Below are 115343 nucleotides of genomic sequence, written 5' to 3' on the forward strand. Positions count from 1 at the left end.
ATCCACAGCCGCCCAGCCTTGTCGAAGCCCAGGCCGTCGGGGCTGTTGAACATGTTCTGCGGGTTGATGTTCGACGAGCCGCCCTTTGGCGTCCCGGCATGCACGCCTGGGTTGCCCGCGACCACAAACAGGTCCCAGGTAAAAGTCGAGGCGCCGTGGTTATCGGCATCGGCCTTCCAGCGCAGGATCTGGCCATACACATTCTTCTCGCGCGGGTTGGGCCCGCCCGCCGGCTGGCCGTCTTCGCCGCGCTTGGCGTTGTTGGTGAGGGTGCAATACACCTGGCCGTCGGTGGGGCTGACCACGATCCATTCCGGGCGATCCATGCGGGTGGCTTTCACCACGCTGGCGGCGAGGCGCGCGTGGATCAGCACTTCGGCCTGGCTGGCAAAACCGCTGCTGGCGTCGATGCCGTGCTTGCCGTGGGTCAGTTCCACCCATTGCCCCTTGCCCTTGGGGTGGTCGGCATGGCCGTCGCCGGCGTCGAAGATCGCCACATACAAGGTGCCGTGGTCCAGCAGGTCTTTGTTGGCCTTGGGGTTTTTGTGGTTGATCTTGTCGCGGCTGACGAACTTGTAGATGAACTCACCGCGCTCATCGTCGCCCATGTACACCACGGCGCGGCCGTCTTGGGTTTCTGCCAGGGCGGCGTTTTCATGCTTGAAGCGGCCCAGGGCGGTGCGCTTGACCGGCGTGGATGTGGGGTCGAACGGGTCGATTTCCACTACCCAGCCGTGGCGATTGAGTTCGTTGGGGTTCTTGGCCAAGTCGAAGCGCGGGTCGTGTTGATGCCAGTTGATGTCTTTGCTGGCGGCCACTGCGCCGTAGCGTTTTTGCCCGGCGTCGAAGGTCTGTTGTGGGTCGGTGCTGCCGAAGCAGTCGGTGAAGTTCTCTTCACAGGTCAGGTAAGTGCCCCAAGGCGTTTTGCCGTTGGCGCAGTTCTGGAAGGTGCCAAGGGCTTTGGTGCCGGTTTTGTCGGCGCTGGTTTTGAGCCAGGCGTGGCCAGCGGCGGGGCCGCTGAGGCGGATCGGCGAATTGCCGTGGATGCGCCGGTTGTAGCGCGAATCCTGCACGAACTGCCAGGTGTCTCCCTGGCGTCGTACTTCAATCACCGACACGCCTTCGGCGGCCTGGGCCTTGTGCACCTCTTCGGCCGATTGGGGCGCGCCGCCGTGGGCGTAGAGGTAGCGGTAGTTGGTGTATTCGTTGTTGATCGCCATGAGGGCGCGGTTGTCGTCGCCGGGAAAGGCAAACAGGCTCATGCCGTCGTTATGGTCGCCGAATTGCTGTTCCTGGGCCTTGGCGGTGCCGTTGCCAGAAGGGTCGAAGGCGGGCGCGTTTTTGCTCAGCGGCTGACCCCAACTGATGAGGACTGAGGCGCTGTAGCCTGGCGGCAGGCTGATGGCGTCGTTGGTGGCGGCGGCGATGCTGGTGAAACCCAGCAACGGGCTGGCGCTGGCGGCATTGACGGCCAGGGCGCTACGGCTCAGCAGGTTGCCGCCCAGGAACAGGGCGGCGCCACACAGGGCACCGGCGCCGATAAAGCGGCGGCGGGTCAGGCCGACCATCTGTTCGAGGTCGGTGGCTTGGTTGTCTTCTAATAGGCTCATCACGGGCTCCCTGTGGTTTTTGCACACACCATAAGGAGCGAACGTGACGCAATTGTTGCAGTTTGACGGCAGGGCTTGGCTACACCGGTGTGCCGAGCAATACCTGGCTGGGTGCGAATTGCACCTGGATCGGTTGGCCTTCGTCGGCGTTCATCGCCGCGAGTGCGCTGGCGGGTGCCAGCGCGCATAAAACCTGACCGTTAGGCAGGACGATGCGCACTTCGCTAGGGCCGTCGTCGGCATGGAGAAGGGTCTCGATCACACCGCTCATGCAATTGTGTCCAGGTGTTGCAGCTTGCGTGGTGGCGATCAATTCCAGCCACCCGGCCTTGATCAGCGCGACCACTTCCACACCGGTTTCCAGTTCCAGGCGTTGCGTACTGTCGTGGGTGATTTGCGCTTGCAGCGTCAGCCCGCCCGACAGTTGCAGACGGATCAGGTCGTTGCGCCCGTGGCTCTCAATCGCAATGACCTGGCCATGCAGTTGGTTGCGCGCGCTGGTGCGCAACATCAAGCGGCCCAACAGGTTGAAGTCGCTGGCCGCCTCGTCGCAGCCCAGGATTTCGGCCTGTAACACCTGCAAGCGCTGGTAGAGCCGTAGTACCCGCTCACCCTCGGCCGTCAGTTTGGCCCCGCCACCGCCCTTGCCGCCGACGCTGCGTTCGACCAGCGGGTGTTGCGCCAGGTTATTCAGCTCATCAATCGCGTCCCAGGCCGCCTTGTAACTCAGGCCGGCGCTTTTAGCGGCGCGGGTGATGGAACCCTGCTCGGCAATATGCCCCAGCAAGGCAATACGCTGGGGGCGGCGGATGATGTGTTGGCTGAGGGAAGTCGGTAGAGACATGACGATACGCTTGGAAGAGATGGGCCGAACGTTGCGGGCAAGGGGAGGCTGGCGTCAAGTCAGGTTCCCGGTTTAGGGGTGCGGGCCAGGCAGTACACGTCCACTTGCCGGGCGCCCGCGTTCATGAGCAGGCGCGCCAGGCTGTGGGCGGTGGCGCCGGTGGTGAGCACGTCGTCCACCAGGGCGAAGTGACGGCCTTGCACTTGGGCATCGGGGGCCAGGGCGAAGGCGCCGAGCAGGTTGCGTTGGCGGGTCTTGGCGTCGAGGGCCTGTTGCGCGACGGTTTCATGGGGGCGTAACAACAGACGTTCTTCATAGGGGATGCTGAGGTGCTCACTCAGCCATCGTGCCAGCATGGCGGCCTGGTTGTAGCCGCGTTTGCGCAAACGCTGGCGGGCCATGGGCACCGGCAGCAGGCAGTGGGGGCGGGGCAGTCCGGTGTTGTCGAAACGGTGTTGCAGGTGCTGCCCCATCAGGCGCGCCAGCAGTTGGCCGAACGGCCAGCGGGCCTGGTGCTTGAAGCGGCTGATCAGGCTGTCCACCGGAAAGCTGTAGGTCCAGGGGGCGATGACCTGTTTAAACGCAGGGGGCTTTTTCAAGCACGGGCCGCAAATCAGACCGTCCATCGGTAGGGGCAAGGCGCATACCCCGCAGTGTTCCCTCAACCATGGCAGTGCGATTTCGCAGACGTTGCACACACAATCCTGAGAGTCAGTCGCCTCATCGCAGATTAAACAGGCGTGGTTGTTTTTTAACCAGATGTAAACCTTGTGTTTGTATTCGGGTTGACAGTGCATGAATCTTCCTTAAATATGCCGAACATCCGTGTCGTGCCTGTGGGTATTGCCCTTCCCGCAGCGCTTGCCAAAGCATAATCAAGGAATCGCCCATGAGCGCCAGCACCACCGCCACTCTGCGTCACGATTGGTCCTTAGCCGAAGTCAAAGCGCTGTTCGTGCAGCCGTTCAACGACCTGCTGTTCCAGGCGCAGACCGTGCACCGCGCGCATTTCGACGCCAACCGTGTGCAAGTGTCGACCCTGCTGTCGATCAAGACCGGCGCCTGCCCGGAAGATTGCAAATATTGTCCGCAGTCGGGTCACTACAACACCGGCCTGGAAAAAGAAAAGCTGATGGAAGTGCAGAAGGTCCTCGAAGAGGCTGCCCGCGCCAAGGCCATCGGTTCGACCCGTTTCTGCATGGGCGCCGCCTGGAAGCACCCCTCGGCCAAAGACATGCCCTACGTGTTGCAGATGGTCAAAGGCGTGAAGGCCATGGGCCTGGAAACCTGCATGACCCTGGGCCGCCTCGACCAGGACCAGACCGAAGCCCTGGCCCAGGCGGGCCTGGACTACTACAACCACAACCTCGATACCTCGCCCGAGTTCTACGGCAGCATCATCACCACCCGCACCTACAGCGAACGTCTGCAAACCCTGGCCTACGTGCGCGATTCAGGGATGAAGATCTGCTCGGGCGGCATCCTGGGCATGGGTGAGTCCCTCGATGACCGTGCCAACCTGCTGATCCAGTTGGCCAACCTGCCGGAGCATCCGGAATCGGTGCCGATCAACATGCTGGTGAAGGTCGCCGGTACGCCGCTGGAAAATGCCGAGGACATCGACCCGTTCGACTTTATCCGCATGCTGGCCGTGGCGCGCATCCTGATGCCGCAGTCCCATGTGCGCCTGTCGGCCGGCCGTGAGGCGATGAACGAGCAGATGCAGGCCCTGGCGTTCTTTGCCGGTGCCAACTCGATTTTCTACGGCGACAAGTTGCTGACCACCGCCAACCCGCAGGCGGACAAGGACATGCAGCTGTTCTCGCGCCTGGGCATCCTGCCGGAGGCGCGTGAAGAGCACGCCGATGAAGTGCATCAGGCGGCGATCGAGCAGGCGCTGGTTGAGCAAAAGAGCAGTGAGCAGTTCTACAACGCCGTCGTGTGATTGAAATGCGGTCCAAATGTGGGAGGGGGCTTGCTCCCGATAGCGGTGGGTCAGTCATTCCAATACCGACTGACACGCCCCCATCGGGAGCATGCCCCCTCCCACATTTGATCGTGCCCAGTCTCTAGTTTTGGATCTACCGAGGCCTGCATGTCTTTCGATCTCTCCGCGCGCCTCGCTGCCCGCCGTGCCGAACACCTTTATCGCCAACGCCCTTTGCTTGGGAGCCCCCAGGGCCCGCAAGTGGTGGTGGACGGCCAGCCGCTGCTGGCGTTCTGCAACAACGATTACCTGGGCCTGGCCAATCACCCGCAAGTGATCGAAGCGTGGCGCGCCGGTGCGTCCCGTTGGGGCGTGGGCGGCGGCGCCTCGCACCTAGTGGTGGGCCACTCCACCCCTCACCATGAACTGGAAGAAGCCCTGGCCGACCTCACCGGTCGCCCACGCGCGCTGCTGTTTACCACCGGCTACATGGCCAACCTGGGTGCCGTCACGGCGCTGGTGGGGCAGGGCGATACGGTGTTGGAAGACCGCCTTAACCACGCCTCGTTGCTGGATGCCGGCTTGTTGTCCGGCGCGCGGTTCAATCGTTACCTGCACAACGATGCCGACAGCCTGGCCAAGCGCCTGGAGAAAGCCACCGGCAATACCCTGGTGGTCACCGATGGCGTATTCAGCATGGACGGTGATCTGGCCGACCTGCCCGCGCTGGCCCGTGAGGCGCGCGCCAAAGGCGCCTGGTTGATGGTGGACGACGCCCACGGCTTTGGTCCGTTGGGCGCCAACGGTGGTGGGATCGTCGAGCATTTCGGCTTGAGTCAGGAAGACGTGCCGGTATTGGTCGGCACCTTGGGCAAAGCCTTTGGCACCGCCGGCGCATTTGTGGCTGGCAGTGAAGAGCTGATCGAAAGCCTAATCCAGTTCGCCCGGCCGTACATCTACACCACCAGCCAACCGCCCGCGCTGGCCTGCGCCACCCTGAAAAGCCTGGAGTTACTGCGCACCGAACATTGGCGCCGCGAACACCTCAATGCGTTGATCCGCCAATTCCGCCTGGGCGCCGAACAGCTTGGCCTGGATTTGATGGACAGCTTCACGCCGATCCAGCCGATCCTGATCGGCGACAGCGCCAAGGCCGTGCGCCTGTCGCAGATGTTGCGCGAGCGCGGCCTGATGGTCACCGCGATTCGTCCGCCAACCGTGCCCGCCGGCAGTGCACGTCTGCGGGTGACCTTGACGGCGGCCCACACGCAGGCGCAGGTGCAGCTACTGTTAAACGCATTGGAAGCGTGTTTGCGCTTGTTAGGCGCCACGGAGCCCAACCATGCGTGATCGACTGATATTGCTGCCCGGCTGGGGCCTTGGTGTATCGCCGCTGGAGCCTTTGGCCGCAGCCCTGCAGGGCTTGGATGAGCACTTGCGGGTGCAGGTCGAGCCGTTGCCTGCGCTTGAGTCCAGTGACCTGGATGAATGGCTGGATGAACTCGACGCTACGCTGCCGGACAACGCCTGGCTGGGCGGCTGGTCCCTGGGCGGTATGCTCGCCTCTGAGTTGGCGGCGCGGCGCGGTGAGCGTTGCTGCGGCCTGCTGACCCTGGCGAGCAACCCCTGCTTTGTCGCCCATGACAGCTGGCCGAGCGCGATGCCCGCCGAAACCTTTGATGCCTTCCTTGCCGGTTGCCATGCCGATTCCCAGGTGACCCTCAAACGCTTCGGCCTGTTGTGTGCCAAGGGCGCCCAGGACCCACGCGGGCTGGCGCGCCTGTTGGTCAGCGGTGCACCGAATACGCCTTCGAATCTGTTGATGGCCGGCCTTGAGCTGCTTGCCCAACTGGACACCCGCGAAGCCCTGCTGGCCTTTCGCGGCCCGCAATTGCATCTGTTCGGCGGGATGGATGAACTGGTGCCCGCCGAAGCCGCCAGCCACCTGCTGAGCTTGCTGCCCGATGTTGAAATCGGCCTGATTGAACAGGCCGGTCACGCGTTTCTTCTGGAGGACCCCCACGGTGTAGCGGGGGCCATCCAGGCTTTTTTGCATGAGTGTGTCGATGACTGATTTATCCCACGCCCCACTGCCAGGTACCTTGCCGGACAAGCGCCAGGTGGCGGCTTCGTTTTCCCGCGCCGCCGCCAGTTACGACAGCGTTGCCGAGTTGCAGCGTGCCGTGGGCCGTGAGTTGTTAGCCGCTTTGCCGGCTGGCAGCGCACCGCAACGCTGGCTGGATATGGGCTGTGGCACGGGGTATTTCAGCCGTGTATTGGGTGAGCGCTTGCCCGTCAGCCAAGGCATCGCGCTGGATATCGCCGAAGGCATGCTCAACCATGCACGACCGCTGGGCGGCGCACAACACTTCATCGCAGGGGATGCCGAACGCTTGCCGCTCAAGGCTGGCAGCGTGGATCTGATCTTCTCCAGCTTGGCGGTGCAGTGGTGCGCGAACTTCGACGCGGTGCTCAGCGAGGCTTATCGCGTGCTGCAACCCGGCGGCACATTGGCGTTCGCCAGCCTGTGCGTGGGCACGCTGGACGAGTTGCGCCAGAGCTGGCGCGCGGCCGATGGCCTGGTGCACGTCAACCGCTTCCGTACGTTTGAGGCATACCAGCAATTGTGTGCGGCCAGCGGCCTGCGGGTGGTGAGCCTGGAGCGGCGCCCCCATGTGCTGCATTACCCGGATGTGCGCAGCCTGACCCATGAATTGAAGGCATTGGGCGCGCATAACCTCAACCCCGGCCGGCCGGGAGGGTTGACGGGGCGCGCGCGGATTGTTGCACTGGTGCAGGCTTATGAGCAGTTCCGTGAAGCTCAGGGTCTGCCCGCCACGTATCAAGTGGTGTACGCCGTACTGGAGAAACCGCTATGAGCGCCGCCTATTTCATCACCGGCACCGACACCGATGTTGGCAAGACCACCGTTGCCGCTGGCCTGTTGCACGCGGCGCGGCAAGCCGGCAAAAGCACGGCGGCCGGCAAACCGGTGGCTTCCGGTTGCCAGGTAACGCCCAAGGGCTTGCGCAATGCCGATGCCCTGGCGTTGCTGGCCGAGTGTTCATTGCCGCTGCGCTACGACGAGGTCAACCCGGTGGCGTTCGAACCGGCTATTGCACCGCACCTTGCGGCGCGGGAGGCGGGGGTGTCGCTGACGGTGCAGTCATTGCTCAAGCCCATGCAGCAGATTTTGGCGAAAGGCGCGGAGTTCACCTTGATCGAAGGCGCAGGTGGCTGGCGTGTGCCCTTGGCGGACCAGGCCAACCTGTCGGACCTGGCCATGGCGCTCAAACTGCCGGTCATCCTGGTGGTGGGGGTGCGCCTGGGTTGCATCAGCCATGCCTTGCTCACCGCCGAAGCCATCGCCCGCGATGGCTTGCAGCTGGCCGGGTGGGTGGCCAATATCATCGACCCCAAGACCTCTCGTCTGGAAGAAAACCTCGCCACGCTGGCCGAGAGACTGCCCGCCCCGTGCCTGGGAAGGGTGCCAAAACTTAGGCACGCCGGTGCTGAAGCCGTGTCGGCGTACCTGCAGTTGGATTTGCTTGACTGATTTTGGCTATCGCTAAGGCATTGTGCCATTAGTGTTTTTGACGGGCGTTTTGCCAGGTTCTCTGCTTCAATCAGCGTTCACGATTCTCTAAAGGCAGGCTTACGCCATGGACATCTCTGGAAGCAGCGCGTTTTACTCGGGCCTGAGCACTATTCAGACCGGGCAGAACCGTGTCGACCAGGCCGCCGGCAAAATCGCCAGCGCCGCGACCAACCAGCCTTCGGATGCACAGGTTGATCGTCTTCGCGCCAACGACCGCGCCCAGCCTTCGAACTCGGCCAGCAATATGGTTGAGATGGCCGAAGGCAAGTTTCAGGTGGAGCTGGGCGCCAAAGTCGCCAAGGCTTCGGATGAAATGCTCGGTACGTTGATCGATACCTACGCTTAAATCGCCTCTATCCGCATGCCTGCTCTTTTGTGGGAGGGGGCTTGCTCGCGATGACAGAGTGTCAGTCAATATTTTGATCGACTGATACACCGCCATCGGGAGCAAGCCCCCTCCCACATTTGTTAGATGGTGTCCTGTCGAACTTCTACACTCCCTTTGCTGTGGCTCCTCGCCGCAAGCGTCCCTGCGTGCGCCATTGATTCGCGTCATGACAAACGGCGTCTTGACATCCCTAGGTCGTAAACGTATGTTTCAAACACCTGTTTGACCGCTACAATAAATTCCACGCGGTTGTTCATTCCAGCTACATCAGCAGAGGTTTATCGCTATGCCTGACTACAAGGCCCCCTTGCGTGATATTCGCTTCGTTCGTGACGAACTGCTTGGCTACGAAGCGCACTATCAGAGCCTGCCGGCTTGCCAGGACGCTACCCCGGACATGGTTGACGCCATCCTTGAAGAAGGCGCCAAGTTCTGTGAGCAAGTGCTGGCCCCGTTGAACCGCGTGGGCGACATCGAAGGGTGCACCTGGAGTGAGTCAGGCGTTAAAACCCCTACGGGTTTCAAGGAAGCCTACAAACAGTTCGTCGAAGGTGGCTGGCCAAGCCTGGCCCATGACGTGGAACACGGTGGCCAAGGCCTGCCGGAGTCCCTGGGCCTGGCGGTGAGCGAAATGGTGGGTGCCGCCAACTGGTCGTGGGGTATGTACCCAGGCCTGTCCCATGGCGCGATGAACACTATCTCCGAGCACGGCACCCCCGAGCAGCAAGACGCTTACCTGACCAAGCTGGTATCGGGCGAATGGACTGGCACCATGTGCCTGACCGAACCGCACTGCGGCACCGACCTGGGCATGCTGCGTACCAAGGCCGAGCCTCAGGCCGACGGTTCCTACAAAGTCTCCGGCACCAAGATCTTCATCTCGGCCGGTGAGCACGACATGGCCGACAACATCGTCCACATCGTACTGGCCCGCCTGCCGGATGCTCCGGCTGGCACCAAAGGCATCTCGCTGTTTATCGTGCCTAAGTTCCTCCCTAACGCCGACGGTTCGGTGGGTGAGCGCAACGCGGTGACCTGTGGTTCCCTGGAACACAAGATGGGCATCCACGGCAACGCCACCTGCGTGATGAACTTCGACGCGGCCACCGGTTTCCTGATCGGCCCGGCGAACAAAGGCCTGAACTGCATGTTCACCTTTATGAACACCGCTCGTTTGGGCACCGCGCTGCAAGGCCTGTCCCACGCCGAGATCGGCTTCCAGGGCGGCCTCAAATACGCTCGCGACCGCCTGCAAATGCGCTCGCTCACCGGCCCGAAAGCGCCAGACAAAGCCGCTGACCCGATCATCGTGCACCCAGACGTGCGCCGCATGCTGCTGACCATGAAAGCCTTCGCCGAAGGCAACCGTGCAATGGTGTACTTCACCGCCAAGCAAGTGGACATCGTCAAGTACGGCACCGACGACGAAGCCAAGAAGCAAGCCGATGGCCTGCTGGCGTTCATGACGCCTATCGCCAAAGCCTTCATGACCGAAGTCGGTTTTGAATCGGCCAACCACGGCGTGCAGATCTACGGCGGTCACGGCTTTATCGCCGAATGGGGCATGGAGCAGAACGTTCGCGACAGCCGCATTTCGATGCTGTACGAAGGCACCACCGGCATTCAGGCCCTCGACCTGCTGGGCCGCAAAGTGCTGATGACCCAAGGCGAAGCGCTCAAGGGCTTCACCAAGATCGTGCACAAGTTCTGCCAGGCCAACGAAGGCAATGAAGCGGTCAAAGAGTTCGTCGCACCGCTGGCTGCACTGAACAAAGAGTGGGGCGAGTTGACCATGAAGGTCGGCATGGCCGCGATGAAGGACCGCGAAGAAGTCGGGGCTGCCTCGGTGGATTACCTGATGTACTCCGGTTACGCGTGCCTGGCTTACTTCTGGGCCGACATGGCGCGCCTGGCAGCGGAAAAACTGGCTGCAGGCACTACCGAGGAGGCGTTCTACACCGCCAAGTTGCAGACCGCGCGCTTCTACTTCCAGCGTATCTTGCCGCGTACCCAAACCCACAAAGCCACCATGCTGTCGGGCGCCAACAACCTGATGGACATGAAAGAAGAAGACTTCGGCCTGGCTTACTAAGCCTTACCGGGTTCACTTCCAGAGCCGCCGCTTCGTGCCAGAAGCGGCGGCTTTTTTGTGCATGATGAAAAAACCGCAGTACAGCGCTCAGGGATTGCCGCTACCTGCCGTTACAGTGATGGCAATGTGATACATGCGTGCCAGGTTGTGCTTAACTGTCAGCATTAAGGCACAGTGCCATCATTCTTTGCGGGTCGGAGTTTTACCCTTGTCACGCGTGTCTGCTGTACGTTTCAGTCATTTTCTTCCTTCGTTGCTGCTGTTGCTGGCCGGGCTCTCGGCTGCGTACGTCAAGGATCTCAACGTTTTCTTCACCTCACTGTTCAATGTGCTGCCAACCTTGGTGTTGTTGCTCGGCGGGTCGTACTGCGCGGTCTACCGGCGCCAGCGTGAGCTGTTCTTGATGGTCACGGTGTACATCGCCTACTTCCTGCTGGATACCCAGACCGACTTCTACCGTGACAACGGCCGTGTGCGCGAAGATGCCGCGGTGGTGTTTCACCTGTGCTGCCTGCTGCTGCCGCTGTTGTTCAGCATCTATGGCATGTGGCAGGAAAAGACCCACCTGTTCCGCGACTTCGTCGCACGCTGCGCGGTGCTGTTTGCCGTCGGTAGCGTGGCGCTGGCCCTGGAGCAAAGTTATCCCCAGGCGCTGTTGAACTGGTTGGCAGAGATTCGCTGGCCAGCGCTGCATGGCACCTGGATGAGCTTGATCCAATTGTCGTACCCCATGTTCCTGATCGGCTTCCTGATCCTGGCGGCCCAATACTGGTACCAGCCACGCCCGCTGCACGCGGCGCAATTGGTGGGGTTGTTGGGGATGTTCTGGATGTTGCCGCAAACCTTCATCCTGCCCTTTACCCTCAACATCATGTGCAGCCAGGTGATGCTGATGATCGCCGCCGGCGTGGCCCATGAGGCTTATCAAATGGCCTTCCGCGACGAACTCACCGGCCTGCCGGGGCGCCGGGCCCTCAACGAACGCACGCAGCGGTTGGGGCGCAACTACGTGTTGGCCATGACCGACGTCGACCACTTCAAGCGCTTCAACGACACCCATGGCCATGACGTGGGCGACCAGGTGCTGCGCCTGGTGGCGAGCAAGCTGTCCAAGGTCAATGGTGGCGGGCGTGCCTACCGCTACGGTGGCGAGGAGTTTGCCGTGGTGTTCGCCGGCAAGACCCTGGATGAGTGCATGCCGCACCTGGAAGAGATCCGCGAGATCATCGCCAACTACGACATCAAGCTGCGCAACCCGGACCGCCCGCAAGACGACCAGCAAGGTCGCCAACGCCGCGCAGGCAGCGGTGCAACCAGCGTCTCGGTAACCGTAAGTATCGGTGTGGCCGAGCGCCAGGCCGAGCAGCGCACCCCCGAAGAAGTACTCAAATCCGCCGACCAGGCGCTGTACGCCGCCAAGGGCGCGGGGCGCAACTGTGTGGTGGCTGCCGGGCAAACCCGGCGTGGCGCAGTGCGCATGGAGAGCGCTGCCGGTTGAGTAATGGCGCTGTATTCAGCAGCGCTACAGTGATTGTCCAGGCGTGTGCCCGGCAGTAGGTTGAACCCATCTGCTGCCGGAGACATAACAATGCCTGAATATAAAGCTCCCCTGCGCGACATGCGCTTTCTGATCGACAACGTGTTCGACTTCCACGGCCACTACGCTGCGCTGGGCGCGACCGACGCAAGCCCGGATATGGTCAGCGCGATCCTCGAAGAGGGCGCCAAATTCTGCGAAAACGTGCTCGCACCGCTCAACCGTAGCGGTGATGAAGAAGGCTGTCATTTCGACAATGGCGTGGTCACCACGCCCAAAGGTTTCAAGCAAGCCTTCGCCCAGTACGTAGAAGGCGGCTGGCACGGTGTGGCAGCAGACCCGGCCTACGGCGGCCAAGGCCTGCCCCAGTCCCTGGGCCTGGTGCTGAGCGAAATGATCGGCTCCAGCAACACCTCGTGGGGTATGTACCCCGGCCTTACCCACGGCGCCATGTCGGCGATCCACGCCCACGGCACCGCCGAGCAGAAAGACACCTTCCTGACCAAGCTCACCGCCGGCGAATGGACTGGCACCATGTGCCTCACCGAAGCCCATTGCGGCACCGACCTGGGGCTGATCAAGACCCGCGCCGTGCCCCAGGCGGACGGCAGTTATGCGGTCACCGGCAGCAAGATCTTCATCTCTGCCGGTGAGCACGATATGAGCGCCAATATCGTTCATCTGGTGCTGGCCAAGCTGCCGGATGCGCCGGCGGGCACCAAGGGCATTTCGCTGTTTATCGTGCCCAAGTTCCACGCCGATTCCGGTGAGCGCAACGCGGTGCATTGCGGCTCCATCGAACACAAGATGGGCATCAAGGCTTCGGCCACCTGCGTGCTGAACTTCGACGGCGCCAAAGGCTTTTTGATTGGCGAGGCGAACAAGGGCCTCAACTGCATGTTCACCATGATGAACCACGCACGCCTGGGCACCGGCATGCAGGGCCTGTGCAACGGCGAGGCGAGCTTCCAGGGCGCGATCAAGTACGCCAACGACCGCTTGCAGATGCGTTCGCTCACCGGCGCCAAGGCCCCGGAAAAAGCCGCCGACCCGATCATCGTGCACGCCGATGTACGGCGCATGTTGCTGACCATGAAGGCCTTCAACGAGGGCAATCGGGCCCTGACCTATTTCACCGCGCAATTGCTCGACACCGCGCACCTGAGCAGCGACGCCGGCCAGCGCCAGGAGGCCGAGGACCTGCTGGCCTTCCTCACGCCCATTTGCAAAGCCTTCATGACCGATACGGGGCTGGAAGTGACCAACCATGGCATGCAGATCTTCGGCGGCCACGGGTACATTCGTGAATGGGGCATGGAGCAATTGGCCCGGGATGCGCGGATTGCGCCGATCTATGAAGGCACCAACGGCATCCAGGCCCTCGACCTGTTGGGTCGCAAGGTATTGGGCAGCCAGGGCAAGTTGTTACGCGGCTTTACCAAAATTGTGCATAAGTTCTGTAGCGCGAATGCCGAGCATCCGCAGCTCAAGGCCTATGTGGCGCAACTCAATCAACTGAATGGGGAATGGGGCGAACTGACCACCCAGGTCGGGAGCGCGGCCATGAAGAACCCCGATGAAGTCGGCGCGGCAGCAGTGGATTACCTGATGTACAGCGGCTACGTGGTACTTGCCTACCTGTGGTTGCGCATGGCGATCGCTGCTCTTGAACAGCAAGAAAGCGATTTCACCCAGGCCAAGCTGGCGACATGCGCGTTCTACTTCAAGCGCTTGCTGCCGCGTACCGCCACCCACCGCGCGGCGGTAGAAGCGGGCAGCGAATGCCTGATGAGTCTGCCGGCGGAGGCATTTGCGCTGTAATGACTTAAAAATACCAATCAGTCACAAGTGGACCCTATGTGTCTGAAAAGTTGTTCGGGTACACTCTGAGCCTGTAAAACCGACTCTTACCGAATTACTTTTCACGTTCTCACGAGGTTTGCCATGGCTGATTACAAAGCGCCGCTGCGTGATATGCGCTTCGTCCTCAACGAAGTGTTTGAGGTCGCCAAGACTTGGGCCCAATTGCCGGCATTGGCAGACAGCGTTGACGCCGAAACCGTAGAAGCGATCCTCGAAGAAGCCGGCAAGGTCACCGCCAAGTCCATCGCGCCAATCAGCCGTGGCGGCGATGAGCAGGGTTGCCGTTGGGATGACACGGCGGTGTTTACCCCCGATGGTTATCCACAGGCCTATAAAACCTACGCCGAAGGTGGCTGGGTGGGTGTAGGCGGTGATCCGGCCTTTGGCGGCATGGGCATGCCCAAGGCGGTGTCGGCCCAGGTCGAGGAGATGATCAACTCGTCGAGCCTGGCGTTTGGCCTGTACCCGATGCTGACCTCCGGCGCCTGTGTATCGATCAACACCCACGCCAGTGAAGAACTCAAGGCGGCTTACCTGCCGAAGATGTATTCCGGCGAGTGGGCCGGTTCCATGTGCCTGACCGAGGCCCATGCCGGTACCGACCTGGGGATTATCCGCACCAAGGCCGAGCCACAGGCGGATGGTTCCTACACGATCAGCGGGACCAAGATCTTTATCACCGGTGGCGAGCACGACCTCACCGACAACATCATCCACCTGGTACTGGCCAAGCTGCCAGACGCGCCGGCGGGTCCCAAGGGCATCTCGTTGTTCCTGGTGCCGAAGTTCATGGTCAATGCCGATGGCAGCCTGGGCGCGCGCAACCTGGTGAGCTGTGGCTCCATCGAACACAAGATGGGCATCCAGGCGTCCGCGACCTGCGTGATGAACTTTGACGCGGCCGTGGGTTACCTGGTGGGCGAGCCCAACCGTGGTTTGGCGGCGATGTTTACCATGATGAACTACGAGCGCCTCGGTGTAGGCATCCAGGGCCTGGCGTCCGGCGAGCGCTCTTACCAGAACGCGATTGAATACGCCCGTGACCGTTTGCAAAGCCGCTCGCCCTTGGGCGCCCAGGCCAAGGACAAGGTCGCTGACCCGATCATCGTCCATCCGGATGTGCGGCGCATGCTGCTGACCATGAAGGCCGCGAACGAAGGCGGCCGTGCATTTTCTACCTATGTGGCCACCCAGCTGGATATCGCCAAGTTCAGCGATGATGCCGCCGCCCGTGAGCGTGCAGACAACTTGGTGGCCTTGCTGACGCCGGTGGCCAAGGCTTTCTTGAGCGACCTGGGCCTGGAAACCACGGTACTGGGCCAGCAGGTGTTCGGTGGCCACGGTTACATTCGTGAGTGGGGCCAGGAGCAGTTGGTGCGTGATGTGCGCATCACGCAGATCTACGAAGGTACCAACGGCATTCAGGCGCTGGACCTGATGGGTCGCAAGATCGTCGGCAGTGGCGGGGCGTTCTACACCCTGTTCGCCGATGAGATCCGCCAGTTCATTGCGTCGACCGGTGCCGAACTGGCCGAGTTCACCAAACCGTTGAGCGCTGCGGTAGACAACCTGGACGAATTGACCGCCTGGGTACTGGACCGTGCCAAGAGCAACCCGAATGAAATCGGTGCGGCGTCGGTGGAGTATTTGCATGCATTTGGATACATGGCGTACGCCTACATGTGGGCGCGCATGGCCAAGGCAGCGTTGGGCAAAGAGGCCGAGGAAGACTTCTACGCCAGCAAGCTGGGCACGGCACGTTTCTACTTTGCCCGCCTGCTGCCGCGTATTGACTCGCTGAGTGCCTCGGTCAAAGCCGGTAGCGAATCGCTGTTCCTTCTGGATGAAGCACTGTTCTAAGGAGGTCGAGGGCGTGTAAGCATTCTCTTACATGACGTGCTGCTATTCGTCCTCTATCGCCAAATTGGATCCACAGATAATCTACTTCACATGGACGTCGCGCAGGAAGCGCAAAGCAACAACACGGACACGTAGGATTCTGCCAGGACGGCGGAGTGAAATGGATGTCAGGGAAACAGTCTGCAAAGCCCCGCTTCGGCGGGGTTTTCTTTTGCCCGCGAAAAAGTCAGGCGGGGGCCTGCGGGGCGTTCATCACGTCTTCGAGCAAGGTTCGCAGCAACGTCACCGTTGCCTGCTGGCGCTGCACATCGCGGCATACCAAGCCCACTTTGAGTGGCACCCTGGGTTCACTCAAGGGTTTCCACAGCAGCAGCTGGCTGTTGTGTTCGTCCTGAGAGCGTCCTGGCAGCACCGTGGCCAGCTTGGTGTGGGGCAGGCTGTCGAGAATCCCCACCATGGTATTCAACTCCGCCTGCACTTGCGGGCGTCGCCCCAGGTTGGACAGTTGACCCTGCCAGATCTGCCGGACCTGAAATTCCTCCCCCAGCAGCAACATCGGCAACTCGGCCGCCTGTTTCAGTGAGACCTTCTTGAATTCCCGCAGGGGATGATCCTCTGGGATGACGACTTTCAACTCATCTTCGTACAACAGCACACCATGCAGCCCAGGCTGACGTGGCGGCAGATAACTGATGCCGATATCCAGCGAACCGTTCAACAGTCGCCGCTCAATTTCAAGCCCAGTCAATTCGTAGATCTGTACCACTAGGTGCGGCTGGGCCTTGCGCACACGTTCCAGCATTTGCGGCACAAGGCTGGTGTGCACGGTTTGCAGCACGCCGATCGCCAAGGTACGCATGGCTTGACCCTTGAAGTTGCGCAGTGCTTCCACCGCGTGCTGCAGGCCATCGATCAGCGGCAGGGCGTGGTTGTACAGCGTATGCGCCGCCAGGGTGGGCAGCAGGCGTTTGCTGCTGCGCTCGAACAGGCTCACGTCCAGGTTCTGTTCCAGCTGACGAATCTGCTGGGACAGTGCCGGTTGAGAGATCGAGAGGCGCTCGGCGGCACGGCCGACGTGGCCTTCTTCATACACCGCGACGAAATAACGCAGTTGCTTGAAATCCATAAGACTTACTTATCGAAAATGCTGGAAAATCGAAATGGCCGTTGGCCCCCGAGGCGCCTAGTCTAGCGCCTATTCGCAGGGCTTACAGGGCCGGATCGGGCAATGAACAGCGTTTATCTTGATAGCGTTTACATAGGCAAGGCAAAAAACCTCAAGGCCGCATTGGCCCGTCGCAGTGACCAAGGTCCGGTTGCTATTGGGGGGCAGATGTGAATCTGTTCCGTCGCCCCGCGCCGAGCCTGGACGATCTGATTCTGGAGCCGTTCAGCAATAACCCTTCCAGCGAATCCCTGATGCCCTCCGTGGCGCGGCCGCCCCAAGTCTTCGTACGCGGCCAGGGCTCCTGGCTGTGGGACAGCGATGAGCGTGCCTACCTCGATTTCAGCCAAGGCAACGCTGCCAATAGCCTCGGCCACAGCCCGCAGGTCTTGATCAAAGCCCTGGCCGATCAAACCCAGGCGCTGATCAACCCTGGTAATGGCCTGTATAACCGCGCTCAACTCAACCTCGCCGAACGCCTGTGCCATCGCACCGGCAGCGACCAGGTCTACTTGCTCAACAGCGGCGCGGAAGCCTGTGAAGCCGCGATCAAGTTGGCGCGCAAGTGGGGCCAGCTGTATCGCGGCGGTGCCTACCGCATCATCAGTGCCAGTGCCGGTAACCATGGCCGCAGTTTTGCGGCGATGTCCGCGTCGGCGGGGGGGCCGCAAAACCGCTTTGAACCGCAATTGCCGGGCTTCAGCCATGTGCCGTTCAACGACCTGCCGGCTTTGCACGCCGCCGTCGATGCGCAAACCGTCGCCATTCTGCTCGAACCTATCCAGGGCGGAGCCGGCGTGATACCTGCGACCGAGCACTACCTCAAAGGGGTTGAGCGCCTATGTCGCGAACTGGGCATCCTGCTGATCCTCGATGAAGTGCAAACCGGCATCGGCCGTTGCGGCACCTTGCTCGCCGAACAGCAGTACGGCGTACGCGCCGACATCATCACCCTCGGCAAAGGCCTGGGCGGCGGCGTGCCGTTGGCGGCGCTGCTGGCGCGGGGCAAGGCCTGCTGTTTCGAAGTGGGGGAACTGGAAGGTACCCATCATGGCAATGCGCTGATGGCCTCGGCGGGCCTGGCGGTGCTCGATACCGTTCTGGAGAAAGGCTTTCTGGAACATGTGCGCGAATCCGGTCTGTACCTGGGCGAAGGCCTCGCCCGCCTGGCGTACCGCTATGACCATGGCCAACTGCGCGGCCACGGCCTGATGTGGGGCCTGACACTGTCGGATGATTCTGCCGATGCCGTGGTAAAGGCGGCGCTGCATGAAGGCCTGATCCTCAACGCCCCTCAACCCAACTGCCTGCGTTTCACTCCGGCGCTGACGGTGAGCAAAAGCAATATCGACGAAATGCTCCTGCGCCTGGCCCGTGCCTTCTCGCGGGTGCGCACCGCGCAACTGCAATGCCGCAAGGGCATCGCTGTTTAACCCTTATTTTCTGAACCGTCTCGCGGTATACGCGGCGCCTCCGGCCTGATTTTTTTGGCTGGGGGCGTTTTTTTGTGGGTGCAACAACGGATGGCCTTACGCCAGATTCCACTGAACCCTCACGAACCCCCAAGGTCGATTAGCTACACGGCTCACACGAGCCGATTTTCTGGAGCTGAACCCATGGATTTCATTCGTATCATCATCGCCATTCTGTTGCCGCCACTGGGTGTGTTCCTGCAAGTGGGTTTCGCCGGCGCGTTCTGGCTGAACATCCTGCTGACCCTGTGCGGCTACATCCCCGGCATCGTGCACGCGGTGTACATCATCGCCAAGCGATGAGGCTGTCAGCCTTTTGCGATGAGCCGTGAGTTGCGCTCATTGCGAAAGGCCAGTTGCTCGATGGTCTGGGTGGCGTGCTCGGCTTCTTCCCGTGCCTGAAGGATGATGCCGTGCTGCTCAGACTTGCTGCACACCGGGTCGGCATTGCTCGCATCCCCTGTGAGCATGAACGCCTGGCAACGGCAGCCGCCGAAGTCCTTTTCTTTTTCATCGCATGAACGGCACGGCTCGGGCATCCAGTCGTAGCCGCGAAAGCGGTTGAAGCCGAAGGAGTCGTACCAGATGTGCTGCATGCTGTGGTCGCGCACATTGGGAAATTGCACCGGCATCTGTCGGGCGCCGTGACAGGGCAGGGCGGTGCCGTCTGGCGTTACTGTCAGAAAGATGCTGCCCCAGCCGTTCATACAGGCTTTGGGACGTTCCTCGTAGTAGTCCGGAGTGACGAAGATCAGCTTGCACGGGTGGCCTTCGGCTTCCAGCTTGGCGCGGTATTCGTTGGTGATGCGTTCGGCGCGTACCAACTGTTCTTTGGTCGGCAGCAGCCCCACGCGGTTGAGCTGCGCCCAGCCGTAGAACTGGCAGGTGGCGAGCTCAACAAAGTCCGCCTCCAGGGCGATGCATAGCTCGATGATGCGGTCGATCTTGTCGATATTGTGCCGATGGGTGACAAAGTTCAGCACCATCGGGTAGCCGTGGGCCTTTACCGCACGAGCCATTTCCAACTTTTGCGCGAAGGCTTTTTTCGAACCGGCCAGCAGGTTGTTCACCTGCTCGTCGCTGGCCTGGAAGCTGATCTGGATATGGTCCAGGCCGGCTTTTTTAAAGTCGCTGATCTTCTGCTCGGTCAGGCCTATGCCTGAGGTGATCAGGTTGGTGTAGAACCCCAGCTTGCGCGCTTCGGCGATCAGTTCGGCGAGGTCCTGGCGCACCAGGGGCTCGCCGCCGGAAAAACCCAATTGCGCGGCGCCCATTTCCCGGGCCTCGCGAAACACCTTGAACCACTGCTCGGTACTCAGCTCCTTGCCCTGCTCGGCAAAATCCAGCGGGTTGGAGCAATACGGGCATTGTAACGGGCAGCGGTAGGTCAGCTCGGCGAGCAGCCACAACGGCAAGCCAACCGGCGGTTTTTCAGGCAAGGGTAATCCAGTGCTCTGCACGGGCGACCTCCATGAACTGCTCGATGTCGTCACCCAACTCGGGTACGCCGGGGAACTGCTTGTCCAGCTCGGCAATGATCGCGGCAACATCACGCTCGCCGTCGATCAACCCGCCGATCAGGGCGGCGCTGTCGTTGAGCTTGATCATGCCCTCGGGGTAGAGCAACACATGGCCCTTCTGCGCCGGTTCGTACTGGTAGCGATAGCCCTGGCGCCAGGTGGGTTTTTTGCTGCGATCAAAGCTCATAGGGGGATCCCTTTATGCCATACCCGCTGGTCGGTCACGCTGTGATAGGGCGGGCGTCTCAATTCGTAGGCCATGCTCATGGCGTCCAGCATGCTCCACAAAATATCCAGTTTGAACTGGAGAATTTCCAGCATGCGCTCCTGGCCTTCGCGGGTGGTGTAGTGCTGCAAGGTGATCGCCAAACCGTGTTCCACGTCGCGACGGGCCTGGCCCAGGCGGGTGCGGAAATACTCGTAGCCGGCGGGGTCGATCCACGGGTAATGCTGCGGCCAGCTGTCGAGGCGCGATTGGTGGATCTGCGGCGCAAACAGTTCGGTCAGCGAGCTGCTGGCGGCTTCTTGCCAGCTGGCGCGGCGGGCGAAGTTGACGTAGGCATCCACCGCAAAGCGTACGCCGGGCAGTACCAGTTCCTGGGAGCGCAGCTGGTCTGGGTCGAGGCCGACCGCTTGCCCCAGGCGCAGCCAGGCTTCGATACCGCCGTCTTCACCCGGCGCGCCGTCGTGGTCAAGCAGGCGTTGGATCCACTCGCGACGGATTTCCCGGTCCGGGCAGTTGGCCAGGATCGCGGCGTCCTTGAGCGGGATGTTCACCTGATAGTAGAAACGGTTAGCCACCCAGCCCTGGATCTGCTCACGGGTGGCGCGGCCTTGGTACATCGCCACATGGTACGGGTGATGGATATGGTAGAAGGCGCCCTTGGCACGCAGGGCATGCTCGAATTCGTCACGCGTCAGCGGTGTGTCAGTCATCTCGTCTGCTCCTACAATTCAATGCTCATGCCGTCGTAAGCCACTTCGACATTGCGCCGCACCAGTTCCGCTCGCTCGGGGGAGTCTTCATCGAGGATCGGGTTGGTGTTGTTGATGTGGATAAGCACTTTGCGTTGCTTGGGCAGTTGCTCCAGCACTTCGAGCATGCCGCCGGGGCCGTTTTGCGCCAGGTGGCCCATTTCGCGGCCGGTGCGGGTGCCGACGCCACGGCGCTGCATTTCATCGTCATCCCACATTGTGCCGTCCACCAGCAGGCAGTCGCTGCCGGCCATGATCTCCAGCAGCGGCGCGTCCACTTTGCCCAGGCCTGGGGCATAGAACAGTTTGCCGCCGGTGCGCAGGTCTTCGACGATCAGGCCGATATTGTCGCCCGGGTGCGGGTCGAAGCGGTGCGGCGAGTAGGGCGGTGCGGCGCTGCGCAATGGCAGTGGGGTGAAGCGCAGGTTGGGGCAGGCCGGCACGGTGAAGCTGGTATCCAGCTCGATGCGGTTCCAGGCCAGGCCGCCGTTCCAGTGGGTCAGCATGGTGAACAGCGGAAAACCGGTGCTCAGGTCTTCGTGGACCATGTCGGTGCACCATACCTGGTGCGGGCAACCTTCGCGCAGGCTCAACAGGCCGGTGGTGTGGTCGATCTGGCTGTCCATCAGGATGATGGCGCTGATACCCGTGTCACGCAGGGCGCGGCCCGGCTGCATCGGTGCAAAGCTTTGCAACTGTGCGCGAATATCCGGCGAGGCGTTGCACAGCACCCAATTCACGCCGTCTTCGGAGATCGCGATGGACGACTGGGTGCGCGCCTGGGCCCGCAGGCTCCCATCGCGAAAACCCGCGCAGTTCACGCAGTTGCAGTTCCACTGCGGGAAACCGCCGCCGGCGGCGGAACCTAGAATCTGGACAAACATGGTCGCTCCATCAAGCAAAGCTCAAAAACTAAAACGCCCCGGGCGGGCCGAGGCGTTGTATTACCCAGCGGATTAACGGCTGGCGAAGTACATGGTGACTTCGAAACCGATACGCAGATCAGTGTAAGCAGGTTTGGACCAGGTCATATTCTTACTCCTACGAAGGGATGGGACATTCACTACCAAGTAATACATTTAGTCCACCTCCAGTCGGAGATGTTCAGGTAGGTGCGTAGGAATAATACTCAGTTCTGGGCGAGTTAGCGCTGTCTGGGTGGAAAAAGCCTGTTACGGGGTTGGCAATGATCAGTCTCCTGGCCGCCAGGAATCATCCAGGCGGGGGCCGTTGGCAACGCAGTGCCAGCCGCCAGTGGCGTCGTTGAGTTGCTGGGCCGCATGCTGCAAATCCGCCGGCGTGCGGGTTTGGATCAGGCGTGCAAGCTCGTCCAGATAGGAAGACGGATGACCAGCCAACTGAGCGTGCCACAGCAACTCGGCGGCTTGGGCAAGTACAAGTGTCTGTGCAGAAAACTGCTGTGCCAGGGCCTGATTGCCCAGGTCACTGCTGCTGCTGATCAGGCTCGGCAATTGCCGCAGGAAGGTTTGCAGGTGATCAACGATTCCTTCCAGGGACACGCTGGGGGACTGCACACCCAACAGCAAGCCGGTTTGCCCGTTGATCTGTCGCACGCCGCTGAACACCGCGTAGCCAATTTGCTGCTCTACCCGCAGGCGCTGGTAAAACGGACCCTGCAGCAGGTGCCCGAGCAATCGCCACGCGGCTTCATCTGCCAGGGTTTGGCTTGGCACCGGGCAAAACAGCAGCAGGGCGACCTCCTGGGAGTCGGTAATTACCTCGTGCCAGATGCGTTGGCTACCAAGGCTTGGGGGGCTGTGTTCGATACGTGAGGGTTGACCGGGCAGGCGGGCGGCCGCCGTTTTGATCGCGGCTTCAAGGGCGCTGGGAAAACCCAACCCGAGGCCCTGCCAGCATGCGTCAGCCCATGAGGCTTGACTGTTTGCTGGTGCAGATGCAACGCAGCGAGTGGGCAGTTCTTTAAGCAACTCGCGTATGGCAATCATGGGTGTCGACGCCTGGGGCGCCTGCTGCGTCTGGCTCAGGCTCAGGCAGTTAGCCAGCGCTTCCAGTATGGCTGGCATGGGTTCGTGCAGCCCGACCATTTTTACCTGCCAATCAGGGCCGATGGTTTCACACGACACGTCCACACCCGCTTGGCGTGCCTGCTCGCGCAACGGTTGCAAGGCGCTTTCCAGGCCGGAGGGCGCAAACCGCCATTGCAGGTACAAGGCCCCTTCATCGCCCTCATTGGCCAAGGCTTGGCTGAAGGTCAGTGACGACACGTCCCTGCGCCCTCGTGAGCGATCCTGCGCAAAGGTGCGCAAGCCGCGGTGAGCGCTGGTCTGGCCGCGTATAAGACCTGCGCGTTCTTCCTTGGCCGGCGGGCGCAGGAACGGGTTATTCGGTGGTAGCTGCCAAGGGTGCTGGGAGGCTGGCAGATGCATGGCGTCGAGCATAGACCTGAGGGCAGCAACAGACTGTTCCGACAGATCTTCCTGATGACGGCGAGCCAATGCCAGGGCACCTTGGACCTGTTGCTGGCGAGCGGCCAACAGGGCGAACTCTTCTCGCAGTGAAGTCCAGTCACTGTGTGCGAAAAAGCCCAGCCAGTCGTACAACAAGGCCTGGATTTGTGTCGCCGGGTCGCCTTGGGCGCCCAGCGTCACGTCGATATCCAGCACCGCTTGCCCGGCGTAGTGATACACCACCGTCGCTTGCAGGGCCGTGGCCCATTCTCGTGCTTGCAGTTCGGCCAGCAGTCCGCCTGGCGCGCAGGCGTTCAACCAGGTGCAGAGGAACTCCAGGGCTTCAGGGGGCGCGTCACCGATGATGACTTGATGCAGGTGATTGTCGGCAAGGTGTTGATAGCCCTGTGTCTGATCGAGCATCAGCCTGGGGGGGGCGGCTTGTGGGCGCAGAGGGCCTGGGGTCAGCATCTGGCTGAACCCCTGTGCCAAGGCTTCTAGTGCTTGCAGTGACTGTGGGCCGGCAAGGCTCAAGGTCATCTGCCCGCTCTGGTAAAACTGCTGATGGAAACCCCGCAGGGCCCGCTGAAAGGCCTCACGCTCCACGGGCAGGCTGTCGCGGTTGCCCGCGTGGAAGCCCCTTAGCGGATGATCAACCGCTAGCCCTTCCAACAATTTGACCTGTTGCTGCGCCTTCGCGTCCTGGGACCAGGCGACAAACTCCGCATGCAGCACTTCGCGCTCGCGCAGTTGATCTTCCAGGGCCAGGCGGGGGTGGGTCAGCATGTCGGCCAAACGCTGCAGCCCATCGGCAAACAGGGGCACCGGCAGTTCAAAGAAAAAGTCCGTGGTGCGTTCACGGGTGCTGGCATTGACCTGCCCACCCTGGCGCTGCACGTAGGCCATCAACCCTTCGCCCGTAGGAAACCGTTCAGTTCCCAGAAACAGCAGATGCTCCAGAAAATGCGCCAGCCCCGGCCACGCCAACGGCACGTCATGGCTGCCGGCCGCCACCCGTAACTCAGCGGCGCAACGCTTCAAGCGTGGGGCATGACGCAGGGAAACCCGCAGGCCGTTGGCCAGGGTCAGGTGAACAGGATGAGGGTGGGCCGGCGCAGGCATGGGCACTTCCGAAACGTAGGAAGTGCCTATGCTAGCAAACCCATGGGGTCAGGGCTTGTGCAGCGCGCTGTACAGCTCGGGGCGACGGTCTTGCAGGTAGTGATTGGCAGCGCGCGCGTCGAGGATCGATTGGCGCTCCAGTGTGCCGACGATCAAGGCTTCATCCAGACCGGCCTGGGCGATGCGCTGGCCGTTCGGCGCGGCAATGCTGCTTTGCCCGCAGTACTGAATCTCGCCTTCGTGCCCGCAGTAATTGGCGTAGGCCACATAGCATTGGTTTTCAAAAGCTCGCGCCCGCACGGTGACATCCGCCACAAAGTCGAACGGCACCATGTTGGCGGTGGGCACCAGGATCAGTTCGGCACCGGCCAGGGCCAGGCGACGGGTGTTTTCCGGGAACTCCAGGTCGTAGCAGATCAGCAAGCCCAGTTTCCAGCCGTTGAGTTCCACCACCGGGAAGTCATCGCCTCCAGCACTGAACATCGAGCGATCCAGGTCGCCGAACAGGTGAGTCTTGCGGTAGTTGCACAGGCGCTGGCCCTGGGCATCGATCAACTGTACGGCGTTGTAGATCTGCCCATCCGCGGCCCGTTCCGGGTAGCCATACAGAATCGCCAGCCCGGCACTGCGGGCCAGTTCGGCAATGGCCTGGGATGACGGCCCCTCCTGCGTCTCGGCCAGGGCACCAACGGCCTCGGCGCCAATGTTGTAGCCGCTGAGGAACATCTCCGGCAGCACCAGCACATCGGCACCGGACGCCTCATGCGCCAACTGAAGCAGGCGCTTGAGGTTGCCGGCCACATCCAGCGGCAGCGGTGGGCATTGGTACAGGGCCACACGCATGGTCAACTCCTTACTCGGCCAGGGCGATGGGGCCGATTTCATCGAACACATCGCCCGGGCCTGGGTTCTCTGGGTGGGTACTGCCACCGAAGTGGGTCATGATGCCCCATACCGCATTCAGCGAGGTCTGTACCGCGCCTTCTACCCAGGCTGGGGTCCAGGAAACGTCGTCGCCTGCGATAAAAATCCCACGCTGTTCGGCGGGCATGTCCTTCTGCATGAAGTGCGCATACATACGCTGGTTGTAGCGATAGTGGCCCGGCAGCGCGCCTTTGAATGCCCCGAGGAAATGCGGGTCGGCTTCCCAGGAAACGGTGATCGGGTCGCCGATGATGCGTGCCTTGATGTCGACCTTCGGGTAGATCTTTTTCAAAGCATCCAGCGCCAGTTTCACGCGCTTGTCGATGGGCTGCGGGAGCATTTTCAGTGCGTCACTCATCCACGAGTAAGACAGGCAAATCACCCCAGGCTTGTCGTCACCGTTATCGAACAGGTACGTGCCACGGGTCAGGCGGTCGGTGAGGGTCATGCTCATCAGGTCGCGGCCGGTTTGCGGGTCTTTGTCTTTCCAGAACGGGCGGTCGACCATCACGAACGTCTTGGAGGACTGCATGTAGCGCGTGCGGTCCAGGGCCATCCACATTTTTTGCGAGAACAGGGTTTCGTCGCACTCGATCTGGGTGGTCAGCAGCCAGCTTTGGCAGGTGGTGAGCACGGCGGCGTATTCACGGGTATCGCCGTAGTTGTCTGTGACGGCAAAGCGGCCGTCGGCAGCATGGGCGATGCGTTTGACCCCGGCCCTTGGCGCACCACGGTGCAACGAGCTAAGGCTGGTCCCGGCCGGCCAATGGGCGCAACGCTGGGGCACATGGCGCCAGATGCCCATGGGCACCTGTGCCACACCGCCGACGACCAGATGCTGATGGTCGTCGCAGTTGGTCATCACCACGCGGAAGATTTCCAGCATCGAGTTGGGGAAGTCCGAATCCCAGCCGCCAGTACCGAAACCCACCTGGCCGAAGACTTCGCGGTGCAGGAATGACAGTTTGGCGAACGCCTTGGAGGTGGCGACAAAGTCGTAGAAGGTGCGGTCGTCCCACAGGGGCACCAGTTTGTTCCACAGCACCTTGAGGCGTGGTACGTCGCGGTCACGGATGGCTTGCTGGATATCGCCGAACTGCGAGCCCGCTTCCAGGGCATCGGCCCAGGCGTCGGCCACTTCCTGGAACAGTGCCGGCAAATCGGAGAGTTTCTGTGCGTAATGGGTCTGCCCTTCGAGGTCGATCACCGTGCTGCCGGAGGCCGGGGTCAGTGGGTTGGGGAACGGCTTGGTCTCCAGGCCAAGCTTGTCGACATAGTGGTAGAACGCAGTGGATGACACCGGAAAACGCATGCCCCCCAGCTCGGCGATGATGCCTTCAGCGCCCTCAAAAGCCTGGGAGCGCAGGCGGCCACCCATTTTCGAGGCCTCGTACACCACCGGCTTGAGGCCCAGCTTCATCAGCTCATAGGCGGCCACCAAACCGGCGATCCCAGCACCCACTATCGCGACTTCGGCGCCATGGTGGGCGGCGGGGATACTGCCCAGGCCTGCCGGGTGCTCGATCCAGTCATCAAAGGCAAACGGAAAATCCGGGCCAAAGACAGTGATGGGTTTTTTGCCGTCTGCAGGGTGGCGATTGTTTTTATTGAACGTGTTCATGGCTGACCTTGCTGGATACCCGGCGGGGCATGACCCGCTGAGTATAGGAAAAGATGGCAGCCAGTTTAGGGAGCGTAGGGTTCGTTAATAAGACGCAAAGTGTCGTCGGATTGAATTGTTTTAAGTCAATGTGACGAACTTGGTGGTCACACTGGCTGACCGCGATCCAATTTGTTACTGAGGATGATCGAGGTGGTGGTCTTTTCCACGCCGTCGACACTGCCGATCTGGTCCAATAATTGATCGAGCTGTTCCGGCGAATCGGTGCGCAGCCAGGCCACGTAGTCGAACTCGCCGCTTACTGCGCATAGCTGTTGAACCTGGGCCATCGCACTGAGTCTGCGCAACACCTCTTTGCCGGAGCGTGCTTGCACAGTGATCCCTACGTAGGCCTGCAAACCGCCGTCGACCACGCGTTGGCCGAGTCGTACACCATAACCCGTGATCACCTGGGTTTTCTCCAGCCGGGCCAGGCGCGACGTTACCGTGGTGCGTGCGATCCCCAACTGCCGCGCCAGCATGGCGACACTTTCTCGGGCGTTGATCTGCAAGGCGGCGATCAGTTGGCGGTCGATTTCATCTAGGGCAGGCAAGGGAAGCTCCGGTGCGGGCGGCAATAGGGAGGCATGTTACAGGCTTGGGTCGGCCAGCAGGCAGCGGGCAAACAGTTGCGGCACCGGCAAGCAGCGTTGGCTGTAGCGACTGAGCAAGATGATTTCACGGTAAAACGTCAGCTTGCCCAGCGGGATAATTCTTACCTTGGCCGGGTGTTCAAGCCACAGGCCTGCCTGGGGAATCAGCGACACACCCAGGCCACATTCGACCATCTTGACGATGGCTTCCAGCTCATCCAGCTCCAGCGCAACCTGCACATCGAGCTTTTGCTCACGCAAGAACCGGCTCACCAGCCGACCGCCAAACGAAGCGCGGTCGTAGCGTACGTGGGGTTGCGTACTGATTAGGTGCAAAGGGTCATCGCCCGCCAGTGTGTGCGGCACGATCAGCACAAACGGCTCATTGCGCAATACCTGCACATGCAGCTCCTTGGGCAGGTCAAAAGGCGGCCGGATGATGATTGCCGAGTCCAGTTCACCGGCGTCCACCTGGCTCAACAGCTCCAGGGACACCCCCGGCACCAGCTTGCACTCCACCGCCGGCGCGGCCTGGTGTAAGCGCAGCAAGGCCTGGGGCAGCAGACCAGTTTGCGCGGTGCCGATGGCGCCGACTTTCAGCTCGCCCCGGTATTCATTGGCCTCCACCGGCACCGCCATGCGGTTGAAGGTCTCCAGAATCTCCTTGGCCAATGGCAACGCACGCAAGCCAGCAGCATTCAGCGTGGCCTGACGCCCGGTACGGTCGAACAACTGCACGCCGAGGGCCTGCTCCAACTGCCGGATCTGTGCACTTACCGCCGACTGCGTCAGCCCGATATGCATACCCGCCGCCGCGAACGTACCGTGGCGGGTTACCGCGATAAAGGTCTTCAATTCCCGCAGCATGGACGTCTCGATTAATCGAAATAATTTGAGCTCGGCGCAAAAACTATCGTCTTTTCATCGCTGAGAGCAAGGCTAAACTCGATGCACTTAACGCCCCTAGAGGTTTGACCTGATGACACTCGCGCCCTTCCACCTGGCAATCCCGGTATACGACCTGGCCGCTGCGCGGCATTTCTATGGTGAAGTCTTCGGTCTGGAAGAGGGCCGTTCCAGCGACCATTGGGTCGATTTCAACTTCTTCGGCCATCAGTTGGTGATCCACGAACACCCCAAAACTGCTTCCCAGGACTCGGCCCATACCAACGCAGTCGATGGCCACGACGTGCCGGTTCCGCATTTCGGCGTGGTACTGGGCTGGGACGATTGGCATGCACTGGCCGAACGCCTGCAAGCGCGGGACACGAAGTTTGTGCTGGAACCGCATATTCGGTTCCAGGGCCAAGTGGGGGAGCAGGCGACGTTGTTTCTGTTTGATCCCTGTGGGAATGCGCTGGAGTTCAAGGCGTTCAGGGATATTGGGCAGTTGTTTGCGAAGTAACGTTTTAGGTCATCTGTGAGCAATTGGGCGATGTTAAGTCATCCCAAAATTGAGGGTGGGTCTACCTGGCTCATTCTGATTCGTTTTGAGAGCCCTATGGGGCCACCTTCCTCTTGAGCGGGCTGTCCTGGCCTGCCTTAGCGAGCACAAAGTGCGCAGTGATGGAATTTGGTAGTCCATGTCTGCGTGCTAACGCCCGCGCCAGCCAAAGCTGTCGCTAGCTCGAATATTTGGATATGCTGGGCAATTAGTATTTTCTTGTTCTCTGTGGATCGGGCAGGTAGAGGGTCTATGAAGATCGCTGTTGCGGGGTTGGGATATGTTGGTTTGTCCAATGCAATACTGTTGGCCCAGCACAATGAAGTGGTTGCGTTAGATATAAATGAACAAAAGGTGGCGCTGGTTAATGCTGGAAAGTCGCCAATAGTAGATAAGGATATTGAAGAATTTTTACGCAGCAAACACTTAAATCTACTCGCGACCTTGGACAAGCAGCGGGCCTACGAGCACGCCGACTTTGTTGTCGTTGCAACCCCGACAGACTATAACCCTGATACAAACTGTTTTGATACAGCTTCGGTAGAGTCCGCCGTTGTTGATGTGCTGAAGATTAACCCGCAAGCGGTGATTATCATCAAATCAACAGTGCCCGTCGGTTACACGGAAAAACTCAAAAGTAGACTGGGCACTTCCCGCCTGATTTTTTCGCCAGAGTTTTTACGAGAAGGAAGTGCGCTGCATGACAACCTTCATCCATCGCGGATCATTATCGGCGAGCAGTCTATGCCAGCGAAAATATTCGCGGGGCTGTTGGTTCAGGGGGCACGCAAGGAAAACATTGATGTTCTGTTTACGGGAAGCGTAGAAGCCGAAGCAATAAAATTGTTTTCCAATACCCATTTGGCGATGCGAGTGGCGTTCTTTAATGAGCTAGACACTTATTGCGAGATTCATGGCTTGACAGCACGGCAAGTGATTGAAGGTGTTTGTCTGGATCCTCGTATTGGCAGTCATTACAACAATCCCTCGTTTGGCTACGGAGGGTACTGCCTGCCCAAAGATACACGCCAATTATTGGCGAATTTTGGCGATGATCATCAGCGGCTAATCACTGCCACAGTCGCCTCAAACACCACTCGGATGGAGTTTGTTGTCGCGGCGGTCATGAAGCGCCGTCCCCAGGTGGTCGGCGTGTATCGCCTGACAATGAAGACAGGTTCCGATAATTTCAGAGCATCCGCTATCCAAGGCGTGATGTCGATGCTCGCGGCGCAAGGCGTTGATATTATCATCTATGAACCGGAGTGGGCAGGTAGCACCTATGATGGGTTTGCAACCACTACAAACGTTGCCGAATTCAAAGAGCGAGCAGATATCATTATTGCAAATCGCATGGCTGACGAATTGAATGACGTGCTTGAGAAAGTTTACACTCGAGATGTATTTCATAATAATTAATGGTGGAACCCATGAGTAAAATACTGGTTACTGGTGGTGCGGGTTTTATCGGAAGCACGCTTTGCGAAAAGCTGGTGCAGAATCCGAATAATGAAGTTTGGTCATTGGATGATTACTCAACCGGATCAGAAGATAACCATGTGTCGGGTGTGTCGTATATCAAAGGCAGCACGCACGATGTCGCTCAACTTATTAATTTTTCCCCGGATTTTATTTACCATTTGGGTGAATATTCCCGTGTGGAACAAAGCTTTGATGATATTGAAAAGGTTTGGGCGTCTAATAAAGATGGCACCTTCGCGGTTCTGCAATTTTGTCGGTCGACTGGGGCCAAGCTGATTTACGCGGGGAGCAGCACAAAATTTGGTGATGGAGGGCTTGGGAGAAGCCAAAGCCCCTATGGCTGGACCAAGGCCAGCAATACCGAGTTAGTTGAAAACTACGGGGCCTGGTTCAATATTCCCTACGCGATTGTTTATTTTTATAACGCTTACGGACCACGTGAGATTTCAACAGGCAAGTACGCGACCCTGATTGCCTTATTTAAAGAAAAACTCAAAAAAGGTGAGGCGCTGACGGTTGTAAGTCCTGGCGCACAAAAAAGAAACTTTACGCATGTTGACGATATCGTGAGCGGGCTTGTGCTCGTGGGTGAGAACGGCTACGGCGATGAATATGGAATCGGCAACCCGGAGACCTTCAGCATTTTGGAGGTGGCTCAATTGTTTGGCGATAATATTGTGATGCTGCCGGAACGCAAAGGAAATCGAATGGTTGCCGACGTAATGACGGCCAAGACCCACGCACTGGGTTGGCGCCCGAGTATTTCACTGGCTGAGCACATCAAAGCCTTTAAAGAGAGTCTGGTTAAATGATAGACGCTACCGATCTTCATGCGGATACCGTTTTGGATACGGCCGTCTTATTTTTGGTTTTCAACCGAATCGACTCTAGCAAAAAAGTATTCGCAGCGATCCGTCAAGCCAAACCGGCGAGGCTTTATATCGCAGCTGATGGCGCAAGGGCTGGGCGTGACGCTGAAGCTGAGACAGTAAAGGCGCTGCGCGAGTACCTTGTTGGTGCTGTTGATTGGCCCTGTCAAGTCAAAACACTTTTTCGCGAGAAAAACCTGGGCTGTAAATACGCAGTCAGCGGTGCGATTACTTGGTTTTTTGATCAAGAAGAGCAAGGGATCATTCTTGAGGATGATTGCCTGCCCAGCCAAAGTTTTTTTGGTTATTGTGAAACATTGCTAGAAAAATATAAGGAAGATGAGACTGTTTTTCTGGTTAGCGGTGATGGACGAGCAACTCAAAATGTAAAAATAGATAACGACTATTCCTTTGTGAAGTATCCATTTATTTGGGGGTGGGCGAGTTGGGCGCGTGTCTGGAAACAGTATGATCCTGAACTGTCTGACTGGCCGGTGGTGAAGGAGCGAGTTATCTCTGGTGTCAGTCAGCTTAATGCGACCAGAAAATTCTGGTCGCTCGCCTTTGATAAGATGTATAAAAAAGAGATTGATACTTGGGATTTTCAGTTTGTATTCCTGCTGCTAAAAAATTCCGCCAAGTGCATTGTGCCGCGAGTCAATCTGATTACGAATATAGGTTTCGGTGAAGGTGCAACTCATACTCATGATGGGAACTCGAATGATGCTAACCTGCCTCGATTTGAAATAACTTTGCCCTTGAGTCACGATGGTCATAATAAAGAGACCGCGCGGCTTAATGAGTATTATGATCGTGTAGAATTCTCTCAGCGGAGCCTTCTGGAACGAGTGCTTAACAAAATAAAACGCTATTTCGGGTTTAAACTATGATCGTAATTGTTATATGAGCGTGTTGCCAGGCCCAGATAGCCCTCTGTGGGTTAAAGCGCTTCCTCGATTCGTTGGACGCTATTTGGAAGGGCGTGCGCACGTTATATCAATTATCCATAACAGCGGCTGGTTGTTGTTGGATAAGTTAATTCGGTTGTTGCTCGGTCTGTTGGTGGGTGCCTGGGTGGCTCGGTACCTAGGCCCGAGCCAGTATGGTGAATTAGCCTATGCATTAGCTTATATCGCCTTTTTTCAAGCGATCGCAACATTGGGACTGGATGGTGTTGTCGTTCGTGATATATGCAACATGCCTGACAATGCGAACAAGTTACTGGGAAGTACCCTCTTTCTAAGGTTGGCCTCGGGCATCATCTGCTGGTTATCAGCCATCGCAGGTATGGCGCTGGTCAATGGCGTCGACAGTCGAAGTGTTGTGCTTACGGCGTTGGCGGGCGGAGCACTGGTTTTTCAGGCTGCCGATACAGTTGACCTCTGGTTCCAAAGCCAGAGCCAGGTCAAGCGGACGGTACTGGCCAAACTGACTGCATACGTTATTTCGAATGGCATCAAGGTTGTGTTGATTTTTAGTGAAGCACCGCTTGCGTATTTTGCAGCTGTGATGGCTTTTGATGCCTTGGCGGCCGCTACTGGTTTGGTCTTGTCTTATAAGTTATATCCTTGCAAGGGGCGGTGGGTGGCCGTAAGCGCCGCATCTAGAGCGTTGTTAAGGGAAGGCTGGCCGTTTATGTTGAGCGGGATTTCTGTAATTGCTTACATGCGCGTAGATCAAATAATGATTAAGGAGATGATGGATGAGAGCGCGCTGGGTATCTATGCAGCGGTGTTGCCTTTGGCAGTGCTTGGGCAGATTGTACCGGTGACGTTGGCAACCAGTTTGGCGCCCTTTGTCGCGCGAAAAAAAGCGGAGGGGGAAGAGGCTTACTGGGCAGCACTGGGTTATATTTTTCAGGGTTTTGCTTTAATCGGTTGGTTGTCGTCGTTAGTGACTATTTTGTTTGCTGATTATGTCGTGGGTTTGTTATTTGGTGAAAAATATCAAGCGGGCGCGGCAGTGCTCGCGGTTTACTCTCTTACAAGTATATTTATAAGCTTGGGCGTTGCTCAGTGGCTGTGGTCGCTGAATGAGCGAAAGGCTAAGTTTTTTTTATATAAAACATTGGCGGGTGGGGCTGTCTGTGTGGTCGGTAACTTTCTGGTCATACCTCGATTTGGTTTGGTTGGGGTGGCCTGTGTGGCCGTTCTTTCCCAGTTTGTCTCTGTGATGCTGACTAACTTGTTTATTGCGCCTCGGGTTTTGAAGTTGCAGATATCATCTATTTTTTTTGGTGGTTGGATAAATGCTTTATTTCAGAGGCTCGCAAGATGATGGTTTTGGGGGCGGAAGGATGTCGTGGATCTATCGAGGGTGTGTGCGACAGTGGAATTAACTGTTGTAAAATACTCGTGCAGATTGGGACTTGGTGTGTGGTCGAGGTGAGTGAATAAATGTCTGATCATAAAGCTCCTATTGACTTCGGTGATGGAGATGATAAATGCCGATTATGTTTTGGGTCGTTAGAAAAAAAATTCAGTCAAGTTGTTTTGCTGAAGCATGAAGTAAAATATTTTCAGTGTAATGAATGTGGCTCACTGCAGACCGAAAGACCTTATTGGCTAGATGAAGCATATAGCAACAAAAACTTATCGAGTCTTGATACGGGCGCCGCGCAGCGTAATATGCAAAATATGGCGGCTGTATATGCAATCTCCAAATTATTTGGGGCGAAAAATGCAATGGATGTCGGCGGGGGAGATGGACTACTTTGTCGGCTGCTGCGCGACTATGAAATAAATTGCTACGTCAATGATAAGTACGCGTCACCTGCATATGCACAAGGTTTCACGGTGCCGGACTACGCTGCTCCTGATATAGTATTGGGGTTTGAGGTGATAGAACATTTCGCATCACCAGCGAGTGATATGGAAATGCTTTTTAAATATCAATCGGATGTCATTTTATTGAGCACTGAGCTTTATACGAGCCAGCTTGATGATTGGTGGTATTTGGTGCCTGATTCAGGGCAGCATATTTTTTTCTACAGCAAGCATTCGTTGCAGATTTTGGCTGAGAAGTACAATTATGCAGTGCTCGACAGTGGTGGCTTCATCTTATTCGTAAAATATGACGTTAGCGCCTTTAAAAAGATATTGGCCAAGTGTCTTTTGAAAACACGCGTTTGTCGGGTACTGAAGGTGTTGATGGGATTACTGCCAGCACGTGGAGTGGCGAAAGATCATGCGCTTCAAATTGAGCGAATAAAGGACGGTTCACGCTAGGACTGCAATGCTATCGAAGACCTCCTTGCGAAAGTCGCCTTTAACAGCTATCCCGGCCGGCAGACCTATCGGAAATCGCCGTCTTCTTGCGTCGGGGGTAATGATCTTTATGGGATGAAAACGCAAAAGCCGCGCAATGCGCGGCTTTCTTGTTTGGTGGGCCCACACGGACTTGAACCGTGGACCAAAGGATTATGAGTCACCGAATGACACTCCGAGGCCATGTAAGTCTAGGCTAGGGTAGGCAAAGGTACAACAGTGCTAACCAACTGTTAACACTGAGTTTTTGCTAGTTTTGCAAAAACGGTTACGACTGGGGACTGTACCGCCAATGTACTTATAGGACGCCTCCGCTGCTGCGGATGCCTAAGCCTGGTTTTCCGGGTGCTGGTTCCTCTGCTGATTAAACTAGGCGCTTGTATCAAACGACGGACCCGAAGGGCAATGGAGCTTTTTTGTGCGGGGCCTTGGCGCTTAAAGCGCTTTTTCGCTGTTTTGGACCAAAGCGGGGGTGACGAGGCCCCTCCTAATTCCCGCTTAGCACCACCAAAGCACCGCTAATGCCTTATAGATTCCCTTGAATGCCCCGAAGACACCCATTCAGCACCCCATTACGCACCCTAGGACAGCTTCCAAAAAAGCACTCATCCACGCCTTGATGCCCACCAACCACCGCTCACTTCCCCTAAGGGGCCGGCTTTTTCCCTTTAGCACACCTCAACCGCACCACTAATAAATGGCCTAGCTAAAACCACGTTTTTTTGCACAAAAAACGGCTCAAATGCAGCAATAAACCAGGTTCGTATACGCTATGAGGCATGGAACGGGACGTCATCAAGAGCGGCGAATTCAGAATATGTTCGGTGCAAAGGACGGCTATGATCTTTCGGAGGATTTAGGTCTCGCAGCAAAAAATGATTACTTCGGTGGTTCGGGCGGATGAGGTCGAAATGAAGGGGCGTCGAAAGGTCAGAACGGATAAGTGGAAGATTAAGGAGCTAGTCATCAAGGAGGCAAGAGCAAGTCTTGCCTCCCGGGCAATGACAAACGGACGCTTTTTAAATATTGCAGCCCAGAGCTCGCTTGAGGAGCCTGCCGGATTGTTGGCAGGGAGTTGCGGGGCACAGGCGGGCTCGCCTTCTCGAAGAGGGTCACCTATGTTCAGCAAATCGGCCATAGAGCTTACTTAGGCAGCGCCCACCAGGGTGCGCTCATGGGAATACCACCATGCGGCATTGATCTTTCCCATATCCCCGCCACTCATTCCCGAAGTGGTTGCTCTCCGCCATAAGTGGACGCTTAGCCATTCCGAAATATCCGAAATTATCTCGCTGACTATAATTGCCCTGTAAGCCTCGTCATAGCGGCATTAGGTTCAATAGAGGCACTGAAAGTCACCATCACTATCACCCAGCAGGTCCAAGGCTGAATCGCCCCGGTTTTCTCAGATAGTGAGTAACCACTTTTGGCCGAATTCAGCGGCTCGCGAGAGGCAGCCTTTGAACAATAGTCGCCTGCAGTGAGCGGTTGAAATGGGCACTCTGCGACCGCTCGCAATGATGGAGGAGCTCCAGGGGGGAATCAGATGGGCGTAGGTAGGCCAAGCAAGGGTGAATAGACTAGAATGCTACCAAACGCAGTGGCCCGCTGAATAGGATAGGGAAATCGCTCTAATGGCTACGGCCCAACAAATCATCGCTCTTCTGAGCAGCCACAACCAAGGTGATGAGGAGCAATTCCTCTCGATAGCCTTGCAGGTTGCGGCCGCTGAAGCTAGACGCGGTCGGAGTGATATTGCCGCCGAGCTGAAAACTCTCGTTGACACTGCACGTAAACGTGGTCAGAGCAAATCGAATCAGGCGCATCGCTCTGAGCCGGTCGCGATCCCGATCTCTAAACCGCGCGGCGAGTTGGAAAACCTTCTATCGGCTGCCTACCCCAGAGTTCAGCTCCAAGAGTTGATTTTAGATGAATCAAAGAGCAACCGTCTGAAGAGGTTGATCCACCAACAACGCCAGCGGGATAAGCTGAGAGCACATGGCATGCCCCCTAGCTCACGCATATTGCTAGTGGGGCCCCCAGGTGCCGGTAAAACTTTAACGGCGTCCGTCTTAGCGGGCGAGCTCCAACTGCCTCTATTTACCATCCGCTTGGAAACACTGATCACCAGATACATGGGCGAAACAGCGTCCAAGCTCCGTTTGATTTTTGATCATCTCAACACAGTACGGGCCGTTTACCTTTTCGATGAGTTTGATTCAATTGGGGGGCGACGTAACGCTGACAATGATGTAGGCGAAATGCGCCGCGTTCTGAACTCTTTTCTCCAGTTTCTGGAAGAGCCTAATAGTACGGATAGTCTAGTGGTGGCGACCACTAATCATCCAGAGTTGCTTGATAAAGCGCTTTTTCGACGTTTTGACGAAGTGATTGAATATGCTCTGCCGGATGCTAAAGGCGTAAAGGCCGTCATCGAGATGTGTATGCATGCATATCTACCGAAAAGATTACCATGGGCCAAGATCGGCACCGTAGCCTCGGGCCTGAGTCAAGCCGAGATCAGCCGGGCCGCGTCTGAAGTCATCAAGGATTTGATTCTTCACGATGCTAAGCAGGCAACTGTAGAGCAAATAATAGCTGCGCTTCAGCAACGGCATGTACTTAAAGATACTCTTGTAGGCTTAAGCCCTGGCTAATACCCTAAACGTCTTGGGCTCTGGATTTATGGAAAAATTCTAACATGGCGTCTTACGAACTCCCACACTTCAGATTCGAGAGATTTAAATCCGGCCAGCCTTATAAAAAAAGGCAGATGGACATGAGTTCTGCTTCCAATGAGCGAGAGGCAGGACATGGGCGACGCCTCCGTGAGAGGTTTGACCTCTCTATCACTGCTCATTCGGGGCAGAACGGCTATTTCAGTAACGAAATTAGCGAAAGCCCGCGTGCTATCTACATCGATGTGGAGATTGAGGCGGGTGCGCCTCCGCCTGACTTGAATTGGAAAACTCAAAACATTCGGTTGTCAGCTCTTCGTGTCCTAGAGGACGGAGTCACCGTTGGTGCGCTGTACCTACCTGAAAGCTCGGTATCTTTTTTTGATCAAAAACTCGCTGAGTATGCTGAGCAGAGAACCCCAGGGGGCAAACCGAAGAATGATTCGAGATTTTCTTCACTCAACTATTTTTCTCTCGGTTCCGTGCAGAGCCTTTGGACTGATTCTCGACCCTTCCCCAATAGTACGGAACAGCTATGGTGGGAGTGTTGGTGCAGCTCGACCCAAGTCGAACTGGTACGGCGCATAGCGGCGAAGCTTAAGCTGAGAATTAATGAAAACACGCTCATTTTTCCCGACGCTGTGGTGTTGCTAATTTATGCGAACGCGGTCGAGGTTTCGATGTTGGTGGATAACTCTTACGGTATCCAAGAGCTGCGCCGCGCTTCTGATAGCCCGTACTTCTTTACAAGGCTACCGCCTCGAGATCAGCAGGATTGGAGTAGAGATTTACTCGGACGAATTTTCGCGCCCAGCACTAATAGTCCCGCGGTCTGTATTTTAGATAATGGAGTAAGCTCCGCTCATCCATTGTTGCAGCCAGCATTGCACGCAGATGATTGCCAAGCAATAAATGAAGAGTGGGGGAGCGATGATCATAACGGGCATGGCACTAATATGGCGGGTGCAGCTTTGTTTGGCGACATGACCTATGCGATGGCTGATCTGAGAGAATTAGTACTTAGTTATAAACTGGAGTCTATAAAGTTTATACCTCCGCCTGGTTGGGCGCGTAATACCCCTGCAAGTTATGGAATTATTACTCAGTCAGCCGTCAGCCTAGCAGAGACCAGAGCTCCAAATAGAAGTCGAGTGTTCTGTATGGCTGTGTCGAATGAGGATGTCTCAGGCGATCGCCCGACAACTTGGAGCTCTGCGATCGACCAAGTATGTTCTGGCACCATGATCGGTGATATCGACGAGGCAGGTCAGTCCGGCCCAAAACGTCTTTTTATTCTTTCGGCAGGCAATATTCCCGACACAACAAATCCTGAGGATGTAGCTGACCCATATGATTTTCCTATCGAGGATCCTGCGCAATCTTGGAATGCGATAGCTGTAGGCGGTTTCACTAATAAAACTGACTTGGATGGGCAGCCAGGATATGAGGGATGGGGTACATTCGCAGACGCTGGCGACCATAGTCCTTACAGCCGATCATCCGTAGATTGGGAACACAGCCGCTGCCCCATCAAACCCGAGGTTGTTTTCGAAGCAGGTAATAAAGCTTTAAGCCCAGATGGCCAACAGTTCTACTCAGGTGTTCCAGCATTGTCGATCTTGACAACCGGTAAGCACTTCACACGAAATCCGATTGAAGAGTTTTGGGCTACTAGTTCCGCAACTGCCCAAGCAGCGGGGATGGCCGCAGCCATCATGGCAGAGCACCCGAATTTTTGGCCAGAAACAGTCCGAGCTCTCATGATACATAGCGCGCAATGGACACCTGCTATGCTTGGAAAGCTACGGGGTAAAACTAAAAAGGAGCGCATTTTGCTTGCTCGGCATTTTGGTTATGGAGTTCCGCAATTAGCACGTGCCCTCGCGTCGACTGAACAAGACTTGGCTCTCATTTCCGAGGCCCATATCCAGCCCTTTATGAAGGACTGTGATGACCGAGGAAAAGAAAGCGGTGACCCTCATTTCAATGAAGTCCACTATTATGATCTGCCTTGGCCAAAAGCAGAGCTGGAGCGTCTTGAAAACCGTATTGTTCAGTTGAAAATAACTTTGTCGTACTTTATCGAGCCGAGCCCCAGCGAGTTAGCGCAGGTCGTACCAGCTCGATACCAGTCGTTTGGACTGCGGTTCGATTTGAAGCGAAAATCAGAAACGGAGCCTGCATTCCGTCACCGAATTAACAAACTAGAATCTCTCGACCAGAAACCTCCAAAGACAGAGAGTGATGATAACTGGACGTTTGGCGCGAGGCATGTTTCTGCGGGGTCAGTTCATAGCGATGTCTGGGTGGGCCCCGCGATCGACTTGGCTGCGAGAGATAAAATTGCAATATCTCCGGTGTCCGGTTGGTGGCGCTATCGTCACCATCTAGGAAAATACAATTCTCAAGCTAGGTACAGTCTAGTGGTATCTATATCTTCCGAGGGTGAAGATGTAAGACTTTACACGGAAATCTCCAATTTAATAGCGGCTTCCATCGAGCCTGATATCTTGGTCTGACTCAATTTAAACTGCGCGTCGGCTGCCTGTATTGAAACTATTGGATGAAAGTCCGGAAGTTGAATGACTCCAGATTGATCAGTATCGGCCGGAAGCCATCCTCTTGTCGCACGCCGCTATGAGGGTAATGGAATGCCCCTCCTCGAGTTTCAGTAGCACGCTGCCGGCGCCCTGAGCAGACGGGATAGGCAGTCGACGGGGGCTTTCTCGACCAGACTCTTTGTGATCGCAGCAGTTAAAGAGCTGACCTGTGGTCGCCCACTGGACGAAAGCAGCCTTCCGCGAACGGTCAGAAGGTCACTCCGTTTCTCTACGCTCAGAGTGGACTCCTGCAAGCATTCTTACTCCCAGCATCCTGCGCTGATCCGTGCCGCTTGATCTTTGAAAGAGACTCCTCTTATCTACTTCATACTGCGCCAGCACGCCTGTGATGTATTCATCCAAGCCCTTTATCCACTGGCCATTGCTGCAAAAGGAAAAGGCCTTACCCCATCCCAATATCACTCGATCCAAATTCTGTAGCGCGCCTGAGTAGCTTCCCTTTGGCGAAATATTTCCGGCTTCAACGCTATATTTCATCACGCGGATCGATGCGTCTAAATCGGATTTTATTCGTTTTTTGAATCGCTCCCTCGCAGCTTTAGAGGGCTGGAGTAAGCCGGCCGAGACGAAGCAGCCCAAGAAATCGAATCCGTTAGCTGTTAGCCCCCTTGAGGCTTTGTCGCTTGTGGGCGAAGGTTTGTACGCATGGAGTGAAAGCTTTTTGAGCTCCCTCTGCGCTTTGTTGAAAGCACGGTCTACACAGCTCATGTCCTTCCCGAGGATCAGAAAGTCGTCGATGTAGCGAAGACAGATGACCTCACCATCGTTCATGGTTTTGTCAAAGTCATGCAGGTACAAATTGGCTATGAGTGGCGATAACGGGGACCCTTGCGCTACCCCTTCCACCCCAAGGGGGAAAATCTCGTCGAGTCCCTGTCGCCGAAGCGCATCAATGTTCGCAAGATCCGTGGTGATTGCCGCCTGGAACAAAGCAACTGTATCGGGACATTTGATGTGAGGCGCTACAAGTTCCATCACGCGGGCCTTGTCGATTCTCGTGAAGAACTCTGCGATATCCGATCTCGTGTGGAAGGCGGCCCCTTTGGAGATGGCTTCTTTGGCGTCAGTTACCGCCATCGCGACCCGTTTGTTATGGATGCCTCCATAGCTCGTAGGAATAGCCAGAGCTTCCTTTACGAATTTGATGCGTGATTGCAGGACTTCGAGTAGAGCTCGTTGAACGATTCGGTTGGGAATAGGTGAAAGTACAATTGGGCGCGAATTGCCATTGGCTTTGGTTTTTGCCACGCCGGTCTGCTGTTGGAATGTGAAGGTCTTCTTGGATAGCGCGCGCTGGATGTCGGAAAGTGACTTGGGAAGTCGACTCTCGAAATCCTTGGCTTCATTTCGGATCGATTCTGACAAGGAGGAAAGAGCGCTGCTTTTAACCTTTCTCCAGGCTGAATGCAGAGACTCCATGCTGTAGATCCGACGATAGAGCGGCGAGGCCACATAAACTCCTTGTTTGTCGGGAGACACCAGCGAACTCTCACCCAACTGCTACAGAGAACCTTCAGCCTTCGGGAGACCGCGAAGCCTTAACGGCGATCTTGGTCGCGACCCGGACAGCAACCTCCCAAGAGAGATGGCTGGCGTCTGTCAAACTTGGTTCAGTGCTGTGAGGCGGCTGCACCAGCAAGCAGGCGAGGCTGAGCGCGGTCACGACAAGCCGTGACGCGGCTCGGGCCAAACTGGCACGTTTTTGCATGAGCGCATGATTTCCCCCAAGTATTCCGTCAAAACACGATAAATCGTAGCTTTTTCGGCTTCGCGGTCAATCTCGCGCTATGCGCCAGGTTGGCACCTTTTTACATGGCTGCATACTTTTCCTCAAAGCCCCTGCTGGAGCGCAAAGCGCACCTTTTTGGACTTCGCGGCCAAGCGCGCGCCATGCGGCTGAACCCCGAGCCCCACCCTGAAAATAAAGCTGCTAACCGTCTGGTGACCCCAACGTGCAGACAGAGTTACGGTTATTGACGCAGCAGTTGAGTGGCGCTCTATACCTTCGGGAGACCGCGAAGCCTTAACGGCGATCTTGGTCGCGACCCGGACAGCAACCTCCCAAGAGAGATGGCTGGCGTCTGTCAAACTTGGTTCAGTGCTGTGAGGCGGCTGCACCAGCAAGCAGGCGAGGCATCCCGATGTTAATCAGCCACCCGGCCAAAAGCCATCTATTTAGTCAGCGGCTCGTTTATTGGAAATCGATAGGGAGGGGGTTGGGTTCACAAGACTGCTCGTTTAAAAAATTGGTGATCGCTCAGACGGTACTGATTAGCATAAGAAAAAGTGGTGATAAAATACGTTATCACCATAAAGACCACGGATGACCAGAATGCCTATCAGTGACCACGATCAGCACTACACCTGTCCAACCTGTTCCTGGACGCACACCGTCCCCGATAGCATCGATAATAAGTGCCTCGATACGCACACCTGGTTGTGCAACACCTGCCCGCACCCGGTGCACATCATGATCCGTGATGACCACGGACGGCGCTGCCTCGTCCAGCGTGTTCGCGCGCAGCTGCTGGAGAGTGGCGACGAAATCCTCTACGACGCCGGCAACGGGATGACCCCAGCGCACGTTCGCACCTCGGCCAAGGCAACAGCAAAGGGCCACGCTGGCCAGTGGTCGCTGTCGCTCAGCGGCCCACACACGCTCATGGTGCCCCCCTTCCGCTACTTCAACCGGATTCTGCCGGCATGACTGACGGCAACCTGATAAACCTGGGGAACGCTCCTGAAGGAGATTTGCCCGCCTTGCCAGTTCCGGCCGGTGATCGTCGTCTGAGCGCGCTGGAATTCCAGCGGCTGGCCAACATGCCGGCAGCCGCGGAATGGTTTGCCAATATCGACAACCCGCGCACCCGGCGCGCCTATCAAATTGACCTGGCCGACTTCTGCAGTTTCGTTGGCCTCAACGGCGCAGAGGAATTCCGCGCGGTCACCCGCGCGCACGTGCTGGCCTGGCGCGCGCAGTTGGAAACTCGAGGCCTGGCCGGGGCCACGATCCGGCGCAAATTGGCGGCGTTGGCCAGCCTGTTCGATCATCTGCTGGAGCTCAACGCCGTCGCTGGCGGCAACCCGGTGCACGGTGTGAAGCGACCCAGGATCGAAACCAACGAAGGTAAGACGCCGGCTCTCGGTGATCACCAGGCCAAGGCACTGCTCGATGCGCCGGATCCGAACACTCTAAAAGGCCAACGCGATCGGGCCATTCTCGCTGTGCTGCTGTATCACGGACTGCGTCGCGAGGAGGCCGCTCAGTTGATGGTCAGCGATATTAAAGATCGCCGGGGCATCAAGCACCTGCAGATCCATGGCAAGGGGGGAAAGCTGCGGTATCTTCCATTGCACCCTATTGCCGCCGAGCGTATCTACGCATACCTGGAACGCTCGGGGCATTACCAGCAGAAGCCTAATGCACCGCTATTCGTGCCGCTGCGTGGTCGCCAGACCGGCGCAGGCATAACCGCCAACGGCATCTACGCAATGGTCGGAAGCTATGCCAAGGCGGCAGGAATCAATGTCGCTGGGTTGGGGGTGCATGGCCTGCGTGCCACGGCGGCGACCAATGCCCTGGAGCACGAAGCCGATATTGCTAAGGTTCAGGCCTGGCTTGGACATGCCAATATAAGCACGACCCGGATCTATGATCGCCGTCAGCTGCGACCGGAGGACTCACCAACCTTCAAAGTCCGCTACTGAAATCAAACCAGCATCAATCCAAGACAGATTTTCTGAAAATTTCAGGGAATGGTTAGCGAATCTCAGGCCCCTCTTCCCACACCCTACACCCTTCAGCACGGTGAGCACATACAGCACGACAGAGCACTTGAGCACGTAGAGCACCGCAAAAATAAATAAATCTCTTATTTTTCATATATATAGAAGCTTTTCGTGCGTGATATCACGCATCTCATGAGTACTTGCAATCATTTAGTCGTGCGTTTAACTAATCCCTATCGTATATTCAGGTACCTTTGAAAGCAGGGTATTGCGTCAAACTATGGTTTGCTCTTGTCTCGCGATACCTGCAAACTTGGCTCAACAGAAACGGATTAGGGGATAAGGCATGGCCAACGGCAAACAATCAGCGAAGCGCCGCTTGACGATGTCGGAACGCGCTCAACAATTGATGCTGGTGCACTTTCCAACCATTGCCGACGCTTGGAAATGGACACGCAAAACCAACGATGGGTTTTGCACTATCCCCCGTACCCTCCCAATTGCAATGCAGGTTGTCGACGCTCAATCAAAAGGACAGCCCGCCGGACATGTGCTTTTTTGCCTATGGGCCCGATCACCAGATCATCCGGTCATCACTATCGAAAACCCCAGCACTTTTGCGGCTGAAGCGGGCTTTATTGGTGAGCGCGCTGTGGACACATGGCGCCGACGGATGAGGAAACTTCGTGAGCTGCAGTTTATTGCTACCAAGCCAGGGGCTTCAGGTGAGTTTCATTACGTGATGCTCACAAACCCTAACGCTGCAGTTGAATGGATGCGTACTCACAATTTGATTCAGGATGGTCTCTACAGCCGTTTCATTGAGCGACTTCCCGAGATCGGGGCCTATGGAGATCTTGAGGCGATCCGCATTCATTGGGCTGCAGAACACGCTGCGGCTGAAGCAGCAAAACAGGCTTCAAGCAACTCAATACCTGCACCACCGCCACCGCCACCGCTACCACCACTGCAGGCAGTACCAGCAGTACCAGCAGTACCAGCAGCCAAACCTCAGAGGATCAAAAGGACGAAAGCAAAATGAATAGAAGAGTAAAGGGCATCGAGTGCCAATCCACCCACCTCGGCGCCCTCAAAAACAAAGCCCTGGACCAACTGAGGGTCGAGTCTTGACTGGTCAGGGCTGTGGTGGTGCAACGTTTAGCTGACAACCGATACGACCTAGAGGAGGCCGAAAATGCAATTACTGAGGAGAAGAGCCATGGGCATCGAGTGCCAATCCACCCACCTCGGTGCCCTCAAAAACAAAGCCCTGGACCAACTGAGGGTCGAGTCTTGACTGGTCAGGGCTGTGGTGGTGCAACGTTTAGCTGACAACCGATACGACCTAGAGGAGGCCGAAAATGCAGTTACTGAGGAGAAGAGCCACGGGCATCGAGTGCCAATCCACCCACTTCGATGCCCGCAAAAGTAAAGCCCTGGACCAGCTGAGGGTCGAGTCTTGACTGGTCAGGGCTGTGGTGGTGCAACGCTAGGGATGCTAGACATCGGCAAGAAGTCTAGCATCCCTCTATCTAAGCGAAAAGCAGCCGCAGGCAATCAGAGCCCGCTACGTTGCGCGCTTTTTTGGGATACGAAAACTTGATCCCGTCGGCCCGATGAAGGAATACCTGGCTTTTCCATAGGAACGGCCAAGCGAAACGCTTCGTCATTCCCCCTCCTTGAGTCTGAATTTACTTGTTTGGATCGAATTGCTGCCAAGACTCAGGCATGCCTGTGCCGAAGCCACAATTCAGGCAATCCAGCCCGTTCTCATCAACTGATCGATTGAAAGCAAATGTCTTGCCTTTAAGATCAGTCAAAAGCAATTTTTCGCCTTTGCTTTCTGCCTCCCAGGTTTGTTCACTCAGGACTTTTTTCTGAAAAGGATCGACCTTCACTACTGTGGCCTTACTGCCTTGAATATCGATGGCTACCAGTGGTCCTATTACGCCTTGCATGGCTCGATAGCTACCCTCAAACGGATTGCCACAACCACTCAGGCCGACACACAGCCCGATGAGGCAACCAAATTTTTTCCACATCTAACTATCTCCTGAAAAATTGACCTCAGCGGTCATCCTCTACGGTCTCACTGCGTGACAGAAGCCTTTAAAGGCTGATCGCTTGGATTCCTCAGCTGGACAATTAATTGCTCGAGCCCTAGCTCTGTCAGAAAGACCGCCAGCTTGTCGAGACTCTTAAAAGTCCGCTCGCCGCCACGCTGGCGGCGCAGTGACACACACTCAGCCCCCAATTGAATACGCAGCGACCATCCGTCGCGGGTGTGCAAGACCGAGATGTCATGCGCTAGGCCGGCAGCAATGTATCGCCGTAGATCTGCTTCGAAAATTAAGGACATAGACCACGCATCAGAAATGGAGCAGGGGGGCAGCCCGTAGGTCTTCCCCCCTATCACCAGCAGCAGAGTTTATTGGATTTTACCCTTCTACTACCCTGAAGCGCTGCGGACTCGATGATATCAATCAGCTAAAAAATATCAATAAATAAATATTGATATATCAATAAATTGTTTTTGATAGGGCGCGCTGAAATGCTTCAGGAAGGTCCGTCTCGCTTTCACCCACGCGGCTAACCGTTCCTAGCCCACCACAGCTTCCTCTCGAGCAATGGAGACGGCCTTCCAGTCCCAACCATCCTTCAGAAAGGACTGCCTGGCCCCCACCCACAAAGTCGAGAGTGATAGTCAGAAAAGTGGATGAATACTTGAAGGGGTAGGCGTTCAGGATCCCGTGGTGCATCGCATCGTACGAGTACATTTTCCCGTCCCCTGATCTGTCGATCTTGAGCACTTTATAACCGGTACTCAATCCGCCGTCGCTGATGTAGTACCCACTCACCTCTGACGAAATCAGTTCTGGGATTTTTTCCCAAGGGGTCAACCCCAAGCCACAACAAGCGGCCACACAAAGTACCTTCCACCGTTGCTTCAAAGGGTGCTCCTTTTTCATCAATACCAAGTCCAGAGAAATGCGACCACGATCCCCCACAACACCCAGCAGAAACGCTTTCTAAGCGTGCACTGATGGGTACGGTGCGTTGCGTATATTGCTGATATGGTCGCGATGATCAGAAGTGCCAGATAAGCTTTGTGGGCAGTGCTATAGGACGCCTGAGGGAGCAACGCAACAGTCATCGGAAGTAACGCGATCGCGGAGATCACCCACGCAACGACAACCCTGTGATAGGCCATTTTTCAAGCTCTCCCTACGTAAGGCACCGTCGCAACTGGCAGCTCATTGATCAATTGTTGCAGCTGTACCTCATGGATTTCCGCCATTCGGTCATCAAAGCCGTTTCGTCGATTTAGCTCCGCAGTCACCAGATACCAGGTCAAAGCGTCCAGTGATGGCGTCTCAAAAAGCCGAATCTCGATGGGGGTCGTTTCATCCCACTCATAAGCGCCTATTCCGCTCAGTTGGGGCGACAGAAAATACTGATCCCCACGCATGACCCATACCAATCCCGGCCAAGGGGCGAGGCCATCAAACAGATACCTGAGGTCGACTGGGTTGTCCCAGTTTTCGCAGTACGTGGCCGTTAGGTAATAATCGAAGGTAAAGCTCATTTGGGTGCACTCAAGCAGGGGCGAGTCTGCATCGAAGCATGAGGCCTCGCGTGCCAGAACCACGTCCACAACGACGTTGCGTGTGCTTCGCACTACTGATTGTCCGGAGGGTTGAGCTGCGACCGACGTTTTTCGGCACGCTCGCCGCGAGTGGTCCGATTTTTCTGCTGACCTTCTGATCGATCGGCAGAGCTTGGCCGAGAAAGACGTTGACCGGCAGCCTCGCGGCTTTGCCGTGAAGGCGGCGGCGTATCAGCCCTGCTAGGGGAGCCACCTGGTGACGCCCCAGGCGAGCCCAAGGTTTTTTGTGCTTGTTGGATCTTTGTGCGGAGTAGCTCTTGCTTTAGACCGGCGCTCTTGATTGCCGACATCTTAGAAAGTCCGCCGACTACTGAACCCGCGACAGATGCAGCGATACTTCCTAATTGGGTGAAGCTGGCAGCACTGTCTGTTTTTGGTAGCGATTGAACTCTCAAAAGCGCTGCAGCAGCCCATGTTGCGACCAGAATAACGAATCCGGCGCCACCGGCTAAAACTCCGCGCATGCCATTGATCTCCATTGGCGTACCAGAGCTATTAATAGCAGTTGCAGCTTGTATAAAACTAATGCTAGCTAATTGGCTGGAAACTAAATAGAGAATACCTTCAGCAAAAAACAATGATAGATATGTAAATACAAGCAGCCGTATCCAATAGAGCAATATCTCAATACCAAAGACACATGCCAAAAGCGCTACCAGCGGGAATATATGAATAAGAGCGGCTTGTCCCATGGCTGTTAAATAGACAAACCATGGAAGCTTTGCCGCTAGATCTAAAGTTGCAAGTGCACCATTTGCTTCATTGAGTGCCCCAATCGCCTCAGATGCATTTTCGCGAACCTTTGAACCAAAAGACGAGCCATCAGAATCTGAATAAAGAGATCCTAGGCTTCTATTGACAACATCTGACCAAGCTCTAACCCCTGCGACAACAGATGGCTCTGTATCAGGTGCTAGATTAGAAGGTCGAATGCGATCTCCCACTGCCCTATATCCCTCTTCAGCACCTGCTTGCGCAGCCTGATAAGCCTCATAGCAGTTTTCCGGAACGAAATATCTGTTATTTACACCTGATGGCTCTGCTAACAACGCCGGATCAGAAAGCGAACCATCGACAACTTCCCAAGGGTTCAGGTAGCCTGCGGGCTCATCAACGCCGCCTGATAATCTAGACTTCCATCCTGACTCATTAGGTAGCAAGTATCTTTTTCCAGTTGGCCACTTATCACTGCTTAAATTTTCTAGCGCAGCTTTTCCTGCGGACCTCCGTTCACCTGCCTTATAAGTATCAATTAAGGTTAGAGCTTGTCGGATTGTTGGAAACCACGAAAAAGTCAGGCCTGACACCTTGTCGGCAGTGGCACTACTGAGTATAGAAACTTGAGAATCCGGTACCCCGAGCGCACCACCACCTCGAAGCCCTATAGCTTGCCAAGTTGTTTCTGGAACGCTACTGTCATCGTTAGGGCTTGGCTCGCAATATACTTTGTAATCCTTCATGAGCTTAGCCAAATCACTCCCCATGAAAGGGCTAATTTCCCGCTCGGTGAGATCGGCAATCAAAAGCGCTGATTGTTCGTTATCTTTAGTTCGATACACCTGTACGAGCTTTTCATATGTAGGGAGAATTATTTTAAGTGTAAATGACTGTCCTTTTGTCATTTCCATGCTGGCACGGCCAGGGAAGGTCACGGTTTCAGGCTGCAAAGCGATAAATACAAACAGCGATGTGATAAAAACCCCGAAAGGCATACTGGTGGGTCTGCCTCGCACCAGATTCCAGATAATCCAAGATAATGAAATGTAAGGCACAGCTCGAGCGAGCTGACGAACTATTTCAGCAAGCTCAGCATTTTTTGCTCCCATCGATACTAACGATGAAATCATTGCGTCAAGACCGCTTTGAAATAACCACCCAAAATCACCAAACTCGCCCATGCGTCAGGCCTCGATACTTGAGAAAATCTTTTTAGGTACGGTAATAAAAATCGCTACGGTTCCAATCAAGAAAACTAGTGCTGCCCATATGGTGCCAGCGGCTGTATACACATAATTTTCCAGCACCGTGAATCCCACAACCAAAATTACTAGTGTCACCAGCCTGGATGGACTCATTTCAGTATTAAGCACCTTCACGATAACTCCTCACCTGTCCTTAAGGAGTTTCACTCTGAAGTAAAATTCGAAAACCTCAAAGTCAAAACAGGCCATCAAAATTCAGTCCCACTGCTAGTCAGCGATCAGTCAACAATGGTTCATGGAATGCGGTGTCATCAAAATCTCAGTTCGTTCAGCTTAGGCTGAACGTGCAGCGCTTTACGCGCTGCTGCGTGCGAAGCACGCGGCTCTGTCAGGGTGCTTCGCTACGCTCAACACCATGAACAGAGCCGCGTCCCGCGATCAAAAGCAAAATCGATGTGACATTCAGTATTTGCTATTGACCTTAACTAGCGTCGATAGCAAGATCAAATTGCACCCGAACTAGCTATGCGAGTTCTCCTCACAGGATGTCACGCTATTTCGTGCGTTCTTTCTAGACTGCTAATTCAGTCTGCGTGAGTGGTGCGGGGTTATGCGGCAGCTATTGCTGCCCGTTACCTCGCTTCCCAAGCATCAGTTTGCTAATTCAATCTGCACGCTTGGTCATCCTGAGTTGATTAGCCATCACCTCAAGGCGTTGTATTAGGCTTGATGCGAGGTTTTGCTTCGGCCGTGCATCAGATTCATCACTGTCTAACTCTGACAATAAATTGAGTTGTATCAGGCGCGAAAACCTGGCAAGGGGTCAACCCTTCGACTCTGTCGATTAGACAGCGAAGCAAACAGTGAGAGTGCGAAAGCGCATCGTTGCGGTACTTCGGTATCTGCATCTGATAAGTCCGACACTGCAAAAAAAGGGGCTAGGCATCCGCTGGATGTCGGAACCACATACTTGAATTTCAAGCGCCCCATTTGGGTTGCAGCTGAAATTTAAGTCTTTAAAGTGGTTGCTGTAACTTACAGTGAGATCTAAAGATTTATGAATAGTAAGCTCAACGGGCATCACGAAGAAATTTTATCTCTGCGGGTACAGCGCTATACGTTGGTGATGATTCAACGTTGGCTGCTTGAGCAGCGTAGGGTAAAGGTCTGTCTTTCAGCAATTTCCAGATCAATCCATAGATCACTAAGTACTCAGAGGCAGCAGTCACTTTTCATTTCAGACTCCGAGTTCAAACGCTACCGAAACGACGTAGACGCGAGCTTACAGCGACGAACCTATCGTCGACACTTGAGTAAATATATTGGTCTAATCGAGAATTATCGATATGTCAGGGGCTTTGGTGCTGAGCAAATTCTTATAGAGCTGCGGGCCCAAGGAGTGGATACGTCTTTGAGCTCTATCGTCAGAATGTTGCAGGTGATTAGTGAGCAAAAAAATCAAAAGTCCTCGCTCTAGAGAAAAGAGAACATTTGCCAAGCCCTCCACTCAAGCAAAGATCCTTAGTAAGGCAATGTACAACTCCGGGCTTGTCTCGGGGCTTGGCACTTCGCACAGTTACGAGGCTAGCCTTAAATTGGCCGCACAATGGCTTCGTGGGGCAGGACGAGGAGCATTACACGAGCTTACTCCGAAGGCAGCTAAAGCTTACCTGTATGAGCGCTCCAGAGAAGTAGGTCAAAAAACTTTAGACAGGGACCGGCAGGCTCTTCAGGCTGTATTACGCCAACTTGGAAGGCTAAGTGATAAACAGCGTTTGAGTGTAATTCAGGCAGAGAAGCCACAGAACCTAAGTAGCCGAAATTATACTGCAGAACAAGTGCAAAGAATTCTTTCTCATCAGACCGCGCGTAATGCGCTTAGCACCGAGTTAGCCGCTACAGCCGGCCTGAGAGCTCACGAACTACTGACACTACTCCCAGCATCCGAAAGGGCAATGGATGATCGTCCTGCGGACCCAGGAAAGTTCCGAGAAGGTGTTAGATATACTGTGGTAGGAAAAGGAGGGCTCGTCCGCGAAGTAAGCTTGCCAAGAAACTTGGCTGCACAACTCGAAGCTCGCCGGCTAGACGCGCCTGTCATTGTCATAGATCGTCGAATTCATTATAAAAGCTTCTACGATATAGCCGGTGGGCAATCGTGGTCTCAATCTTTCTCGCGCGCGAGCAACTCGGCATTGGGCTTTAGCAACGGAGCGCATGGTTTGAGACATTCATACGCTCAGGACAGAAACCGCGAGGTGCAAGCTTCACTAGGTGAGCTACAGCGCGCAAAGGCTATTGTCTCCCAAGAGTTAGGGCATTTTCGTCCAGAGATCACCGACACTTATCTGCGCTGAGCTTAATGTCATCGCTTTGCCCTAAATTTGCATACCAATACCGCTTCGCGAGCAGAATCAAAAGCCTCTGATTAGAAAAAAACAGCAGTGCGATAGGGCATTTCGTTGCCGACTGTCGTTTGTGGTGACTATTGAGCTCACAAAGCCGGGCCTCGTATTACGAGGGGCCGGCGTGTAGGAATCTCATAGAGATCTCCTAGTATGCAAAATATTCGTAGGCCTAGAACCCTTGTACTTAAGGGCCCTGCGGCAAGGTGGTTAATTTTTTTCGTTGGTGAAAGCACGATAGTCTGTTGGTAAAAGCACGATAGTTTGTTGGTGAAAACACGATAGTCAGATGGTGAAAACGTCTCAGTCGGATCGGATTCGGGGTCGATGAATTCGGAACTGGGATCGTAAACCCTCGCCGCGAAATTTGAGGTGCCAGCCGATTTGGCCAATTTCACCTAATGCTTCGCGAATTTTTGCTCGACGCGTTCTCTGTGTTGACGATATGAGGCTAACCGGGCCCCAGACTCTTTGCGACACAGTATCTAACCCCGTCCAGTAGCATTCTCTGTCTTCACGAACAGTGGCCGACAGCCACGCATGCAGAAGCTTCGCGGGATCGCCGTCTAGCTTCCTGCGCTCCCTTAAACATATCTTCACATACTGTCCATCAAATAACGCCTGGACGAATCGAGAATTAAGCGCAATGAGGACGTCTCCGTTCGGTGCAGTTACGACGCTGAGTAAGCGCATGGACCAATCAAAACCATCTCTTCTAGCCCGACAGCCGACTTGAGAAAGCCTATAAAGGGAGTCCTTCAGGCGAAGGTAATCGTCTTTGCTAGTGTTTAGGTTTGCGGCCATTAACAGTTTGTAGCACGTCGTTGTGAGCGTTGTAGCTCTACCCCCTAATGCATCATGCAGGGGGTGGAGCTCTGACCAAAGCTGCCGAGCTATCGGAGAGTCATCTTCTGCGCTTAATAGATCGTTGCCAAATCCCGCCAAGCCTACGATGGCCAGAAGGATTGATTGATCTCGGACATCCAGCCACTCATAGCAGGTGAACAAGAAATGTGTGTTGTCGTGCTTGTGTTCGACTGTAAGCCCGACTGGTCGTTTTTGTTTCGATGGGAAAGCCCGGAATAGTGATGCTGCAGCTAAGGCCGGGTCTAGAAGTGTGTATATGGCGTCCTTGCCACGAGACTCAGAGCGCATTCACTGCCTCCCGTCCTTTCCGTGCCCCTGTAACGGTCGTGCGTCGCTTCGATTCTCTGATCTGGGCCGGTATTAGCACGCCGCCGTCCGAACGTTTATACCACTGCTGCTCAAGTACGGCAGACCCATAATTAAGCTTGTTTTCGCCTAGGCGAACATACTGGCTCTGCAGTCCAGTCAGGGGGGGTGAGAGGTGGGAGTCTTCGGTCAGGCGCTTGGCTTCGTCCTCCGTCATTTGCGTTAGATATCCACACCATCGACCATTATCAATCAATGCTGAAGCTCCGCGAGATGAGTACTGATCGAGTTGACCATCCCGTCTGCTGGCTTTACTCACATGATGAATGAAGAGTACTGCTGCGCCGCTTTTTATGGCTAGTTCTTCCAGTCGCGAGATCAAAAGAGACATGTCACTGTTGCTGTTCTCATCTAGGCAATGAATGCGACTTACGGTGTCGAGGACGATTAATCGGGGGGCCTCTTGGAGCTTCAAGACCGCTTCCAGGCCTTCATTGGTCATGACATCCAGCCGTTTGCCCATCATCGGTTCGATCGTCAGATTCCCTGCTATGGAATCTAAGGCCTCAGCGGCATCTTCCGAGTGTTTCGATTGCTTCCGTATGCATTGACCGATGGCGTAGATCCGGTGAGCGAGTACCTGCTCCATATCTTCCAGGGCGAGATATACCACTGGACCATTCGGGGGAGGATCGATTCCAAGAAGGTTTCCTTGGGGTACATGACAGGCCACCGCGATTGCTGCCTGCAGAGCCCAGAAGCTTTTGCCTGTTCCACCTGGTGCCACGAGGGCGCCGACGGTCCCAGCTACGAAGCTGCCGAACACATAGTCCAATGCCGGAGGTTGGGTGAGGAACGCTGACCTAATGTCGATCGGCATCACTCACCTCCAGCCAGCAAATTTGCAACATCAGCCGCTCGGAAGTAGATCAGGCGGCCAAGCCGAAGCTTCATGGCATGTAGAGAGGCAGCGAACTCGCTCTCGGCCGGATGCGCAATGGTGTAGTCCAGCCCCTTTTCACTTCTGTGTAGCAGCTCTGCCAGCTGCTTCTTTGTTAACAAGGGGCCGTATCGGTCAATGAGCTGTTGCTCAAAACGGGCGTTACTAGCAGTCATCTGGGTATCCACGCTTTAGGTTGATGACTAAATAGTGGAAAGGGACTGCCCTATTTTCTGGCTTTGAAAGCTGCCTGGGGGAATTAATCGCAGAAAGTTGGGAAATGGGGGGGGGCGCTCAAAAAAACATCGCGCTGTGGTTAGAGATTTCCATATCAGTGCAGGGGAGGAAAGGGTAGAAAAGTTTTCGCATGCAGAATCTTTTCTACCCTATTTAAATCTAGTCTTTGCCGATGCTATCCAGCCGCTCGACCAGATCCTCCGCGCGTAAGTGAGTGTAGCGCTTAAGCATTTGCATGGATTTGTGGCCGCTGATTGCTGAAACTTCTTGGTCGGATAGGCCAGATTCGACAAGTCGGCTGACGGCCTCGTGCCTCAAATCATGAAAGCGAAAATCCGTCATCCCGAGCGGCTTCCTCAGCGTTGCCCAGACTTTGTTGAACGCATAAGGCCTACGCTTACCATCTCTGCCAGGTTCACCGAAGAAGATAAGTTGGCAGTCCTTCGGCCTGAGAGGATTGTCTACCGCCGCATGCATTGCATCTGTCGCACGCTTATTGAGTGGCACGGTTCGATGGGTATTATTTTTGGTATCCGGAAGGTGGACGACCCGTTTTTTGAGATCCACTTGGGAGAGCGTAAGCGTGGCAATCTCAGATGAGCGCATGGTCGTTTCCACGGCGATTCGCGCCATCCATCCGAGCATAGGGTTGCTATGCGCATCAGCAGCACCTAGAAGCCGGTCCCCTTCGTCCCCTACAAAACGCCGCTCTCGACCCTTTCCAGGCTTGGGCTTCCGAATGCTCGCAACTGGATTGAATGTGAGGCCGAGCCCCCATTCTTTGATTGCCGTTGAGTAAAGATGTCCCAAGAGCGCCAACTCAAGCCGAACGGTGTTGTTGCTGGTCAATGTGCGCTTGCGGGCTGCGGGCTGAGACAGTCGCTTGTCACGGTAGGCTGCGATGATTTCGCTGGAGAGGGCTGCAAGGGAGTATTTGCCCAGCTCGGTAGTGAGCTTTTTTGCCTTGCTTGCTTCGCCATTCTGAGTAGAAGGCTTTTTGGTAGGAGTGACCTCAGACAGATAACGCTTCAGCGCCGCTTCTAGGGTCATCCGCTCTGATCCGCTGCGCTGGATGTAGACACCTCTGACCATCTCGTCTTCGGTTCGACGTGACCAATCCTCTGCATCGCGTTTGGTGCGAAACGTTTTGGACGCTGTCGGCCATCCGACTTTTCGGATGACCGCTTTCCAGGTTCCTGATGGGGTTTTTACGAGAGTTGCCATGCTGTTCTCCGAAGACATCGGCACGGACTGTACCGAAACTGTACCTCGGAGGCATTCCAAAACACCCTCTCGAAACTGCAGCATTGCTGCAGCCCTTGGTTTATATGGTGGGCCCACACGGACTTGAACCGTGGACCAAAGGATTATGAGTCCTCTGCTCTGACCAACTGAGCTATAGGCCCTTAACTGGTCGCGGATTATAGCGATGGTTTCTCTGCTGTGCTATCCGAAAAATCTTCAATGCTCATGCGAAGGAAGGTCGCGGCAAAAAGCTCCGGCGGCAGGGGCAGGCTGACGATGTAGCCTTGCATCTGTTCACAGCCTTCTGCAGCGAGGAACGCTTGTTGTGCTGGGTTTTCCACGCCCTCGGCGATGATGGTGAATTGCATGCTGTGGCCCAGGGCGATGATGGCGCGCACGATAGCAGCGTCGTGGGGGTCATCGGGCAGGCCGCGGACGAAGGATTGGTCGATCTTGAGAAAGTCCAGCGGCAGGCGTTTGAGGTAGCTGAGGGAAGAATAGCCGGTGCCGAAGTCGTCAATCGCCAGTTGTACCCCCAGGTGCTTGAGTTGGTGCAAGACTTCCAGCGCTTCTTCGGCCTGGCTCATGATGAAGTTTTCGGTGATCTCCAATTGCAGCCGGTCAGGTTTCAAGTGGTAGTCGCGCAGCAGTTGTTCGATACGTGACAGCAGGTTCGGGTGGCGCAGTTGTGCGCCGGCGAGGTTGACCGAGAGCGTGCCGAAGTCATCGAAGGTGCCTTGCCAGGCGTGCATTTGCCGGCAAGCCTGCTCCAGAACCCAGTCGCCGATTTGCAGGATCATGCCGTTCTCTTCGGCCAGGGCGATGAAATGTTCGGGCGGCACATCGCCAAAGGTCGGGTGACGCCAGCGGATCAAGGCTTCGGCGCCGATCAGTTCCTGGGTGATCAGGCTCAATTTTGGTTGGTAATACAGGCTCAGTTCATCGCGCTCGATGGCGCGACGCAGTTCGTGTTCCAGTGCTACACGTTCGTTGGCTTGGGCGGTGAGGTCGCGGGTATAGCTTTCGACCCGGTTGCGCCCTTTGGCCTTGGAGCGGTACATCGCGGCATCGGCGTTCTTGACCAGGGTCGCGACGTCGGTGCCGTCCTGGGGGTACAGGCTGGTGCCGATGCTGGCGCTGATAAAGAACTCATGTTCTCCGGCCTGGAATGGTGGGGTGAAACAGGCCAGTAGCTTGTTGGCCAGGTTGTCGGCGTCGCTGGCGTGTTGCAGGCCGGGAAGCAGGATGATGAATTCGTCGCCACCCAGGCGGGCCACGGTGTCGATGTCGCGCAGTTGGTCCTTGAGGCGCACGGCGATATCTTTAAGCAGCAGGTCGCCAATCGGGTGGCCGAGGCTGTCGTTGATGTGTTTGAAGCGGTCCAGGTCAAGAAACAGGACGGCGCCCTGTTTGCCGGTTTCCTGATGACCGTTGAGCGCGGCCTGCAGCCGGCTCTCGAACAGGGTGCGGTTGGGCAGGCCGGTCAACGGGTCGTGGTGCGCCTGGTAATCGAGGCGGGCCTGGGCCAGCTTGAGGCTGGAGATGTCGGCAAATACGGCGACGAAGTGGGTGATCGATTGCTCACGGTTGCGTACCGCGCTGATGGTCAGCCAACTGGGGTAAAGCTCGCCGTTCTTGCGGCGGTTGGAGATCTCGCCCTGCCAGTGTCCTTGGGCGGTCAGTTGATGCCACATTGCCGCGTAGAACGCGCTGTCGTGCAAGCCCGAGGCCAGCAGGCGGGGCGTATGGCCGAGGGCTTCGGCCTCGCTGTAGCCAGTAATTTCGCTGAACGCGCGGTTCACGGCACTGATATTTTGCCGGGTGTCAGTGATTAATACGCCTTCGGCGGTGCTCTCGAATACGGTAGCGGCTTGTTGCAGTTTTTCCTGCATCAGCTGGCGCTCGGTGATGTCCCGGGCGATGGTGAGCATGCAGTCGTCGTCGCCAATCGGTAATGGGCGGCTGGAGAGTTCGCAAAGCCGGATTTGCCCGTCGCTGCGGCGGATGTGGCAGATGAAGTCGCGGACAAAACCGTCGCGCTGCATCAGCTCCAGCATGTGTTTGCGTTCGTTGAGGTCGACCCAGATCCCCAGGTCCAAGGTTGATTGATCAAGGGATGTTGCGCTGGTGAAACCGGTGATACGGCTGAAGCCATCGTTCACTTCAAGCAACAGACCGTCGCGCTGACGACTCAGCAGTAGGCCGTCCGGTGAGGCATGGAAGGCCTTGGCGAATTTCTCTTCCGACGTTTGCAGTTGCTGCTGGGTTTCCTTGAGTTGGGAGATATCACGGACCACCACCACGATGGCTTCGATGGTGTCGAGTTGGAACGGCTCGGCCGAAATCAGGCCGGTAAAGGCTTGGCCGTTGCTACGAAGGAAAGGCATCTCCAGGTTACGAATGCTGGATGTCTGGACCCGTTGCAATAAGTCCGGACCGATTCCGTCGATCCCCCAAATATTGAGCTCAGTGCCGGTTTTGCCGACGACCTCTTCGGCGCGCAGGCCAACCTGGTCCTCGAACGCCTTGTTGACTTCCAGCAGGCAGCCATCGGACAAACGTGCGATCACCAAAATGTCCGGGCACTGCTGGAATACCGAAGCAAACTTTTGTTCGGACAGTTGCAGCGCCTCTTCAGTGCGCTTGGCCTCGCTGATGTCGATCATCAGGCCGCGCAGCACGGGTTCATGGCCGTGTTCGATCAGGCTGACGATGTCTCTTACCCACAGGCAACGGCCATCGGCGGTGATCACGCGGTAGTCAACGCTGTGATCACGGTTGGCGCGGGTCTCGCGGTAGCAATAGGCTTCGGTGCGCGTGAGGTCGGCGGGGTGGATGATGTTGCGCCAGAACCCTGGAATCAGCCAATGGGCGCGAGGATAGCCCAGCAGTTCCTCTGCGTGGGGGGAGACGTAGCTGTAGGTGAAATCGTTGACGTTGGCTTCCCAGGCGATGGCGGACAGGCTCTCCACCAGCCCGCGATAGTGGTACTCGCTGCTGCGCAGTTCCTGTTCCAGGGCAACCCTGCGGGAAATTTCCGAGCTGAGGCGACGATTGATCCGAATCACGATGGCCAATACCGTGCTCAGCAGCAGCACCGTCGGCAGGCCGTAGGTCAGCAAGTCGGTCCAGAAGGCGCGATGGTCGGTGATGCTGCCTACCCAGTGTTGCTGTATAGCGTCGGTCTCGGCCGGGCTGAGGTCGGCGAGGACTTTGTCCAGAATGCCCACCAGCATTTTGTTATCTCGCGGCACGCCCATCGCCAGTTGGTAGCGATAGGGTGTTTCGCCGCTTACATACAAGCCATCGAGCTTGAGCTGACGCAGGCTCCAGACGCTGGACGCCAGGTCACCCACCACAGCATCCACTTCATCGGTGGCCAGTGCTTGCAGTGCCGAGCTGACATTCGGCATTGCGACCAGGTTGAGGTCCGGGTGATGGGTGCGCAATAGCTCATGGGGGGCGTAATTCTCCACGACGGCGATTTTCAGCCCATAGAGATCCTTGAGGTTGTGTGGCTGTGCACCGCCTTCGTGAGCGAGGATGACGATGGGGAAATCCAGGTAGGGCCGTGTGAACGCGATGTAGCTTTGGCGCTCGGGGGTGGACATCACGCCGGGCAGTAAATCCAGCTGATTGTTCTTGGCCTGCTCAAGCACGGCGCTCCAGCTCATCGGTTCGATCAGTTTGATTCGCACGCCCAGGCGGTCCTGGATCAGGCGCACATAGTCAGCAGCCAGGCCTTGATAGCGGCCGGCTTCATCGCGAAATTCAAAGGGTGGCCACGACGCATCCACCCCCAGCCGCAGCTCCTGATGGTCCGCCAGCCAGCCACGCTCATCATCGGTAAGAGTCAACGCGCCAGCCGTTGCGGTCCAGGTCAGCAGCGACAGCAGTAACACAGTCGGCAATCTGGGCATAACGGTCTCGTTATGGCACGGGGAATGGTTCGAGTGTAGACGGGCATTGCGGGGGAGGAGGGGGTGCGCAGGCTTTTATCGATAGAAAACAAAACCCCCGGCCTAGGCCGGGGGTTCTGGTATCACTCGTCGAGGAAGGAGCGTAGGTGCTCGCTTCGCGTCGGGTGGCGCAACTTGCGCAGCGCCTTGGCTTCGATCTGACGGATCCGCTCGCGGGTCACGTCAAATTGCTTACCGACTTCCTCAAGGGTGTGGTCGGTATTCATGTCGATGCCGAAACGCATGCGCAGTACCTTGGCTTCACGGGCAGTGAGGCCGGACAGTACGTCACGAGTCGCTTCTTTGAGGCTCTCAACGGTGGCGACATCGATTGGCGACTGCATGGTCGAGTCTTCGATGAAGTCACCCAGGTGGGAGTCTTCGTCATCACCAATCGGGGTTTCCATGGAGATCGGCTCTTTAGCGATCTTCAATACCTTGCGGATTTTATCCTCAGGCATTTCCATGCGTTCGCCCAGCTCTTCCGGGGTCGGTTCGCGACCCATTTCCTGCAACATCTGCCGGGAAATACGGTTGAGCTTGTTGATCGTCTCGATCATGTGCACCGGAATACGGATGGTGCGGGCCTGGTCGGCGATCGAGCGAGTGATCGCCTGACGGATCCACCAGGTGGCATAAGTCGAGAACTTGTAGCCGCGACGGTATTCGAACTTGTCCACAGCCTTCATCAAGCCGATGTTGCCTTCCTGGATCAGATCGAGGAATTGCAGGCCACGGTTGGTGTACTTCTTGGCGATGGAGATCACCAGACGCAAGTTCGCTTCAACCATTTCTTTCTTCGCGCGGCGGGCCTTGGCCTCGCCGATCGACATGCGACGGTTGATGTCCTTGATCTCGGCAATCGTCAGACCGGTTTCGGTCTCGAGTGCTTGCAGCTTCTGCTGGCAACGGATGATATCCGGCTGCAGGCGGCCAATGGCTTCGGCGTACTTCGCCTTGCCTTTGGCCAGGGCGTCGGTCCAGCTTTCGTCAACTTCGTTGCCCGGGAACTGGCGCAGGAAGTCGGTACGCGGCATGCGCGCATCACGGACACACAGCTGCATGATCGCACGCTCTTGTGCACGCAAACGCTCAAGGGCGCTACGAACGCGTTCAACCAGGCCTTCGAATTGCTTCGGAACCAGCTTGATCGGCATGAACAGCTCAGCCAGAGCCAGCAGCTCGGCGATTGCCTGCTTGTTGGCGCGACCGTGCTTCTTCAAAGCCTTGCGGGTGATTTCCATTTGATCGGAAACCGCACCGAAACGCTGGGCAGCGATGATCGGGTCTGGACCGCTTTCGACTTCTTCTTCGTCGTCACTGCTGGCTTCGGCATCGTCGTCGTCGGTATCGTCGTCCGCTTTCGCGGCCTTGGCATCGACAGGCGGCGGGACTTCGGCTGCAGGCGGTGCAATGCCGTCGTCCGGGTCGATATAACCGCTCAGGACGTCGGAAAGGCGGCCACCTTCGGTGGTGACGCGATTGTACTCGGAGAGGATGTGGTCAACCGTGCCAGGGAAGTGCGCGATCGCGCCCATCACTTCACGGATGCCCTCTTCGATACGCTTGGCGATTTCGATTTCGCCTTCGCGTGTCAGCAGCTCGACGGTACCCATTTCACGCATGTACATGCGCACAGGGTCAGTGGTACGACCGATATCGGTCTCCACGGCAGCCAGCGCGGCAGCAGCTTCTTCAGCGGCAGCCTCGTCGGTATCGGCGTCCGCCAGCATAAGGGAATCCTTATCTGGCGCAGCTTCGAATACGTTGATCCCCATGTCGTTAATCATGCGGATGATGTCTTCCACCTGCTCTGGATCTGAAATATCCTCAGGCAGGTGGTCGTTGACCTCCGCGTAAGTCAGGTAACCCTGCTCACGACCGAGAACGATCAACTCTTTGATACGAGACTGCTGTTGCGCTTTTCCGGACATAACACCCTATCCACTGAAGGTCTTGGCGGGCAAAAAACAAGCCGAGGATTATACCCGAGCTATGACCTCACACGCCAGCTGAGGTCGGGTTTGATGCGGAAACATTCTGTTTTAAGAGGTCGCGCATCTGTTTTGCTATCTGAATTTGCTCTTCAGCCGACAATCCCGGCTGCCTTGCTCTCTTGATAAGTTCATCGAGGGTCTGCGTGTGCTGACCCGCGGATAACCTAGTAATGGTGTCTAAAAACTGTTGTTCAAGGTTATCGCCGTCAATTAGCCACTCCTTTTCCGCAAGTGCTTTCAACAGTCGGCCTTGTTCGGTTCCGTGCCAGCGAGCCATTAGCTGGATAGAGTTTAGCCTAGGATTTTTTTGCACGGCCTCGATCAGGGCAATCAGCACCTGGGCGTAGGTGTTGCTTTCGTTAGCGAAGTGATCGGCGCTTTCGACTTTGCTGGCCAGCTGCGGATGGTGGATCAACGTACGCAATGCAATAAGCGTTGGTGCTTCCACGGCCACGGGTGTGCGTGGGGCATAGGCTTCATCGCGGTCGCCGCGCTTGCCGTTCTTGCTCCAGGGTTTCTTGTCCCATTTTTTGCCGCCGGCGCCGGGCTTTTTCGGGGTCCATTCCTGCTGGGGCGCGTAGGCCTCCTGCGGTTGATGGAAGTCCGAATAGTCCGGCATGGCGTCGTAATCCATGCCTGGGTCGTAGGCTGGTGGCGGCGTATCCTGCGGCGCACTGTGCACCAATTGACTCACCGCCTCGCCGCTTAGACCGGTGATCTCAAGCAAGCGCTGGCGCATCAGGGTGCGCAGGTTGGCGCCCGGTACCTTGTCGATCAGCGGCGCCGCGAGGGTGGCCATGTGGGCCTTGCCTTCGAGGGAGCGCGGGTCGGCTTCTTCAGTCAGTTGCTGGAAAAAATAGTCCGCCAGCGGCTGTGCGTGCTGGTTGATGCGTGCGCGAAAGGCGTCGGTGCCTTCGGAGCGTACCAGTGTGTCTGGGTCCTCGCCTTCGGGCAGGAACAGAAAGCGCGCGCGACGCCCATCCTGCAAGCTCGACAGCGTGGCTTCGAGCGCGCGCCAGGCAGCGTTGCGGCCGGCCTGGTCGCCATCGAAACAGAACAGCACGCTGGGCACGACGCGAAACAGGCGCTTCAAATGTTCTTCGCTGGTGGCAGTGCCCAGCGTGGCCACGGCGTTGCGCAAACCTTGTTGGGCGAGCGCGATCACGTCCATATAGCCTTCAACCACGATGATTTCATCGAGGTTGCGGTTGTTCTTGCGCGCTTCAAACAGGCCGTAGAGTTCCTGGCCTTTATGGAACACCGGGGTTTCCGGGGAGTTCAGGTACTTGGGCTTATCGTCCCCCAGTACGCGACCACCAAAGGCGATGATGCGGCCACGGCTGTCGCGGATCGGGAACATCACCCGGTCGCGGAAACGGTCGTAGCGCTTGCCGGTCTCGGCGTTTTCCACCAGCAGGCCGGCGTCGATCATGGCTTTTTGCTGCAGGGTGTCGCTGCTCAGGTGTTTGTACAGATTGTCCCAGCCCGGCGGTGCAAAGCCGAGGCCGAAATCACGGGCGATTTCGCCGGTGAGGCCGCGACCTTTGAGGTAGTCGACTGCGGCTTTGCGTTGCGGGTGGCTTTTGAGGGCCTGACGGTAAAAGTCGGCCGCGGCCGTCAGTAGCGGGTACAGCGGCGAATCGGTGGGCTGGCGCGGTTTGTGCGGGCGGCCACTTTCCTCGCGAGGGATTTCCATGCCGGCGGCTTTCGCCAGGTCCTCGACCGCCTGGGGGAAGTCCAGGTTGTCGTGGTCCATCAGGAAGCCAAGGGCATTGCCGCCTGCGCCGCAACCGAAGCAGTAATAGAACTGCTTGTCGGGGCTGACGCTGAACGACGGGGTTTTTTCCTTGTGGAATGGGCAGCAGGCGGTGTAGTTCTTGCCAGCTTTCTTCAGTTGCACGCGTGAGCTGACAACATCGACGATGTCGGTGCGGTTCAGAAGGTCGTCAATAAAGCTCTGGGGAATCAGCCCGGCCATGGCGTTCTCGTCATCACTGCGTGTAAATGAGGGCCCGTGAAGTGTTCAAGCGCAGCTGTTGTGCGGCTCGACCTTCAATTGTCTGCTTGGGTTGCATGGAAGTGTATCTGCCGAACATTCACTGACGTTAGTTTCTGATCAGTCTTTGGCGTGGAAATGTTGCCCTGGCATCCGGTCTAGGCCAATGGCAGGCCTGGGAAGCACATTGCGGGCGCAGCCGACCTGTTGATCGTCTGTTTGTAGAATAAGTGTGCTCGTCAGTAGCCTTGTTAGGCTCGTCAGAAGAGACGTGCACCGCTGGCAGAAGAGCCAGTCCTGACGTGTGAAGCAATGTATCGGTCGCATGTGCGGCGTCAACAGTGAAACATCAAGCGATATCCGCAAATGCCAACAGCCCGGCTGAGGGCCGGGCTTGGCAGAAGCTTGCTACGAACGTCTGTGTATTAGTACAGACGAACGGCGCGGCGCTGTTCGCGCTGAACTTTCTTGGCGTGACGCTTAACAGCGGCTGCTGCTTTGCGCTTACGCTCAGAAGTTGGCTTCTCGTAAAATTCGCGGCTACGAACTTCAGCCAGTACACCGGCTTTTTCGCAGGAGCGCTTGAAACGACGCAGAGCTACGTCGAAGGGTTCGTTCTCTTTAACTTTGACGGCTGGCATCCAGAGCTACCTTCTTTCATTACCGGGATCAACGTTCTCGTCGCAAACAATTCGCGGCTGAGGTCGTCGGTTTTTAAGGGTTGCGGATGTTAACCCCTCATTGCCCGGAATGCAAAGCCTCTGATCGAAAACCGCTAGTCGGGAGGTGGAGTGGCGACTATTATGCGCGCCTTCGAATTTAGCCTCTACAAGGCGCAAACCCATGCTAGTACTGGGACTTGAAACCTCCTGCGACGAAACCGGTGTCGCACTTTACGACAGTGAACGCGGGCTCTTGGCCGATGCACTGTTCAGTCAGATCGACCTGCACCGCGCCTATGGCGGCGTGGTGCCGGAGCTGGCCAGCCGCGATCACGTCAAGCGCATGCTGCCCCTGATTCGTCAGGTGCTGGATGAGGCCGGCTGCGTGCCGACCGAGATCGACGCCATTGCCTACACCGCGGGCCCCGGATTGGTCGGAGCCCTTCTGGTTGGGGCCTCTTGCGCCCAGGCGCTGGCATTTGCCTGGGGCATTCCGGCCCTCGGTGTGCACCATATGGAAGGCCATTTATTGGCGCCCATGCTGGAAAAAACACCGCCGCAGTTCCCGTTCGTCGCTTTGTTGGTTTCAGGCGGCCATACGCAGCTGGTTCAGGTGGATGGCATCGGCCAATACACGCTGCTGGGTGAGTCCCTGGACGACGCTGCCGGCGAGGCGTTCGACAAGACCGCGAAGATGATGGGCCTCAATTATCCCGGTGGCCCGGAAATCGCCCGTCTCGCCGAAAAGGGCGTTGCCGGTCGCTACACCTTCCCGCGTCCGATGTGCGACCGCCCAGGCCTGATGTTCAGCTTCAGCGGTTTGAAAACCTCCGCGTTGAATACCTGGCAGCACAGCGTCAGCGCCGGGGACGACAGTGAGCAAGCCCGTTGCGACATCGCGCTGGCGTTCCAGCAGGCCGTGGTGGAGACTTTGACCATCAAGTGCAAGCGTGCCCTGAAACAGGCGGGTATGAAGCGTCTGGTGATCGCTGGCGGCGTCAGCGCCAATAAGGCTTTGCGGGCGTCATTGGAAAAAATGCTCGGTGACATGAAGGGCGATGTGTTCTACGCACGTCCCGAGTTCTGCACTGACAATGGCGCGATGATCGCCTACGCCGGTTGCCAGCGTTTGCAGGCGGGGCAGCATGAAAGCCTGGCGATCAGCGTGCAGGCGCGCTGGCCGATGGAGCAGTTGTCGCCGTTGTAAGCGTGCAAGGTGAGCGGTGCTCATCGAGCGTATTTAAAAATGCCGTTCGCGCCCGGCAAACAGGTCGCGTAAATTGCCCCGGTGGCGCCACACGATCAGCAGTGTCAGCACGCTCATCGGCAGCAGCGCCGCCGGTTCCTGCCAGGCCAGCAAGGGCAGGGTCAGCGGGGTGGCGATCAGCGCGGCGAGCGAGCTGGTGCGGGTCAGGTAGAACGTCAGCAGCCAGGCGACAACCGCCAGCAGCGCTGCCGGTGGGTAAATCCCCAGCAGCATGCCGGCGGCCGTGGCCACACCTTTGCCGCCGCGAAAGCGGAAGTACAGTGGAAACAGGTGGCCGAGGACGGCGCACACGCCAACCCAGGCTTGCTGTTGCAGGGTGAGGCCGGCGAGGCTGGCGATCAGCACGGGCAGCAGGCCCTTGCACAGGTCGCCCAGCAGCGTCAGCACGGCGAGTTTCTTGCCGGCCAGGCGCAACATATTGGTGGCGCCGGCATTGCCTGAGCCACTCATTCGCGGGTCGGGGTTTCCCGTCAGGCGGCTGAGCAAAATGGCGAAGGACAGCGAGCCGAGCAGGTAGGCGAGGATCGCCAGTGACCAAAACATGCTAACTATTCCGGGCGAGGACGCCCTGATTCTAACGGGGCATCGCGCCCTTGTCGTGCTGCGGAGAAGAGTGCTTGGACAGAGTGTTTATCGAAGGCCTGGAAGTCGACACCGTGATCGGGGCCTACGACTGGGAGCGCGGAATCCGCCAATGCCTGCGCCTGGACCTGAGCTTCGCCTGGGATAACCGCCCGGCAGCGGCCGGTGACGACCTGACCCTGGCGCTGGATTACGCCAGCGTGTCCACGCGTATCCAGGCCTTTGCCGAGCAATCCCAGTACCAACTGGTAGAGACCTTCGCCGAGCGATTGGCCGAAGTGTTGATGCGCGAGTTCCAGATCCCCTGGTTGCACCTCAAACTGACCAAGCCTGGTGCCGTTCCGGCGGCCAAGGGCGTGGGCGTGGAGATTGAGCGCGGATGTCGCTAACTCAGGTTTACCTTGGTCTTGGCAGCAATATTGAACGCGAGTCTCATCTGTGCGCAGGCCTGGATGCACTGGCGAGTTTCTTGACTGACGTACGTTGTTCCCCAGTGTTTGAAAGCCAGCCGGTGGGTATCAAAAGCGGGCCGTTCTTCAATCTGGTGGTGTCGGCCTATACCGATCTGCCGTTGATGGAGCTGGACCGTCGGCTGAAATTCATTGAGGCCGACAACGGTCGTTACGCACCGGACCGCAAGGGCCTGCCATTGGATATCGACGTGTTGCTGTATGGCGAGTTGGTCGGCAATTTCGACGGGCTCATCCTGCCGCGCGCAGAAATCCTGAAGAATGCTTTCGTGTTGTGGCCGTTGTCGCTGATGGCGCCGCAGCGCGTGCACCCGCAAGCGCGCAAGACCTTGGCCGAGCTGTGGCGCGATGCGCAGATCGACCAGGTGCTGGCGCCCGTCGCGTTTGAGTGGCGGGGCCAGCAACTCACCCCGAACGCCGCCCTGTAGGAGCGAGCTTGCTCGCGAAAAACCTGAGGGCGCCGCGTATCGTCAGGCTGCCCGCGTTATCGTTGGCGATCTTCGCGGGCAAGCCCGCTCCTACAGGGGGTTGTGTTCCTTGTAGGCTTTCAGCGCCTTGAGCCGTTCGCGCTTGAGTGCTTCACCCAGTTCGGGGCCTTTAAATCCTTTTTCCAGCAACGGCGCCACAGCAACTTCGCGGGCAACTCGTGCTGCCCCGCGTAAATAATCGGCCTGTGGATAACTACGCTGCTCCAAACCCTTGCGGCCGCGGGCGTCCATTTCGCAGGCGACTACAAACTCCTCAAAGCGCTGCGGCCGGCGGTACACGTCAAAACTTTGCAGCAGCTCCAGCAATGTCGAGGGCTTCAGTTCCAGGGCGCGATGGCCATGGGTGTGGTATTGGCAAACCAGCAGCGCCAATTCCTGGCAATCCCTCGGCACCTTGAAACGTTCGTTGACCGCCTTGACCAGCTTTAAGCCCGTATGTTCGTGGGCAATATGCTGCGGCAACTTATCCACAGGTGTCAGGCCCTTGCCCAGATCATGCAGCAGGCAGGCCCAACGTACGGTCAGGGGTTGTTTGTGCAGGGCGGCCTGTTCCAGCACGCTCAGGGTATGCACGCCGGTGTCTATTTCGGGGTGGTGGGCCGCAGGTTGCGGCACGCCAAACAGGGCATCGACTTCTGGCATCAAGGTTTTCAGGGCTGCGCAATCGCGCAGCACCTGGATGAACACCTGTGGCTGATCTTCCATCAATGCGCGGGAGATTTCTTTCCAGCTGCGCTCGGGCGTCAACGCTTCCAGCTCGCCAGATTCGCTGAGTTGGCGCATCAGTTCCAGAGTGGGTGGGGCTACCGTAAAACCCAGGGGAGCATAACGTGCGGCAAAGCGGGCAACGCGCAGTACTCTCAGCGGATCTTCGGCGAATGCGGGGGAAACGTGGCGCAGAACACGGGCTTCCAGGTCTTGCTGGCCGTGGTATGGATCGGTGAGGTTGCCGTCGTCGTCTTCGGCCATGGCGTTGATGGTCAGGTCGCGACGGATCAGGTCTTCTTCCAGCGTTACCTCAGGACTTGCGTGGAACACAAAGCCGCCGTAGCCCCGGCCGTTCTTGCGCTCGGTACGGGCGAGGGCGTATTCGTCGCCGTTTTTTGGGTCCAGGAACACCGGGAAGTCAGCACCGACTGGCTTGTAGCCTTTGGCGAGCATCTCTTCGGCAGTCGCACCCACGACTACGCGGTCGATATCGGTGACCTTGATGCCCAGCAAGCGGTCACGTACCGCGCCGCCAACTTTGTAGATTTTCATGAAAAAGCCTCCATTAGCGGCACAGGATACCGCCTGTGCCTGGCCAAGGGAGGCTTTGCTGTTTCAGAGGTGTACGACAGCCATGTCCAGGCGACCGTAGTCGTTGTCGTTGTGATCGCTGCGCGGTGGTACGTGATGGGTTTTCATCACTTGGTCGCCTTGCAGAGTCTCCAGATGAATGTCGAACCCCCACAACCGATGCAGGTGCTTGAGCACTTCCTCGGTGGATTCGCCCAAGGGTTTGCGGTCGTGTTGTTGGTGGCGCAGGGTCAGTGAGCGGTCGCCCCGCACGTCGATGCTGTAGATCTGCACGTTCGGCTCGCGGTTGCCCAGGTTGTATTGCGCCGCCAGGGTTTCACGGATGGTGCGATAACCGGGTTCATCATGAATGGCCGGCACCACCAGGTCGTCCTTCAGGTCGTCATCGAGAATGCTGAACAGCTTGAGGTCGCGGATAACCTGGGGCGACAGGTACTGCAGGATGAAGCTCTCATCCTTGAAGCTGCTCATGGCGAACTTGATGGTCGACAGCCAATCGCTGCCGGCGATTTCCGGGAACCAGCGGCGATCCTCCTCGGTTGGGTGTTCGCACATGCGCCGGATGTCGCGGTACATGGCAAAGCCCAGTGCATAGGGGTTGATGCCGCTGTAGTAGGGGCTATCAAAGCCGGGTTGGAATACCACGCTGGTGTGGGAAGTGAGGAACTCCATCATGAAGCCGTCGGTGACCAGGCCCTCGTCATACAGGTCGTTCATCAGTGTGTAGTGCCAGAAGGTCGCCCAGCCTTCATTCATCACCTGGGTCTGGCGCTGTGGATAAAAGTATTGGGCGATCTTACGTACGATCCGTACGATTTCCCGTTGCCATGGCTCCAGCAGCGGCGCGTGTTTTTCCAGGAAATACAGGATGTTTTCCTGAGGTTCGGCGGGGAAGCGGGCATTGTCCTTGTCGCTGTTTTTGCCGGTTTTTTTAGGGATGGTGCGCCACAGGTCGTTGATCTGCTTCTGCAAGTGCTCCTCGCGTTCCTTTTGGCGCAGGCGTTCTTCCTCGGCAGAGATCGGGTAAGGGCGTTTGTAGCGGTCCACGCCGTAGTTCATCAGGGCATGGCAGGAGTCGAGCAGGTCTTCCACCGCATCGATGCCGTGGCGTTCCTCGCATTGCATGATGTACTGCTTGGCGAACACCAGGTAATCGATGATCGAGCTGGCATCGGTCCAGGTGCGGAACAGGTAATTGCCCTTGAAGAAACTGTTGTGCCCATAGCACGCGTGCGCCACTACCAGCGCCTGCATGCAGATGGTGTTTTCCTCCATCAGGTAGGCGATGCACGGGTCGGAATTGATCACGATCTCGTACGCCAGGCCCATCTGACCCCGGCTGTAGGATTTTTCGGTGCTGAGGAAGTGTTTGCCGTAGGACCAATGGTGATAGCCCAAGGGCATGCCCACCGACGCGTAGGCGTCCATCATCTGTTCGGCGGTGATCACTTCGATCTGGTTGGGGTAGGTGTCCAGGGCATAGCCCGCCGCGATGCGGCTGATTTCCCGGTCGTAGGCCTGGATCAGTTCAAAGGTCCACTCGGAACCCGTGGAAATGGGTTGGCGCTTTTGCTCTTTTTTGGCGGTCATGTCACTAACCTGCGCTGGAAGAGTTCACGGAAGACCGGGTAGATATCGCCGGCCGAGACCAGTTGCTGCTGGGCAAACGTGTCGGCAAAGGCTTCGCCGATGCGCTCATATTCGAACCACAGGGCCTGGTGCTCACGGGGGGTGATTTCAACATAAGTGTAGTACTGCACGAACGGCATGATCTGGTTGATCAGAATGTCGCGGCAGATGGGCGAATCGTCGTTCCAGTTGTCACCGTCCGAGGCCTGGGCGGCATAGATGTTCCATTCGTTGGCCGGGTAGCGTTCGGCCATGATCTCCTGCATCAGCTTCAAGGCGCTGGAGACGATGGTGCCGCCGGTTTCCCGCGAGTAAAAAAACTCTTCTTCGTCTACTTCCCGGGCGCTGGTGTGATGGCGGATGAACACTACATCGATCTTGTCGTAGTTCCGCTTCAGGAACAGGTACAGCAGGATAAAGAAGCGCTTGGCAATGTCCTTGGTGGCTTGGGTCATGGAGCCCGATACGTCCATCAGGCAGAACATCACGGCCTTGGAACTGGGGTTGGGTTGTTTGACCAGCAGGTTGTATTTCAAGTCGAAAGTGTCGAGGAATGGCACGCGGTGAATGCGCGCACTGAGTTTTTCGATTTCGGCCTCAATTTCCTGGATATCGCCGAAGTTGTCTGGCTCTTCGCGTTTTAAGCGCGCCAACTCTTCCTTGGCCTCCTTCAATTTGGCGCGGCTGCTGCCGGACAGCGCGATGCGTCGGGCGTGGGCCGAACGCAGGGTGCGGATGATGTTGATCCTGGACGGGTTGCCCTCGTTGCTGATCCCCGCACGCACGGTCTTGAAGGTGTCGGTGCCGGTGAGGTTACGCTTGACCAGGTTGGGCAGCTCCAGGTCTTCGAACATGAATTCGAGGAACTCTTCCTGGGTAATCTGGAATACAAACTCGTCCATGCCTTCGCCGGAGTTACCGGCCTTGCCTGGGCCTTTACCGCCACCACCGCCTTGGGGGCGTTGAATATGTTCGCCGGTGGTGAACTCCTTGTTGCCCGGATGCACGACGGTCTGCTTGCCGCCCCGGCCGTGGTGCAGCACCGGTTCGTCGATGTCTCGCCCAGGAATGCTGATTTGTTCGCCATGTTCCATGTCGGTGATGGAACGGCGGCTCACGGCCTCTTCCACGGCCTTTTTGATGTGGTCACGGTAGCGCCGCAGGAAACGCTGGCGGTTTACCGTGCTCTTGTTCTTGCCATTGAGGCGTCGGTCGATCACATAGCTCATAGGGGAGCCCTCCGGGCAGCTTCACGTTACAAGCTTCAAACTGCGAGCTGGAAGCTTAAAGACAGGCGGTCAGTTGCCAGGCCAAGGGCCTGGCACTGCACGCGTGTCGCTGCCTTACTGCGATTTGCGAACCCGCAGGTACCACTCGGAGAGCAGTCGTACCTGTTTGTCGGTGTAGCCACGCTCGACCATTCGTGTGACGAAGTCGTTGTGTTTTTGCTGATCCTCCTTGCTGGCCTTGGCATTGAAGCTGATGACCGGCAGCAGATCCTCGGTGTTGGAGAACATTTTCTTCTCGATGACCACCCGCAGCTTCTCGTAGCTGAGCCAGGTGGGGTTCTTGCCATTGTTGTTGGCGCGGGCGCGCAGCACGAAGTTGACGATCTCGTTGCGGAAATCCTTCGGATTGCTGATGCCGGCCGGTTTCTCGATTTTCTCCAGTTCTTCGTTGAGGGCCACGCGGTTGAGGATTTCGCCGGTTTCCGGGTCGCGGTATTCCTGGTCCTGGATCCAGAAGTCGGCGTACAGCACGTAGCGGTCGAAGATGTTCTGTCCGTATTCGCTGTAGGACTCCAGGTACGCGGTCTGGATCTCTTTGCCGATAAACTCGATATAGCGCGGCGCCAGGTATTCCTTGAGGAAGCGCAGGTAGCGCTCGCGGGTTTCGGCCTGGAACTGTTCCTGCTCGATCTGCTGCTCCAGCACGTAGAGCAAGTGCACGGGGTTGGCGGCAATTTCATGAGGGTCGAAGTTGAAGACCTTGGACAGGATCTTGAACGCGAAACGCGTCGACAGGCCATTCATGCCCTCATCCACGCCGGCGCTGTCGCGGTATTCCTGGATCGACTTGGCCTTGGGATCGGTGTCCTTGAGGTTTTCGCCGTCGTACACCCGCATCTTGGAGTAGATGTTCGAGTTTTCCGGCTCCTTGAGGCGCGACAGCACGGTGAACTGGGCGAGCATCTTCAAGGTGTCGGGCGCGCAATGGGCCTTGGCCAGGGAGCTGTTGAACAGCAGCTTGTCGTAGATCTTGATTTCATCGCTGACCCGCAGGCAGTAAGGCACCTTGACGATGTAGATCCGGTCGATGAAGGCTTCGTTATTCTTGTTGTTGCGGAAGGTGTGCCATTCCGATTCGTTGGAGTGGGCCAGCAGGATCCCGGTGAACGGAATCGCCCCCAGGCCTTCGGTACTGTTGTAGTTGCCTTCTTGGGTGGCGGTGAGCAGTGGGTGCAGCACCTTGATCGGTGCCTTGAACATCTCCACGAACTCCATCAGGCCCTGGTTGGCCCGGCACAGTGCGCCCGAGTAGCTGTAGGCGTCGGCGTCGTTCTGTGGGAATTCTTCCAGTTTGCGGATATCGACCTTGCCCACCAGCGCCGAGATGTCCTGGTTGTTCTCGTCGCCTGGCTCGGTCTTGGCCACGCCGATCTGGTTGAGGATGGACGGGTAGAGTTTGACCACGCGGAACTGGCTGATGTCACCCCCAAACTCGGCCAGGCGTTTGGTGGCCCAGGGCGACATGATGGTGTTGAGGTAGCGGCGTGGAATGCCAAAGTCTTCTTCGAGGATCGCGCCATCTTCGGTGGCGTTGAACAGCCCCAGGGGCGACTCGAAGACCGGTGAGCCCTTGATGGCGTAGAACGGCACCTTCTCGATCAGTTGTTTGAGTTTCTCGGCCAGGGACGACTTGCCGCCGCCGACGGGGCCGAGCAGGTAGAGGATCTGTTTCTTCTCTTCCAGGCCTTGGGCGGCATGGCGGAAGTAGGAGACGATCTGGTCAATGCATTCTTCCATTCCGTGGAAGTCTTCAAAGGCCGGGTAGCGGCGGATCACCTTGTTGGAAAATATTCGCGACAGGCGCGAATTGTTCGAGGTGTCTACCAGTTCCGGCTCGCCGATGGCCAGTAGCAGGCGTTCGGCGGCAGACGCGTAGGCACTGCGGTCCTGTTTGCACAGCTCAAGATACTCTTGCAGCGTGAGTTCTTCTTGCTGTGTGGACGCGAAGCGTTGTTGGAAGTGGCTAAAAATACTCATGACGTCGTCACCTCGCTCGATACGTGGAGCCGACGCCGGATCAATCAGTCGATGCTGGCAGTCATTGACGAACGCCAATGGCCGTTTTCCCCCCAGAACACCCTGAAACGCTACCGATGACCCGCACGCCGGTGTACCGGCTCTCCCCTGATTCGGATGGCCTGCGCTTAAGGATAGTTCGGAATCGGGGAGGTCAAGGCGCGATGCGTAATTAGTTTGGCTGCGCCGTTCGTCAGAAACGGCGCGAGCCCAAGCGTCACGCGGGGTAGCGGGGTTTGAAAAAAATTATTGCGAATTGCCCGAGGAAATTTCTGCAGGATAAGTCGTACGCCATAGTTCGAACCCGCCATCCAGGCTGTAGACGTCGGAGAAGCCTTGGCTGATGAGGTAGGCCGCCGCACTCTGGCTGGAGTTGCCGTGATAGCAGGCCACGATCACTGGCGCGTCGAGGTCGGCCGCGCGGATGAAATCGGCGATGTTGACGTTGTCCAGGTGCTGGGCGCCGGTGATGTGGGCGGCCGCGTAAGTCGGCTGGTCACGAATATCGACCACCACGGCACCTTGCTCGCGCAGGGCCTGGGCTTGTTCGGGAGGGATACGTTTGAATTCGCTCATGGGGGCTCCTAGGGCTTGGTGGCCGGCAGGGTAACGGAAAGGGGGGATTCGCACTGGCAGCTGTGGCGCTCGCCGGTGTCGATGTTCATCAGGGTCATGGCGCCGCCCCACACGCAGCCGGTGTCGAGGGCATGCACGCCGGGTTCGTCGCACTTGCCTTCCAGGGCTGCCCAGTGACCGAAGATGATCTGCGTGTCGCGAGTCTTGCGCTCTTTATGGGCGAACCACGGTTTGTAGCCGGGCAGGGCGGTGTCGGCGCCTTCCTTGCTCTTGAGGTCCAGCTTGCCTTCGGCAGTACAGAAGCGCATGCGCGTGAAGTAGTTGGTGATCACCCGCAGGCGCGTGACGCCGCTGAGGTCGTTGTCCCACTTCACTGGCTCATTACCATACATGCCGTCGAGGTAGGTGGTGTACAGGGTGTCGTCGGCCAATGCGCTCTCGACTTCGGCGGCGCACTTGAGGGCTTTTTTCAGCGTCCACTGAGGCGGGATGCCGGCATGTACCAGGGCCATGTTGCGGCCTTCGTCGTAATGCATGAGCTTTTGGCGGCGCACCCAGTCGAGCAATTCGGCGCGGTCGGGCGCTTCGAGGATTTCTCGCAGGGTGTCGCCCTTTTTCAGACGCTCGATGTTATTGCCGGCCGCCAGCAGGTGCAGGTCGTGGTTGCCAAGCACGCACACCAGGGCGTCACGCAGGCTATATAGATAGCGCAGGGTCGCCAGGGACTCGGGACCGCGGTTGACCAAATCACCTACCAGCCACAAACGGTCCTTTGTCGGGTCGAAGGCCACACGTTCGAGCAGGCACTTGAGGGGTTCCAGACAGCCTTGCAGGTCGCCGACTGCATAGGTCGCCATCAGTGCAGGGCTCCCGGTACGGCAAGGCGGAAGGGCGCGATGATGGCGTCGAACAGCTGGCCGTCGGTGGCTTTCATCTGATATGAGCCTTGCATGGTGCCGACCTTGGAGGTCATCACCGTGCCGCTGCTGTAGGTATGGCTCGCGCCGCTGTCGATCAGCGGTTGTTGGCCAACCACGCCAGCACCACGTACTTCCTCGACCTGGCCGTCGCCGTCGGTGATCACCCAATGGCGCGATAACAGCTTGGCCGGCACCAGCCCGTTGTTTTTCACCGTGATGGTGTAGGCAAAGGCGAAGCGGTTGTTTTCGGGTTGGGATTGGTCCGCCAGGAAGCGGGTGACGACGCTGACGTCGATCTGGTAGCGAGGATCGGACATGCAAGAGGCCTTAAAAAGCGGAGGACAGCAGATGCGAGTCAGTCTAGGCCAAGAGGTGGGCACTAGGCCAGACATGGTGTCTGGCCGCGCGGAGAATGTGGGAGCGGGCTTGCTCGCGAATGCGTAGTGTCAGCCAATGAACCTGGCACTGACACACCGCCTTCGCGAGCAAGCCCGCTCCCACATTTGATTTGCGTTGAACCTTACTCCGTTGTCGGCGCAGGCTGGATCGCCAACTGGTCGGCCAGGCGCACGAATGCGGCCAGGTCCAACTGCTCGGGGCGCAGGCTGCCGTCGACGCCGGCAGCTTCGATTTCAGCGTTGCTCAGCAGGGCCTTGAGGGTGTTGCGCAAGGTCTTGCGGCGCTGGTTGAAGGCCTCGCGTACGATGCGCTCCAGCAACTTGTGATCCTTGGCCGGGTGCGGCAGTACCGCGTGGGGCACCAGGCGCACGATGGCCGAGTCGACCTTCGGCGGTGGGTTGAACGCGCCGGGGCCCACATTGAACAGGTGTTCTACACGGCAGTGGTACTGAACCATGATCGACAGACGGCCCCAATCACCACCACCCGGCCCTGCGGCCAGGCGCTCCACCACTTCTTTTTGCAGCATGAAGTGCATGTCGCGGATGATCCCGGCGTTGTTGAGCAGGTGAAAAATCAGCGGTGTGGAGATGTTGTACGGCAGGTTACCCACCACGCGCAGGCTGTTAGGCGCGGCGTTGAGGGTGTTGAAGTCGAACTTCAGTGCATCGCCCTGGTGCAGGTTGAAGTTGGACTTGCCGGCAAACTGCTGGTTGAGGATCGGGATCAGGTCCTTGTCCAGCTCCACTACGTCCAGTTGGCCACCGCTGGCCAGCAGGCCTTGGGTCAGCGCGCCCTGGCCTGGGCCGATTTCCAGCAGGCGGTCTTCAGGCTTGGCATGGATGGAGCGCAGGATGCGGTCGATCACGCCAGCATCGTGCAGGAAGTTTTGCCCGAAGCGCTTGCGCGCCCGGTGTTGGTAATGCTCGGTCATATACGGGTCTCGGCCATCTGATAGGCGGTTTCCAGGGCTACGTGCAGGCTGCCGGTATCGATCTTGCCGCTGCCCGCCAGGTCCAGGGCAGTGCCATGGTCGACGGAGGTACGGATGATCGGCAGGCCCAGTGTCACGTTGACGGCGGCGCCGAAGCCTTTGTATTTAAGCACCGGCAGCCCCTGGTCGTGGTACATCGCCAGCACTGCATCGCAGTGCTCCAGATATTTGGGGGTAAACAGAGTGTCTGCAGGCAGCGGGCCACGCAGGTCCATGCCTTCTTGGCGCAGACGCTCCAGGGTTGGTTCGATGATGTCGATTTCTTCATGGCCCAGGTGGCCGCCTTCACCGGCGTGGGGGTTGAGCCCACAGACCAGGATGCGCGGTTGGGCGATGCCGAATTTTTGTTGCAGGTCGGCGTGCAGGATGCGCGTGACGCGTTCCAGCCGCTCAACGGTAATGGCGTCGGCAATCTCGCGCAGTGGCAGGTGCGTGGTCACCAGGGCGACACGCAGGCCGTGCGTGGCCAGCATCATTACGACTTGTTCGGTGTGGGTCAGTTCGGCGAGGAATTCGGTATGCCCGGAGAAGGCGATGCCAGATTCATTGATCACGCCTTTGTGCACCGGGGCGGTGATCATCCCGGCGAAGTCGCCGTCGATGCAGCCTTGCCCGGCACGGGTCAGGGTTTGCAGGACGAATGCGGCGTTGGCCTTGTCCAGTTGCCCGGCAACCACCTTGGCCTGCAGTGGGGTGTCCCACACATAAAGGCTGCCGGCGGGGGCAGGCACGTCGGGCCAGTTGCCTGGCGACGCGTCCAGCAAGCTGACTGCCACACCCAGTTGCGCGGCCCGCTCGATGAGCAGGTCGCGGCTGGTAATGGCGATCAGGGGGTGTGGCTGGGCTTGCGAGGCGAGCAGCAGGCACAGGTCTGGACCAATGCCGGCCGGCTCGCCGGGTGTTACCGCGAAACGCTGGGGTTTCACTGGGTGGCCTGGTCGGTGCCTGTTTGCTCGGCGCCTGGCAGCTTGTTCTCTACGTAGGCTTCGTCGCGGATCTGACGCAACCAGGTTTGCAGCTCTTCGTCATATTTGCGGTTACGCAGTACGTTCAGCGCTTGTTGCTCGCGGGCCTGGCTGGTGTTGTCGGTGGCGCGACGGCCAAGGACTTCCAGCACGTGCCAGCCGTATTGGGTCTTGAACGGCTTGGACAATACACCCTGCGGGGTATCGGCCATCACCTGTTGGAACTCCGGCACCAATGCTTTGGGGTCGATCCAGTTCAGGTCGCCGCCGTTGAGGGCAGAGCCTGGGTCTTCCGAGAAGCTTTTGGCCAGGGTGGCGAAGTCTTCGCCGCTTTCGATGCGGTCGTAGATCTTCTGGGCCAATTCCTTGGTTTGGGCTTCGGTGCGGATTTCGCTTGGTTTGACCAGGATGTGACGAACGTGAACTTCGTCTTTCAGCGAGGTCTCGCCACCACGACGCTCCAGCAACTTCAGGATGATGAAACCGCCTGGAGTACGGGCAGGCTGGGTGATGCCGCCCACTTCCATCGCGCTCAGCTCACGGTCGAACGGAGGTGGCAATTGAGCAGCTTTACGCCAGCCCATGTCACCGCCTTCGAGGGCGTTGTCGCTGCCGGATTGGGCAATGGCCATCTGGGCGAAATCAGCGCCCGCCTTCAAGCGATCATAGATAGCCTGGGTCTTGGCGGCGGCCGCATTGAGCTGCTCGGAGTTGGCGCTGTCCGGGGTAGGAATCAGGATATTGGCCAGGTGCAGTTCTTCGGAAAGCTGCATCTTGCCCAGGTCCGATGCCAGGAAGTTCTTCACTTCCTGCTCGGACACCTGAACCCGCTCGGCCACACGGCGCTGACGGACACGGCTGATGATCATTTCACGGCGGATCTGGTCACGGGCGTCCTCATAGGACAAACCGTCGTGAGCCAGGGCTGCGCGGAACTGGTCGATGCTCATGTTGTTGCGCTGGGCAATAGTGCCAACGGCCTGGTTCAGTTCTTCGTCCGAGATGCGGATGCCGGAACGATCGCCAATCTGCAACTGCAGGTTCTCGACGATCAGGCGCTCCAGCACCTGCTGGTCCAGGACGCTGGTCGGTGGCACGCCACCGCCACGCTTGGCGATGGTTTGCTGGACTTCCTTGACGCGCTGGTCCAGTTGGCTCTGCATGATCACGTCGTTATCGACGATGGCCACTACCTTATCCAGTTCTTGAACCGCAGCGTGCGCCGATGCGGTACCCAGGAACAGCGCGCCCAGCACTAGCGGGCGCAGACACTCAGAAAGCTTGGTCTTCACGTTCACGATAACCTTCAATGCCTTTGTCGAGGAAGCTCTCTACCTTGGCGCCGGTCAGGCCGCCGAGTCCTTTGAGGACGATCTGGAAGAAGAGCCCGTGGTCACCCTTTTCGTTAAGCGGGGCGATCTGGCTGTATTCGTCGTTGGAAACCCAGTAACGGTTGATGACGCGCAGTTTCCAGCAGCAGTTGTCGTACTCGAAACCACCGAAGGCTTCCAGGGTACGGTTGCGGGCATAGTCGTACTGCCAGCGGGTGATCAGGTTCCACTGTGGAACGATCGGCCACATCATCGAGAAGTCGTGCTGTTGGATTTTGTAGTAATCCTTCACGTAATTCTCGTCGCCTGGCTGACCGTAGTCACCACCGAATTGCCATTTGCCGGTCAACTGGTTGTAGACAACCTGGTCATTACGATAGCGGTAGCCAACGTTGATGATCTTGTTCGGGTTGTCTTCTGGCTGATAGTGCAGCATCGCGCTACCGGAACGAGGAGCGTGCTCTTCGGTGTCCCAGTTGTAGTCGGCGGTGGCACGCCAGTCGCGGTTGAAGCGGAACTCGTAGTCCAGGGCGACTGGGGAGACATCGTTCTGTGCGTCGGCACGTTCGGACGCCAGGATCCCCGGCAGTTGGACTTCACGATCCTTGAAGTACAGCGCCTGACCCACGGATACGCGCTGACGCTCGAAGCCGTTGTCTTCGATCCAGCGACTGGTCAAGCCCAGGGACAGTTTGTTTTCGTCGCCGATACGGTCTGAACCGCTGAAGCGGTTGTCGCGGAACAGCGAGGCGTAGCTGAACGAGTATTCGCTGGTGTCGAACACCGGGATATCGCTCTGGTCCTTGTCTGGCACGTACAGGTAGAACGCGCGCGGCTCAAGGGTCTGGCGATAGTTGGTGCCGAACCAGTTGGTATTGCGGTCGAAGTACAGGCCGCTGTCGATGCTGGCCACCGGAACCGCACGGTCCTGGGAACTCTTGAACGTGCCGCCTGCGTACCGGGTACCATTTGCTACTGCTTCGGCCTGATCAGCAATGATCTGGTTCTTGCCGATGCTGTCCAGGTCCAGGTCGTACTTGGTGTAGACGTACTTGAGCTTCGGCGTTACGAAGCCGTAGGTCCAGTTCATCGGGTATTCAACGGCTGGCGCTACGTTCAGGCGGGTACCGTTTGCACGGGTCAGGCCACGGACATAGGTGTCCAGGCGGCGCTCGACATCACCGTTTTCATTGGTGAAGTTGCCGTTTTCCAGGTCGCGCTCGAAGCGTACTGCCTCGGTCTCGTAGCTGAAGTTCAAACCACCCGGATGGTACGGCAGGGTGCCGTTGAAGGTGATTTGCGGCAGGCGGTCATACGGTGTGACCTGAGAAATCGTCGCCAGCTGGTAGGCCTGCAGGTTCAAGCGAGCCTGGAAGGTGTCGCCACGATAGGTCACGGAACCCTGCTGGTTCACGTAGTCGGAACTCTCGACGCCTTCCTGGTAGGACTTGAGGTCCTGGAAGTAGTACGGATCGCTGATCGTGGTGTAGTCGACCTGGGTCAGTACACGCGAATCCAACCCGCCCTTGTGTTGCCAGTTGAGCATGTAGCGGGTTTTTTCGTAGTCGGTCTGTTTTTTGCGCTCGTCGTTGTCGTCGTTCAGGTACGCGCCGCCGAACTGGCCTTCGCTGGACTTGGTGAGGTAGCGGAATTCGCCTTCCATCAACATGCCGCGCTTGGTCATGTATTGCGGGTACAACGTGGCGTCGTAGTTGGGCGCCAGGTTGAAGTAGTACGGCGTAACCAGGGTAAAGCCGGTCTCGCTGCCGGAGCTGAAGCTCGGTGGCAGGAAGCCGGATTGACGACGGTCGTCGATCGGGAAATAGATGTAGGGGGTGTACAGGATCGGGATGTTCTTGATCCGCAGCGTCGCGTTGGTGGCCGTACCGAAACCGGTGGCCGGGTTCAACGTGATGTTGTTGCCCTTGAGCTGCCAGGCGTTGCTGTCTGGCTCGCAGGTGGTGTACGTACCGTCCTTGAGGCGGATGATCGCGTTTTCGGCACGCTTGGCGTACAGCGCGTTGCCGCGGATGCGCGACTTGTGCAACACGTACTCGGCGTTGTCGATCTGCGCCGCACCGGTGTCCAGCTGGACCTGGGCGTGGTCGCCAACGATCAGGGCGCCGTTGTCGCGCATGCGCACGTTGCCGTTCAGTTCGCCGCGGCTTTCGGCCTGGTACAGGCTGGCTTCCTCGGCTTCAAGCTGCATACTGCCCTGGCGCATGACGACGTCACCGGCCAGGGTTGCGACTTGTTGTTCCTGCTCGTAACGAGAGGCCTTGGCGCCGATGAAGGTCGGTGCATCGCTCTTGTTCGTCTTGTCATTCATGCCAGGACGAATCGGCTCGATGTACGCACCACCGCAATACGGACCGGTTTCGGCCAGTTGGGCTGCGGTCAGCTTGTCGCGAGGTACCCAGTCCAGGTGGCTGTAGTCGGCACTGCGCGAACGCAGGCCACGGCCCTTGGAGTCAGTGACCAGTGCGGTCTGCGGCGCGGCCTCGGCTTTGCCGCCGGTTTCGCCTTGCGGCGCCGTGCTGACGGCGGCGCCGTCATGCACGGGACGCGGTGGCAACGGGGCTGCGGCGGTTTTTGGCGCGCAATCCCAGGCACCCGAAGCAGAGACTGAGCAGTCATACTGTTCCGCGGCGACCACGAATGAGGTGGCGAAAGGTTGCATGGCCAGCAGACTGCCGGTTACCAGCAACGGAAATTTTCTACGAAACGCGGGGGATTTCAATGCCATCTTATTAGTCCGGGCTTCCTGCGTGCCATCTGCCCGCGGTGTGGGCCGCACGCCTCTCGATGGTCTGAAAAAGATGCGTGATAATAAAGCATGACCCGCTTGACGGCTAGCGCCGTCGGAGACCCTTGTAATGCCCGAGCAAGATCTACGTTTACAACAGCTGGAAGTCTGGCTGGATGAGCAGTTACCAATCCTTTTCAACGCCCAGGGTTGGGGTGCCGTACCCCCGGCCACATTGACCGCGGCCAGCAGTGACGCGAGTTTCCGGCGCTACTTCCGTTGGGACGGCGGTGGCCGCACTTTCGTGGTGATGGACGCTCCGCCCCCCCAGGAAAACTGCAAACCCTTCGTCGATATCGCCCATTTGCTGGCAAAGTCGGGCATAAATGTGCCAAAAATTTATGCAGAAGATTTGCCGCGCGGGTTTCTTTTGCTCAATGACCTGGGCCAAAAAACTTATCTGGATGTGATTGACGAGCAAAACGCCGATCAATTGTTCGCCGATGCCATCGATGCCTTGCTGGCTTTCCAGCAGTTGCCGATGGACGCCCCGCTGCCCAGCTACGACATTGCCTTGCTGCGTCGGGAGCTTGAGCTGTTTCCCGAGTGGTACGTGCGCCGGCATCTGGGGGTCGAGTTTGATACTCGGCAGCAAGCCCTATGGCAGCGCGCCAGCGATCTGCTGATCGACAGCGCCCTGGCCCAGCCGAAAGTGCTGGTGCACCGCGACTATATGCCGCGCAACCTGATGATCAGCGAGCCGAACCCCGGCGTGCTGGATTTCCAGGATGCGGTGTACGGCCCAGTGACCTACGACATCACCTGTCTGTTCAAGGACGCGTTCCTCAGTTGGCCCCAACCCCGTGTACGGGAATGGCAGCGCACCTATTGGGCGCGTGCGAGCCAGGCCGGCATTCCTGTGCAGGCGGACTTCAACGACTTCCTGCAAGCCAGCGACCTGATGGGCGTGCAGCGTCACCTCAAGGTCATCGGCATCTTTGCGCGCATCTGCCACCGTGACGGCAAGCCTCGCTACCTGGCCGACGTGCCGCGTTTCTTCGCCTATATAGAAGCCGTGCTGGCGGAGCGTCCTGAGTTGAGCGATTTGGCCCAATTGCTGGCCAGCCTGCGTCAGCCTGCCGAGGCAAATGTATGAAGGCCATGATCCTGGCTGCCGGCAAAGGCGAGCGGATGCGTCCGCTCACCTTGCACACGCCCAAGCCCCTGGTGCAGGCCGGTGGCAAGCGTTTGATCGAGTATCACCTGGAGGCGCTGGCCAAGGCCGGATTCACCGATATCGTGATCAACCACGCCTGGCTCGGTCAGCAGATCGAAAGCTACCTGGGGGACGGTGCGCAGTTCGGCCTGCGCATCCGCTATTCGCCGGAGGGCGAGCCGCTGGAAACCGGCGGCGGGATTTTCCAGGCGTTGTCCTTGTTGGGAGATGAGCCGTTCCTGGTGGTCAACGGCGATATCTGGACCGACTACGACTTTACCCAACTCAAGCAGCCGCTGCGGGGGCTGGCGCATTTGGTGATGGTGGACAACCCGGCGCATCACCCCTCGGGCGGTGATTTCTACCTTGATCAGGGTTTGCTTCATGATGCTGCGGCCGGTGCCGATAACCTGACCTTCAGTGGCATTTCAGTGCTCGACCCCCAGCTGTTCGCGGGTTGCAGCGCTGGTGCCTTCAAGCTGGCGCCGCTGTTGCGGGCGGCGATGGCCAAAGGTTTGGTAACGGGGGAACACATGGCGGGACGCTGGATCGATGTCGGCACGCTGGAGCGCCTGGCGCAAGTCGAAACCCTGCTGACAGCGGGGCAGTAACATGTTGTGGCCAGGGACGCTGATCGGCGCCGGGGCTGGCTTTTTGGTTGCCAGTATTCCCGGTGCGTTGCTCGGTGCGTTGCTGGGGCAGGCGCTGGACCGTCGCCTGCAACTGCACAGCTGGGCGCAGCTGCGCGAACGCCTGGGCGGGCGTGCGGCACTGCGCAATGACGAGTTGTTGTTTGTGTTGCTGGGGCGCCTGGCCAAGAGCAATGGCCGTGTAGCCGACGGGCATATCCAGCAGGCGCGCCAGGAAATGCGCGCACTGGATATGAGCGATTCAGCCCAGCGCCGTGCGATTGCGGCGTTCAACCGTGGCAAATCCGGCACTGACCGGGTGCGCAGTTATTTGCGCGTGCTCAAGGCCCAGCCCCACGCGGCCGAAGGTGTATTGCGCGCGTGCTGGCGAATGGCATGGGCGGACGGCCGGGCGGATGACGCAGAACGCGACTTGATCGACCTGTGGGGCAAGTGGCTGGGTTGGACGCCGCAGCAACTCAAGGCGCTGGCTGCCGACTTCACGCCGGAGCGCAAGCCGCTGATCAATCGAAACGGCACTTATCAGGACGCATTGCGTTTGCTGGGTGTAACGGCCACGTCCGAGCCGTCGGTGATCAAGGGCGCTTATCGTCGCTTGCTCAGCCGCCATCACCCGGACAAGGTAGCCGGCAGTGGCGCCAGCCCTGCGCAGGTGCGTGAGGCGACTGAGCGTACGCGGGAGTTGCACAGTGCGTATGCGTTGATTCGCGAGCGGCGGGATTTTCGTTAGGCACCACTTTCTTGTTTTGATAACCCATTCCAATGTGGGGGCGGTGCTCTTGAGGTAGGTGATCAGTCTGTAACCGCCTGCGGGCTCAACCACCCACGAATCCTTCGATACAACTGCTCTTGCTCGGCCGCGCTGTTGCCAGGCACGGTCTTGAGGGACACCTGTTTATACCCATCATTCTTCGCGCGCTTGGCCGCCTGTGCCCGGGCCTGGGCATTTTTGCGTGCCTGGGCGTTGTCTTGATAAAACACATCCGCAGTCGGCAGCTTCAAGCCAGGCGCTAATTGCTGCACATCCGGATGGCGTCCGTTCGGCGTCTGCGCGGCGACCATGACTAGTTTCTGCACCTGCGACGGCTGCTTCTCTGTCAAATACCGCGCGGCCCACCATGCCCCCGTGCCATGGCCCACCAGCACCACACTGCGCGCACCCTGGGTTTGGGCGAAAGCCACGGCGGCATCGATACGGTCGAAGATGCGCGAGGCATCGGTCTTGTCCTGCTCATCGGCGCCAGGTACTACCGACGGGTCGGTGCCTTCGGCCTCGGCGCTGGCGGCTTGCTCGATCGGTTTGTCGGCGGTGCTGGCCTCCTTGCTGCTGGTGTCGACGGTGGCCTTGGGGGCTTCCATCACACGCGGTGGCAGGGTGTCCACGCTCACATCCGGCAGCGACAGGCTGAGGGTGCCCCAGTTGGCATCCGGTAATTTGTGGCGCAACGGGCTGATTGCTTGCGGCCAGTCAGCATTTTCGCCGCTGCCCGGTACGATAATCACCACGCCTTCAGGCTCGGCGCTGTTGGCCGGTTTCCACAGGGCGAGGAAGGAGTCGCTGCCAGCTTGCAGTTGTTGCTGCTCCTGTTGTGGGATCTTGCGTTCCAGGGCGCTGGCTTCTTCCTGGCTGCGTTCGGGCAAGGGCTGGCGTTCGACCGGTTTTTCGGCGACCGCGGCCGGTTCATCGGCGGCGTGTACAGAAAAGGCGCTGGTAAAGAGCAGCGACAGGCACAATGCTGGCAGTGCTGAGCGGTGAATAAAGGGCATCGTTAATTCCCGGCCAGAAGAGATTCCAGCAGCCTAATGGGTTGGTCAGTGTTTGTCAGTGATGTGAGACGTGGATCATGGTTTTTCGCTGTCTGCTGGTTATCGGCTGTTTGTGGTTTGCCTTGATGGCGAACGCCGCCACTGTGCCTGGTGCACCGCAAGCGCAACTCAACACCCAGCAACGCCAATGGTTGGCCGAGCACCCGGAACTGCGGGTGGGCGTGGTGTTGCAGGCGCCCTTTGCCCAATACGACCGGCGCTTGCAGCGATTGTCCGGGGCGAATGTAGAGCTGATGCAGTGGCTGGCCAAGGCGCTGGGCATCGAGCTGACCTGGCGCAATTTCCCCAATCAGGAACAACTGGAAAGTGCCCTGCGTGAGGGCGAGATAGACCTGGCCCCTGGCCTGCAACAAACCCCGTCCGGCCTGCGCTTGTGGTTGTTCACCGACCCCTATATGCGTGTGCCCCAGCATATCGTCGGCATCCGTGACGGCGGCGGCGCAGTGGAGTTGGAGAAGCTCGATGACCAGTCCCGCGTCGCCGTGCGCATGCCCAGTGCCGTGGCCGACTACCTGCGCAGCACTTACCCGAGCCTCAACCTGCAAGGCGTGCCCATGGAGCGCCAGGCCCTGCAATTGCTGGTGAGCCAACAGGCGCGCTATGCAGTGGTGGATGAAGCGCAACTGAGCCGCTTGTCTGGGGAGGCGGAGTTTGCCGGGCTGGCGGTGGTCGGGGATATCGGCCTGCCGCAATTGCTGCGGGTGGCCACACGCCGGGATTGGCCCGAGTTGTCCGGCATCATGGACAGTGCCCTGCGGGCCATTCCCGCCCGTGACCTGGACCAACTCCACAGCCGCTGGCTGCAACCCAAATACCCGCGGCTGACCGAGTCCCCAGGCCTGTGGCAAAACCTCTGTTTATTGCTAAGCCTGTTCCTGCTCGCCAGCCTGGCGATCGTATTCTGGCAGCGCCGCCAGCAGCGGGTGTTGGAGCACGGCCTGCTCGCCGCCCGCGAAGAAAGTGCCGCCCGCGCTGCCGGTGCCGAGGCATTGCGGCTCACGCAGTTTTCCATCGATCAGAGCACCGTGGGCATCTTGTGGGTCAATTGGGACAGCCATGTGCGCTACGCCAACCGTGCCGCCGAAACCATGCTCGGTTACGGCCCTGACGCGTTGATCGAACGGCCATTGATCGACCTCGACCCCACCCTGGACATGGACCGCTGGCTCAACCTGTGGAAGCGCGCTCGCGCCAGCGACGACGGCCCGCAGAATTTTGCCACCGATTGCCGACGCGCCGACGGTAGTGTCCTGCCGGCCGATGTGTCCTTGAGTTTCCTGCGCTTTGCTGACGGCGAGTACTTGGTGGTTTACCTCAATGACGTCACCGAGCGCCGCCGCTACGTGGCCGCGTTGCTGCAAAGCGAGGCCCAGTTGCGTGAGTTGTCCGCCCATTTGGAGACCGTGCGCGAAGAAGAAAAGGCCCGCATCGCCCGCGAAGTGCATGACGAACTGGGGCAGATGCTCACCGTGCTCAAGCTGGAGACTTCCATGTGCGAGTTGGCCTATTCACAACTGGACCCCGGCCTTAATGAGCGCTTGAACAGCATGAAGCGTCTGATCGCCCAGTTGTTCCAGCTGGTGCGCGACGTGGCCACCGCCCTGCGCCCGCCGATTCTCGATGCGGGCATTGCCTCGGCCATCGAATGGCAGGCCAGGCGTTTTGAAGCGCGCACGCAGATTCCCTGCCTGGTCCAGGTTCCCGATAACCTGCCGGCCCTGAGCGATGCCAAGGCCATCGGCCTGTTCCGTATCCTGCAGGAGGCGCTGACCAATGTGATGCGCCATGCCCAGGCCCATACGGTGGAGCTGACCTTGGCGATGGAAGGCACGGATTTGCGCCTGACCATCAGCGATGATGGCGTCGGGTTCGTTCAGGCCCAGGGCCGCGCCGTGTCGTTTGGCCTGGTGGGCATGCGCGAGCGGGTGCTGATCATGGGCGGGCAGTTGAGCCTGCAGAGTGAGTTAGGGGAGGGCACCACCCTGAGTGTCACGGTGCCGTTGGATGTTTAACCCCAAGAGGAAAACCCTGTGATCCGCGTACTGGTAGCCGAAGACCACACCATTGTTCGTGAAGGCATCAAGCAATTGATCGGCCTGGCCAAAGACCTGTTGGTGGTGGGGGAGGCGAGCAACGGCGAACAATTGCTGGAGACCCTGCGCCATGTGCCCTGCGAGGTGGTGTTGCTGGATATCTCGATGCCCGGCGTCAACGGCCTGGAAGCGATTGCGCGGATTCGTGCGCTGAACAACCCGCCTGCGATCCTGGTGTTGTCCATGCATGATGAAGCGCAAATGGCCGCCCGTGCCCTGAAGGTGGGGGCGGCCGGTTATGCCACCAAGGACAGCGACCCGGCGCTGCTGCTCACCGCGATTCGCAAGGTGGCGGCGGGCGGGCGTTATATCGACCCGGACCTGGCGGACCGCATGGTCTTTGAAGTGGGCCTGACGGATGCGCGGCCGCTGCATTCGTTGCTCTCTGAGCGCGAGTTCTCGGTGTTCGAACGCCTGGCCCAGGGCGCCAACGTCAATGACATCGCCCAGCAACTGGCCCTGAGCAGCAAGACCATCAGCACCCACAAGGCGCGGTTGATGCAAAAGCTCAACATCACGTCCCTGGCGGAACTGGTGAAGTACGCCATGGAGCATAAGTTACTGTGACATGCCTGTTTACGACCCCCTCTGAAACGCGCTGAGCCCATTCCCGGCGCCTGGCGCATCGGCACTGTTCCATCCCCGCCATCCGTGTAGGGCGATCCCTACCCCCAACCTTCCATCCGGCTGATGCAATTCTCTCCTAGCCCCCGATTTCCGCGGCGTGCAGCCTGGACTACGCTTGTGCCACGGCAGTCCAAAACACAAAGGTGCGGGTATGAGCGAGGTGGATTCAAATGATGTCCTGGTCAGCTTTCGTGGCGTGCAGAAGAGCTACGACGGCGAGAACCTGATCGTCAAAGACCTCAACCTGGAGATTCGCAAGGGCGAGTTCCTTACCCTGCTCGGGCCTTCCGGTTCGGGCAAGACCACCAGCCTGATGATGCTCGCCGGCTTTGAAACGCCGACCGCTGGCGAAATCCAGCTGGCCGGGCGCTCCATCAACAACGTGCCGCCGCACAAGCGTGACATCGGCATGGTGTTCCAGAACTACGCCCTGTTCCCCCACATGACCGTTGCCGAGAACCTGGCGTTCCCGTTGTCGGTACGGGGTTTGAGCAAGACCGACATCAGCGAGCGGGTCAAGCGCGTGCTGAACATGGTGCAGCTCGATGCCTTTGCCCAGCGCTACCCGGCGCAATTGTCCGGCGGCCAGCAACAGCGTGTGGCACTGGCCCGTGCCCTGGTGTTCGAGCCCCAGTTGGTACTGATGGATGAACCCCTTGGCGCCCTCGACAAGCAACTGCGCGAACACATGCAGATGGAGATCAAGCACCTGCACCAGCGCCTGGGCGTCACTGTGGTGTATGTCACCCACGACCAGGGCGAGGCGCTGACCATGTCTGACCGCGTGGCGGTGTTCCATCAGGGCGAGATCCAACAGATCGCCGCGCCGCGCACCCTCTACGAAGAGCCGAAAAACACTTTCGTTGCCAACTTCATCGGTGAAAACAACCGCCTCAACGGTCGCCTGCACAGCCATACCGGCGACCGCTGCGTGGTGGAGCTGGCGCGAGGGGAGAAGGTCGAGGCACTGGCGGTGAATGTCGGCCAGGTCGGCGGCCCGGTGACCCTGTCGGTGCGCCCCGAGCGCGTCAGCCTCAACGGCTCCAGCGAAAGCTGCGTCAACCGCTTCTCCGGCCGCGTGGCCGAATTCATCTACCTGGGCGACCACGTTCGCGTACGCCTGGAAGTCTGCGGCAAGACCGATTTTTTTGTGAAACAACCGATTGCCGAGCTGGATCCAGCGCTGGCGGTTGGCGACGTGGTACCGATTGGCTGGCAAGTCGAGCACGTTCGCGCACTCGACCCACTTCTAGAGGCGAATTGATCGCCCCCATGGCTTCACCAACCCTGCTCGTGGAGAGAACAACAATGTTGAAATCCCTGAAGTATTCAGCGCTGGCCCTCGGTTTGATGGGCGCGACCCAGGCCATGGCCGGCCCGGACCTGACCGTCGTGTCCTTTGGCGGCGCGAACAAGGCGGCCCAGGTCAAGGCTTTCTATGCACCGTGGGAAAGCGCGGGCAACGGCAAGATCGTCGCCGGTGAGTACAACGGCGAGATGGCCAAGGTCAAAGCCATGGTCGACACCAAGAGCGTGTCCTGGGACCTGGTGGAAGTGGAATCGCCAGAGCTGTCCCGTGGTTGCGACGAAGACATGTTCGAGCCCCTGGACCCGAAACTGTTTGGCAACACCGCCGACTACGTGAAAGGCGCCATCCAGCCCTGCGGCGTGGGCTTCTTCGTATGGTCCACGGTGCTGGCCTACAACGCCGACAAACTGACCAGCGCGCCCACCAGCTGGGCGGATTTCTGGGACACCAAGAAATTCCCCGGCAAGCGCGGCCTGCGCAAAGGCGCCAAGTACACCCTGGAATTCGCTCTGATGGCCGACGGCGTGGCGCCCAAGGACGTCTACAAAGTGCTGGCCGGCAAAGATGGCCAGGACCGTGCGTTCAAGAAACTCGACGAACTCAAGCCGTCGATCCAGTGGTGGGAAGCCGGCGCACAACCGCCGCAGTACCTCGCCTCGGGTGACGTGGTGATGAGCTCGGCCTACAACGGCCGGATCGCGGCCGTGCAGAAAGAAAGCAACCTGAAGGTGGTGTGGAACGGCGGCATCTACGACTTCGACGCGTGGGCGATTCCTAAAGGCCTGGCCAAGGACCGTGCCGAGGCGGCGAAGAAATTCATCGCTTTCTCGGTGCAGCCGCAGCAGCAGAAGACCTACTCGGAAAACATCGCCTACGGCCCGGCCAACACCCAAGCCGTACCGTTGCTGGCCAAGGACATCCTCAAGGACATGCCGACCACCCCGGAAAACATCGCCAACCAGGTGCAGATCGACGTGAGCTTCTGGGCCGATAACGGTGAGCAGTTGGAGCAGCGCTTCAACTCTTGGGCTGCCAAGTAACTCATGTCGTACCTGTAACCCCTGTGGGAGGGGGCTTGCTCCCGATAGCGGTGCATCAGTAGATACATTCATCAACTGACAGACTGCTATCGGGAGCAAGCCACCTCCCACATGAGATCTGCTGTGTTGGGCACATTGCATTCATTTTCATTCTCGGAGTTTGCCATGGACATCGCCATTCCAGGCCCCACCCTCAAACAGCGCCTGGCGCGTGCCGAGCGGGTCAACCGCTGGAAGGCCCAGGCCTTGATTGCGCCGCTGGTGCTGTTTTTGCTGCTGGTGTTCCTGGTGCCCATCGTTGCGCTGCTGTTCAAGAGCATTGGCAACCCGGAAGTGGTGGCGGGTTTGCCACGTACCGTGGTGGCGGTGACCGCTTGGGATGGCCGTGGCCTTCCGGGTGAACCGGTGTACCAGGCCCTCAGTGAAGACCTGGGCGAAGCCCGCAAAAACCAGACCTTGGGCGACCTGTCCAAACGCTTGAACATGGAACTGGCCGGCTATCGCAGCCTGTTGACCAAAACCGCGCGGGCGCTGCCGTTTACCGAAGCGCCGGCCTCTTATAAAGAAGCGTTGGAAACCCTCGATGAACGCTGGGGCGACCCCGCGTACTGGCAGGCGATCCGGCGCAACACCAGCAGCCTGACGCCGTTCTACCTGCTGGCGGCCGTGGATCACCGTATCGACGACCTTGGCGAAGTGGCCCCGGCCACCCCGGACCAGGCGATCTACCTGGATATCTTTGCCCGTACCTTCTGGATGGGCCTGGTGATCACCGCCATCTGCCTGGTGTTGGCCTATCCACTGGCGTACCTGCTGGCCAATCTGCCGGCGCGCAAGAGCAACCTGCTGATGATCCTGGTATTGCTGCCGTTCTGGACTTCGATCCTGGTGCGGGTCGCCGCGTGGATCGTGTTGCTGCAATCGGGTGGGCTGATCAACAGCGCGCTGATGGGCATGGGCCTGATCGACAAGCCCCTGGAGTTGGTGTTCAACCGCACCGGGGTCTACATCTCCATGGTGCATATCCTGCTGCCGTTCATGATTCTGCCGATCTACAGCGTGATGAAGGGCATCTCGCCCACCTACATGCGGGCGGCGATTTCCCTGGGCTGCCACCCGTTCACCAGTTTCTGGCGCGTGTACTTCCCGCAGACCTACGCCGGTGTCGGCGCCGGCTGCCTGTTGGTGTTCATTCTGGCGATTGGTTACTACATCACCCCGGCCTTGCTGGGCAGCCCGAATGACCAGATGGTCAGCTACTTCGTGGCGTTCTACACCAACACCAGCATCAACTGGGGCATGGCCACGGCATTGGGCGGCTTGCTGCTGCTGGCCACCGTGGTGCTGTACCTGATCTACAACCGGCTGGTGGGCGCCAGCCGCCTGCGCCTGAGCTAAGGAGACCGTTGCGATGCTGAGCCCTTATATGTCGCCCGTTGAGGGGGTGTGGTTCTACAGCTTGCGGATCCTCTGCGGCTTGATCCTGTTGTTCCTGATTCTGCCAGTGCTGGTGATCATCCCGTTGTCGTTCAACAGCGGCAGTTTCCTGGTGTATCCACTGCAAGGCTTCTCCCTGCAGTGGTACCAGGACTTCTTTGCCTCGGCCGAATGGATGCGCGCGCTCAAGAACAGCATCATCGTCGCCCCAGCGGCCACGGTGCTGGCCATGGTGTTCGGCACCCTAGCGGCGATTGGCCTGACGCGTGGGAATTTCCCCGGCAAGGCGCTGGTGATGGCCCTGGTGATCTCGCCGATGGTGGTGCCGGTGGTGATCATTGGCGTGGCCAGCTACCTGTTCTTTGCGCCGTTGGGCCTGGGTAACAGCTTCTTCTCGCTGATCGTGGTGCATGCGGTGTTGGGCGTGCCGTTTGTGATCATCACCGTGTCGGCCACCTTGCAGGGCTTTAACCACAACCTGGTGCGGGCGGCGGCCAGTCTGGGGGCTTCGCCACTGACTGCATTTCGCCGGGTGACCTTGCCCCTGATTGCACCGGGGGTGATTTCCGGGGCGTTGTTTGCCTTTGCGACCTCGTTCGATGAGGTGGTGGTGACGCTGTTTCTCGCCGGGCCTGAGCAAGCGACCCTGCCGCGCCAGATGTTCAGCGGTATCCGCGAGAACCTGAGCCCGACCATTGCGGCTGCGGCCACCTTGCTGATTGCCTTCTCGGTCCTGCTGTTGTTGACGTTGGAATGGCTGCGCGGCCGTAGCGAGAAGTTGCGTACCGCCCAAATCTAAAACCTGTTGGAAATCAAAATGTGGGAGCGGGCTTGCTCGCGAATGCGGTGTATCAGCCAGTACATTTGGCGACTGATCCACCGCATTCGCGAGCAAGCCCGCTCCCACAGTGGTTTTGTGTCGTTTGAGAAGGCGTCTACCTAGCCATTGAGCCAGGTCACGGTGCGCACGGCAAAGCATGCGGTATACAATGCGCGCCATCGTGATTTAGCTCAAAAAAGGTGCGTCATGCAGCCCTTCGTCATTGCTCCATCGATTCTCTCCGCCGACTTCGCCCGCCTGGGTGAGGAAGTGGACAAGGTGTTGGCCGCCGGTGCCGACTTCGTGCACTTCGATGTCATGGACAACCACTACGTGCCCAACCTGACCATCGGTCCGATGGTCTGCGCGGCACTGCGCAAGTACGGCATCACCGCGCCCATCGATGCGCACCTGATGGTCAGCCCGGTAGACCGCATCATCGGTGACTTCATCGAAGCCGGCGCCACCTACATCACCTTCCACCCGGAAGCCACGCTGCACGTTGATCGCACCCTGCAACTGATCCGCGAAGGCGGTTGCAAGGCGGGCCTGGTGTTCAACCCGGCGACCCCGCTGGACGTGCTCAAGTACGTGATGGACAAGGTCGACATGGTGCTGCTGATGAGCGTGAACCCAGGCTTTGGCGGGCAGAAGTTCATCCCCGGCACCCTCGACAAGCTGCGCGAAGCCCGCGCACTGATCGACGCCTCGGGCCGGGATATCCGCCTGGAAATCGACGGTGGGGTGAACGTCAACAACATCCGTGAAATCGCCGCTGCTGGCGCCGACACCTTTGTGGCCGGCTCCGCGATTTTCAATGCTCCGGACTACCAGGACGTCATCGCCAAGATGCGTGCCGAACTGGCGCTGGCACGTCCATGAGCGGCTTTGAGCAGCTGTTCCCCGGCAAATTGCCACGGCTGGTGATGTTCGATCTGGACGGTACTTTGATCGACTCGGTGCCAGACCTGGCGGCGGCGGTGGACCAGATGCTGCTCAAACTGGGGCGCCCGCCTGCGGGGATCGACTCGGTGCGCGAATGGGTCGGCAACGGCGTGCACATGCTGGTGCGCCGGGCCCTGGCCAATCACATCGATGCCGAAGGGGTTGATGATGTAGAGGCCGAACACGCCCTGGAGCTGTTCAACGCCGCCTATGAAGACGGCCACGAACTGACGGTGGTCTACCCTGGCGTGCGCGACACCCTCAAGTGGTTGAGCAAACAGGGCGTAGAGATGGCCCTGATCACCAACAAGCCGGAGCGTTTCGTCGCGCCGTTGTTGGACCAGATGAAAATCGGCCGGTATTTCCGTTGGATCATCGGCGGCGATACCCTGCCGCAAAAGAAGCCTGACCCGGCGGCGCTGTTTTTTGTGATGAAAATGGCCAATATCCCGGCCTCGCAGTCGTTGTTCGTCGGCGATTCGCGCAGTGACGTGCAGGCGGCAAAGGCCGCTGGCGTGCAGTGCGTGGCCTTGAGCTACGGCTATAACCATGGCCGGCCCATCGCCGAGGAGTCGCCGTCGCTGGTGATTGATGACCTGCGACTGCTAATCCCCGGTTGCTTGGGAGCGGGCGCTGAGATAACGTTGCCCGACACCGATCCGTCCCCTTCTGGAAATCCCATCGTGGTGGTCACTCGCAAACTCTGGATGAAAGTCATCAAGGCCCTGGCCCGCTGGCGTTGGCGCGCCTGACTGATCCTGGCCGCGCTGCGGCACGTTTGCATACCTGACCGTTAGACCCTCAAGCCACGAGGCACACATGATCCGCGAAGAATTCCTGCGTTTGGCCGCTGCCGGCTATAACCGTATTCCCCTGGCCTGCGAAACCCTGGCCGACTTCGACACCCCGCTGTCGATCTACCTCAAGCTGGCCGACGAGCCCAACTCCTACCTGCTGGAGTCCGTGCAGGGCGGCGAGAAGTGGGGCCGTTACTCGATCATCGGCCTGCCGTGCCGCACCGTCCTGCGGGTTCACGATCACCATGTGAGCATCACCCATGATGGCGTCGAGATCGAAAGCCACGACGTAGAAGACCCGCTGGCCTTTGTCGAAACCTTCAAAGCGCGCTACAACGTGCCGACCATTCCTGGCCTGCCGCGCTTCAACGGCGGCCTGGTGGGTTACTTCGGTTACGACTGCGTACGTTATGTGGAAAAACGCCTGGGCAAGTGCCCAAACCCGGACCCGCTGGGTGTGCCGGACATTCTGCTGATGGTCTCGGATGCGGTCGTGGTGTTCGACAACCTGGCCGGCAAGATGCACGCGATTGTGCTGGCCGACCCGGCCCAGGCCGACGCGTTCGAGCAGGGCCAGGCCAGCCTGCAAGCGCTGCTGGAAAAACTGCGCCAGCCAATCACCCCCCGTCGCGGCCTGGACCTCAGCCGTCCACCAGCGGCCGACCCGGTGTTTCGTTCAAGCTTTACCCAGGATGACTACGAGCGTGCCGTCGATACCATCAAGGAGTACATCCTTGCCGGTGACTGCATGCAGGTGGTGCCGTCGCAGCGTATGTCCATCGATTTCAAGGCCGCGCCGATTGACCTGTACCGCGCCCTGCGTTGCTTCAACCCAACGCCGTACATGTATTTCTTCAACTTTGGCGACTTCCACGTAGTGGGCAGCTCGCCGGAAGTGCTGGTGCGGGTCGAAGACAACCTGATCACCGTGCGTCCGATCGCCGGGACTCGCCCACGGGGCGCGACTGAAGAAGAAGACCTGGCGCTGGAAAAAGACCTGCTGAGCGACGACAAGGAAATCGCCGAGCACCTGATGCTTATCGACCTGGGCCGCAACGACACCGGGCGCGTCTCGGAGATCGGTTCGGTGAAGCTCACCGAGAAGATGGTCATCGAGCGGTATTCCAACGTGATGCACATCGTGTCCAACGTGACCGGCGAGCTGAAGGCTGGCCTGACCGCGATGGACGCACTGCGGGCGATCCTGCCGGCGGGCACCTTGTCGGGCGCGCCGAAGATCCGCGCGATGGAAATCATCGACGAACTGGAGCCGGTCAAGCGCGGTGTCTACGGCGGCGCCGTGGGGTATTTCGCCTGGAACGGCAACATGGACACGGCCATTGCGATCCGCACCGCCGTGATCAAGGACGGGGAGCTGCACGTACAGGCCGGTGGCGGGATTGTCGCCGACTCGGTACCGGCCCTCGAATGGGAAGAAACCCTGAACAAGCGCCGCGCGATGTTCCGCGCTGTTGCGCTGGCCGAACAGACTCCCAATTCCTGAGGTTTGCCCCATGTTGCTGATGATTGATAACTACGATTCCTTTACCTACAACGTTGTGCAGTACCTGGGCGAGCTGGGTGCCGAGGTCAAGGTGGTGCGCAACGACGAACTGACCGTGGCCGAAATCGCTGCCCTGAACCCTGAGCGCATCGTGGTTTCGCCAGGCCCGTGCACGCCGACCGAGGCAGGTATTTCCCTCGAAGCGATCAAGTATTTCGCCGGCAAGTTGCCGATCCTGGGCGTGTGCCTGGGCCACCAGTCCATCGGCCAGGCCTTTGGTGGTGACGTGGTGCGTGCGCGCCAGGTGATGCACGGCAAGACCAGCCCGGTGTTCCACAAGGATGCGGGCGTGTTCCATGGCCTTAACCTGCCGGTGACCGTGACCCGCTACCACTCGCTGGTGGTCAAGCGCGAAACCCTGCCGGAGTGCCTGGAACTGACCGCCTGGACCCAACTGGAAGACGGCTCGGTCGATGAGATCATGGGCCTGCGTCACAAGACACTGAATGTCGAAGGGGTGCAATTTCACCCCGAATCGATCCTGACCGAGCAGGGCTACGAGCTGTTCGCCAACTTTCTCAAGCAGAGCGGCGGCACGCGCTAAGGACTTTCCATGGATATCAAGACTGCCCTGAGCCGTATCGTCGGCCACCTGGACCTGAGCACCGCCGAAATGAGCGATGTGATGCGCGAGATCATGACCGGTCAATGCACCGACGCGCAGATCGGCGCGTTCATGATGGCCATGCGCATGAAGAGCGAGAGCATCGACGAAATCGTCGGCGCCGTGTCGGTGATGCGTGAGCTGGCGGACAAGGTCGAACTCAAGACCCTCGACGGCGTGGTGGATGTGGTTGGCACCGGCGGTGACGGTGCGAACATCTTCAACGTGTCGACGGCTTCTTCTTTTGTAGTGGCGGCGGCGGGTTGCACCGTGGCCAAGCACGGTAACCGTGCGGTGTCCGGCAAGAGCGGCAGTGCCGACCTGTTGGAAGCGGCCGGGATCTACCTGAACCTGACGCCAGTGCAAGTGGCGCGTTGCATCGACAACGTAGGCATTGGCTTCATGTTTGCCCAAACCCACCACAGCGCCATGAAGTACGCCGCCGGCCCGCGTAAAGATCTGGGCCTGCGCACCCTGTTCAACATGCTCGGCCCGCTTACGAATCCGGCCGGTGTGAAACATCAGGTGGTGGGCGTGTTCAGCCAGGCGCTGTGCCGGCCATTGGCTGAAGTACTGCAGCGCCTGGGCAGCAAGCATGTGCTGGTGGTGCATTCCAAGGATGGCCTGGACGAATTCAGCCTGGCAGCGCCGACCTTTGTGGCCGAGCTTAAGAATGACCAGATCACCGAATATTGGGTCGAGCCCGAAGACCTGGGCATGAAAAGCCAAAGCCTGCACGGCCTGGCGGTAGAAAGCCCGGCGGCCTCCCTTGAATTGATCCGTGATGCCCTGGGGCGTCGCAAGACTGAAAACGGTCAAAAAGCCGCCGAGATGATTGTTCTCAATGCTGGCGCGGCACTTTACGCAGCTGATCACGCCTATAGTCTGAAGGAAGGTGTGGAATTGGCCCACGACGCGCTGCACACCGGTCTGGCTCGCGAAAAGCTCGAAGAACTGGGAGCATTCACCGCTGTATTCAAGATGGAGAATGAAGGATGAGTGTGCCGACCGTTCTGGAAAAAATCCTGGCCCGCAAGGCCGAAGAAGTGGCTGAGCGTCGCGCACGCGTCAGCCTCTCTGAGTTGGAAGCGTTGGCTAAAAGCGCCGATGCACCACGCGGCTTCGCCAATGCCTTGATCGCCCAGGCCAAGCTCAAGCAACCGGCGGTAATCGCCGAGGTGAAGAAGGCTTCGCCGAGCAAAGGTGTGATCCGCGAAAACTTCGTGCCGGCAGAGATCGCCGTCAGCTACGAAAAGGGCGGGGCGACTTGCCTGTCCGTACTGACCGATATCGACTACTTCCAGGGCAGCGACGCGTACCTGCAACAGGCCCGCGCCGCTTGCAAGTTGCCGGTGATCCGCAAGGACTTCATGGTTGACCCGTACCAGATCGTCGAAGCCCGTGCCCTGGGCGCCGACTGCGTGCTGCTGATCGTCTCTGCCCTGGATGACGTGAAGATGGCTGAACTGGCGGCCGTGGCCAAAGGCGTCGGCCTGGACGTGCTGGTGGAAGTGCACGACGGCGATGAACTGGAGCGCGCACTGAAAACCCTCGACACCCCGCTGGTGGGGGTCAATAACCGCAACCTGCACACCTTTGAAGTCAGCCTGGAAAACACCCTCGACCTGCTGCCGCGTATTCCGCGCGACCGTTTGGTGATTACCGAGAGTGGTATCGTCAACCGGGCCGATGTGGAACTGATGGAGATCAGTGGGGTGTATTCGTTCCTGGTGGGCGAGACGTTTATGCGGGCGGAGAACCCTGGCACCGAGTTGCAGCGCCTGTTTTTCCCGGAGCGTGGCGGGCCAGCGGTCAGCGGTTCGACCCTCGACTGATTGAATTTGAAATGGGGTCAAAATGTGGGAGGGGGCTTGCTCCCGATAGCGGTGTATCAGTAACAGATATGTTCACTGACCCACTGCAATCGGGAGCAAGCCCCCTCCCACATTTGGTTTGTGTGTATTCAGATAGGTAGGTGTTCGATGATCCAGCCAGTGTCGATAACTGTTGAAGCTGGCCTTGCCGCCGAGCAAGCCCTGTTGGCCGCTGTCTGCGCCGGCGAACAGGACTACGGCCTGTTGTTCTGGCAACCCAACGATCAAGCCTTGGTCATGCCACGCCGGTTGAGTCGCTTGCCAGCGTTCGACGAGGCCGGCAAGGTCTCAGCGCAGGCGGGTTGGCCGGTGTTGCTAAGGGAAACCGGCGGCGAGCCCGTGCCGCAGTCGAATGCCACGGTCAACATCGCCCTGGTCTACGCGCCCCCGCGCAGCGAAGGTGATCAAAATCGCATCGAAACCGGTTACTTGCGCCTGTGCCAGCCGATCTGCGACTTGCTGATCGAGTTGGGGGGCGATGCGTCTGTGGGCGAAATCGACGGCGCGTTCTGCGACGGTCGATACAACGTCAACCTCAACGGCCGCAAAATGGTCGGTACCGCCCAGCGTTGGCGACAGGCCGGCGGGCGCCCAGTGGGCTTGGTGCACGGTGCATTGCTGTTGGAAAACGAGCGCGAAGAGCTGATTGCCGCGGTCAATCGCTTCAATGAAGCCTGCGGCCTTGAGCAACGAGTGCGTGCCGACAGCCATATCGCCCTGCACGAAGCCTTCCCCGCACCGGATGCAATCAGCCGGCTGGATACGTTGTACCGTCAGATGTTGGCCGGCTTTCTACCGGCCTAACGGGTACCGAATACCACCATCGTCTTGCCTTTGACGTGGACCAGGTTGCGTTCTTCCAGGTCCTTGAGCACGCGGCCGACCATTTCCCGTGAACAGCCGACAATGCGCCCGATTTCCTGGCGTGTGACCTTGATCTGCATGCCGTCGGGGTGGGTCATGGCGTCGGGCTGCTTGCACAACCCCAGCAGGCAGCGGGCGACACGGCCGGTCACGTCAAAAAAGGCCAAGTCGCCGACCTTGCGCGTGGTGTCCCGCAGGCGCTGGGCGATCTGACCGCTCAGGGCGTAGAGAATGTCCGGGTCCTGCTGGGCCAGTTCGCGAAATTTGGTGTAGCTGATCTCGGCGACTTCGCACTCGACCTTGGCGCGTACCCAGGCGCTGCGCTCTTGCTCCTTGCCCGGTTGCTCGAACAGCCCCAACTCCCCAAAAAAATCCCCGGTGTTCAGGTAGGCAATGATCATTTCGCGCCCGTCTTCATCCTCGATCAGGATGGTGACCGAGCCTTTGATGATGAAGTACAGCGTTTCCGAACGCTCGCCCGCGCAGATGATGTTGTGCTTGGCCGGGTGACGGCGGCGCTGGCAGTGCATCAGCAACTTGTCGAGATTCTTGATCTTGGGTATGGGAGTAAGGGCAACCATGGTTGTATCCCGAAAAGACAGCGCGGAGGGTCGGTGTTGTTATATGTGTCGGTATCGGCATTGATACACGTTGTATAAATGGTAGCAATACGCCATCGATTTGGCGTCAGCTTACCAGACACATTCTGACTCGATTAGCCCATTTGTGAGTTAAACCCTTCGTTGAACTGCTTTAGTCGCAAACGCTGTCGTTATACGGCCCTGTGCTAAGCTGGCGACCCTTTTTTAGCAGTGGAGTCTGGGCGATGAAGGCACGCATCCAATGGGCGGGCGAAGCCATGTTCCTCGGTGAGTCGGGCAGTGGCCATGTCGTGGTCATGGACGGTCCGCCGGAAGCCGGTGGCCGCAACCTGGGCGTACGCCCGATGGAAATGCTCCTGCTTGGTGTAGGCGGTTGCAGCAATTTCGACGTGGTCAGCATCCTGAAAAAGTCCCGCCAGGCCGTGGAGAGCTGCGAAGCGTTCCTGGAGGCCGAGCGCGCCACGGAAGATCCCAAGGTGTTCACCAAGATCCACATGCACTTCGTGGTGAAGGGCCGGGCGCTCAAAGAAGCTCAGGTCAAGCGTGCCATCGAACTGTCGGCCGAGAAGTACTGCTCGGCGTCGATCATGCTGGGCGCGGCCGGTGTGGCGATCACCCACGACTACGAGATCGTAGAGCTGGGGTGATCGGCTAGGCGCAAGGCAAAAAGAAAGGGCGCTCTGAGAGCGCCCTTTTTTTGGATTAAATCCGGTAGGTGCTTTTGGTCATCACCTTGGCCAGCAGGCTCATGCCAAGCCTGACCGGCGCCGGGAAGCGGAAACCGCCGGCATCCAGTGCGCTTTCGGCGTGATGTTCTTCGTCGATGCGCATCTGTTCAAGAATCGCCCGGGATTTTTCGTCCTCGGCCGGCAGTTGTTCCAGGTGTTCATCTAGGTGTTTGCACACTTGGTGTTCGGTCGCGGCGACAAAACCCAGGCTGACTTTGTCGCTGATCAGGCCCGCAGCCGCGCCGATGCCGAACGACAGGCCATAAAACAGGGGGTTGAGCACGCTGGGGTGGCTGCCCAGTTGGCGGATGCGTTGTTCGCACCAGGCCAGGTGGTCGATCTCTTCCTCGGCGGCATGCTCCATGGCAGCGCGAACCTGCGGCAACTTGGCGGTCAGCGCCTGACCCTGGTACAGCGCCTGGGCACAGACCTCGCCGGTATGGTTGATGCGCATCAGGCCCGCGACGTGGCGCGTGTCGGTTTCGCTCATCTGTGCATCGGGTTGCACGATGGCAGGCGAGGGGCGGTACGGTTGGCCGCTGAAGGGCAGCAGCGTACGCATGGCCATATCGGCTTGCAGTAACAGACGGTCAATCGGCGAGTAGTGACGTTGGGTAGTCATGCTGACCTCCGGGAAGAATCTCGGCGGCCAGTTTACCGCAAGAGAAGGGCAAGCGTTTGCGCTGCGTCAGGGGCATGGGGTCGCAGCCTGGGGCCGCGACCTTTACCCAAAGGCTGATCAGCCCGGCGGCCAGTTCATCTGGCGCTGACCCAGTACGTGCATATGAATGTGATAAACGGTCTGCCCGCCTTTTGGATTGCAGTTCATTACCAGGCGGAAACCTTCCTCGCAGCCTTGCTCCAGCGCCAAACGCTGGGCGGTGAACAAGATATGACCGGCCAGGGCTTTGTCTTCTTCGGTCAAGTCATTGAGGGTGGGGATGTGCTTTTTCGGAATGACCAGGAAATGCACAGGGGCCGCCGGGTATATGTCCTTAAAGGCCAGGATCTGGTCATCTTCGTAGATGATATCCGCGGGTATTTCTCTGTTGATGATCTTGGTGAACAGAGTATCCACAGCTGTTTCTCCGTTATGAAAGTGCACAGGGAGTGTACTCAGGCGTTTGCGGTGAGCCAAGCCGTGCGCTCACGCAACTTTGAGCGTCGCCCAAGGATGTCACGCAGGAAGGTGACGAGTGGGAACAAGAACTTGTGCAGTCGCCGCCGCCGCTTTATTGCTTCCTTGAGGCCGGAAAACAATGCACAGCCATGGTACTTGACGAGCGCTGCGGCTTCATTGCGAAAGGTTCGAGTGGCGGTGCTTGGAACCCCGGTGGCAGGGAAGTGGGAAAACCGCCGCTGCCCTTGCTTTGCATTTAGCGTGGCCTGCAGGAAACCGTTCCCGAAAACCCGGTCCGGTTCAAGATGGCAGCCTTCTGCCCACTCATTCCAGGCATTGATAAACACCAGGGGTGTTGCGTGCTCCTGCGCCCTGTCGATAGCGGACGATAACCAGAACTCGTAGTTGTCCGGTACGCCGTTGAGTATGACCAGTGCACGCTCGTTGGTTCGAGCGGTGTTGTCCCACGATGGGAAAACGGTCTTGAAGATATAGGGGGGCTGGGTGTTGTAAGTTCGATCAAGATAGGATTGCGCGACGTTGGCGTACTGGAAAACATTGCCCTTGAATGCGTGCTGGAAATTGATCTGATCGTTGATGTTTGTAAGGCCAAGGTTGTGGGGCGGGAATTCAACGCCGCTGTCGAAGCCATACTTTTTATAGTTATCGTTGCCGTGGGTTAGCGCGGCGCACAGGTGAATTTCACCCAGGCCGATCGCGCGACAATGTTGGCGCCAGATGCTGAGGGTTTTACAGGCGTCGGGAAGATGCTGGGGGCGGTACACAATCAGGAAGGGTTTTCCATCCACCCGGATGTACCGGCCATCTTCAAAAAATGGAATGAGCGACTGTATGAAGTTGATATCGTCGTCAGGCAGATACTTTTGCGCGATCAAAATTTCGTGTTCGGCGGCATCCCAGCGGCGTGTCCAGTTTTCATTGGCCCAGCACAAACAAAATGGCATATCGCTTTCGGGGTCTTGGAGCATGTCATCCAGTGGAATATTCAGGATGCGATGGCCGGAGAACCAATAGTAGTGATAGCAAAAGCCGTCGATGCCATAGGCCTTTGCGGTCTTTATCTGATCTCGTCGGGTCTCGGTGACGCGCAGGTCATAAAAACCGAAGTCGGTGGGCAGGTGGGGTTGAAGGTGGCCTTCAAACTGCGGCGTCGCCTTGGTGACGTTGGTCCATTCGGTGAAGCCTTTGCCCCACCAGCGGTCATTCTCAGGTGTGGGGTGAAATTGCGATAAATAAAAGGCAATCAGCTTGGGCGAGGTCATTGGCTTTTAGTCCCATCAGCAGGAGGTAAAGGGTCGCCAACAACGCAATAGCGAATAAAGTCTATCGATGAATATTCCAGGTCACCCTATGTTCAGGCCCAACTTTTTGAGCGTAGTGCGCAGGACTTTCTTGAACCTGGCAGGCAAGTACGGCCCCACTCGTTGTCTGACGGACGAGAAAAACAGCGGGTGGATAATGCGAAGTCTGTTGCTCGCATCGGCACGTACATTCAACCGCAGTGCCTCACCAGCGCTGTGGTTTGGAACCGCTTTGACGACAACTTGATAGACCGTCGCCTGAGGGCTTTGCCGTAAACACTGTTGGGTGGGCGTTGGCAGCTGTGACCACTGGCCAGCGAACTCGGTTTCTTCCGGTTGTTTGCGCACATAGGCGACCTCGATAACTTTCAGATCAGCCTGGCTGAATAGATCCTCCATGTTCTTCAACCCAAAGAAACGGATGTGCGTCCGGTCCAGCAACCCCCAATCACGGTATTCAAAGTTGCCATTGAGTAAACAGGCCAGCACTGCTGCATGACCGGCGTGGGGCAGGGAGATCACCAGGTAACCGTCATCCTTGATCAACGGGACCATGCGCTTGAGGGCTGTCCAGGGGTCATATAAATGTTCAAGTACGTCGGCGGCGACCAGCACATCAAACGGTGCTGAGCCCTCTAGGAGTAATGGCCAGTGTTCGGCATTCAGGTCCGCCTGATAGATGTGTTCGCAGAATGGCGAGGCCTTTTTTATCGCCTCGGTGTCCAGCTCAAGACCCGTCACACTGCACTGGCCTTCGGTTGCCAGAATCCTGGTAATGGAGCCTGGCCCGCAGCCAACTTCCAGCACGCGCTTGCACTGCCCCACCAAGCGCACAACATGCGCCGGCGCGGTTGTTGATCGGCTGTCCACCTCATATTCATAGTTGTGACGTTGATTGCTCATGGGCCACTCCCTGGACTTGATTGTTTGTTTGCTGAAGGGGCTTACGGGACCTGCCAATAAACGCCCACACCGTCGATCTCCACCAGGGTGGGCGCAAATTCACGGGCGGCTAGAAAGTCATGCACCGCCTGCTTGCATGCCGGAACGACGTTGTAGTCATCGACAATGACGTACCCGCCGGACGATACCTTGTCGTACAAGGCCGATAAGGCATCCAGGGTGGATTCATACATGTCGCCGTCCAGCCGCAGCAGCGCCAGTTTTTCAATGGGCGCCGTCGTCAGCGTGTCTTTGAACCAACCCTTTAGAAAGACAACTTGCTCGTCCAGCAAGCCGTACTTCTCGAAGTTGCGCATGACTTGCTCCATGGGCACGCTGAGTTCGTCATACGTATGAAAGGTATCGCCGGTATCTGCCGGGTATTTTTCATGGTCGGGCGGCGGCAGGCCTTCGAACGAGTCGGCCACCCAGACGCGGCGGTCGGTCACGCAATAGGCATCAAGCACCGCGCGCATGAGGATGCATGCGCCGCCGCGCCAAACCCCGGTTTCTATCAGGTCACCCTGGATGTGGTTGCCAAGCACGCTTTCGGTCAGCGCCCTCACATTTGCCAGGCGCTTCTTGCCGATCATCGTGTGCGCGACCGAAGGCCAGTCCCAGCCGTACTCCCGCAAGTGCGCATCAAATTGATCATGGCCCAGCACGTTGAGCGGCGGGTCTTCGTAGATCGACCCGCTCAGGCAGTCCTGAACCGAGGTGAGGTAGCGATTGATCAGCCGGTTACGCTCAGCGGCGAGATAGACCAGCTCGCTGTTTCTTCGAAACAGATTCTGCGAGGTCTGTAACAGTGCACTGAATAGGCCGGGCCGCTGCTCATTCATAGGATCGCTACCTTGAGGGGTCATGGTTTCGACAGCTTGCTTGTATTGATCAGCTCGATGTCATCGAACGGTATGCCAATCAGCCCGCTCATGATGCTGGAGCTTCTGGACTCGATAACGAACGCGTCGTTGACCCACTGCAACTGGGTCGCGTCGTCAGGCGTTCCATCGGCGATGGCGACGTCGACGGTATACACCCCGACTTTCAAGAGTGGGAAACGAAAGGTGAAAATGGCTCTTACGCGGTTTCCGGGGGCTGCTTCCACGGGCGCCAGGCATGTATCGATATACGTGTTCTGGCCTATCAACACCTGCCCAAGCCTGTCCTTGAGGTTGAAGCCCACAATCAGGTTCTGGCTGGCAACCCAAACGGTTGCCTCGATTACGACCTTGACCCTTTCACCCCCCACCAGCCAGGAGAGTGGTTGGCCTTGCAAGTCCTCGATGCAGGCATGGGAAATGACAGCCCCCTCATTGCCAAACGTGGTGGTGGCAGACGAGAACTCGAAGACCTGAATGTCATTTCTGACATTGGAGTGATTGATGAAGGCCGTTCGCATGTCGCGTTTGGCAGTCAGGTGGTCCAGGCCCTGATCGGCGAGGGGCTGGGGTGTGCGTTTGTCCACAAGTGTCGAATGATAACGTCTCGCCAAATACTGCTCGCATACCGTTTTAGCCGACCCAATCGCCTGTATACGGCCTTTTTCCAACCATACGGCGCGATCGCACAAATTGACCACGGCACTGGCGTCGTGGCTGACGAAGAAAACCGTTCCAGTTTTTTTGAACCGATGAAGGAAGCGCATGCACTTTTGCGCAAAAAGCGCGTCGCCCACGGCCAGTGCTTCGTCGATGACAAGAATGTCGGCGTCCACGTTGGCGATGACCGCAAAGGCAAGGCGAACATACATCCCCGAGGAGTAGCGCTGAACGGGTTGATGCATAAAGTCGCCAATGTCTGCGAAGGCGACGATGGCGTCATATTTCTCGTCAATCTGTTCTTTGCTCAGGCCCAGAATGGCGCCGTTAAGGTAAATGTTCTCCCTGCCCGTGAACTCAGGATTGAAGCCGGTCCCGAGCTCCAGCAGGGCGACGATCTTTCCGTGGGTTTCGATCAAACCCTGGGTTGGCGAGAGCGTTCCGCAAATCAGCTTCAGGAGTGTGGATTTTCCTGATCCGTTCAAGCCGATAATGCCGATGGTTTCGCCTTTTTCGACTTCCAGGTTGATGTCTACCAAGGCCCAGAAGTCGCTGTAGTAACGTTTCTGGTGTAACCCGAGCGCGCGTTGCAGCCTTGGGTAGATCATTTGCTTCAACCGGTCCTGGGGTTGCGCATAGATCTCGAAGCGTTTACCGAGGTTCATGACTTTGATACTGGCTTCAGAGCACATCGGCAAACCCCTTGCGTGCGCATTGAAAGCAAGCGAACCCCGCCCAGGCCATTGCCGAGCCCAGGCAGAACAACAGGCCGATGATGTAGAAGTTTGGCGCTTGCCCGATGATCAGGACGTTTCGCGACTCCTGAATAATGGCCGCAAGGGGGTTTAACGCGACCCAAATCCGATAGTTTTCCGGTAGGGCGGTAATCGGGAAAAACACTGCAGACACGAACAGCATGGCGGTTGTGAACAGGCTGGTTATCTGGCCGACGTCCCGTAGATAAACACCTGCCGCCGCCAATACCCAGGCAAGGCCCAGGGTGCCAAGGATGAGTGGCGTCAGGACAAGCGGGAAATAGACGGCGGTGAAAGGAATGTGATGGTTAATGATCAAGGCCGCGATCAACAGCACGCTTGAACTGACGAACGTATGAAACAAGGCTGAGCCAAACGCCACCCAGGGAAGTATTTCGAGCGGGAAAACAACTTTTTTCACATAGTTCGCGTTGGAGACGATCAGGCCGGGAGCGCGATTTATACATTCGGCAAACAGCCCATGCACGATAAGCCCCACGAACAGGACGATGGCAAAACCGGTGCCGGTGTCGTGTGCGGGTGTTCCCCAGCGTGCGTTGAGTGCCACGGAGAATACAAACGTATAAATCACCAACATCAAGATGGGATTGAACAACGACCACGCCAGGCCGAATATCGAACCACGGTAACGGCCCACAACTTCTCTTTGTACAAGCGCCTTTATAAGGCTTCGGTTGCGCCAGAAGCTGCTGAACATTTCCTTGGGTGCAACGGAAAATGTTTGCATCAGACGGGTACCTCGTTAATTGCATAAAGCGTGGCAGATGCACTTTGCCTACGGTGTTCCGCCAGGGGCGCATTGTGTGTATAGGCCGGCAGAGTGCTCATCGGGCTACAACTTCTTGAACAGCGTGGCGACAATCAGCCCCAGATTGCCAAGCAAGGTTTGGCGATACAGGTGTGAACGGAAAAAGTTGATGACCCTCAGGGGCAGTATTTGCCTGCGAAAGCGTGTGAACAAAGCCAGGGTGGCTTGGTTGTCTTTGTTGAGGTGTTCCCGAATGCCTTGCAGTGCGTGGATGTTTTGCGTGTTCCACTCTTTGAAACGTCCGTGAAACAGCATGCGAATACGGTACAGGCGCGCCCGCCAACTGGAGTTGCTACCAACCAGGTTGCCACCGTGCTGACGATAGAGCAGATAGGGGGTCGAGTCGTAATGGACGGCGCCGCCTACGCCCGTCACCAGGATATAAGCCCACCAGTCATGTGAGGGGATCGTCTGCGCGGTATTGGTCATCTGCAGCAGCTGGCGGGCAGCCAGGTTGAAAACCATGGTATTGCCGCCACCGATGTTCTGTACCAATGCATTGTTGAAGTGTGGCGAGCGCGAGAAGTGCGGCGAGTAACCAATGGGCTCGCCGCATTCGGAGATAAGTTGGGTTCGGCCGCAATACAGTGCCGGCTTTTTGAGAGGGATGGTGATAAGCCACGCCATTGCGGCTTGCAGTTTTTCTTCACCCCAGATGTCATCTTGATCTGACCAGGCAAAGTAGTCGGCTTCAATGTCGGTACGGGAGGTTAAAGATAGAAAGTTTTTAACGTAGCCCTGCTGCGGCCCCGATAATATGCGGACCCGCTCCTGCCCCCAGCGCGTGTGGAAGTGTTGCAATATATCCAGGGTCTTATCTTTGGAACCATCGTCCGACACCAGTAGTTTCCAGTGCGGGTAAGTTTGCCGGGTAAAAGACTCCAGTTGTTCGCACAGAAAGGAACCCCCGTTGTAAGTGCACATGAGTATGGCGACGGTAGGTAAGGCGGGCATAGAAAATACCTCCTCTGAATGGAAAGCATGGGTTTGAGCCAGCCAATTTCATCCATTCAGTGGAGTGTCTCAGAGAGCATACGGCGAGATGTGCTGAAGGTACCCGAGCTGTAACGAACCCCCGTGTGGTTAAAACGTAGCAGAGGTATCGAGCGTTTCCAGTATTTGGCGTTGATTGAGTTTCGAGTGCCGAGTGATTCGGGTTTGATCAGGCTTTTTAATACGATGGGTTATCGGCACTTTGCCAGCAATTTGCGGGCATCAGCGCAGGCAATACGCCTTGTTGATCATGCCGGCGATTTTTCGGGTCAGCCAGCGTGGGCTTAACCGTGGGCTGAAGGTCATCCAGCGGTTGCGTCGGCCGGGAATGATGATGGCTTTGTTCTTTTCCAGCGCTCGCACGGTGTAGAGGGCCACCTCTTCGGGGCTCATCAGTTTGTCGCTGCGTTCGAGTTTGGCCGTGTCCATTTGCGCAGTGCCATAGAACGCGGTACGTGTCGGGCCGGGGCAGAGCACCGAGACCTTGATGCCGCAGCTCTTCAACTCTTCACGCAGGCCTTCGGAGAAGTGCAGCACATAGGCCTTGCTGGCGTAGTAGCTGCTCATCCATGGACCGGGTTGGAAGGCGGCCACCGAGGCGACGTTGAGAATCTGCCCGCCGCCATACAGTGCCATGGCATTGCCGAGGGCGTGGCACATGCGAGTCAGGGCCAGGATATTGACTTCGATCAGGTCCTGTTCGGTCATCCAGTCCTGGGCCAGGAATGGCCCGCTGGTGCCGATACCGGCGCAGTTGACCAGCAGATCGATCTGGCGCTCGCCTTCTTCAAGTTCCAGCAGGAACCCGGACAGGCGCAGTGGCTCGCCCAGGTCGCAGGCACGAAAAAGCACCTCGACGCCGAACCGTTGAGTCAATTCGATTGCAATGCTTTCCAACTGATCACGCTGGCGGGCCACCAGAATCAGGCTGCGGCCGCGTCGGGCCAGGGCCTCGGCCATTGCCAGGCCGATGCCACTGGAGGCACCGGTGATCAGAGCGTAACGGGTCATGCCTTTCTCCATCGCAACGCCGCCGGTCCTGTGACAGTGGCATCACAGGCGGCGGACGTTTCTTTACTGTTCTGGAGAGTCTACAGGTTCGGCTGCCTCGTCAGCACTTTGCGCGTCGTCTTCATCAACGGTCGCGCCTTGGTCGGCGTCGTCGTCGGAGGTGATGGAGCTGCTTTCGTAGCTGCTATCAACATTGGCTTCGAGTTGGTCGAGGTAGCCGTTCATGCCCAGGCTGACCACGAGGATGAGCATCAGTGGAATGAACGCCAGCCACAGGGAGGCCAGCACCTTTACGGCAGTGGAGTTGCGTGGGGGTGGGGCGCCGTATTGGTTGGCGCCTGGGTTGCCCGGGAGCACCAGCAACAGCAGTGGGAAAATGCTGTTCACCAGTGGCACCAGGTTCAGCAGGTACAGCCAGCCGGACCAGCCCAGGTCGTGCAGGCGTTGCACGCCGATTTGCACGCTGACCACGACGATCGCGATACACAGCGCAAAACCCAGCAATGAGCCCAGGATCATGCCCGCCGTTGGCGAAGCGGTTGCGACGGCAAATCCGGCGGTTGCAATGATCCCGCCCGCGACCAGCATCGCGACGGTCAGTACCAGCGTCCAGGCCAGGTAGCGCAGACGGCCAATACGACCGTTGATGGTGAAGACGTTGAGCGAGGCGTACTCCGGCAGGTCATCGCCAACAACCGAGCGAGGAGGTGCATAAGGGGAGGTTGCCGGTTGGTGGGCGCTGGAGTCCGTCTCATGGGTTTCGGCAAGGCTGAACGCCACGGGCTGTTCGGCTTCGATACGCGCATCTACGCCGGCGTTTTTCAACGCGGACAGGTAGGTTTCGGCATCTGGGCGGGACAGGTCGCGCTTGAGTGCGACCGGGCGGCCGGTAAAGAGCTTCTCGATCGCTTCGACGTCACTTTTGAACAACTCGGCGAGGTTCAATTTGGCAGTGGTACTTTCGACCCCCGGGAGCAAGGCTCCATCGAACACAATCTTGAAACGGCTATCGGTCATGCGGGCATCCTTGTCACTTAATCAGGAAGGTGGTGCAGGCCTGCTCAATCGGCAGGCCGTGCGGTTGGGTCAGCGGGGCCAGCGCAATTGTGCTGCCTGCTCGCGTGCCGTGCGGTATTCGGCATCCAGGCGGGCAACGAGTTCATCGACACTGAGCAGATCAGTGATCTCGCCGACGCCCTGGCCCGCGGACCACACGGTTTTCCAGGCTTTTGCCTCGTCGCTCAGCGGTTTGAGCTTGGAACCGAAGTTGACTTCGCCCTTGCCTTGCAAGGCGGCGAGGTCGAAACCGGCGTTTTCCAGGCTCTGGCGCATAAAGCTGGCGGGCACACCGGACACAGCCGGAGTGTGCACGATGTCGGCGGCGCGCGATGTGAGCAGCATCTCTTTATAGGCATCCGGCGCGTGGCTTTCGGTGGTGCCGATAAAGCGCGTGCCGAAGTAGGCCAGGTCTGCCCCCAGCAGTTGGGCGGCGAGGATCTCGTGCCCATGGTTGAGGCAGCCGGCCAGTAGCAGGGTTTTATCGAAAAACTGGCGAATCTCGGCGATCAGGGCGAAGGGGCTCCATGTACCGGCGTGCCCGCCCGCGCCGGCGGCCACGGCGATCAAGCCATCCACACCTGCCTCGGCAGCTTTCTCGGCGTGGCGCCGGGTGGTGACATCATGGAAGACCAGGCCGCCGTAGCTGTGGACGGCATCGACCAACTCCTTCACCGCCCCCAGGCTGGTGATGACGATGGGCACCTTGTGCTCCACGCAAATCGCCAGGTCGGCCTCAAGCCGTGGGTTGCTGTTATGCACGATCAGGTTCACGGCGTAAGGCGCGGGGTTATCCAATTGCGCCAGCCCTGCTTCGATTTCTTCCAGCCAGGCCTTGAAGCCGCTGCTCTCGCGCTGGTTGAGCGCCGGGAAACTCCCGACTACGCCATTGCGACAGCAGGCCAGGACCAGTTGCGGGTTGGAAATCAGGAACATCGGCGCCGCCACTACAGGCAAGCGCAGACGTTGTTCAAGCAAAGCGGGCAGCGACATTGGAGGTACCCCGTGTGATTGAAGTTAGAACGGTTTGACCACGACCAAAATTACGATAGCCAGCAATAGCAGAACCGGGACTTCATTGAACCAGCGATAAAAGACATGGCTGCGGGTGTTTTCGCCACGGGCAAAACGTTTTACCTGCGCGCCGCACATATGGTGATAGCCGATCAGCAGCACCACTAGCGTGAGCTTGGCGTGGATCCAGCCGCCCGATTGAAAGATGCTCGGGTTCAGGTAGATCAGCCAGCCGCCGAAAATCAGCGCGGCAATCATCGCCGGCCCCATGATGCCGCGGTACAACTTGCGCTCCATAAGGCTGAAGCGTTCCTTGCTGACGGTGTCCTCGCTTTGGGCGTGGTAGACGAACAGGCGCGGCAGGTAGAACAGCCCGGCAAACCAGCAGACGATGCTGATGATGTGGAAGGCTTTGACCCATAGATAAAGCATTTTTAGTTATTCCCAGGTTCACGGTAGCCGAGATAGTAGTGGCTCATGCGCCCGTACGTCACGTTGACGGTTGTCGCAGGACGATACGGCCCCTATTATCGACGGCTTTCCAGTGGGTTCGTTGAGGGCAGGTTTATGGTCAAGGTCGGTATCGTCGGCGGCACGGGTTACACCGGTGTCGAATTGCTGCGTCTGTTGGCTCAGCATCCGCAAGCTGAGGTGGTGGTCATCACCTCCCGATCCGAGGCCGGGTTGGCCGTGGCCGATATGTACCCGAACCTGCGAGGCCACTATGACGGCCTGGCGTTCAGCGTGCCGGACATCAAGACCCTGGGCGCCTGTGATGTGGTGTTCTTCGCTACTCCTCATGGTGTCGCCCATGCGCTGGCCGGTGAGTTGCTGGCTGCGGGAACCAGGGTCATCGACTTGTCGGCGGACTTTCGCTTGCAGGATGCCGATGAGTGGGCCAAATGGTACGGCCAGCCGCACGGCGCGCCAGAGCTGTTGGAGGAGGCGGTCTACGGCCTGCCAGAGGTCAATCGCGAGCAGATCAAGCAAGCGCGTTTGATTGCGGTACCGGGTTGCTACCCGACGGCGACCCAGTTGGGTTTCCTGCCGTTGCTTGAAACCGGGCTGGCGGATGCTTCGCGATTGATCGCAGACTGCAAGTCGGGCGTCAGTGGTGCAGGTCGTGGCGCGGCGGTAGGGTCGTTGTACTCCGAGACGTCGGAAAGCATGAAGGCGTATGCGGTTAAAGGGCATCGTCACTTACCGGAAATCCGCCAGGGGCTGCGTCGCGCCGCTGGCAAGGATGTGGGCCTGACCTTCGTGCCGCACCTGACACCGATGATCCGTGGCATCCACTCCACCTTGTACGCCACCGTGGTTGATCGCTCGGTTGATCTGCAGGCGTTGTTTGAAAAGCGCTATGCCAACGAACCGTTCGTCGATGTAATGCCTGCTGGTAGCCACCCGGAAACCCGCAGTGTGCGCGGTGCCAACGTTTGCCGAATTGCCGTGCACCGTCCTCAGGATGGCGACCTTGTGGTGGTGTTGTCGGTGATCGACAACCTGGTCAAGGGCGCGTCGGGCCAGGCGGTGCAGAACATGAACATCCTGTTTGGTCTGGACGAGAAGCTGGGCCTGTCCCACGCGGGCATGCTGCCTTAAGGCCGCATGATCGTTCAGCAAAAGGCCCGTTGATCGGGCCTTTTGTGTTTTTAATGGCGCCAGCGCAGATTGATATACCGTAACAATAGTTGACCGCTTTTCTAGGAGAAGCGGATAATGCCCGCCATTACGCATATGGCGGCGATACGCCGGGAGATTATCAGCATGAGCGTTGAGTCCTTCACCCCCACGGCTTTGCAATTCACCCACGGTGCTGCGCACAAGGTGAAGAGCCTGGTCGATGAAGAGGGTAATGATCGCTTGAAGCTGCGCGTGTTCGTTACGGGCGGCGGTTGTTCAGGGTTTCAGTACGGTTTTACCTTCGATGAAGATGTGGCCGATGATGACACCATCGTTGAGCGCGAAGGCGTGAGCCTGGTCGTGGACCCGATGAGCTTCCAGTACCTTGCAGGCGCCGAGGTGGATTACCAGGAAGGTCTGGAAGGTTCGCGCTTCGTGATCAAGAACCCGAATGCCACCACCACCTGTGGTTGCGGGTCTTCGTTCTCGATCTGATCGGCAGCGAATACAAAAACGCCGCTTGGCTCTGATAGGCCAAGCGGCGTTTTGCTGTCTGGGGTTTAAGCCGGGTAGATCGCGCCCAATACCCTAAGCCCGCGCGCGCCGGTAACGCTGGGACGGTTGGCAGCGATGCCTTCGAGGCAGCAATGGGCGAGCCAGGCGAAGGCCATGGCTTCGACCCAGTCGGGGTCTACGCCGTGGGTGGCGGTGCTGCTCACGTGGGTCGCCGGCATGAGTACGGCGAGGCGTTTCATCAGTGTGGCGTTGTGCGCACCACCCCCACACACCAGCAGGGTTTCGGTGTTGGGTTGTGCGGTCTGCAGGGACTCGACGATGGTCAGGGCAGTCAGCTCAAGCAGCGTGGCCTGGACGTCCTGTGCTTGGAATGCGGGCAAGCACCCAAGATGCTGTTGCAGCCAGCTCAGGTTAAAGACTTCACGTCCGGTGCTCTTGGGGCCCGTTGTCACAAAGAAAGGGTCGCTGAGCAAGGCGTTGAGCAACTGTGGCTCGACTTTGCCGCTGGCAGCCCATTGGCCATCCCGATCAAAGTGTTCGTTGCGTTGCTGGTGTATCCAGGCATCGAGCAGCACATTCCCGGGGCCGCAGTCGAAACCTGCTACAGGCTTGCCCGTCTCGATCAGGCTGAGGTTGCTGAAGCCTCCCACATTCAATACGGCACGGTTGCCGGAGCTTTCGCCAAACAGCGCTTCGTGAAAGGCGGGAACCAGTGGTGCGCCTTGGCCGCCGGCAGCGACGTCGCGACTGCGGAAGTCGCTGACCACTGTGATGCCCGTCAGCTCGGTCAACAGTGCGGGGTTGCCGATCTGGACGGTAAAGCCTCGGGCAGGTTCATGGCGGACAGTTTGGCCATGGCTGCCAATGGCGCGAATATCCTGGGGCTTCAAGTTTTGTTGCGCGAGTAAGGTGCGAATGCCTTGCGCCGCAAGGTTTACCCAATTGTGCTGGGCTAGAGCGGAGCGGGCGATCTCGTCTGGGCCGCTGGCGCAGAGGGCTAGCAGTTCTGCGCGCAGTGTGTCCGGCATGGGGATGTAGTGCGTGGCGATCAGGTTGATCGCCGGGTTTTGTTCGATGAGGGCGATGTCCAGGCCATCGAGGCTGGTCCCGGACATCACACCTATATAGAGCGGCATACGTTAGCGCTTCGCCGAGGCCAGCAGGGTGGAGCGCTCCTGGTCCATGCGGGCCATTAACGGCTGGCTCTGCTGCATGAAGCGCGCGCGCTCGGCCTTGGCGATAGGGTCGGCCATTGGCAGCTTCTGGCCCAGTGGGTCGACGTGAACGCCATTGACCTGGAACTCGTAGTGCAAGTGCGGGCCGGTGGACAGGCCGGTGGTGCCGATGTAACCGATCACCTGGCCTTGCTTCACGGTACCGCCCGTCTGCACGCCTTTGGCGAAGCCTTGCATGTGGCCATACAGCGTACGGTAGGTGTTGCCATGCTGGATGATCACCGTGTTGCCGTAACCGCCGCGACGCCCGGCCAGCAGTACTTTGCCGTCACCGGCCGCCTTGATCGGCGTGCCTCGTGGCGCGGCATAGTCGACGCCTTTGTGGGCGCGAATTTTGTTCAGAATTGGATGCTTGCGACCCATGGAGAAACGCGAGCTAATACGAGCGAAGTCCACGGGGGTACGAATAAAGGCCTTGCGCATGCTATTGCCGTCGGCGGTGTAGTAGCTGCTATTGCCTTGCTTGTTGGTGTAGCGCACGGCGGTGTAGGTTTTGCCGCGGTTGGTGAAGCGTGCAGAGAGAATGCTGCCGGTACCCACTACTTTGCCGTTGGCGACTTTCTGCTCGTAGATCACATCGAATTCGTCGCCCTGGCGGATGTCCTGGGCGAAGTCGATGTCGTAGCCGAACACGCTGGCCATGTCCATGGTCATGCTGTGGGACAAGCCTGCGCGGGCTGCGGATTGGGACAGAGAGCTGTTGATCACGCCGTGTGCGTAGGCCGAGCGCATCACAGGTTTGGTGGTGATGCGGTTGAAGGCAAAGCCTTTGGCGCCCTTGGTCAGGGTGATGCTCTCAAGATCGCTGGTGTTGCTGTGCAGGTTGTTCAACTGGCCGTCGGGGGTGAACTCAAACTCAAGTTTCTGGCCGTGTTTAAGCTGGGTGAACTGCCTGGCTTGCTTGTCGCTGGCCAGCACTTCGTTAACGGTGGCGGCTGGCAGGCCGACCTTTTCGAACAAGGTCGACAGCGTATCGCCTTTGGCCACGACCACTTCGCGGTGCAGAGGGTTTTTTGCCGTGGCCGCAGCGGGCGCCGATTGTTCCTGGGCTGCTTGCTGGGTGTCTTCGGGGCTGCTTTCTATCTGGGCGAATGGCGATTCGGCTGGCGCATTTGTGGCTTGTTGCGCGTCGGAAGCGTCTTGATCTTGTGTCAGTTGTTCAACTGGACTTTCCAGGTCAAGGCTCAGGGATGTTCGTTTGGCTTCTACGTCACTGGAAGGGAATACCAGGAGTGCCAGGCTGAGAAGGGCGGCGATCCCACTTGCAGCGAGCAGGTGGGTCTTCGGGTAAAGCGGCGGCGCTTTAGACGGTTCTGTGGTCATAAGTAATTTTGACTTTGAAGATGAAATGGAAAAGATGAATGACATGATGAAGATGAAATAACTGTATAAAATATAACCAAATCATCTGTGGCGCAAGCTCGCGAACGCTGGGCTTGCTGAACGGTGTCCGTGCGCAGGGCAAAACTTGTAATTAGTCCCTGATCTTGTATGGTTGGTTCCCTTTTGAATCTGAGCCTTGCGGGTCTGTTATGAAGTCGGTTGAA

Annotated in this window: 102 protein-coding genes, 1 tRNA gene and 1 pseudogene (2 of these 104 only partly in view); 46 read left to right on the forward strand and 58 right to left on the reverse strand. The window is 58.1% G+C overall.

Features of this window, described 5'->3' with window-relative positions; all coding sequences use genetic code 11:
* The 3 genes from DYL59_RS09855 to DYL59_RS09865 form a co-directional block, all read right to left on the reverse strand.
* Nucleotides 1–1610 carry the 5' portion of a PhoX family protein gene (locus DYL59_RS09855; protein ID WP_135289017.1) on the reverse strand. It extends 289 nt beyond the left edge of the window, so the window shows 1610 of its 1899 coding nt (coding positions 1–1610); it begins with the start codon at nt 1608–1610; its stop codon lies off the left edge, out of view.
* Nucleotides 1611–1689: 79 nt separating this feature from the next.
* A complete protein-coding gene (locus DYL59_RS09860) occupies nt 1690–2454 on the reverse strand; it encodes a TOBE domain-containing protein (RefSeq protein WP_135289018.1) in 765 nt (254 codons plus the stop codon).
* Between the two features lie 59 nt (nt 2455–2513).
* On the reverse strand, nt 2514–3251 hold the full coding sequence (locus DYL59_RS09865) for a ComF family protein (RefSeq protein ID WP_135289019.1): 738 nt from the start codon (nt 3249–3251) through the stop codon (nt 2514–2516).
* 92 nt (nt 3252–3343) lie between these two features.
* Between DYL59_RS09865 and bioB the strand changes: the two genes are divergently transcribed.
* From bioB to DYL59_RS09915, 10 genes are all read left to right on the forward strand, one after another.
* Nucleotides 3344–4399 (forward strand): biotin synthase BioB, encoded by a 1056-nt coding sequence (gene bioB, locus DYL59_RS09870; protein WP_016977842.1) that lies wholly within the window; start codon nt 3344–3346, stop codon nt 4397–4399.
* A 150-nt stretch (nt 4400–4549) separates the two neighbouring features.
* The gene (gene bioF, locus DYL59_RS09875) at nt 4550–5731 is read left to right on the forward strand and encodes an 8-amino-7-oxononanoate synthase (protein WP_135289020.1); all 1182 of its coding nucleotides are present in this window, start codon (nt 4550–4552) and stop codon (nt 5729–5731) included.
* Nucleotides 5724–6455 carry an alpha/beta fold hydrolase gene (locus tag DYL59_RS09880; protein ID WP_135289021.1) on the forward strand — a complete coding sequence of 244 codons (732 nt, stop codon included), beginning with the start codon at nt 5724–5726 and terminating at the stop codon, nt 6453–6455. The genes bioF and DYL59_RS09880 overlap by 8 nt, the downstream gene beginning before the upstream one ends.
* Nucleotides 6448–7260: a malonyl-ACP O-methyltransferase BioC gene (gene bioC, locus DYL59_RS09885; protein WP_135289022.1), complete on the forward strand. Its 813-nt coding sequence runs from the start codon at nt 6448–6450 to the stop codon at nt 7258–7260. Before DYL59_RS09880 ends, bioC begins: the two co-directional genes overlap by 8 nt.
* On the forward strand, nt 7257–7937 hold the full coding sequence (gene bioD / locus DYL59_RS09890) for a dethiobiotin synthase (protein WP_135289023.1): 681 nt from the start codon (nt 7257–7259) through the stop codon (nt 7935–7937). The genes bioC and bioD overlap by 4 nt, the downstream gene beginning before the upstream one ends.
* Before the next feature lie 106 nt (nt 7938–8043).
* A complete protein-coding gene (locus DYL59_RS09895) occupies nt 8044–8325 on the forward strand; it encodes a pyrroloquinoline quinone biosynthesis protein PqqE (protein ID WP_105698178.1) in 282 nt (93 codons plus the stop codon).
* Between the two features lie 328 nt (nt 8326–8653).
* Nucleotides 8654–10459, forward strand: a complete 1806-nt coding sequence (locus DYL59_RS09900; protein WP_135289024.1) for a phenylacyl-CoA dehydrogenase — start codon at nt 8654–8656, stop codon at nt 10457–10459.
* Nucleotides 10460–10667: 208 nt separating this feature from the next.
* Nucleotides 10668–11957: a GGDEF domain-containing protein gene (locus DYL59_RS09905; RefSeq protein ID WP_135289025.1), complete on the forward strand. Its 1290-nt coding sequence runs from the start codon at nt 10668–10670 to the stop codon at nt 11955–11957.
* 90 nt (nt 11958–12047) lie between these two features.
* A complete protein-coding gene (locus DYL59_RS09910; protein ID WP_135289026.1) occupies nt 12048–13817 on the forward strand; it encodes an acyl-CoA dehydrogenase C-terminal domain-containing protein in 1770 nt (589 codons plus the stop codon).
* Between the two features lie 123 nt (nt 13818–13940).
* Nucleotides 13941–15719: an acyl-CoA dehydrogenase C-terminal domain-containing protein gene (locus tag DYL59_RS09915; RefSeq protein WP_135289027.1), complete on the forward strand. Its 1779-nt coding sequence runs from the start codon at nt 13941–13943 to the stop codon at nt 15717–15719.
* A 226-nt stretch (nt 15720–15945) separates the two neighbouring features.
* On the opposite strand, the gene DYL59_RS09920 is transcribed toward DYL59_RS09915, so the two are convergent.
* The gene (locus DYL59_RS09920) at nt 15946–16845 is read right to left on the reverse strand and encodes a LysR family transcriptional regulator (protein ID WP_135289028.1); all 900 of its coding nucleotides are present in this window, start codon (nt 16843–16845) and stop codon (nt 15946–15948) included.
* A gap of 209 nt (nt 16846–17054) precedes the next feature.
* On the opposite strand from DYL59_RS09920, the gene DYL59_RS09925 reads away from it, so the two are divergent.
* Complete coding sequence (locus DYL59_RS09925) at nt 17055–18317, forward strand: aspartate aminotransferase family protein (protein WP_135289029.1); 1263 nt, start codon at nt 17055–17057, stop codon at nt 18315–18317.
* A 183-nt stretch (nt 18318–18500) separates the two neighbouring features.
* Nucleotides 18501–18659, forward strand: coding sequence for a YqaE/Pmp3 family membrane protein (locus DYL59_RS09930; protein WP_007904205.1), 159 nt, complete (start codon nt 18501–18503; stop codon nt 18657–18659).
* Nucleotides 18660–18664: 5 nt separating this feature from the next.
* On the opposite strand, the gene pqqE is transcribed toward DYL59_RS09930, so the two are convergent.
* The 10 genes from pqqE to DYL59_RS09980 all read right to left on the reverse strand — a co-directional run bounded on the left by pqqE (nt 18665) and on the right by DYL59_RS09980 (nt 28446).
* On the reverse strand, nt 18665–19795 hold the full coding sequence (pqqE, locus tag DYL59_RS09935) for a pyrroloquinoline quinone biosynthesis protein PqqE (RefSeq protein ID WP_135289030.1): 1131 nt from the start codon (nt 19793–19795) through the stop codon (nt 18665–18667).
* Nucleotides 19788–20063 (reverse strand): pyrroloquinoline quinone biosynthesis peptide chaperone PqqD, encoded by a 276-nt coding sequence (gene pqqD, locus DYL59_RS09940; RefSeq protein ID WP_003194772.1) that lies wholly within the window; start codon nt 20061–20063, stop codon nt 19788–19790. Before pqqD ends, pqqE begins: the two co-directional genes overlap by 8 nt.
* Nucleotides 20060–20812 carry a pyrroloquinoline-quinone synthase PqqC gene (gene pqqC, locus DYL59_RS09945; protein WP_135289031.1) on the reverse strand — a complete coding sequence of 251 codons (753 nt, stop codon included), beginning with the start codon at nt 20810–20812 and terminating at the stop codon, nt 20060–20062. Before pqqC ends, pqqD begins: the two co-directional genes overlap by 4 nt.
* An 11-nt stretch (nt 20813–20823) precedes the next feature.
* Nucleotides 20824–21735 carry a pyrroloquinoline quinone biosynthesis protein PqqB gene (gene pqqB / locus DYL59_RS09950; RefSeq protein ID WP_135289032.1) on the reverse strand — a complete coding sequence of 304 codons (912 nt, stop codon included), beginning with the start codon at nt 21733–21735 and terminating at the stop codon, nt 20824–20826.
* 72 nt (nt 21736–21807) lie between these two features.
* Nucleotides 21808–21882, reverse strand: a complete 75-nt coding sequence (gene pqqA / locus DYL59_RS09955; RefSeq protein WP_003194766.1) for a pyrroloquinoline quinone precursor peptide PqqA — start codon at nt 21880–21882, stop codon at nt 21808–21810.
* A gap of 159 nt (nt 21883–22041) precedes the next feature.
* Nucleotides 22042–24402, reverse strand: a complete 2361-nt coding sequence (gene pqqF, locus DYL59_RS09960; RefSeq protein ID WP_135289033.1) for a pyrroloquinoline quinone biosynthesis protein PqqF — start codon at nt 24400–24402, stop codon at nt 22042–22044.
* Nucleotides 24403–24450: 48 nt separating this feature from the next.
* Nucleotides 24451–25245 carry a carbon-nitrogen hydrolase family protein gene (locus tag DYL59_RS09965; RefSeq protein ID WP_135289034.1) on the reverse strand — a complete coding sequence of 265 codons (795 nt, stop codon included), beginning with the start codon at nt 25243–25245 and terminating at the stop codon, nt 24451–24453.
* A gap of 10 nt (nt 25246–25255) precedes the next feature.
* On the reverse strand, nt 25256–26947 hold the full coding sequence (locus tag DYL59_RS09970; RefSeq protein WP_135289035.1) for a flavin monoamine oxidase family protein: 1692 nt from the start codon (nt 26945–26947) through the stop codon (nt 25256–25258).
* Between the two features lie 146 nt (nt 26948–27093).
* Nucleotides 27094–27540 carry an Lrp/AsnC family transcriptional regulator gene (locus tag DYL59_RS09975; RefSeq protein ID WP_135289036.1) on the reverse strand — a complete coding sequence of 149 codons (447 nt, stop codon included), beginning with the start codon at nt 27538–27540 and terminating at the stop codon, nt 27094–27096.
* 36 nt (nt 27541–27576) lie between these two features.
* Nucleotides 27577–28446: a LysR family transcriptional regulator gene (locus tag DYL59_RS09980; protein ID WP_135289037.1), complete on the reverse strand. Its 870-nt coding sequence runs from the start codon at nt 28444–28446 to the stop codon at nt 27577–27579.
* A gap of 112 nt (nt 28447–28558) precedes the next feature.
* Here DYL59_RS09980 and DYL59_RS09985 point away from each other — a divergent pair, with 112 nt between their 5' ends.
* The 8 genes from DYL59_RS09985 (at nt 28559) to DYL59_RS10020 (ending at nt 39837) form a co-directional block, all read left to right on the forward strand.
* Nucleotides 28559–28984, forward strand: coding sequence for a VOC family protein (locus DYL59_RS09985; RefSeq protein ID WP_135289038.1), 426 nt, complete (start codon nt 28559–28561; stop codon nt 28982–28984).
* Between the two features lie 291 nt (nt 28985–29275).
* Nucleotides 29276–30442: a nucleotide sugar dehydrogenase gene (locus tag DYL59_RS09990; protein WP_135289039.1), complete on the forward strand. Its 1167-nt coding sequence runs from the start codon at nt 29276–29278 to the stop codon at nt 30440–30442.
* Nucleotides 30443–30453: 11 nt separating this feature from the next.
* Nucleotides 30454–31317: an NAD-dependent epimerase/dehydratase family protein gene (locus DYL59_RS09995; protein WP_135289040.1), complete on the forward strand. Its 864-nt coding sequence runs from the start codon at nt 30454–30456 to the stop codon at nt 31315–31317.
* Nucleotides 31314–32264: a nucleotide-diphospho-sugar transferase gene (locus DYL59_RS10000; protein ID WP_135289041.1), complete on the forward strand. Its 951-nt coding sequence runs from the start codon at nt 31314–31316 to the stop codon at nt 32262–32264. Before DYL59_RS09995 ends, DYL59_RS10000 begins: the two co-directional genes overlap by 4 nt.
* Nucleotides 32265–32277: 13 nt before the next feature.
* On the forward strand, nt 32278–33651 hold the full coding sequence (locus tag DYL59_RS10005) for a flippase (RefSeq protein WP_135289042.1): 1374 nt from the start codon (nt 32278–32280) through the stop codon (nt 33649–33651).
* A gap of 119 nt (nt 33652–33770) precedes the next feature.
* The gene (locus DYL59_RS10010; RefSeq protein ID WP_135289043.1) at nt 33771–34601 is read left to right on the forward strand and encodes a class I SAM-dependent methyltransferase; all 831 of its coding nucleotides are present in this window, start codon (nt 33771–33773) and stop codon (nt 34599–34601) included.
* Nucleotides 34602–36274: 1673 nt separating this feature from the next.
* Complete coding sequence (locus DYL59_RS10015) at nt 36275–37297, forward strand: AAA family ATPase (protein WP_135289044.1); 1023 nt, start codon at nt 36275–36277, stop codon at nt 37295–37297.
* Nucleotides 37298–37341: 44 nt separating this feature from the next.
* Entirely contained in the window at nt 37342–39837 is a 2496-nt protein-coding gene (locus DYL59_RS10020; RefSeq protein ID WP_135289045.1) for a S8 family peptidase, read from the forward strand.
* 297 nt (nt 39838–40134) lie between these two features.
* On the opposite strand, the gene DYL59_RS10025 is transcribed toward DYL59_RS10020, so the two are convergent.
* Nucleotides 40135–41391, reverse strand: coding sequence for a reverse transcriptase domain-containing protein (locus tag DYL59_RS10025; RefSeq protein WP_135289046.1), 1257 nt, complete (start codon nt 41389–41391; stop codon nt 40135–40137).
* Between the two features lie 880 nt (nt 41392–42271).
* On the opposite strand from DYL59_RS10025, the gene DYL59_RS10030 reads away from it, so the two are divergent.
* The 3 genes from DYL59_RS10030 to DYL59_RS10040 all read left to right on the forward strand — a co-directional run bounded on the left by DYL59_RS10030 (nt 42272) and on the right by DYL59_RS10040 (nt 44710).
* On the forward strand, nt 42272–42646 hold the full coding sequence (locus DYL59_RS10030; RefSeq protein ID WP_135289047.1) for a hypothetical protein: 375 nt from the start codon (nt 42272–42274) through the stop codon (nt 42644–42646).
* Nucleotides 42643–43647 (forward strand): tyrosine-type recombinase/integrase, encoded by a 1005-nt coding sequence (locus tag DYL59_RS10035; protein ID WP_135289048.1) that lies wholly within the window; start codon nt 42643–42645, stop codon nt 43645–43647. Before DYL59_RS10030 ends, DYL59_RS10035 begins: the two co-directional genes overlap by 4 nt.
* A gap of 367 nt (nt 43648–44014) precedes the next feature.
* Entirely contained in the window at nt 44015–44710 is a 696-nt protein-coding gene (locus DYL59_RS10040; protein ID WP_198845249.1) for a hypothetical protein, read from the forward strand.
* 649 nt (nt 44711–45359) lie between these two features.
* Here DYL59_RS10040 and DYL59_RS10045 read toward each other — a convergent pair.
* From DYL59_RS10045 to rpsU, 14 genes are all read right to left on the reverse strand, one after another.
* Entirely contained in the window at nt 45360–45710 is a 351-nt protein-coding gene (locus DYL59_RS10045; protein ID WP_135289049.1) for a hypothetical protein, read from the reverse strand.
* 477 nt (nt 45711–46187) lie between these two features.
* Nucleotides 46188–46637: a hypothetical protein gene (locus DYL59_RS10050; protein WP_135289050.1), complete on the reverse strand. Its 450-nt coding sequence runs from the start codon at nt 46635–46637 to the stop codon at nt 46188–46190.
* 245 nt (nt 46638–46882) lie between these two features.
* Nucleotides 46883–47254: a hypothetical protein gene (locus tag DYL59_RS10055; protein ID WP_135289051.1), complete on the reverse strand. Its 372-nt coding sequence runs from the start codon at nt 47252–47254 to the stop codon at nt 46883–46885.
* Between the two features lie 92 nt (nt 47255–47346).
* Complete coding sequence (locus tag DYL59_RS10060; RefSeq protein ID WP_135289052.1) at nt 47347–49233, reverse strand: hypothetical protein; 1887 nt, start codon at nt 49231–49233, stop codon at nt 47347–47349.
* A gap of 3 nt (nt 49234–49236) precedes the next feature.
* Nucleotides 49237–49431, reverse strand: coding sequence for a hypothetical protein (locus DYL59_RS10065; protein ID WP_135289053.1), 195 nt, complete (start codon nt 49429–49431; stop codon nt 49237–49239).
* Nucleotides 49432–51965: 2534 nt separating this feature from the next.
* Nucleotides 51966–52817 (reverse strand): replication protein C, IncQ-type, encoded by an 852-nt coding sequence (gene repC / locus DYL59_RS32015; RefSeq protein ID WP_135289054.1) that lies wholly within the window; start codon nt 52815–52817, stop codon nt 51966–51968.
* Complete coding sequence (locus DYL59_RS10080) at nt 52807–53715, reverse strand: helicase RepA family protein (RefSeq protein WP_135289055.1); 909 nt, start codon at nt 53713–53715, stop codon at nt 52807–52809. The genes repC and DYL59_RS10080 overlap by 11 nt, the downstream gene beginning before the upstream one ends.
* The gene (locus DYL59_RS10085) at nt 53715–53951 is read right to left on the reverse strand and encodes a hypothetical protein (protein WP_054071027.1); all 237 of its coding nucleotides are present in this window, start codon (nt 53949–53951) and stop codon (nt 53715–53717) included. The genes DYL59_RS10080 and DYL59_RS10085 overlap by 1 nt, the downstream gene beginning before the upstream one ends.
* Before the next feature lie 220 nt (nt 53952–54171).
* A complete protein-coding gene (locus tag DYL59_RS10090; protein WP_135289056.1) occupies nt 54172–55236 on the reverse strand; it encodes a site-specific integrase in 1065 nt (354 codons plus the stop codon).
* Between the two features lie 105 nt (nt 55237–55341).
* Nucleotides 55342–55418, reverse strand: a tRNA-Ile gene (locus tag DYL59_RS10095).
* A gap of 15 nt (nt 55419–55433) precedes the next feature.
* A complete protein-coding gene (locus DYL59_RS10100) occupies nt 55434–59177 on the reverse strand; it encodes an EAL domain-containing protein (RefSeq protein WP_135289057.1) in 3744 nt (1247 codons plus the stop codon).
* 122 nt (nt 59178–59299) lie between these two features.
* Nucleotides 59300–61150 (reverse strand): RNA polymerase sigma factor RpoD, encoded by a 1851-nt coding sequence (rpoD, locus tag DYL59_RS10105; RefSeq protein WP_135289058.1) that lies wholly within the window; start codon nt 61148–61150, stop codon nt 59300–59302.
* Nucleotides 61151–61217: 67 nt separating this feature from the next.
* Complete coding sequence (gene dnaG / locus DYL59_RS10110) at nt 61218–63191, reverse strand: DNA primase (protein ID WP_135289059.1); 1974 nt, start codon at nt 63189–63191, stop codon at nt 61218–61220.
* A gap of 443 nt (nt 63192–63634) precedes the next feature.
* The gene (gene rpsU / locus DYL59_RS10115) at nt 63635–63850 is read right to left on the reverse strand and encodes a 30S ribosomal protein S21 (protein ID WP_002551877.1); all 216 of its coding nucleotides are present in this window, start codon (nt 63848–63850) and stop codon (nt 63635–63637) included.
* Nucleotides 63851–64052: 202 nt separating this feature from the next.
* Here rpsU and tsaD point away from each other — a divergent pair, with 202 nt between their 5' ends.
* Entirely contained in the window at nt 64053–65078 is a 1026-nt protein-coding gene (tsaD, locus tag DYL59_RS10120; protein WP_135289060.1) for a tRNA (adenosine(37)-N6)-threonylcarbamoyltransferase complex transferase subunit TsaD, read from the forward strand.
* Between the two features lie 33 nt (nt 65079–65111).
* Here tsaD and plsY read toward each other — a convergent pair whose 3' ends face one another.
* On the reverse strand, nt 65112–65681 hold the full coding sequence (gene plsY, locus DYL59_RS10125; protein WP_135289061.1) for a glycerol-3-phosphate 1-O-acyltransferase PlsY: 570 nt from the start codon (nt 65679–65681) through the stop codon (nt 65112–65114).
* 74 nt (nt 65682–65755) lie between these two features.
* On the opposite strand from plsY, the gene folB reads away from it, so the two are divergent.
* Together folB and folK are read left to right on the forward strand one after the other, a co-directional pair.
* The gene (folB, locus tag DYL59_RS10130) at nt 65756–66109 is read left to right on the forward strand and encodes a dihydroneopterin aldolase (protein WP_122487280.1); all 354 of its coding nucleotides are present in this window, start codon (nt 65756–65758) and stop codon (nt 66107–66109) included.
* Nucleotides 66100–66618 (forward strand): 2-amino-4-hydroxy-6-hydroxymethyldihydropteridine diphosphokinase, encoded by a 519-nt coding sequence (folK, locus tag DYL59_RS10135; protein ID WP_135289062.1) that lies wholly within the window; start codon nt 66100–66102, stop codon nt 66616–66618. Before folB ends, folK begins: the two co-directional genes overlap by 10 nt.
* Here the strand turns inward: folK and DYL59_RS31605 are convergent.
* From DYL59_RS31605 to DYL59_RS10190, 12 genes and pseudogenes are all read right to left on the reverse strand, one after another.
* A pseudogene (locus tag DYL59_RS31605) lies at nt 66614–66700 on the reverse strand (outer membrane lipoprotein carrier protein LolA); the annotation flags it as partial. The gene folK and the pseudogene DYL59_RS31605 sit on opposite strands and share 5 nt — an antisense overlap.
* Nucleotides 66701–66708: 8 nt before the next feature.
* Entirely contained in the window at nt 66709–67938 is a 1230-nt protein-coding gene (locus tag DYL59_RS10140) for a multifunctional CCA addition/repair protein (RefSeq protein ID WP_135289063.1), read from the reverse strand.
* A 63-nt stretch (nt 67939–68001) separates the two neighbouring features.
* Nucleotides 68002–69567, reverse strand: a complete 1566-nt coding sequence (locus DYL59_RS10145; protein WP_135289064.1) for a SpoVR family protein — start codon at nt 69565–69567, stop codon at nt 68002–68004.
* On the reverse strand, nt 69564–70835 hold the full coding sequence (locus tag DYL59_RS10150) for a YeaH/YhbH family protein (RefSeq protein ID WP_016977872.1): 1272 nt from the start codon (nt 70833–70835) through the stop codon (nt 69564–69566). Before DYL59_RS10150 ends, DYL59_RS10145 begins: the two co-directional genes overlap by 4 nt.
* Before the next feature lie 114 nt (nt 70836–70949).
* The gene (locus DYL59_RS10155) at nt 70950–72872 is read right to left on the reverse strand and encodes a PrkA family serine protein kinase (RefSeq protein ID WP_135289065.1); all 1923 of its coding nucleotides are present in this window, start codon (nt 72870–72872) and stop codon (nt 70950–70952) included.
* Nucleotides 72873–73157: 285 nt separating this feature from the next.
* Nucleotides 73158–73487 carry a thiosulfate sulfurtransferase GlpE gene (glpE, locus tag DYL59_RS10160; protein ID WP_033898114.1) on the reverse strand — a complete coding sequence of 110 codons (330 nt, stop codon included), beginning with the start codon at nt 73485–73487 and terminating at the stop codon, nt 73158–73160.
* Nucleotides 73488–73495: 8 nt separating this feature from the next.
* Complete coding sequence (locus DYL59_RS10165) at nt 73496–74344, reverse strand: symmetrical bis(5'-nucleosyl)-tetraphosphatase (protein ID WP_135289066.1); 849 nt, start codon at nt 74342–74344, stop codon at nt 73496–73498.
* Entirely contained in the window at nt 74344–74724 is a 381-nt protein-coding gene (apaG, locus tag DYL59_RS10170) for a Co2+/Mg2+ efflux protein ApaG (RefSeq protein WP_135289067.1), read from the reverse strand. Before apaG ends, DYL59_RS10165 begins: the two co-directional genes overlap by 1 nt.
* A 203-nt stretch (nt 74725–74927) precedes the next feature.
* Nucleotides 74928–75740: a 16S rRNA (adenine(1518)-N(6)/adenine(1519)-N(6))-dimethyltransferase RsmA gene (rsmA, locus tag DYL59_RS10175; protein ID WP_135289068.1), complete on the reverse strand. Its 813-nt coding sequence runs from the start codon at nt 75738–75740 to the stop codon at nt 74928–74930.
* On the reverse strand, nt 75737–76726 hold the full coding sequence (gene pdxA / locus DYL59_RS10180) for a 4-hydroxythreonine-4-phosphate dehydrogenase PdxA (protein WP_135289069.1): 990 nt from the start codon (nt 76724–76726) through the stop codon (nt 75737–75739). Before pdxA ends, rsmA begins: the two co-directional genes overlap by 4 nt.
* Nucleotides 76723–78063, reverse strand: coding sequence for a peptidylprolyl isomerase (locus DYL59_RS10185; protein ID WP_135289070.1), 1341 nt, complete (start codon nt 78061–78063; stop codon nt 76723–76725). Before DYL59_RS10185 ends, pdxA begins: the two co-directional genes overlap by 4 nt.
* Nucleotides 78038–80842 carry an LPS-assembly protein LptD gene (locus tag DYL59_RS10190; RefSeq protein ID WP_135289071.1) on the reverse strand — a complete coding sequence of 935 codons (2805 nt, stop codon included), beginning with the start codon at nt 80840–80842 and terminating at the stop codon, nt 78038–78040. The genes DYL59_RS10185 and DYL59_RS10190 overlap by 26 nt, the downstream gene beginning before the upstream one ends.
* Before the next feature lie 130 nt (nt 80843–80972).
* On the opposite strand from DYL59_RS10190, the gene DYL59_RS10195 reads away from it, so the two are divergent.
* From DYL59_RS10195 to DYL59_RS10205, 3 genes are read left to right on the forward strand one after another with little or no spacing between them, the layout of a single operon-like run.
* Nucleotides 80973–81998 (forward strand): aminoglycoside phosphotransferase family protein, encoded by a 1026-nt coding sequence (locus DYL59_RS10195; RefSeq protein WP_135289072.1) that lies wholly within the window; start codon nt 80973–80975, stop codon nt 81996–81998.
* Entirely contained in the window at nt 81995–82669 is a 675-nt protein-coding gene (murU, locus tag DYL59_RS10200; protein WP_135289073.1) for an N-acetylmuramate alpha-1-phosphate uridylyltransferase MurU, read from the forward strand. The genes DYL59_RS10195 and murU overlap by 4 nt, the downstream gene beginning before the upstream one ends.
* Before the next feature lies 1 nt (nt 82670).
* Nucleotides 82671–83438 (forward strand): TerB family tellurite resistance protein, encoded by a 768-nt coding sequence (locus tag DYL59_RS10205; protein ID WP_135289074.1) that lies wholly within the window; start codon nt 82671–82673, stop codon nt 83436–83438.
* Between the two features lie 62 nt (nt 83439–83500).
* Here the strand turns inward: DYL59_RS10205 and DYL59_RS10210 are convergent, their stop codons facing one another.
* Nucleotides 83501–84475, reverse strand: a complete 975-nt coding sequence (locus DYL59_RS10210; protein WP_135289075.1) for an alpha/beta hydrolase family protein — start codon at nt 84473–84475, stop codon at nt 83501–83503.
* A 77-nt stretch (nt 84476–84552) separates the two neighbouring features.
* Here DYL59_RS10210 and DYL59_RS10215 point away from each other — a divergent pair, with 77 nt between their 5' ends.
* From DYL59_RS10215 to DYL59_RS10275, 13 genes are all read left to right on the forward strand, one after another.
* The gene (locus DYL59_RS10215) at nt 84553–86547 is read left to right on the forward strand and encodes a PAS domain-containing sensor histidine kinase (RefSeq protein ID WP_135289076.1); all 1995 of its coding nucleotides are present in this window, start codon (nt 84553–84555) and stop codon (nt 86545–86547) included.
* Nucleotides 86548–86565: 18 nt separating this feature from the next.
* Complete coding sequence (locus DYL59_RS10220) at nt 86566–87195, forward strand: response regulator (RefSeq protein WP_025857051.1); 630 nt, start codon at nt 86566–86568, stop codon at nt 87193–87195.
* Nucleotides 87196–87406: 211 nt separating this feature from the next.
* Nucleotides 87407–88519 (forward strand): ABC transporter ATP-binding protein, encoded by a 1113-nt coding sequence (locus DYL59_RS10225; protein WP_135289077.1) that lies wholly within the window; start codon nt 87407–87409, stop codon nt 88517–88519.
* Nucleotides 88520–88563: 44 nt separating this feature from the next.
* Nucleotides 88564–89604, forward strand: coding sequence for an ABC transporter substrate-binding protein (locus tag DYL59_RS10230; RefSeq protein WP_003232586.1), 1041 nt, complete (start codon nt 88564–88566; stop codon nt 89602–89604).
* 165 nt (nt 89605–89769) lie between these two features.
* Nucleotides 89770–91002: an ABC transporter permease gene (locus tag DYL59_RS10235; protein ID WP_135289078.1), complete on the forward strand. Its 1233-nt coding sequence runs from the start codon at nt 89770–89772 to the stop codon at nt 91000–91002.
* Nucleotides 91003–91015: 13 nt separating this feature from the next.
* Nucleotides 91016–91840, forward strand: coding sequence for an ABC transporter permease (locus tag DYL59_RS10240; RefSeq protein ID WP_135289079.1), 825 nt, complete (start codon nt 91016–91018; stop codon nt 91838–91840).
* A gap of 228 nt (nt 91841–92068) precedes the next feature.
* A complete protein-coding gene (gene rpe, locus DYL59_RS10245; protein ID WP_135289080.1) occupies nt 92069–92743 on the forward strand; it encodes a ribulose-phosphate 3-epimerase in 675 nt (224 codons plus the stop codon).
* Complete coding sequence (locus DYL59_RS10250) at nt 92740–93558, forward strand: phosphoglycolate phosphatase (protein WP_135289081.1); 819 nt, start codon at nt 92740–92742, stop codon at nt 93556–93558. Before rpe ends, DYL59_RS10250 begins: the two co-directional genes overlap by 4 nt.
* A 67-nt stretch (nt 93559–93625) precedes the next feature.
* Nucleotides 93626–95107: an anthranilate synthase component I gene (gene trpE / locus DYL59_RS10255; protein WP_135289082.1), complete on the forward strand. Its 1482-nt coding sequence runs from the start codon at nt 93626–93628 to the stop codon at nt 95105–95107.
* Between the two features lie 10 nt (nt 95108–95117).
* Nucleotides 95118–95711 (forward strand): aminodeoxychorismate/anthranilate synthase component II, encoded by a 594-nt coding sequence (locus DYL59_RS10260; RefSeq protein ID WP_135289083.1) that lies wholly within the window; start codon nt 95118–95120, stop codon nt 95709–95711.
* Between the two features lie 9 nt (nt 95712–95720).
* A complete protein-coding gene (gene trpD, locus DYL59_RS10265; RefSeq protein WP_135289084.1) occupies nt 95721–96770 on the forward strand; it encodes an anthranilate phosphoribosyltransferase in 1050 nt (349 codons plus the stop codon).
* On the forward strand, nt 96767–97606 hold the full coding sequence (trpC, locus tag DYL59_RS10270) for an indole-3-glycerol phosphate synthase TrpC (protein ID WP_135289085.1): 840 nt from the start codon (nt 96767–96769) through the stop codon (nt 97604–97606). The genes trpD and trpC overlap by 4 nt, the downstream gene beginning before the upstream one ends.
* A gap of 147 nt (nt 97607–97753) precedes the next feature.
* Nucleotides 97754–98449 (forward strand): lipoyl protein ligase domain-containing protein, encoded by a 696-nt coding sequence (locus DYL59_RS10275; protein WP_135289086.1) that lies wholly within the window; start codon nt 97754–97756, stop codon nt 98447–98449.
* Here the strand turns inward: DYL59_RS10275 and crp are convergent.
* Nucleotides 98446–99090, reverse strand: coding sequence for a cAMP-activated global transcriptional regulator CRP (crp, locus tag DYL59_RS10280; protein ID WP_135289087.1), 645 nt, complete (start codon nt 99088–99090; stop codon nt 98446–98448). The genes DYL59_RS10275 and crp overlap by 4 nt on opposite strands.
* A gap of 245 nt (nt 99091–99335) precedes the next feature.
* Between crp and DYL59_RS10285 the strand changes: the two genes are divergently transcribed.
* The gene (locus tag DYL59_RS10285; protein ID WP_124364628.1) at nt 99336–99758 is read left to right on the forward strand and encodes an OsmC family protein; all 423 of its coding nucleotides are present in this window, start codon (nt 99336–99338) and stop codon (nt 99756–99758) included.
* 55 nt (nt 99759–99813) lie between these two features.
* Here DYL59_RS10285 and coq7 read toward each other — a convergent pair whose 3' ends face one another.
* The 12 genes from coq7 to hemJ all read right to left on the reverse strand — a co-directional run bounded on the left by coq7 (nt 99814) and on the right by hemJ (nt 110854).
* Nucleotides 99814–100461, reverse strand: coding sequence for a 2-polyprenyl-3-methyl-6-methoxy-1,4-benzoquinone monooxygenase (gene coq7, locus DYL59_RS10290; RefSeq protein ID WP_122675558.1), 648 nt, complete (start codon nt 100459–100461; stop codon nt 99814–99816).
* A gap of 117 nt (nt 100462–100578) precedes the next feature.
* Complete coding sequence (locus DYL59_RS10295) at nt 100579–100917, reverse strand: histidine triad nucleotide-binding protein (protein WP_135289088.1); 339 nt, start codon at nt 100915–100917, stop codon at nt 100579–100581.
* A 38-nt stretch (nt 100918–100955) separates the two neighbouring features.
* Nucleotides 100956–102242, reverse strand: a complete 1287-nt coding sequence (locus DYL59_RS10300) for a glycosyltransferase WbsX family protein (protein ID WP_135289089.1) — start codon at nt 102240–102242, stop codon at nt 100956–100958.
* 81 nt (nt 102243–102323) lie between these two features.
* On the reverse strand, nt 102324–103184 hold the full coding sequence (locus DYL59_RS10305; protein WP_135289090.1) for a class I SAM-dependent methyltransferase: 861 nt from the start codon (nt 103182–103184) through the stop codon (nt 102324–102326).
* Between the two features lie 41 nt (nt 103185–103225).
* Nucleotides 103226–104065, reverse strand: coding sequence for a TylF/MycF family methyltransferase (locus DYL59_RS10310; RefSeq protein ID WP_135289091.1), 840 nt, complete (start codon nt 104063–104065; stop codon nt 103226–103228).
* Between the two features lie 20 nt (nt 104066–104085).
* The gene (locus tag DYL59_RS10315; RefSeq protein ID WP_238340655.1) at nt 104086–105429 is read right to left on the reverse strand and encodes an ABC transporter ATP-binding protein; all 1344 of its coding nucleotides are present in this window, start codon (nt 105427–105429) and stop codon (nt 104086–104088) included.
* 16 nt (nt 105430–105445) lie between these two features.
* Nucleotides 105446–106267 (reverse strand): ABC transporter permease, encoded by an 822-nt coding sequence (locus tag DYL59_RS10320; protein WP_135289093.1) that lies wholly within the window; start codon nt 106265–106267, stop codon nt 105446–105448.
* Nucleotides 106268–106372: 105 nt separating this feature from the next.
* The gene (locus tag DYL59_RS10325) at nt 106373–107302 is read right to left on the reverse strand and encodes a glycosyltransferase family 2 protein (RefSeq protein ID WP_135289094.1); all 930 of its coding nucleotides are present in this window, start codon (nt 107300–107302) and stop codon (nt 106373–106375) included.
* Nucleotides 107303–107563: 261 nt separating this feature from the next.
* Nucleotides 107564–108352: an SDR family NAD(P)-dependent oxidoreductase gene (locus tag DYL59_RS10330; RefSeq protein WP_135289095.1), complete on the reverse strand. Its 789-nt coding sequence runs from the start codon at nt 108350–108352 to the stop codon at nt 107564–107566.
* 63 nt (nt 108353–108415) lie between these two features.
* Nucleotides 108416–109369 carry a DUF805 domain-containing protein gene (locus DYL59_RS10335; RefSeq protein WP_135289096.1) on the reverse strand — a complete coding sequence of 318 codons (954 nt, stop codon included), beginning with the start codon at nt 109367–109369 and terminating at the stop codon, nt 108416–108418.
* A 69-nt stretch (nt 109370–109438) separates the two neighbouring features.
* Complete coding sequence (locus DYL59_RS10340) at nt 109439–110401, reverse strand: NAD(P)H-dependent flavin oxidoreductase (RefSeq protein WP_135289097.1); 963 nt, start codon at nt 110399–110401, stop codon at nt 109439–109441.
* Nucleotides 110402–110425: 24 nt separating this feature from the next.
* Entirely contained in the window at nt 110426–110854 is a 429-nt protein-coding gene (gene hemJ, locus DYL59_RS10345) for a protoporphyrinogen oxidase HemJ (RefSeq protein ID WP_135289098.1), read from the reverse strand.
* Between the two features lie 135 nt (nt 110855–110989).
* Between hemJ and argC the strand changes: the two genes are divergently transcribed.
* Together argC and erpA are read left to right on the forward strand one after the other, a co-directional pair.
* A complete protein-coding gene (gene argC / locus DYL59_RS10350) occupies nt 110990–112024 on the forward strand; it encodes an N-acetyl-gamma-glutamyl-phosphate reductase (protein ID WP_135289099.1) in 1035 nt (344 codons plus the stop codon).
* Nucleotides 112025–112189: 165 nt separating this feature from the next.
* The gene (gene erpA / locus DYL59_RS10355; protein ID WP_003176443.1) at nt 112190–112540 is read left to right on the forward strand and encodes an iron-sulfur cluster insertion protein ErpA; all 351 of its coding nucleotides are present in this window, start codon (nt 112190–112192) and stop codon (nt 112538–112540) included.
* 65 nt (nt 112541–112605) lie between these two features.
* Here the strand turns inward: erpA and DYL59_RS10360 are convergent, their stop codons facing one another.
* Together DYL59_RS10360 and DYL59_RS10365 are read right to left on the reverse strand one after the other, a co-directional pair.
* Nucleotides 112606–113697: an anhydro-N-acetylmuramic acid kinase gene (locus DYL59_RS10360; RefSeq protein ID WP_135289100.1), complete on the reverse strand. Its 1092-nt coding sequence runs from the start codon at nt 113695–113697 to the stop codon at nt 112606–112608.
* 3 nt (nt 113698–113700) lie between these two features.
* Nucleotides 113701–115119 carry a peptidoglycan DD-metalloendopeptidase family protein gene (locus tag DYL59_RS10365; protein WP_135289101.1) on the reverse strand — a complete coding sequence of 473 codons (1419 nt, stop codon included), beginning with the start codon at nt 115117–115119 and terminating at the stop codon, nt 113701–113703.
* 209 nt (nt 115120–115328) lie between these two features.
* Here DYL59_RS10365 and tyrS point away from each other — a divergent pair, with 209 nt between their 5' ends.
* Nucleotides 115329–115343, forward strand: the beginning of a protein-coding gene (tyrS, locus tag DYL59_RS10370) for a tyrosine--tRNA ligase (RefSeq protein WP_135289102.1). The gene runs 1185 nt beyond the window's last position; 15 of the gene's 1200 nt are visible here — the first part of the coding sequence; its start codon is at nt 115329–115331; its stop codon lies off the right edge, out of view.

It is taken from the genome of Pseudomonas kairouanensis (assembly GCF_004682055.1).
In the GTDB taxonomy this organism is placed as follows: Bacteria; Pseudomonadota; Gammaproteobacteria; order Pseudomonadales; family Pseudomonadaceae; genus Aquipseudomonas; species Aquipseudomonas kairouanensis.

Coding starts and splice junctions, on each gene's coding strand:
- DYL59_RS10205 (WP_135289074.1), top strand. CDS start 82,671: ATGTTGTGGCCAGGGACGCTGATCGGCGCCGGGGCTGGCTTTTTGGTT.
- DYL59_RS09980 (WP_135289037.1), bottom strand. CDS start 28,446: ATGCTGCGGGAATTGAAGACCTTTATCGCGGTAACCCGCCACGGTACG.
- DYL59_RS10015 (WP_135289044.1), top strand. CDS start 36,275: ATGGCTACGGCCCAACAAATCATCGCTCTTCTGAGCAGCCACAACCAA.
- DYL59_RS10260 (WP_135289083.1), top strand. CDS start 95,118: ATGTTGCTGATGATTGATAACTACGATTCCTTTACCTACAACGTTGTG.
- DYL59_RS10085 (WP_054071027.1), bottom strand. CDS start 53,951: ATGACTGCTAGTAACGCCCGTTTTGAGCAACAGCTCATTGACCGATAC.
- rpoD (WP_135289058.1), bottom strand. CDS start 61,150: ATGTCCGGAAAAGCGCAACAGCAGTCTCGTATCAAAGAGTTGATCGTT.
- DYL59_RS09970 (WP_135289035.1), bottom strand. CDS start 26,947: ATGAACACGTTCAATAAAAACAATCGCCACCCTGCAGACGGCAAAAAA.
- bioD (WP_135289023.1), top strand. CDS start 7,257: ATGAGCGCCGCCTATTTCATCACCGGCACCGACACCGATGTTGGCAAG.
- DYL59_RS10010 (WP_135289043.1), top strand. CDS start 33,771: ATGTCTGATCATAAAGCTCCTATTGACTTCGGTGATGGAGATGATAAA.
- dnaG (WP_135289059.1), bottom strand. CDS start 63,191: ATGGCCGGGCTGATTCCCCAGAGCTTTATTGACGACCTTCTGAACCGC.
- DYL59_RS10240 (WP_135289079.1), top strand. CDS start 91,016: ATGCTGAGCCCTTATATGTCGCCCGTTGAGGGGGTGTGGTTCTACAGC.
- DYL59_RS10340 (WP_135289097.1), bottom strand. CDS start 110,401: ATGTCGCTGCCCGCTTTGCTTGAACAACGTCTGCGCTTGCCTGTAGTG.
- DYL59_RS09915 (WP_135289027.1), top strand. CDS start 13,941: ATGGCTGATTACAAAGCGCCGCTGCGTGATATGCGCTTCGTCCTCAAC.
- rpe (WP_135289080.1), top strand. CDS start 92,069: ATGCAGCCCTTCGTCATTGCTCCATCGATTCTCTCCGCCGACTTCGCC.
- DYL59_RS10100 (WP_135289057.1), bottom strand. CDS start 59,177: ATGCCCAGATTGCCGACTGTGTTACTGCTGTCGCTGCTGACCTGGACC.
- DYL59_RS10275 (WP_135289086.1), top strand. CDS start 97,754: ATGATCCAGCCAGTGTCGATAACTGTTGAAGCTGGCCTTGCCGCCGAG.
- DYL59_RS10235 (WP_135289078.1), top strand. CDS start 89,770: ATGGACATCGCCATTCCAGGCCCCACCCTCAAACAGCGCCTGGCGCGT.
- DYL59_RS09895 (WP_105698178.1), top strand. CDS start 8,044: ATGGACATCTCTGGAAGCAGCGCGTTTTACTCGGGCCTGAGCACTATT.
- DYL59_RS10190 (WP_135289071.1), bottom strand. CDS start 80,842: ATGGCATTGAAATCCCCCGCGTTTCGTAGAAAATTTCCGTTGCTGGTA.
- DYL59_RS09865 (WP_135289019.1), bottom strand. CDS start 3,251: ATGCACTGTCAACCCGAATACAAACACAAGGTTTACATCTGGTTAAAA.
- DYL59_RS10040 (WP_198845249.1), top strand. CDS start 44,015: ATGGCCAACGGCAAACAATCAGCGAAGCGCCGCTTGACGATGTCGGAA.
- glpE (WP_033898114.1), bottom strand. CDS start 73,487: ATGAGCGAATTCAAACGTATCCCTCCCGAACAAGCCCAGGCCCTGCGC.
- DYL59_RS10165 (WP_135289066.1), bottom strand. CDS start 74,344: ATGGCGACCTATGCAGTCGGCGACCTGCAAGGCTGTCTGGAACCCCTC.
- DYL59_RS10090 (WP_135289056.1), bottom strand. CDS start 55,236: ATGGCAACTCTCGTAAAAACCCCATCAGGAACCTGGAAAGCGGTCATC.
- DYL59_RS10060 (WP_135289052.1), bottom strand. CDS start 49,233: ATGGGCGAGTTTGGTGATTTTGGGTGGTTATTTCAAAGCGGTCTTGAC.
- bioC (WP_135289022.1), top strand. CDS start 6,448: ATGACTGATTTATCCCACGCCCCACTGCCAGGTACCTTGCCGGACAAG.
- DYL59_RS10150 (WP_016977872.1), bottom strand. CDS start 70,835: ATGAGCTATGTGATCGACCGACGCCTCAATGGCAAGAACAAGAGCACG.
- pqqD (WP_003194772.1), bottom strand. CDS start 20,063: ATGAGCTTTGATCGCAGCAAAAAACCCACCTGGCGCCAGGGCTATCGC.
- DYL59_RS09990 (WP_135289039.1), top strand. CDS start 29,276: ATGAAGATCGCTGTTGCGGGGTTGGGATATGTTGGTTTGTCCAATGCA.
- DYL59_RS10050 (WP_135289050.1), bottom strand. CDS start 46,637: ATGAAAAAGGAGCACCCTTTGAAGCAACGGTGGAAGGTACTTTGTGTG.
- folK (WP_135289062.1), top strand. CDS start 66,100: ATGTCGCTAACTCAGGTTTACCTTGGTCTTGGCAGCAATATTGAACGC.
- crp (WP_135289087.1), bottom strand. CDS start 99,090: ATGGTTGCCCTTACTCCCATACCCAAGATCAAGAATCTCGACAAGTTG.
- DYL59_RS10210 (WP_135289075.1), bottom strand. CDS start 84,475: ATGCCCTTTATTCACCGCTCAGCACTGCCAGCATTGTGCCTGTCGCTG.
- DYL59_RS09985 (WP_135289038.1), top strand. CDS start 28,559: ATGACACTCGCGCCCTTCCACCTGGCAATCCCGGTATACGACCTGGCC.
- DYL59_RS10215 (WP_135289076.1), top strand. CDS start 84,553: ATGGTTTTTCGCTGTCTGCTGGTTATCGGCTGTTTGTGGTTTGCCTTG.
- erpA (WP_003176443.1), top strand. CDS start 112,190: ATGAGCGTTGAGTCCTTCACCCCCACGGCTTTGCAATTCACCCACGGT.
- DYL59_RS09995 (WP_135289040.1), top strand. CDS start 30,454: ATGAGTAAAATACTGGTTACTGGTGGTGCGGGTTTTATCGGAAGCACG.
- tsaD (WP_135289060.1), top strand. CDS start 64,053: ATGCTAGTACTGGGACTTGAAACCTCCTGCGACGAAACCGGTGTCGCA.
- DYL59_RS10360 (WP_135289100.1), bottom strand. CDS start 113,697: ATGCCGCTCTATATAGGTGTGATGTCCGGGACCAGCCTCGATGGCCTG.
- pqqB (WP_135289032.1), bottom strand. CDS start 21,735: ATGTTTGTCCAGATTCTAGGTTCCGCCGCCGGCGGCGGTTTCCCGCAG.
- DYL59_RS10005 (WP_135289042.1), top strand. CDS start 32,278: ATGAGCGTGTTGCCAGGCCCAGATAGCCCTCTGTGGGTTAAAGCGCTT.
- DYL59_RS10330 (WP_135289095.1), bottom strand. CDS start 108,352: ATGACCCGTTACGCTCTGATCACCGGTGCCTCCAGTGGCATCGGCCTG.
- hemJ (WP_135289098.1), bottom strand. CDS start 110,854: ATGCTTTATCTATGGGTCAAAGCCTTCCACATCATCAGCATCGTCTGC.
- DYL59_RS09910 (WP_135289026.1), top strand. CDS start 12,048: ATGCCTGAATATAAAGCTCCCCTGCGCGACATGCGCTTTCTGATCGAC.
- DYL59_RS10045 (WP_135289049.1), bottom strand. CDS start 45,710: ATGTGGAAAAAATTTGGTTGCCTCATCGGGCTGTGTGTCGGCCTGAGT.
- DYL59_RS09900 (WP_135289024.1), top strand. CDS start 8,654: ATGCCTGACTACAAGGCCCCCTTGCGTGATATTCGCTTCGTTCGTGAC.
- plsY (WP_135289061.1), bottom strand. CDS start 65,681: ATGTTTTGGTCACTGGCGATCCTCGCCTACCTGCTCGGCTCGCTGTCC.
- DYL59_RS10230 (WP_003232586.1), top strand. CDS start 88,564: ATGTTGAAATCCCTGAAGTATTCAGCGCTGGCCCTCGGTTTGATGGGC.
- trpE (WP_135289082.1), top strand. CDS start 93,626: ATGATCCGCGAAGAATTCCTGCGTTTGGCCGCTGCCGGCTATAACCGT.
- rpsU (WP_002551877.1), bottom strand. CDS start 63,850: ATGCCAGCCGTCAAAGTTAAAGAGAACGAACCCTTCGACGTAGCTCTG.
- rsmA (WP_135289068.1), bottom strand. CDS start 75,740: ATGACCGAGCATTACCAACACCGGGCGCGCAAGCGCTTCGGGCAAAAC.
- DYL59_RS10145 (WP_135289064.1), bottom strand. CDS start 69,567: ATGACCGCCAAAAAAGAGCAAAAGCGCCAACCCATTTCCACGGGTTCC.
- argC (WP_135289099.1), top strand. CDS start 110,990: ATGGTCAAGGTCGGTATCGTCGGCGGCACGGGTTACACCGGTGTCGAA.
- repC (WP_135289054.1), bottom strand. CDS start 52,817: ATGCGCTCTGAGTCTCGTGGCAAGGACGCCATATACACACTTCTAGAC.
- DYL59_RS10325 (WP_135289094.1), bottom strand. CDS start 107,302: ATGCCCGCCTTACCTACCGTCGCCATACTCATGTGCACTTACAACGGG.
- DYL59_RS10000 (WP_135289041.1), top strand. CDS start 31,314: ATGATAGACGCTACCGATCTTCATGCGGATACCGTTTTGGATACGGCC.
- DYL59_RS09930 (WP_007904205.1), top strand. CDS start 18,501: ATGGATTTCATTCGTATCATCATCGCCATTCTGTTGCCGCCACTGGGT.
- DYL59_RS09880 (WP_135289021.1), top strand. CDS start 5,724: ATGCGTGATCGACTGATATTGCTGCCCGGCTGGGGCCTTGGTGTATCG.
- DYL59_RS10080 (WP_135289055.1), bottom strand. CDS start 53,715: ATGCCGATCGACATTAGGTCAGCGTTCCTCACCCAACCTCCGGCATTG.
- DYL59_RS10225 (WP_135289077.1), top strand. CDS start 87,407: ATGAGCGAGGTGGATTCAAATGATGTCCTGGTCAGCTTTCGTGGCGTG.
- DYL59_RS10285 (WP_124364628.1), top strand. CDS start 99,336: ATGAAGGCACGCATCCAATGGGCGGGCGAAGCCATGTTCCTCGGTGAG.
- trpC (WP_135289085.1), top strand. CDS start 96,767: ATGAGTGTGCCGACCGTTCTGGAAAAAATCCTGGCCCGCAAGGCCGAA.
- apaG (WP_135289067.1), bottom strand. CDS start 74,724: ATGTCCGATCCTCGCTACCAGATCGACGTCAGCGTCGTCACCCGCTTC.
- DYL59_RS10320 (WP_135289093.1), bottom strand. CDS start 106,267: ATGCAAACATTTTCCGTTGCACCCAAGGAAATGTTCAGCAGCTTCTGG.
- pqqF (WP_135289033.1), bottom strand. CDS start 24,402: ATGCCTGCGCCGGCCCACCCTCATCCTGTTCACCTGACCCTGGCCAAC.
- DYL59_RS10035 (WP_135289048.1), top strand. CDS start 42,643: ATGACTGACGGCAACCTGATAAACCTGGGGAACGCTCCTGAAGGAGAT.
- DYL59_RS10335 (WP_135289096.1), bottom strand. CDS start 109,369: ATGACCGATAGCCGTTTCAAGATTGTGTTCGATGGAGCCTTGCTCCCG.
- DYL59_RS10020 (WP_135289045.1), top strand. CDS start 37,342: ATGGCGTCTTACGAACTCCCACACTTCAGATTCGAGAGATTTAAATCC.
- bioB (WP_016977842.1), top strand. CDS start 3,344: ATGAGCGCCAGCACCACCGCCACTCTGCGTCACGATTGGTCCTTAGCC.
- DYL59_RS09920 (WP_135289028.1), bottom strand. CDS start 16,845: ATGGATTTCAAGCAACTGCGTTATTTCGTCGCGGTGTATGAAGAAGGC.
- bioF (WP_135289020.1), top strand. CDS start 4,550: ATGTCTTTCGATCTCTCCGCGCGCCTCGCTGCCCGCCGTGCCGAACAC.
- DYL59_RS09860 (WP_135289018.1), bottom strand. CDS start 2,454: ATGTCTCTACCGACTTCCCTCAGCCAACACATCATCCGCCGCCCCCAG.
- pqqC (WP_135289031.1), bottom strand. CDS start 20,812: ATGACTGACACACCGCTGACGCGTGACGAATTCGAGCATGCCCTGCGT.
- DYL59_RS10030 (WP_135289047.1), top strand. CDS start 42,272: ATGCCTATCAGTGACCACGATCAGCACTACACCTGTCCAACCTGTTCC.
- DYL59_RS10315 (WP_238340655.1), bottom strand. CDS start 105,429: ATGAACCTCGGTAAACGCTTCGAGATCTATGCGCAACCCCAGGACCGG.
- DYL59_RS10310 (WP_135289091.1), bottom strand. CDS start 104,065: ATGAATGAGCAGCGGCCCGGCCTATTCAGTGCACTGTTACAGACCTCG.
- DYL59_RS10155 (WP_135289065.1), bottom strand. CDS start 72,872: ATGAGTATTTTTAGCCACTTCCAACAACGCTTCGCGTCCACACAGCAA.
- DYL59_RS10305 (WP_135289090.1), bottom strand. CDS start 103,184: ATGAGCAATCAACGTCACAACTATGAATATGAGGTGGACAGCCGATCA.
- coq7 (WP_122675558.1), bottom strand. CDS start 100,461: ATGACTACCCAACGTCACTACTCGCCGATTGACCGTCTGTTACTGCAA.
- DYL59_RS10300 (WP_135289089.1), bottom strand. CDS start 102,242: ATGACCTCGCCCAAGCTGATTGCCTTTTATTTATCGCAATTTCACCCC.
- DYL59_RS10365 (WP_135289101.1), bottom strand. CDS start 115,119: ATGACCACAGAACCGTCTAAAGCGCCGCCGCTTTACCCGAAGACCCAC.
- DYL59_RS10195 (WP_135289072.1), top strand. CDS start 80,973: ATGCCCGAGCAAGATCTACGTTTACAACAGCTGGAAGTCTGGCTGGAT.
- DYL59_RS09965 (WP_135289034.1), bottom strand. CDS start 25,245: ATGCGTGTGGCCCTGTACCAATGCCCACCGCTGCCGCTGGATGTGGCC.
- trpD (WP_135289084.1), top strand. CDS start 95,721: ATGGATATCAAGACTGCCCTGAGCCGTATCGTCGGCCACCTGGACCTG.
- DYL59_RS10250 (WP_135289081.1), top strand. CDS start 92,740: ATGAGCGGCTTTGAGCAGCTGTTCCCCGGCAAATTGCCACGGCTGGTG.
- murU (WP_135289073.1), top strand. CDS start 81,995: ATGAAGGCCATGATCCTGGCTGCCGGCAAAGGCGAGCGGATGCGTCCG.
- DYL59_RS10140 (WP_135289063.1), bottom strand. CDS start 67,938: ATGAAAATCTACAAAGTTGGCGGCGCGGTACGTGACCGCTTGCTGGGC.
- DYL59_RS10055 (WP_135289051.1), bottom strand. CDS start 47,254: ATGAGCTTTACCTTCGATTATTACCTAACGGCCACGTACTGCGAAAAC.